At 39.4% G+C, this 115343-nt stretch carries 94 protein-coding genes (2 of these 94 running past the window's edge); 34 read left to right on the plus strand and 60 right to left on the minus strand.

From position 1 onward, the window contains the following. Nucleotides 1–194: the beginning of a ferritin-like domain-containing protein gene (locus ACSZOX_RS10440; protein ID WP_437919861.1), read on the minus strand. It extends 328 nt beyond the left edge of the window; only the first 194 of its 522 coding nucleotides appear in the window; it begins with the start codon at nucleotides 192–194; its stop codon lies beyond the left edge, outside the window. A 236-nt stretch (nucleotides 195–430) separates the two neighbouring features. On the opposite strand from ACSZOX_RS10440, the gene glgX reads away from it, so the two are divergent. The 5 genes from glgX to ACSZOX_RS10465 all read left to right on the plus strand — a co-directional run bounded on the left by glgX (nucleotide 431) and on the right by ACSZOX_RS10465 (nucleotide 7399). After that, nucleotides 431–2557 (plus strand): glycogen debranching protein GlgX, encoded by a 2127-nt coding sequence (gene glgX / locus ACSZOX_RS10445; protein ID WP_437919863.1) that lies wholly within the window; start codon nucleotides 431–433, stop codon nucleotides 2555–2557. A 7-nt stretch (nucleotides 2558–2564) separates the two neighbouring features. After that, the gene (gene treZ, locus ACSZOX_RS10450; protein WP_437919865.1) at nucleotides 2565–4373 is read left to right on the plus strand and encodes a malto-oligosyltrehalose trehalohydrolase; all 1809 of its coding nucleotides are present in this window, start codon (nucleotides 2565–2567) and stop codon (nucleotides 4371–4373) included. A gap of 377 nt (nucleotides 4374–4750) precedes the next feature. Then, nucleotides 4751–6853 (plus strand): ATP-binding protein, encoded by a 2103-nt coding sequence (locus ACSZOX_RS10455; protein WP_437919866.1) that lies wholly within the window; start codon nucleotides 4751–4753, stop codon nucleotides 6851–6853. Next, on the plus strand, nucleotides 6831–6974 hold the full coding sequence (locus tag ACSZOX_RS10460) for a hypothetical protein (protein ID WP_437919867.1): 144 nt from the start codon (nucleotides 6831–6833) through the stop codon (nucleotides 6972–6974). Before ACSZOX_RS10455 ends, ACSZOX_RS10460 begins: the two co-directional genes overlap by 23 nt. 56 nt (nucleotides 6975–7030) lie before the next feature. Beyond that, nucleotides 7031–7399, plus strand: coding sequence for a nuclear transport factor 2 family protein (locus ACSZOX_RS10465; protein ID WP_437919868.1), 369 nt, complete (start codon nucleotides 7031–7033; stop codon nucleotides 7397–7399). A 111-nt stretch (nucleotides 7400–7510) separates the two neighbouring features. Here ACSZOX_RS10465 and ACSZOX_RS10470 read toward each other — a convergent pair whose 3' ends face one another. From ACSZOX_RS10470 to ACSZOX_RS10480, 3 genes are all read right to left on the minus strand, one after another. Continuing rightward, nucleotides 7511–7774, minus strand: coding sequence for a hypothetical protein (locus ACSZOX_RS10470; protein ID WP_437919869.1), 264 nt, complete (start codon nucleotides 7772–7774; stop codon nucleotides 7511–7513). Between the two features lie 179 nt (nucleotides 7775–7953). Further along, nucleotides 7954–9009 carry an NAD(P)-dependent alcohol dehydrogenase gene (locus ACSZOX_RS10475; RefSeq protein WP_437919871.1) on the minus strand — a complete coding sequence of 352 codons (1056 nt, stop codon included), beginning with the start codon at nucleotides 9007–9009 and terminating at the stop codon, nucleotides 7954–7956. 149 nt (nucleotides 9010–9158) lie between these two features. After that, nucleotides 9159–9983: a helix-turn-helix domain-containing protein gene (locus ACSZOX_RS10480; protein WP_437919872.1), complete on the minus strand. Its 825-nt coding sequence runs from the start codon at nucleotides 9981–9983 to the stop codon at nucleotides 9159–9161. Between the two features lie 318 nt (nucleotides 9984–10301). Between ACSZOX_RS10480 and ACSZOX_RS10485 the strand changes: the two genes are divergently transcribed. The 8 genes from ACSZOX_RS10485 to ACSZOX_RS10520 all read left to right on the plus strand — a co-directional run bounded on the left by ACSZOX_RS10485 (nucleotide 10302) and on the right by ACSZOX_RS10520 (nucleotide 20593). Further along, entirely contained in the window at nucleotides 10302–13205 is a 2904-nt protein-coding gene (locus tag ACSZOX_RS10485; RefSeq protein ID WP_437919874.1) for a CheR family methyltransferase, read from the plus strand. A 1-nt stretch (nucleotide 13206) separates the two neighbouring features. Next, nucleotides 13207–14820, plus strand: coding sequence for a PAS domain S-box protein (locus ACSZOX_RS10490; protein WP_437919876.1), 1614 nt, complete (start codon nucleotides 13207–13209; stop codon nucleotides 14818–14820). Beyond that, nucleotides 14817–15812 (plus strand): chemotaxis protein CheB, encoded by a 996-nt coding sequence (locus ACSZOX_RS10495; RefSeq protein ID WP_437919878.1) that lies wholly within the window; start codon nucleotides 14817–14819, stop codon nucleotides 15810–15812. Before ACSZOX_RS10490 ends, ACSZOX_RS10495 begins: the two co-directional genes overlap by 4 nt. A 256-nt stretch (nucleotides 15813–16068) precedes the next feature. Then, on the plus strand, nucleotides 16069–16353 hold the full coding sequence (locus ACSZOX_RS10500) for a hypothetical protein (RefSeq protein ID WP_437919879.1): 285 nt from the start codon (nucleotides 16069–16071) through the stop codon (nucleotides 16351–16353). 542 nt (nucleotides 16354–16895) lie between these two features. Next, nucleotides 16896–17297: a hypothetical protein gene (locus ACSZOX_RS10505; RefSeq protein ID WP_437919881.1), complete on the plus strand. Its 402-nt coding sequence runs from the start codon at nucleotides 16896–16898 to the stop codon at nucleotides 17295–17297. A gap of 534 nt (nucleotides 17298–17831) precedes the next feature. Further along, the gene (locus ACSZOX_RS10510; protein ID WP_437919883.1) at nucleotides 17832–18356 is read left to right on the plus strand and encodes an RNA polymerase sigma factor; all 525 of its coding nucleotides are present in this window, start codon (nucleotides 17832–17834) and stop codon (nucleotides 18354–18356) included. 435 nt (nucleotides 18357–18791) lie between these two features. After that, on the plus strand, nucleotides 18792–19730 hold the full coding sequence (locus ACSZOX_RS10515) for a helix-turn-helix domain-containing protein (protein ID WP_437919885.1): 939 nt from the start codon (nucleotides 18792–18794) through the stop codon (nucleotides 19728–19730). A gap of 113 nt (nucleotides 19731–19843) precedes the next feature. After that, nucleotides 19844–20593: an SDR family NAD(P)-dependent oxidoreductase gene (locus ACSZOX_RS10520; RefSeq protein ID WP_437919887.1), complete on the plus strand. Its 750-nt coding sequence runs from the start codon at nucleotides 19844–19846 to the stop codon at nucleotides 20591–20593. An 89-nt stretch (nucleotides 20594–20682) separates the two neighbouring features. Here the strand turns inward: ACSZOX_RS10520 and ACSZOX_RS10525 are convergent, their stop codons facing one another. The 5 genes from ACSZOX_RS10525 to ACSZOX_RS10545 all read right to left on the minus strand — a co-directional run bounded on the left by ACSZOX_RS10525 (nucleotide 20683) and on the right by ACSZOX_RS10545 (nucleotide 25989). Further along, nucleotides 20683–21930 (minus strand): adenylosuccinate synthase, encoded by a 1248-nt coding sequence (locus ACSZOX_RS10525; RefSeq protein ID WP_437919888.1) that lies wholly within the window; start codon nucleotides 21928–21930, stop codon nucleotides 20683–20685. 110 nt (nucleotides 21931–22040) lie between these two features. Continuing rightward, nucleotides 22041–22610 (minus strand): Crp/Fnr family transcriptional regulator, encoded by a 570-nt coding sequence (locus tag ACSZOX_RS10530; protein ID WP_437919889.1) that lies wholly within the window; start codon nucleotides 22608–22610, stop codon nucleotides 22041–22043. Between the two features lie 68 nt (nucleotides 22611–22678). Continuing rightward, nucleotides 22679–23044: a bleomycin resistance protein gene (locus tag ACSZOX_RS10535; protein ID WP_437919891.1), complete on the minus strand. Its 366-nt coding sequence runs from the start codon at nucleotides 23042–23044 to the stop codon at nucleotides 22679–22681. 281 nt (nucleotides 23045–23325) lie between these two features. Continuing rightward, entirely contained in the window at nucleotides 23326–24276 is a 951-nt protein-coding gene (locus ACSZOX_RS10540) for an aldo/keto reductase (RefSeq protein WP_437919893.1), read from the minus strand. Nucleotides 24277–24822: 546 nt separating this feature from the next. Further along, complete coding sequence (locus tag ACSZOX_RS10545; protein ID WP_437919894.1) at nucleotides 24823–25989, minus strand: MFS transporter; 1167 nt, start codon at nucleotides 25987–25989, stop codon at nucleotides 24823–24825. 495 nt (nucleotides 25990–26484) lie between these two features. On the opposite strand from ACSZOX_RS10545, the gene ACSZOX_RS10550 reads away from it, so the two are divergent. Continuing rightward, complete coding sequence (locus ACSZOX_RS10550; protein WP_437919896.1) at nucleotides 26485–28893, plus strand: TonB-dependent siderophore receptor; 2409 nt, start codon at nucleotides 26485–26487, stop codon at nucleotides 28891–28893. Nucleotides 28894–29627: 734 nt separating this feature from the next. Continuing rightward, complete coding sequence (locus tag ACSZOX_RS10555; protein ID WP_437919898.1) at nucleotides 29628–31769, plus strand: alpha-galactosidase; 2142 nt, start codon at nucleotides 29628–29630, stop codon at nucleotides 31767–31769. A 29-nt stretch (nucleotides 31770–31798) separates the two neighbouring features. On the opposite strand, the gene ACSZOX_RS10560 is transcribed toward ACSZOX_RS10555, so the two are convergent. Beyond that, nucleotides 31799–33142: a family 43 glycosylhydrolase gene (locus tag ACSZOX_RS10560; protein ID WP_437919900.1), complete on the minus strand. Its 1344-nt coding sequence runs from the start codon at nucleotides 33140–33142 to the stop codon at nucleotides 31799–31801. A gap of 379 nt (nucleotides 33143–33521) precedes the next feature. Between ACSZOX_RS10560 and ACSZOX_RS10565 the strand changes: the two genes are divergently transcribed. The 3 genes from ACSZOX_RS10565 to ACSZOX_RS10575 all read left to right on the plus strand — a co-directional run bounded on the left by ACSZOX_RS10565 (nucleotide 33522) and on the right by ACSZOX_RS10575 (nucleotide 35992). Beyond that, the gene (locus ACSZOX_RS10565; protein WP_437919902.1) at nucleotides 33522–34127 is read left to right on the plus strand and encodes a hypothetical protein; all 606 of its coding nucleotides are present in this window, start codon (nucleotides 33522–33524) and stop codon (nucleotides 34125–34127) included. A gap of 24 nt (nucleotides 34128–34151) precedes the next feature. Beyond that, the gene (locus ACSZOX_RS10570) at nucleotides 34152–34712 is read left to right on the plus strand and encodes a hypothetical protein (protein WP_437919904.1); all 561 of its coding nucleotides are present in this window, start codon (nucleotides 34152–34154) and stop codon (nucleotides 34710–34712) included. 296 nt (nucleotides 34713–35008) lie between these two features. Continuing rightward, nucleotides 35009–35992, plus strand: a complete 984-nt coding sequence (locus ACSZOX_RS10575; protein WP_437919906.1) for an alpha/beta fold hydrolase — start codon at nucleotides 35009–35011, stop codon at nucleotides 35990–35992. Between the two features lie 109 nt (nucleotides 35993–36101). Here ACSZOX_RS10575 and ACSZOX_RS10580 read toward each other — a convergent pair whose 3' ends face one another. From ACSZOX_RS10580 to ACSZOX_RS10600, 5 genes are all read right to left on the minus strand, one after another. Continuing rightward, the gene (locus ACSZOX_RS10580; RefSeq protein ID WP_437919908.1) at nucleotides 36102–36521 is read right to left on the minus strand and encodes a cytidine deaminase family protein; all 420 of its coding nucleotides are present in this window, start codon (nucleotides 36519–36521) and stop codon (nucleotides 36102–36104) included. 111 nt (nucleotides 36522–36632) lie between these two features. Then, entirely contained in the window at nucleotides 36633–36956 is a 324-nt protein-coding gene (locus ACSZOX_RS10585) for a hypothetical protein (protein ID WP_437919910.1), read from the minus strand. Between the two features lie 440 nt (nucleotides 36957–37396). Beyond that, nucleotides 37397–39274 (minus strand): PAS domain-containing sensor histidine kinase, encoded by a 1878-nt coding sequence (locus tag ACSZOX_RS10590; RefSeq protein WP_437919912.1) that lies wholly within the window; start codon nucleotides 39272–39274, stop codon nucleotides 37397–37399. Nucleotides 39275–39434: 160 nt separating this feature from the next. Continuing rightward, complete coding sequence (locus tag ACSZOX_RS10595; protein WP_437919914.1) at nucleotides 39435–41978, minus strand: ATP-binding protein; 2544 nt, start codon at nucleotides 41976–41978, stop codon at nucleotides 39435–39437. A 253-nt stretch (nucleotides 41979–42231) separates the two neighbouring features. Beyond that, nucleotides 42232–44895: an alpha-L-arabinofuranosidase C-terminal domain-containing protein gene (locus ACSZOX_RS10600; RefSeq protein WP_437919916.1), complete on the minus strand. Its 2664-nt coding sequence runs from the start codon at nucleotides 44893–44895 to the stop codon at nucleotides 42232–42234. Between the two features lie 441 nt (nucleotides 44896–45336). Between ACSZOX_RS10600 and ACSZOX_RS10605 the strand changes: the two genes are divergently transcribed. The 3 genes from ACSZOX_RS10605 (at nucleotide 45337) to ACSZOX_RS10615 (ending at nucleotide 48416) form a co-directional block, all read left to right on the plus strand. After that, nucleotides 45337–46236, plus strand: a complete 900-nt coding sequence (locus ACSZOX_RS10605; protein WP_437919918.1) for a DMT family transporter — start codon at nucleotides 45337–45339, stop codon at nucleotides 46234–46236. Between the two features lie 7 nt (nucleotides 46237–46243). Then, nucleotides 46244–46972, plus strand: a complete 729-nt coding sequence (locus ACSZOX_RS10610) for a GNAT family N-acetyltransferase (RefSeq protein ID WP_437919920.1) — start codon at nucleotides 46244–46246, stop codon at nucleotides 46970–46972. Nucleotides 46973–47180: 208 nt separating this feature from the next. Continuing rightward, nucleotides 47181–48416, plus strand: a complete 1236-nt coding sequence (locus ACSZOX_RS10615; RefSeq protein WP_437919922.1) for a family 43 glycosylhydrolase — start codon at nucleotides 47181–47183, stop codon at nucleotides 48414–48416. 72 nt (nucleotides 48417–48488) lie between these two features. Here the strand turns inward: ACSZOX_RS10615 and ACSZOX_RS10620 are convergent, their stop codons facing one another. From ACSZOX_RS10620 to ACSZOX_RS10655, 8 genes are all read right to left on the minus strand, one after another. Beyond that, nucleotides 48489–48782 carry a Sec-independent protein translocase subunit TatA/TatB gene (locus tag ACSZOX_RS10620; RefSeq protein ID WP_437919924.1) on the minus strand — a complete coding sequence of 98 codons (294 nt, stop codon included), beginning with the start codon at nucleotides 48780–48782 and terminating at the stop codon, nucleotides 48489–48491. Nucleotides 48783–49388: 606 nt separating this feature from the next. Continuing rightward, nucleotides 49389–49565 carry a hypothetical protein gene (locus ACSZOX_RS10625; RefSeq protein WP_437919926.1) on the minus strand — a complete coding sequence of 59 codons (177 nt, stop codon included), beginning with the start codon at nucleotides 49563–49565 and terminating at the stop codon, nucleotides 49389–49391. Between the two features lie 33 nt (nucleotides 49566–49598). Next, nucleotides 49599–49784, minus strand: coding sequence for a hypothetical protein (locus tag ACSZOX_RS10630; protein WP_437919928.1), 186 nt, complete (start codon nucleotides 49782–49784; stop codon nucleotides 49599–49601). A gap of 68 nt (nucleotides 49785–49852) precedes the next feature. Continuing rightward, nucleotides 49853–50032, minus strand: a complete 180-nt coding sequence (locus tag ACSZOX_RS10635; protein WP_437919930.1) for a class IIb bacteriocin, lactobin A/cerein 7B family — start codon at nucleotides 50030–50032, stop codon at nucleotides 49853–49855. Nucleotides 50033–50098: 66 nt separating this feature from the next. After that, nucleotides 50099–50281: a class IIb bacteriocin, lactobin A/cerein 7B family gene (locus tag ACSZOX_RS10640; RefSeq protein ID WP_437919932.1), complete on the minus strand. Its 183-nt coding sequence runs from the start codon at nucleotides 50279–50281 to the stop codon at nucleotides 50099–50101. A gap of 69 nt (nucleotides 50282–50350) precedes the next feature. Further along, nucleotides 50351–50488: a hypothetical protein gene (locus tag ACSZOX_RS10645; protein WP_437919934.1), complete on the minus strand. Its 138-nt coding sequence runs from the start codon at nucleotides 50486–50488 to the stop codon at nucleotides 50351–50353. A gap of 42 nt (nucleotides 50489–50530) precedes the next feature. Further along, the gene (locus tag ACSZOX_RS10650) at nucleotides 50531–50713 is read right to left on the minus strand and encodes a hypothetical protein (protein WP_437919936.1); all 183 of its coding nucleotides are present in this window, start codon (nucleotides 50711–50713) and stop codon (nucleotides 50531–50533) included. A gap of 408 nt (nucleotides 50714–51121) precedes the next feature. Next, nucleotides 51122–51937, minus strand: coding sequence for a class I SAM-dependent methyltransferase (locus ACSZOX_RS10655; protein ID WP_437919938.1), 816 nt, complete (start codon nucleotides 51935–51937; stop codon nucleotides 51122–51124). 217 nt (nucleotides 51938–52154) lie between these two features. Here ACSZOX_RS10655 and ACSZOX_RS10660 point away from each other — a divergent pair, with 217 nt between their 5' ends. After that, a complete protein-coding gene (locus tag ACSZOX_RS10660) occupies nucleotides 52155–52532 on the plus strand; it encodes a lipocalin family protein (RefSeq protein ID WP_437919939.1) in 378 nt (125 codons plus the stop codon). 40 nt (nucleotides 52533–52572) lie between these two features. On the opposite strand, the gene ACSZOX_RS10665 is transcribed toward ACSZOX_RS10660, so the two are convergent. Both ACSZOX_RS10665 and ACSZOX_RS10670 read right to left on the minus strand, forming a co-directional pair. Continuing rightward, nucleotides 52573–53148 (minus strand): hypothetical protein, encoded by a 576-nt coding sequence (locus ACSZOX_RS10665; protein ID WP_437919940.1) that lies wholly within the window; start codon nucleotides 53146–53148, stop codon nucleotides 52573–52575. A gap of 1 nt (nucleotide 53149) precedes the next feature. Further along, complete coding sequence (locus ACSZOX_RS10670) at nucleotides 53150–53965, minus strand: metallophosphoesterase family protein (protein WP_437919941.1); 816 nt, start codon at nucleotides 53963–53965, stop codon at nucleotides 53150–53152. A 683-nt stretch (nucleotides 53966–54648) separates the two neighbouring features. Between ACSZOX_RS10670 and ACSZOX_RS10675 the strand changes: the two genes are divergently transcribed. Together ACSZOX_RS10675 and ACSZOX_RS10680 are read left to right on the plus strand one after the other, a co-directional pair. Continuing rightward, nucleotides 54649–55029, plus strand: coding sequence for a response regulator (locus ACSZOX_RS10675; protein WP_437919942.1), 381 nt, complete (start codon nucleotides 54649–54651; stop codon nucleotides 55027–55029). Nucleotides 55030–55282: 253 nt separating this feature from the next. Continuing rightward, nucleotides 55283–56107 (plus strand): alpha/beta hydrolase, encoded by an 825-nt coding sequence (locus tag ACSZOX_RS10680; protein ID WP_437919943.1) that lies wholly within the window; start codon nucleotides 55283–55285, stop codon nucleotides 56105–56107. Between the two features lie 66 nt (nucleotides 56108–56173). Here the strand turns inward: ACSZOX_RS10680 and ACSZOX_RS10685 are convergent, their stop codons facing one another. Further along, the gene (locus ACSZOX_RS10685) at nucleotides 56174–56746 is read right to left on the minus strand and encodes a hypothetical protein (RefSeq protein ID WP_437919944.1); all 573 of its coding nucleotides are present in this window, start codon (nucleotides 56744–56746) and stop codon (nucleotides 56174–56176) included. A 209-nt stretch (nucleotides 56747–56955) separates the two neighbouring features. On the opposite strand from ACSZOX_RS10685, the gene ACSZOX_RS10690 reads away from it, so the two are divergent. Next, nucleotides 56956–58020 (plus strand): NADH:flavin oxidoreductase/NADH oxidase, encoded by a 1065-nt coding sequence (locus tag ACSZOX_RS10690; RefSeq protein WP_437919945.1) that lies wholly within the window; start codon nucleotides 56956–56958, stop codon nucleotides 58018–58020. A 110-nt stretch (nucleotides 58021–58130) separates the two neighbouring features. Here ACSZOX_RS10690 and ACSZOX_RS10695 read toward each other — a convergent pair whose 3' ends face one another. The 8 genes from ACSZOX_RS10695 to rbsK form a co-directional block, all read right to left on the minus strand. Then, nucleotides 58131–59147, minus strand: coding sequence for a GntR family transcriptional regulator (locus tag ACSZOX_RS10695; protein ID WP_437919946.1), 1017 nt, complete (start codon nucleotides 59145–59147; stop codon nucleotides 58131–58133). A 47-nt stretch (nucleotides 59148–59194) separates the two neighbouring features. Further along, on the minus strand, nucleotides 59195–62443 hold the full coding sequence (locus tag ACSZOX_RS10700) for a glycosyl hydrolase (protein ID WP_437919947.1): 3249 nt from the start codon (nucleotides 62441–62443) through the stop codon (nucleotides 59195–59197). A gap of 36 nt (nucleotides 62444–62479) precedes the next feature. Further along, nucleotides 62480–63514, minus strand: coding sequence for a nucleoside hydrolase (locus ACSZOX_RS10705; protein WP_437919948.1), 1035 nt, complete (start codon nucleotides 63512–63514; stop codon nucleotides 62480–62482). A gap of 5 nt (nucleotides 63515–63519) precedes the next feature. After that, nucleotides 63520–65751, minus strand: coding sequence for a hypothetical protein (locus ACSZOX_RS10710; protein ID WP_437919949.1), 2232 nt, complete (start codon nucleotides 65749–65751; stop codon nucleotides 63520–63522). Nucleotides 65752–65791: 40 nt separating this feature from the next. Then, on the minus strand, nucleotides 65792–67528 hold the full coding sequence (locus ACSZOX_RS10715; RefSeq protein ID WP_437919950.1) for a RagB/SusD family nutrient uptake outer membrane protein: 1737 nt from the start codon (nucleotides 67526–67528) through the stop codon (nucleotides 65792–65794). 19 nt (nucleotides 67529–67547) lie between these two features. Further along, nucleotides 67548–70697 carry a SusC/RagA family TonB-linked outer membrane protein gene (locus ACSZOX_RS10720; RefSeq protein WP_437919951.1) on the minus strand — a complete coding sequence of 1050 codons (3150 nt, stop codon included), beginning with the start codon at nucleotides 70695–70697 and terminating at the stop codon, nucleotides 67548–67550. 91 nt (nucleotides 70698–70788) lie between these two features. Next, on the minus strand, nucleotides 70789–71790 hold the full coding sequence (locus tag ACSZOX_RS10725; RefSeq protein ID WP_437919952.1) for a GRP family sugar transporter: 1002 nt from the start codon (nucleotides 71788–71790) through the stop codon (nucleotides 70789–70791). A gap of 52 nt (nucleotides 71791–71842) precedes the next feature. After that, nucleotides 71843–72763, minus strand: a complete 921-nt coding sequence (gene rbsK, locus ACSZOX_RS10730; protein WP_437919953.1) for a ribokinase — start codon at nucleotides 72761–72763, stop codon at nucleotides 71843–71845. Between the two features lie 187 nt (nucleotides 72764–72950). Between rbsK and ACSZOX_RS10735 the strand changes: the two genes are divergently transcribed. Both ACSZOX_RS10735 and ACSZOX_RS10740 read left to right on the plus strand, forming a co-directional pair. After that, entirely contained in the window at nucleotides 72951–74426 is a 1476-nt protein-coding gene (locus ACSZOX_RS10735) for a hypothetical protein (RefSeq protein WP_437919954.1), read from the plus strand. Nucleotides 74427–74598: 172 nt separating this feature from the next. After that, nucleotides 74599–74748: a hypothetical protein gene (locus tag ACSZOX_RS10740; protein ID WP_437919955.1), complete on the plus strand. Its 150-nt coding sequence runs from the start codon at nucleotides 74599–74601 to the stop codon at nucleotides 74746–74748. A 70-nt stretch (nucleotides 74749–74818) separates the two neighbouring features. Here ACSZOX_RS10740 and ACSZOX_RS10745 read toward each other — a convergent pair whose 3' ends face one another. The 15 genes from ACSZOX_RS10745 to ACSZOX_RS10815 all read right to left on the minus strand — a co-directional run bounded on the left by ACSZOX_RS10745 (nucleotide 74819) and on the right by ACSZOX_RS10815 (nucleotide 95182). After that, nucleotides 74819–75604 carry a PhzF family phenazine biosynthesis protein gene (locus ACSZOX_RS10745; RefSeq protein ID WP_437919956.1) on the minus strand — a complete coding sequence of 262 codons (786 nt, stop codon included), beginning with the start codon at nucleotides 75602–75604 and terminating at the stop codon, nucleotides 74819–74821. 138 nt (nucleotides 75605–75742) lie between these two features. Next, nucleotides 75743–76408, minus strand: coding sequence for a tetratricopeptide repeat protein (locus ACSZOX_RS10750; protein WP_437919957.1), 666 nt, complete (start codon nucleotides 76406–76408; stop codon nucleotides 75743–75745). Nucleotides 76409–76576: 168 nt separating this feature from the next. Beyond that, on the minus strand, nucleotides 76577–77005 hold the full coding sequence (locus ACSZOX_RS10755) for a DUF1801 domain-containing protein (RefSeq protein ID WP_437919958.1): 429 nt from the start codon (nucleotides 77003–77005) through the stop codon (nucleotides 76577–76579). Between the two features lie 15 nt (nucleotides 77006–77020). Beyond that, complete coding sequence (locus ACSZOX_RS10760; protein ID WP_437919959.1) at nucleotides 77021–77491, minus strand: hypothetical protein; 471 nt, start codon at nucleotides 77489–77491, stop codon at nucleotides 77021–77023. Nucleotides 77492–77692: 201 nt separating this feature from the next. Then, nucleotides 77693–78970: an NUDIX hydrolase N-terminal domain-containing protein gene (locus ACSZOX_RS10765; RefSeq protein WP_437919960.1), complete on the minus strand. Its 1278-nt coding sequence runs from the start codon at nucleotides 78968–78970 to the stop codon at nucleotides 77693–77695. 183 nt (nucleotides 78971–79153) lie between these two features. Further along, nucleotides 79154–79918, minus strand: coding sequence for a DeoR/GlpR family DNA-binding transcription regulator (locus ACSZOX_RS10770; RefSeq protein ID WP_437919961.1), 765 nt, complete (start codon nucleotides 79916–79918; stop codon nucleotides 79154–79156). Nucleotides 79919–80142: 224 nt separating this feature from the next. Then, nucleotides 80143–81069, minus strand: a complete 927-nt coding sequence (locus ACSZOX_RS10775) for a 2-hydroxyacid dehydrogenase (protein WP_437919962.1) — start codon at nucleotides 81067–81069, stop codon at nucleotides 80143–80145. 93 nt (nucleotides 81070–81162) lie between these two features. Then, complete coding sequence (locus ACSZOX_RS10780; protein WP_437919963.1) at nucleotides 81163–83004, minus strand: carbon starvation CstA family protein; 1842 nt, start codon at nucleotides 83002–83004, stop codon at nucleotides 81163–81165. Between the two features lie 33 nt (nucleotides 83005–83037). After that, entirely contained in the window at nucleotides 83038–84696 is a 1659-nt protein-coding gene (locus ACSZOX_RS10785; RefSeq protein WP_437919964.1) for an FAD-dependent oxidoreductase, read from the minus strand. 9 nt (nucleotides 84697–84705) lie between these two features. Then, complete coding sequence (locus tag ACSZOX_RS10790) at nucleotides 84706–86700, minus strand: FAD-dependent oxidoreductase (RefSeq protein ID WP_437919965.1); 1995 nt, start codon at nucleotides 86698–86700, stop codon at nucleotides 84706–84708. A 311-nt stretch (nucleotides 86701–87011) separates the two neighbouring features. Beyond that, complete coding sequence (locus tag ACSZOX_RS10795) at nucleotides 87012–88700, minus strand: RagB/SusD family nutrient uptake outer membrane protein (protein ID WP_437919966.1); 1689 nt, start codon at nucleotides 88698–88700, stop codon at nucleotides 87012–87014. A gap of 12 nt (nucleotides 88701–88712) precedes the next feature. Beyond that, on the minus strand, nucleotides 88713–92090 hold the full coding sequence (locus tag ACSZOX_RS10800; RefSeq protein ID WP_437919967.1) for a TonB-dependent receptor: 3378 nt from the start codon (nucleotides 92088–92090) through the stop codon (nucleotides 88713–88715). 151 nt (nucleotides 92091–92241) lie between these two features. Next, on the minus strand, nucleotides 92242–93411 hold the full coding sequence (locus tag ACSZOX_RS10805; protein ID WP_437919968.1) for a FecR family protein: 1170 nt from the start codon (nucleotides 93409–93411) through the stop codon (nucleotides 92242–92244). A gap of 91 nt (nucleotides 93412–93502) precedes the next feature. Then, nucleotides 93503–94105 (minus strand): RNA polymerase sigma factor, encoded by a 603-nt coding sequence (locus ACSZOX_RS10810; protein WP_437919969.1) that lies wholly within the window; start codon nucleotides 94103–94105, stop codon nucleotides 93503–93505. Nucleotides 94106–94279: 174 nt separating this feature from the next. After that, nucleotides 94280–95182, minus strand: a complete 903-nt coding sequence (locus ACSZOX_RS10815) for a helix-turn-helix domain-containing protein (RefSeq protein WP_437919970.1) — start codon at nucleotides 95180–95182, stop codon at nucleotides 94280–94282. A 518-nt stretch (nucleotides 95183–95700) separates the two neighbouring features. Here ACSZOX_RS10815 and ACSZOX_RS10820 point away from each other — a divergent pair. Both ACSZOX_RS10820 and ACSZOX_RS10825 read left to right on the plus strand, forming a co-directional pair. Beyond that, nucleotides 95701–96723 (plus strand): LLM class flavin-dependent oxidoreductase, encoded by a 1023-nt coding sequence (locus ACSZOX_RS10820; RefSeq protein WP_437919971.1) that lies wholly within the window; start codon nucleotides 95701–95703, stop codon nucleotides 96721–96723. Nucleotides 96724–96744: 21 nt separating this feature from the next. Next, on the plus strand, nucleotides 96745–97836 hold the full coding sequence (locus tag ACSZOX_RS10825) for an NAD(P)-binding domain-containing protein (protein WP_437919972.1): 1092 nt from the start codon (nucleotides 96745–96747) through the stop codon (nucleotides 97834–97836). A gap of 67 nt (nucleotides 97837–97903) precedes the next feature. Here the strand turns inward: ACSZOX_RS10825 and ACSZOX_RS10830 are convergent, their stop codons facing one another. The 6 genes from ACSZOX_RS10830 to hxlB form a co-directional block, all read right to left on the minus strand. Then, complete coding sequence (locus ACSZOX_RS10830; RefSeq protein ID WP_437919973.1) at nucleotides 97904–98878, minus strand: YeiH family protein; 975 nt, start codon at nucleotides 98876–98878, stop codon at nucleotides 97904–97906. A gap of 263 nt (nucleotides 98879–99141) precedes the next feature. Next, a complete protein-coding gene (locus ACSZOX_RS10835; RefSeq protein ID WP_437919974.1) occupies nucleotides 99142–99579 on the minus strand; it encodes a hypothetical protein in 438 nt (145 codons plus the stop codon). Nucleotides 99580–99732: 153 nt separating this feature from the next. Beyond that, on the minus strand, nucleotides 99733–100302 hold the full coding sequence (locus ACSZOX_RS10840) for a gluconate 2-dehydrogenase subunit 3 family protein (RefSeq protein ID WP_437919975.1): 570 nt from the start codon (nucleotides 100300–100302) through the stop codon (nucleotides 99733–99735). A 21-nt stretch (nucleotides 100303–100323) separates the two neighbouring features. Beyond that, on the minus strand, nucleotides 100324–102003 hold the full coding sequence (locus tag ACSZOX_RS10845) for a GMC oxidoreductase (RefSeq protein ID WP_437920106.1): 1680 nt from the start codon (nucleotides 102001–102003) through the stop codon (nucleotides 100324–100326). Nucleotides 102004–102193: 190 nt separating this feature from the next. Further along, complete coding sequence (hxlA, locus tag ACSZOX_RS10850) at nucleotides 102194–102823, minus strand: 3-hexulose-6-phosphate synthase (RefSeq protein ID WP_437919976.1); 630 nt, start codon at nucleotides 102821–102823, stop codon at nucleotides 102194–102196. A gap of 27 nt (nucleotides 102824–102850) precedes the next feature. Beyond that, entirely contained in the window at nucleotides 102851–103417 is a 567-nt protein-coding gene (hxlB, locus tag ACSZOX_RS10855) for a 6-phospho-3-hexuloisomerase (RefSeq protein WP_437919977.1), read from the minus strand. Nucleotides 103418–103578: 161 nt separating this feature from the next. On the opposite strand from hxlB, the gene ACSZOX_RS10860 reads away from it, so the two are divergent. The 5 genes from ACSZOX_RS10860 (at nucleotide 103579) to ACSZOX_RS10880 (ending at nucleotide 110158) form a co-directional block, all read left to right on the plus strand. Then, nucleotides 103579–104472 (plus strand): helix-turn-helix domain-containing protein, encoded by an 894-nt coding sequence (locus tag ACSZOX_RS10860; protein ID WP_437919978.1) that lies wholly within the window; start codon nucleotides 103579–103581, stop codon nucleotides 104470–104472. 8 nt (nucleotides 104473–104480) lie between these two features. After that, nucleotides 104481–105875 carry an NADP-dependent phosphogluconate dehydrogenase gene (gene gndA / locus ACSZOX_RS10865; RefSeq protein ID WP_437919979.1) on the plus strand — a complete coding sequence of 465 codons (1395 nt, stop codon included), beginning with the start codon at nucleotides 104481–104483 and terminating at the stop codon, nucleotides 105873–105875. A gap of 19 nt (nucleotides 105876–105894) precedes the next feature. Next, a complete protein-coding gene (gene zwf / locus ACSZOX_RS10870; RefSeq protein ID WP_437919980.1) occupies nucleotides 105895–107394 on the plus strand; it encodes a glucose-6-phosphate dehydrogenase in 1500 nt (499 codons plus the stop codon). 2 nt (nucleotides 107395–107396) lie between these two features. Further along, entirely contained in the window at nucleotides 107397–108113 is a 717-nt protein-coding gene (gene pgl, locus ACSZOX_RS10875; protein WP_437919981.1) for a 6-phosphogluconolactonase, read from the plus strand. Nucleotides 108114–108298: 185 nt separating this feature from the next. Further along, a complete protein-coding gene (locus ACSZOX_RS10880) occupies nucleotides 108299–110158 on the plus strand; it encodes a mechanosensitive ion channel family protein (protein WP_437919982.1) in 1860 nt (619 codons plus the stop codon). Between the two features lie 76 nt (nucleotides 110159–110234). Here the strand turns inward: ACSZOX_RS10880 and ACSZOX_RS10885 are convergent, their stop codons facing one another. The 5 genes from ACSZOX_RS10885 to ACSZOX_RS10905 form a co-directional block, all read right to left on the minus strand. Continuing rightward, nucleotides 110235–111032 carry an SDR family NAD(P)-dependent oxidoreductase gene (locus tag ACSZOX_RS10885; RefSeq protein WP_437919983.1) on the minus strand — a complete coding sequence of 266 codons (798 nt, stop codon included), beginning with the start codon at nucleotides 111030–111032 and terminating at the stop codon, nucleotides 110235–110237. Between the two features lie 147 nt (nucleotides 111033–111179). After that, nucleotides 111180–113867, minus strand: coding sequence for a DNA ligase D (gene ligD / locus ACSZOX_RS10890; RefSeq protein WP_437919984.1), 2688 nt, complete (start codon nucleotides 113865–113867; stop codon nucleotides 111180–111182). 25 nt (nucleotides 113868–113892) lie between these two features. After that, nucleotides 113893–114333, minus strand: coding sequence for a hypothetical protein (locus tag ACSZOX_RS10895; protein ID WP_437919985.1), 441 nt, complete (start codon nucleotides 114331–114333; stop codon nucleotides 113893–113895). Between the two features lie 196 nt (nucleotides 114334–114529). Next, a complete protein-coding gene (locus tag ACSZOX_RS10900) occupies nucleotides 114530–115030 on the minus strand; it encodes a hypothetical protein (RefSeq protein WP_437919986.1) in 501 nt (166 codons plus the stop codon). A gap of 1 nt (nucleotide 115031) precedes the next feature. Continuing rightward, a protein-coding gene (locus ACSZOX_RS10905) for a hypothetical protein (protein ID WP_437919987.1) crosses the window boundary here: on the minus strand, nucleotides 115032–115343 show its 3' portion. Its footprint extends 24 nt past the window's final position; 312 of the gene's 336 nt are visible here — the last part of the coding sequence; its start codon lies off the right edge, out of view; its stop codon occupies nucleotides 115032–115034.

Below are 115343 nucleotides of genomic sequence, written 5' to 3' on the forward strand. Positions count from 1 at the left end.
TCAATTTGACCTTCCGTCTGTTGGAGATGTGTCTCGAAAGCTGATCTCAATTTCTTACTATGGGCAGTAGATGCCATTTTCTTCAATCCTTTTAGAAGTTGTCTTTCTGCGCCTAAAATGTCTTTTAGTTCGTCTACAAAAAGCTCATGCAAATGTGCATTAGGCATGTTGTTTTTCTCTGTCTTATTCGCCATGATATTAACATTTTAATTTGTGGATTGAACAGCAGCAATTACAATACGTTTTCACATTCATTTAAATACTGTACAAGCAACCAACCAAATGGGTATAAATAACCACATGCGCGTATAAGTGACCATCGAAGTATGCTGTTGTGATCAAAAAACAAAATGTACAAATTTTCAAAAACTTACATGACAAACCAGTTGTTCTATTGGCGCTTGAACTCTTACAACTATACACTAAAAAAATGGATACAAAAATTTTTGCGGGATCTCCCTACCCTTTAGGTGCGACATATGACGGTAACGGTGTAAATTTCTCTATTTATGCCGAAAATGCAGAAGGTGTAGATTTGTGCCTTTTCAATAATACCAACGACCCCACGGAAGCCTTAAAAATCCGGATAAAAGAGCGTACCCATCAAATATGGCATGTTTATATTCCTGAACTTGGGCCGGGTCAATTATATGGTTACCGTGTCTACGGTAATTATGAACCTCAAAATGGACATCGTTTTAACCCTCACAAGCTGCTTATCGACCCCTATGCTAAGGCAATAGCCGGCACATTGGATTGGGACGATTCGCTTTTTGGATACGAAGTTGGTCATCCCGACGCTGATCTCAGCTTCAGTGAAACAGATAGTGCACCTTTTGTACCCAAGTGTGTGGTCGTCGACTCGGGATTTAATTGGGAAGAAGATAAACCTTTAAAAATCCCGCTGCATAAAAGTATAATCTATGAGACACATGTAAAAGGGTTTACAGCGATGCATCCAGCTATTCCTGAAGAAATACGAGGAACCTACTCCGGCTTGGCGCACCCATCGTCTATCGCTTATTTGCAAGAACTCGGTGTAACCGCCGTCGAACTTATGCCCGTACACCATTTTATTACCGATAGACATCTCAAGGAAAACAATCTAACGAATTATTGGGGATACAATACCATCGGATTTTTTGCACCAGATGTCCGATATACGGCCAAAGGAATCCAAGGCGAGCAAGTTAACGAGTTCAAAGAAATGGTAAAAGCATTACATCGTGCAGGCATAGAGGTTATTCTCGATGTCGTCTACAATCATACTGGAGAAGGCAATGAAATGGGGCCGACGCTATCCTTCCGTGGGATTGATAATGCAGCATATTATCGCCTGACGGAAGAACCAAGATATTACATGGATTTTACAGGTACAGGTAACACCTTAAATGCACGCTTGCCAAACGTACTTCGATTGATCATGGATAGCCTCCGTTATTGGATTTTGGAGATGCACGTCGATGGTTTCCGCTTTGATCTTGCTTCTGCCTTGGCTCGCGAACTGCATGACGTCGATAAGTTAAGTTCCTTTTTCGATGTCATACATCAAGATCCTGTTATTTCCCAAGTAAAATTAATTGCCGAACCCTGGGATATTGGAGAAGGCGGCTATCAAGTCGGAAAGTTTCCTCCGGGGTGGGCTGAATGGAATGGAAAGTACCGCGACTGTATGCGCGATTATTGGATTGGTGCCGATAGTATGCTGGGCGAGTTTGCTGATCGATTAACAGGTTCGTCCGATTTATACCAAGATGACTACCGTACGCCAACGGCGAGTATCAACTTTATCACAGCTCACGATGGATTTACCTTACATGATCTGGTATCCTACAACGAGAAGCATAATCAGGCTAACGGTGAGAACAACAATGATGGGGAAAGCCACAATCGTTCCTGGAACTGCGGAGCAGAGGGACCAACAGATGACGAGGAAATTAACAGCCTCCGTAGCCAACAAAAGAGAAATCTATTAACGACATTATTCTTGTCACAAGGCGTTCCCATGATTGTAGCTGGAGACGAATTTGGACGTACACAAGATGGTAATAACAACGCCTACTGTCAAGATAACGACCTCTCTTGGTTGGATTGGACGAACAAAGACGAAAGCTTACTTCGATTTACCAAGCAACTTATACAATTTCGTAGGGAACATCCGATTTTCTGTAGAAGAAAATGGTTTCAAGGGATGCCTGTAAAGGGTGTAGGACTAGAAGATATCGCGTGGTTCCTTCCTGAAGGCAATGAAATGGAAAATGAACATTGGCAAAATGATATGGCACGATCACTTGCGGTCTATCTAAATGGTCATGGCATACGCTCGTTAAGCGAAGAAGGCACAAAAATAGAAGATAACAGCTTCTATATTATGTTCAATGCGTATTGGGAGCCCATACATTATAAGCTGCCCTCAGATAAGTACGCAATATCATGGGTAAAAATGCTGGACACAAAATTAGATAGCATCGCAGAACATGCTGCATATCAAGCAAACGAAAAGATTACGGTGGAAGGGCGATCGGTGGTGGTACTGATGTCTCAAAAAACAAAATAGATACCCTATGCAACCCTTAGGAATTACCCTACAAGAGAGCCATGCCTTAATTCACGTCTGGGCTCCCGGCGCGAAAGAGGTAACTTGTCTACTAGAAGATACAGGATTATCGATACCGCTTCTTCCGCAACCTCTTGGTTATTGGTCTGCAGAATCGGACAAACTGTACGTCGGCCAACATTACTATTTTGTAATTGACGGCAAAAAATATCCTGATCCCGCCTCTCGTTCACAGCCCCTAGGGGTACATGGCCCGTCCGCTATTGTCGACATAGACTTTAACTGGCAAGATCAAAACTACAGCCCTCCCGCATTCAATGAACTAATCATTTACGAACTGCATGTGGGGACATTTACCTCTACTGGCACATTTCATGCAATCACCGAGAAGATCCCTTACTTGAAAGAACTTGGCATAAATGCGATTGAAATCATGCCGATAGCACAATTCCCTGGCAACCGAAATTGGGGGTACGATGGCGTATTTAGTTTTGCTGTACAGCATGCATACGGTGGTGCGAAAGAATTACAGAAACTCGTCAATGCCTGCCATCAGGAAGGTATTGCCGTTTTCCTTGATGTGGTCTACAATCATTTTGGCCCGGAAGGAAATTATTTGGAATACTTCGCCCCCTATTTTACCGAAAAATACCGTACCCCTTGGGGTAAAGCCATCAACTATGACGACGCTTGGAGCTATGGTGTACGTCATTTTATGGTCTCTAATGCATTAAGCTGGTTTAAAGACTTTCATATCGATGGCCTACGGATGGATGCCGTCCATGCAATGAAAGACTTCAGTCCTGTGCATGTGCTCCAAGAAATCCGAAAAGAAACCGACAAATATATAGCACAAGATGGAAAATCACGCTACCTCATTGCAGAATGTGACCTTAATGATACCCGTTTTTTGGAACCGTTAAAAAAGAATGGCTTTGCCCTGGATGCGCAGTGGGTAGACGAATTTCATCACGCCCTTCGGGTAGCCGTCGGGGAAGAGCGAAAAGGATATTATAGCGAGTTTAATGGCGTGGAACACTTAGCGAAAGCGTACAACGATGCATACGTTTTTGATGGAGGGTATTCAGAACACCGCAAAAACTTCTTCGGGAGCAAGACAGCAGGCTTTTCCGGAAATAGGTTCATTGTTTTCTCTCAAAATCATGACCAAGTGGGCAATCGAATGTTAGGTGAACGAAGTGGAACACTATATGGAGCTAATACGCAACGCCTCATGGCACTTGCTGTATTCCTCTCCCCCTATATCCCGATGTTGTTTATGGGCGAAGAATGGAATGCAAGTACCCCTTTTCAATATTTTGTAAGCCACAGCGATATCGAGTTAATCGCCGCTGTCCGCGAAGGAAGAAAGAAAGAGTTTAGAGACTTTCACCAAAACGAAAACACACCCGATCCTCAGGAAATATCAACCTTCACGCGTAGCGTTTTGAATTGGAATGAGCTCAAAAAGAAGAACCATATATCGATGTTTCTGTACTATAAGGCTCTTCTAGATCTTCGTAAAACGAATAAGCTCTTAAATAATATAGAAAGAAATCATGTAGCAGTGGAACACGACATTGCGAGGGAATTGATTGTGTTAACTATTGAAAACGATCAATCCCAATTAAAATGCTTCATGAATTTTTCGACAGAGGTTCAATGGGTAGATTTTCGATGTACTGCAGACTGGGCTCTCCTTTTGGACACAGAGGAATTGGCTTGGGGAGGGCATAAAACAAATGAATGGAACAGCGAGCAAATCCATCTAGCGCCGAGATCTGGTATCGTATTTTCAAACCATATGACATCATAAAAAATGAAACAAACGGTTGAAAATCTATGGATAAGTTAAAAAGAAATCCCGTGCTTCGCAGCAGGGGATTCTTTAATCTACAAGTTTTAATTTAATCACAACGCTAAATAGACAATTATGCACTGGAATTGTTTGGAAATCAATCGAACTATTTACAGATTATCCAAAAACAGGTACAAACTACATGCTATCAATTGATTCCTCTTTATTACGGGCTTTTGTTTTAACGAATTCTCTTTCGCTTATTTTTTATCATTCACTATAATTTCACTAAACAACATAAATTAACCTCAGTAAACAATAACCAGTATTTCTTTCTCTACATGAGAAATTTGAATAAATTTTAGGTACTTTCACCTAATTAAATCCGAAATGGTATGACGAAAAAAGTGATCGATTGTGAGAATGAACCTATCCATTTAATCGGAAGGATTCAAAATTTTGGAAAAATCTTGATACTATCCCAAGATCTAAAGATTGTAGGCATTAGTGAGAATTTTGAAGATTGGATAGGCGGAAATCCACAATTATACCTCGATCAACCCGCCGCTTCTCTTTTAGAAAACTGCTCTTTCGAAGAATCAAAACCTATTATTTCACTTATCCAACAAGTGGCTGTAAATCCAGAAACAAGAGAATTGTTGGAAACGACATTTTTAAATTCTTTATTTACCATACGCGTATATCAGTCTTGCGGTTTAATCTATATAGAATTTGAAGATAAGAATATATTGCTTCCTCAAATTTTGAACTTCTCCACCTATTCAAAAAATATAAATAAATCTGGAGATAAACTATGGGATGCTTTAACTGAAAATATAAAAAAAATTATCGGTTACGATCGTGTAATGGTTTACCAATTTATGGAGGACAACAGTGGCCAAGTCATTGCAGAAAGCAAACCGGAGGAGGAAACTTCTTTTCTAGGTTACCGTTATCCAGAATTTGATATTCCAATGCAAGCCCGCGAACTGTATCTTAAACATCATGCGAGACAAACATCGGATATAAAAGCTAAGACACATCCTATTTTTAGCAAATCTGATCAAGCGTTTGACTTGTCAGAAAGCAATCTAAGAGCGCTATCCCCCGTACATTTAAAATACTTGGAGAATACGGGCGTCAAGGCGAGCTTAAGTTTCTCGATCTTGATACAAGACAAACTATGGGGACTAGTTACGTGTTTAAATAGTAAATCGCGTCATGTAGACCATACGGAACGCACCATCTGTCTATTCTTAACCGAATTTACAGCAAATAGACATCTCACGCTTCTTAAAGAACGAGATATAGAATACACAAAGCGAGCGAGTTCGCTAGAGCTGAAACTAAGAGAGAGTATTTTATTAAAAAACAACACGCTAACAGCTTTATCGGAAGCATTGCCGGAACTCAAAGATATATTACGAGCAGATGGGATGGCCATTTTTCACCAAAATAGTGTGATTACCCATAAGGCTGGTGTTTCAAAGAAGTTACTCTATAGTCTTCACAATTATATCAACAATCTTACCAACGAGACGATATTTAAAGATCATCAATTCAACCTACTTCATGGACAAAAAAATAACTGGGATCTTCCATTTGCGGGTCTTTGTCGAGTGGACATCGACGCCAATAGATCGTTTAGCATTTATGCTTTTCGAAATGAAGTTATTTTTGAAGAAAATTGGGCAGGTAAACCCGAAAAAGTAATTGAATATGATCAACAGCTAGATGCCTATAAAGCTTCACCACGACAATCTTTTGAAGCTTGGAAACTTTCCGTCCATGGTACTTCTCCAAGGTGGACTGATGAAGATATCTATATACTACGTCAGATCAGACAAGTTATCAAAGATAGTCTATTACAGAAATCAGAGGAATTAAATAAATTAAATCAAGAACTGATCCAACTAAATAATGCGTTAGACACGTATTCATATACCATAACTCACGATCTGAAAAACCCATTATCGTCGATCAAATTAATGGGGCAATTTTTGAAAGACAAACTTGGTCAGGAACATCCATTTGTGCTTAGAGGAACAACAACTATTTTGGATTCAGTAGCAAATATGGAAGCTCTTATCGATAAAATATTTGAATTTTCCAGAGCAAAAGTATATGAATTTACGCCCGAATGGGTAGATATGTCTACGACCATTACGAATATCAGCGAAAGTTGCGCTAATCGCTACAATGTATCGTTCACCAATGTACAGATTGAGAATACCCTACCTATATTCGGTGAAAAAACGTTGTTATACCAATTGTTCAGTAATTTGATTAGCAATGCCATTAAATATTCTAGCCAGATTGCTAAACCTCAAATAAGTATCCAGAGCTACATTGATCATGGATCTTTGTGCTATGTTATTACGGATAATGGTATTGGTATCAGTTCGGATGAACTATCTCAAATTTACGACGTTTTCAAAAGAATGTCTAATTCGGCAGGGTTTGAAGGTGCTGGTGTTGGAATGGAAAAGAATAGTTGAACGTCTGGAGGCTTCAATAGAAATCAGTAGTGAAATAGGTTCTGGAACTATCGTTAAATTACTTTTCTCGAATTTTGATATTCCGCAGCAACTTCTTCATCAAGAACACTTGGTAAACTAAAGTTTGCATGTTGACATCCTATTTTTATTGCTGACAAACTGGATAAATTTATTCATATGACAAAGGAATTAATTATGGAACTTGAAGATCGGCTTTATAAAGCGATTATTCATGCCGACATCCCAACGCTCGAAGAACTTTTACATGATGATCTCCTGTTTAACTTACCATCAGGTCAAACGATTACGAAAACAATGGATATAGAGACGTATCGTCAAGAAAAGATGAATATTGAATCCTTGGTACCTTCGGATTACCAAATCAGCCAGCTCAGTGATGATACATGTATCGTAACAGTTACCATTGCGTTAAAAGGCGATTTTGAAGGAAGACCTTTGGCAGGTAAATATCGGTATTTACGCGTTTGGAAATCGCATGGAAACAACTACAAAGTGTTCGCAGGAAGTGCAATCCAAATAAGTTAACGCCATAAACGAAAAAAAGATTACGCTCTTAGCCCAGCTTAACTAATTGGTAAAAATTCTCTGTTTCAATAAAAACAGAGAATTTTTACATAAGGAGTAATATCTGGTAGGCTAATCTAGAAAAACCTGTCCTATCAGCTCCTCTTCTCTTATATTTTCCAGGGCATCGTCAATTAACATAAGATGTCTATCTTTCGCAGGCGTAGCTGTTCTTCCGACGACAGTAATGTTTAACCCCTTCAACTCTTCCACGGGTACTTTTTCTGGATACCATGTCGGATCATCACTATTAAGTGGACTAACAGAGGTCAACACTGTATAACCTTTATATTGCAACAAGCGCAATATACCGTGTGTAAGTTCGATAAATTCCATATGCGTTTCTCTTTTAGTAAAATCTTTTTGCTATCATCAAGAGAACAACGCTAAGAAAAGAATGTTCGCAAATTCCTTGTTACTTTTTCACATTTTTTCAGCGTTATTGCCAACATACACAATAATAGATTACTTTAAATGAAACTCTTTCTCAGAATATCGCTGCGACAATTCTAATATTAATTCTTTAAAGATGCCATATCAATAACAAAACGATATTTTATATCTCCTTTCAACAGTCGCTCATAAGCATCGTTTATTTCTTCCATGCTGATCAATTCAACATCCGAGGTGATATTATGCTCGCCACAAAAGTCTAGCATTTCTTGTGTTTCCTTAATACCTCCGATCATCGAACCGGCCAAAGTCTTACGCGACGGTATCAAACTAAAAGCTGCTACAGGAAGCGGGTGTTCAGGAGCTCCGACAAGTGTCAACGAACCATCTCTTTTTAACAAACTCAAATACGAATTGATATCGTGTGCGGCAGAAACACAGTCTAAAATAAAGTGTAGACTATTGGCATTGGCTTGCATTTGTATTTCGTCGGTAGACAAAATTATTTCATCAGCCCCTAAACGTCTTGCATCTTCAACTTTGGATGCCGATGTCGTGATAACAACGACATGCGCTCCCATTGCTTTCGCTAATTTAACGCCCATATGACCGAGACCGCCAATACCTACAATCCCAACGCGCTTACCTGGACCGACATTCCAATGTTTCAATGGAGAATATGTGGTAATGCCTGCGCAAAGAAGAGGAGCAGCAGCAGCCAAATCTAGGTTTTCAGGAATGCGTAATACAAAACTCTCATCGACAACAATTCGTTCAGAATACCCTCCAAACGTCTGTTTATTGAGATGTACATCTTGTCCGTTATAGGTCTGGATATTTCCTTTTTCGCAATATTGCTCCAACCCATCTCTACAACTCTCGCACTCTCTGCAGCTATCGACCATACAGCCAACCCCCACAATATCTCCCACCTTAAAGCGATCAACGTTATCTCCGACTTGTATAATACGTCCAACAATTTCATGTCCAGGAACAACAGGGTAAATGCTGCCATGCCACTCATTCCTTGCCGTGTGCAAATCAGAATGACAAACGCCACAAAACAAAATATCAATTTCTACATCATTAGAAGTTACCGTGCGGCGCACGATAGCTAGCTGCTTTAAATCTGAATCAGCGGCCTCAGCGCCAAATGCTTTTACTGTGAATGTGCTCATATATATATTTAGTTGCAAAGAAAAAAATCAACAATAAATCGGATGGTAGTCCGTTTAATTATCTTTCACAAATCTAAAACGATTAGCTAACATCAACATTGTTTATCGGCTCAATTTATGTTTCTGACAGGTCCAAATCTTGTCCCTCATCAAATCGTAGTTGGAGGCACCCCATATTCTTTTTTGAAAGCTGTAGAAAAATGAGACGTATTTTTGAATCCCACCGAATGCGCAACTTCACGAACACGTTGTCCCTCTTTGAGCCTGTGATAGGCTTCTTCAAGTCGTCTTTTTATCAACCACTTCTGGGGAGTAATCGGACTAATTTTTTTAAAATCTCGTTTAAAAGTTGCTAAACTACGTCCAGTGTAGGAAGCGATTTCTTCAAGTGATAAATCGTCCATATAATTTGCATTCAGAAAACTTAAAATATCAATCTTCCAGGGCTCGGTAAAGTCAAACAAAATGGGGTAAAAAACTTTAGCATCACTTAACAAAGCATATATACCTTCTTTTAATTTTAAATAAGCAACATCATCTGATGGTTTTACAGCCCCATCAAAATAAGGTGTAAGCGATTGAAATAGACTGGTAATATCTGGCCTAGGCGTTATCTTGAATACTGTAGCCTCCGTAAAAGATACATCCCGTGGAATCTCGGTTTTATCGATTCTATCATAGAAATCACGTAATACATCGCGCTTGAACGTTAAAGTTATGCCTTGGTAAAATTCATTTTCACAGTTATTTTTATGGATCGTTAAACGGTGATCACGTCGAATAAAAGCACATTCACCAGCTTGTACTCTTATTTTTTCCTTTCCATTCTCAATAATCTGCTCGCCCGAATACACATATACCAATGCATGTTCAGGGGCAGCGTGCACACACCTCTTACTAAAGTCGGTAAAACACGACAGAAAAATCCCAGAATAATTTACCGTAGAAAATCGATCTTCTTGCTTAATACTCATCTGCAATAAAAATGTACAATTATAGCAAATGTAGTACTTTTCTTTTCTATAAAACACGATGAAACTCACATTGTCAATCTATGCGTTCACGCCTGCTGCTGCTTGTTATCCTAACATTTACCAATAATTTTTCTGTACAATCTTGTTTTAACGAATAGATACAGAAACATTTCAACTTAAGCGGCAAGGTCAAGCGATAACCGTCATAGAAAGGCTTTTGATACGACTAATACTTGTTTTGAGACAACTAATTAGGATTTGACGCGTGGATTATCATTTATTAGGCTAAATTAGCGATACAGGAATATAATCGAGAAAATGAAAAATAATTTGCGCATTGTTGATTCAACCCAAAAACAAAAAATAGATACAGTTCCTTTCCCAATTATTGGGATTGGAGGAGCAAGTGGTGTGTTACCAGCTTTAGAACAATTCTTTAAATATATGCCCGCGCAATCGGGAATGGCCTTCGTTCTCGTTTTTCATCAAGATTCTGATGAAGATATCAATTATTTGAAACAGATCTGTTCTTATAGCCATATGCCCGTTATTGAAGTGCAAGACGGTGTGCGTGTCCTGCCTGATCATATTTACCTCTCTCCTTGTGGTAAAGATATTGGAATTCACAAGGGCAATCTGTTATTGTTTGATCCTTCCCGCGAAAAAGGGGCGCATATGTGTATAGATTATTTTTTTCAAAGTTTAGCCGAAGATCAGGGTAAAATGGCAGTCGGGATTATCCTTTCTGGATTAGGCGCAGATGGAGAAACTGGGGTAAGAATGATTAAAGAGAAGCTAGGTATGACAATGGCACAAGAACCAGATAGCGCTGAATACCCAAGTATGCCCGCTGCCTCTGTAAAAACCCAGCTTGTCGACTATGTATTGCCAACGGAAGAAATGCCCGGCAAACTGATTCAATATCTTAGACATCCCGCATTACAACAAAGTGATGAAGAAGAGACAGAAACGGACAAAAATAATAATGTATACATACAGAAAATTCTGTTGTTACTGCGATCCAATACAGGACACGATTTTAGTCTGTACAAAAAAAACACCATATTTAGACGTATTGAACGCCGTATAGCCTTCTTGCAATTGGTGGATTATGCAGATTATGTTACATACCTGCGGGAAAATCCGATGGAGATTGATACCCTATTCAATGAACTTCTGATCGGAGTAACGAAGTTCTTTCGAGACCGTCAGGCTTTCGATTTACTTCGAGATCAGATTGAACATATCGTAAAGTCCAAGAAAAATGAAGAACCCATACGAATTTGGATTGCAGGATGCTCTACCGGAGAAGAGGCCTACTCGGTAGCTATTCTCATTAGCGAATTTTTGGAAAAATCTCAATTAAGAAGGAAGCCTAAAGTACAAATATTTGCTACAGATTTAGATTCTAATGCCATAGAACATGCGCGAACGGGCTTTTATTTTTCCAATATTGTTTCAGAGTTAAGTAAGGAGCAATTACATCGTTTTTTTGTTCAGAAAAACAATGGGTATATGGTAAAAAAAGAAATACGAGAAATGATTGTGTTTGCGCAACACAATTTGGTGAAAGATGCGCCTTTTACCAGACTCGACTTGCTTTGCTGTCGTAACGTAATGATATACCTTACCGCGGAGTTACAAAAGAAATTGGTACCGATATTCCATTATTCACTGCTAGTAAATGGCATTTTATTTTTAGGACCAGCAGAATCTATCAGCGGCTTTCATGAGATCTTCAATGTGATCGATTCAAAATGGAAGATTTTCCAACGAAAGGAAGGGATTTCCTCGATTAGCAAATTCTTAGATTTTCCATTTCATACAGGAAACAAAAATAAAGTCAAACAAGAGACGACACCTTCAAACCAAAAAAATCCTGTAGCCGAACAATTTAACAAATTGTTGTTAGATCGCCATACCCCACCTTCCCTCCTTCTAAACGAACGGGGGGAGATTCTCTACGTAAACGGCAAAACAAATCGCTACATCCAGCTACAGCCTGGAGAGGCAACGATGAATGTCCATCGTATGGTGAGAGAAGAACTGAAGTATGTATTGGGAAATGCACTCCACCAAGCACATACCACGCAACATCGTGTGGAAGTAAAGGACGTGAAAATCAAAGAGACGGATCGCATATTTTTGATAAACTTTGTGGTGGAATATCTTGATGAATCTCCTTTAAAGGATATGTTACTTGTCACTTTTTCAGAAATGGAACTTTCAAAACGCAATCAACGCCCCACCAAAAAGAATAGTATGGTGAGCGAGGCTGCAGTCGACGAGCTTCAAAAAGAACTAAACTATACTAAGCAACAACTGCACACCAGCATCGAACAGATGGAAACATCGCTAGAAGAACTGAAGTCGACGAATGAAGAACTACAGAGTACCAATGAGGAATTACAAAGTACAAATGAGGAAGCCTTGACCACAAAGGAAGAGATGCAATCGTTAAACGAACAACTCATGTCGATTAATCTCCAATATCAAAAAAAGGCAGAAGAACTTACGGTGCTGCAAAACGACATGAAAAATTTACTTGACAATACAGAGAGCTGTACTGTTTTTCTGAACAACGACCTTCATATTCTTCGCTATACGCCACAGGCAAGCAAACTTTTAAAACTGTCAAGTACCGACATCGGAAAACTCATTATCCCACATCTCAGCATTTTCAATCACTCGTACCTAGAGGAATTGACCCGCCAAGTCATAGAAACACTTAATGGCCAAGAGATTGACATAACAAATAGTGATGGCGAACACTATCTCTTACGTATAGCTCCTTATCGAACCACCGACAACTTTATTAGTGGTGCAGTACTCAGTTTAAACAAAAAAACCAAATTCCAACGTTTAAATTTCCAGTTTAAAAAAGCAATGGCATTTGCTCAACATTTTATTGATCAACAGCATGAAGCATGCGTTTTATTGGATGAAGACCATCGAGTGCTGCAATACAATCATTCTTTTATCAAGCTTTTTCAGCTAAATAATATAGAACCTCGTGAACTTTATTTTACAGAGATTGTTAGTCATAAGTGGAATATGAAAATAGTATTGGAGGAAGCACTTGCTAGTCAACAAGGCGTAACGTATGCTCCTATTCAACCGGGCTTTATTGGAACGTCGAAACGTTTAGAAGTCGTTAAGGAACAAATTTTTGTAGAAATTCCAGATCAATACATCATGATTCTAAAGTTTCGAGAGGGATAATATGGAAAAGAGAGAGATAATTGACAATAAAAATAGATTCAGTAATTTACGACGGAAAGCTGAACGGCTATTAGCTTCCCGAAGGGAAGTCGATGCCGATCGGGATAGAGACGAAATTACACTTCTTCTTGATGAATTAGAACTCTACGAACTAGAACTGCAGATGCAAAATGAGGAACTACGTTCTTCTTACGGCAGATTGGACACCGAACGCACAAAATTTACAACCTTCTTTGATGCAGCACCTGTAGGCTATCTTATCTTAGATAAAGCAGGTACGATTCAGGAAATTAACCAAAAAGCATTAGTATTATTTGATTCTAAGATCGCTAGCGAACTGCTCGGTAGAAATTTCGCGGGCTTACTTAGCGAGAAGTCACAAAACGATTATTATGAGCTTCTCTATTCGCTAGATGTTCCAAACAGCAGTGGAAGACGAGAAGTGAATTTACGATCATCGAATGATCGCCATACCGTCCAATTAGATGCAACTTTGGTCGAGAATAGCTCCACACAAATTCCGTCATTTTACATTACCTTGACGGATATCACCAACCTTAAAAACGTACAATCCGAATACCAACGAACAACAGAACAATTAAATCAGGCGCTTATCGTTTCTGAAGCAGGCACATGGACTTATAATTTAGATACAAAAACGTTTACTCTAGATGCTTTTAGCAAACAAATTTTGGATCTAGAGTGTGGTCAGAAGGATGTGGATTATGAGGAATTAATACAACTATTTGCAACGGACGACGCTATTAAGTTTAAAGATTTACTATCTCCATCTGGAATTGGATTTTTGGTAGATCAGGAGCTTCATGTCCTTGCGAAAAATGGTGTAGTCAGAACCATATTGGTAAAAGGAAAAGAGGTCAACGTCAACCAGAATACAAAATTGTTGGCGGGTATCTTGGTCGACATTACCACTCGAAAAAATCATGCTGTACAAGAGGAGTTACTTTTAAAGAAACAAGATGCCTTGGTTCGCAAAGCTGTTATAGAAGCCCAAGAAAAAGAAAGAAAACAAATTAGCGAAATTCTACATGAAGGCGTATGCCAAACCCTTTACGGAATTAGACTAAACCTCAACCATTTTCAGAGAGATCATCAAAAAAATGCTGGAGAACTTGAAAATGTTCAGGAATTGATAAACAAAACTATTCTAGAGCTTCGCAACCTTTCTATTGAGTTGCATCCTTCTGTACTGCGGGATTTCGGATTATCGGCGGGCATAAATAACCTATGCCATCGAATGGAATCTGTTGATTTTAAGGTGCACGTATCAATCCATAAAAAAGCAGATCTGCTACCTAGAGAAATACAGTTATATCTCTTCCGCATTGCTCAAGAACTCATCAGTAATAGTGTGAAACATGCAGGGGTCAATGCTGCTACCCTTTCTATAGATTTGACCGATACCCATGTCAATCTCCAGCTAACAGATCATGGAAACGGTATCCAGGGCGATTTAGAGACAGCGTCTCAACAAGGATCAGGACTTCGCGGCATTAGTAATCGCGTATCTCTTCTCGGTGGTACTTTTGTCCTTTCGCAAGAAAAAGGGACTGCATTTCATATCCAAATTCCGTATTTGACTAACGTAAAATGAGTGATGACAAAATAAATAATATTATTGTCGTCGGGGCTTCTGCCGGCGGTATTACAGCAGTGGAAATGCTGTTGAGTACTATCCCTAAGAATATGGATGCCGCTATATTTGTCGTCATTCACCTCAGTGCCGGTGCTAATCCAAATGCGATACGTGGATTGATAGGACGTCATGCAACCTGGCCTATTGAAATTCCAGAAAACGGCACATTAATAAAGCGAGGAAAAATTTATCTAGCGCCAGCAGATAATCACATGATGATAAAAACAGGCGAAATTTTAATTGCGAATGGTGCAAAAGAAAACCATTGGCGACCTTCAATCGATATCTTATTTCGCACAGCGGCTGCAGCGTATAATTCGTGTGTAATTGGAATCATTTTGTCTGGATTATTAGATGATGGTACATCAGGCATGGTTGCCATAAAAAGCGCCGGTGGACTATGTATTGTCCAAGAACCTGAAGAGGCTGACTATGCGGACATGCCAAATAATGTGATTAATAATATTGATGTTGATTATAGAGTTTCGCTATCGGATATTGGCTATATCCTGGCCGATATTGACAGCCGTGAAGAGTGTGTGCCTGCCCCCACTCCTGTTAAGTTGAAAAAAGAAGCCGAAATTACGATGCGCATGGCAAGTAGCTATAAGCAAACACAGGCTCTGGGATCATCAACCATCTTTACCTGTCCTGATTGCGGCGGTGTATTAACGAAGATCGACGAAGAGGATACCCCCCGTTACCGATGCTTCACTGGTCATGTTTTTTCCGAGCGCTTTTTAGAGGATCAGTATCTCAAAAAAACAGAGGAGACACTTTGGGTAGCTATGCGTATGATGGAGGAACGAAAAAACTTCCTTGCAAGTTTGATACGACGAAGCGGAGGTACAGCTAGTCCTCATAATACCGAAAGAAAACAACGTACAACAGAACTGGAAACACATATCAGTCGTTTAAAAGAATTGCTCAATAAATTAAGTATACAATAATCCAACCTATTGATCACTGGAAATCTTTTTGGGTGAACGCTATTTAAAAGCAACGATGATAGCCTGCCGTCATGATGGATATGCAGACCGATTATGGAAATTGATTTGTAACTTTTTTAGCTTTGAATAACAAGTTTGTATTCTTTTAAAATCATAAAATAAAGTAAAACAAACAAATACAAAATTCAATTAACTTATTCAAAAAATAGTGCATTTAAAATATTAATGTTATATTTGGATAATAAGAAGCGCACAGATGAAAAGAGAAGATTTAGAACGTTTTGGAGAGGAGCTTTCTTCAAACTACGCAGACGATGGTAGAAAAACGACTAGTTTTTCATTAGTTTCCTATTTTAAAGAAGTTGTAGGCGTAGGCGTTTTCCACTCCGGAAATAACGAATGTTCGCTCGCCATTATAGATACGAAGGAAGAAGGTCGCATGATGTTAGGACGTCTCTCGGAGGAATTTCCAATTGAAGCTAGTGAAATGCAAGAATTACAGCAGCTATATAAGAGACTTTCCAGCTTATCTAAAAGTTGATAGTCCGAAGGATTACGATAAACACTTATGCCCTTTACTCGGATTTGCATATATATATAAACTTATATATTCATTTATTTTCTCTATAGGTCACTTCTCTCTTTTTAGGCTTCTTATCAATATTACGATACCTATAGCTAAAAATAATAGACCAAATATCATCGGTAAAATCATCTTTTTTATTTAAATAACACATTTTTTTGCTAACTCCTATTCCTACGCTTCCTAAAAGAACAGCGTATGCTCTTTTCGTGAAATCTAAGTTTCGCCGTGCATATCGCTAATTTACCCTATTTGAACAATAGAATAATACTTTTGTTGTAATCTACAGCCAATCGCGTATTAAAGTTCTCCGCGCCGTAGAAATACTTATGCTACGCCCCCCTTTGGCTGCAATCTATTCTAGTTATTCGGCATTATCTCAAAATAAACCTGAGTGAACACTGTGGGAATCCACACCGTGTTTTTTTATGTATTCAGGTATTTAACAAAGAGAACCTTCCTAGGATGAGGTCGTTCTTTAAATACAAAAAGAAAAATAAATGAAAAAAAAATTAACAACTACTATGATCGAGCAAGGCCCGATTATAGCTTTCGCATTGGTTGATCCTTTTTTTGATATTCCCGATAAGAATAGTAACAATAAATCCGCAGAGGACGATCAAAACGATGGTCAAGCAGTAGAGAATCCTCCGTTAGAACAACCTGATGTTGATCCGTTAAAACGTGAAAACCCCGATATTGATGATGTGGAAGAAAATCAACCTATCGAACAGCCTGAGATAGACGAAATGGAAAATCCTCAACCAGATTTGGATGAGATCGATCAGAATGAAGAACCTGAAATCAATGAACTATCCGATTCAGAAAGTAACATTGATCGAGATCCTATTGTGCAACCGGGAACTGACCCTATGAAAACAGACAACTCACAGGTGATCTAAAAAGTATTTCATTGTATATAAAGGCTATAAAATATACAATTCAGCACAAAGAAATCAGGGTTAGATATATTTAAATACAGCTTGGGGTATCCCAGGTAGGATAATCATTTGCTCCTTCTCACTTATTATAGGTTCGCCTTATTTTTCAATCAGGGCGAACCTAATTCAATGATTACATTTAACTTTAGTTAGCCCATAGCAGAAAAGAAGCCGCTTAAATAGGTATTTTCTCCAAATGCCATAGTTTTCCCGACCATTTCTCCGCAATGATACCTATCGAGAGTTTTTTTTACCGTTAAAAAAAAATAAAACACTTCTTTTTATTTTAAATTTAAGACATCCAAATCGTATCTCGAAGAAATAGGAGGCTATCGGCCATTCAATACGATGCATTTCTTGCAAAGTAAAAAAACAGACATCAAACGTATTTTTCGCTTTAGCATTTGTCAGGGCTCCTTACGATAATATTTTCGCAGAATTTGCACTCTTTTTGTTGCTATTAACCATAATAGGAAACACATAAAAGGAATATTTATGGAAAGCAAACAACTCAATCTAGAGCTAATAAAAAGCCAAGGAATTTTAAGGAACATTGCAATTAAGTTTACCAAAGATCCAGAAGAAATTGAAGAATTGGTACAAGAAACAATGGTGAGGTCAATAAAGTATGTAGATAAATTTTTCAATAATCCGAAACTCATCGCTTGGCTTTATGTCATCATGAAAAACACCTATATTAACCACTACCGTAGACATCAAAAACAAATACAATACGAAAATTATCAAAGTACAGACTATATCCAAGAAGGATGTTCTGAGCCCTTCACCCATAATATGGTAGAGGGAAAGTTTATTATGTGCGATATTGAAGCAGCGATGCAGAAGTTGCCTAAAGACTATTTCGATCTGTTTACACGGTATCTCGATGGTTATAAATACCAAGAACTCTCTGCCTATTTTTCAATTCCAGAAGGAACCATTAAAACACGTATTCATCATACTAGAAAATTTCTACAGAAGCAACTGGCTATCTATAAGAAAGTAGATCCATCATCTTAACGCCAATTTGTAAATAATTTACGCGGCTATGCTAGGCACAGCTAGTTCTTTCAATAGACATTGTACAAGCAAACAATAAAACGAATGCTTGAATTCCAGTGTATCAAGCAATTTAAAGGGCATCAAATAGGAAGCCGAGTATGTTTCAAAATCACTTTATACTTGGCATCCATTAGTTTTATGCTATTATTAAGCCTCAATCGTATGAATGTCATGGAGATTAATACAATTAGAATGTCAGATCGAAAAAATTATGAATACAAGTCTCATAAAACTTTAGTAGATCTGCACCATAACGTCGGGTTTACAACAGAAATTCAGATATTTTTGTAGATTTGATCGGTATAGTAAAGCCTTCTATATACGATAAGTGACGGAAATGCAGAAGGTTTATTAAGCGTTTTAATATATGCTTTATACAACAAGTTGCCCAATATGAACGAAATAAAAGCTACATCGCTTGAAGGATTCTACCGTGAAACCTCCACTTTGCGAGGAAAGTCTGTTCAAGAATTACTTCCTCCTGATATTCAAAAAGAAATCGGTCATTTTAATGTATTCGACATCCAAGATACGATACGAAAGCTCAGAGAGACAAACACAATGCCCTACAACCGAAGGCAATATTATAAAATCAGCCTAATTCAAGGTAGAAATCGTGCAGAATATGCCGACAAAGTGATTGAAGTTGAAGAAAATGCCATATTGTTCGCTAGTCCTAAAATTCCATACCGTTGGATTCCACTTGATGAAAACCAAGGGGGATCATTTTGCATATTTACAGAAGAATTTATGCACAAAACGAAAACCGGGATCAACTTGGACGAGTTTCCTTTATTCTGCGTGGGTATGCCGCCTATTTTTACATTAGACAGGTCTACGCTAAACGAAATAACCGCGTTATTCGGCAAAATTAAACGCGAAATATCCTCAGACTATACCTTTAAATATGATCTTATCCGAAATTACGTACTCGAGCTCTTACATATGGGGCAAAAATTGCAACCTGCATCGTTAATAAAACAGCCTACCAACCCTGGGTCTAGAGTTACTTCTTTTTTTGCAGAGCTGCTGGAACGGCAGTTCCCTATAGAATCTTTACACCAAAGGTTAGCATTACGAACAGCCAAAGATTATGCTGATCGTCTTGCCGTACATGTAAATCACCTCAATAAAATGCTGAAAGAACATACCGGAAAAACTACCACCCAGATTATTTCCGACCGTATTATCCAAGAAGCGAAAATCCTATTGCGACAAACGGATTGGTCAATTTCAGAAATCGGATACACTTTAGGATTCGAGGAGGTCTCACACTTCTCCAACTTTTTCAAAAAATCTACCACTTTACCTCCTCAAGCCTTTAGAAAATAAGAATACATGCGAGCCGATGTATAGCGATGATTTGAATTTTACACATAAAAGATTGATAGGCGTAAAGGAAGCTCTGGATTTTATAGGAGTTTTGTAATATTAAATTTGATCATATGAACACAGAAAAAATTGCATTAGTAACAGGTGGAAGTCGAGGAATAGGTCGCGACATCGCAATTAAACTCGCCGAAAAAGGAAATGATGTTGTGATCACTTACAACCAAAACAGAGAAAAAGCGGAGGAAGTTGTCACACAAATACAGGCTATCGGACAAAAATGTTGGGCGCTATCACTTGATACGAGACAAGTGAAGGATTTCGACAGTTTTATTCAACAGGTTATATCACAGATAGGCGGTAGAAAGATCGACTACTTAGTGAATAATGCAGGAACTGCTATGTACCAAAACATAGAAGGGGCGACAGAAGAACAAGTAAGCGAAATTTTCGACATTCATTACAAAGGAGTATTTTTCCTAACGCAGAAAGTATTGCCTTATATTCCCGAAGGCGGTGCTATAGTTAATATCAGTTCTGGGTTGACACGTATGACACAGGTTGGATCATCTATTTACGCCTCTGCTAAAGCGGCCGTTGAGGTGCTAACACGTTACCAGGCAAAAGAGTTCAGCAGCAAAAAAATCCGTGTCAATGTGGTCGCCCCAGGCGCTATAGAAACCGATTTTGGAGGAGGTAGAACACGAGATAATAAAGAAATAAATGCCCATATTGCCGGGATAACAGCTTTAGGTCGCGTCGGTCTTCCTCAGGATATAGGCGTTGTAGTGGCGTTCTTATGTTCCGAAGAATCTTCCTGGATTACAGGACAAAGAATTGAAGTCTCTGGAGGAATGATGCTATAGTCTACCGTACTATTTATGCTGCTGTAAAACAAAAAAGACGACTGTCTTCAGAGGAAGGCAGTCGTCTTTTTTACGAAAAAGGATTCATTCTAGCTTAAAGATACAATCTGCTCGCGGTCAGGCCCCGTAGAAAGATAGGTAATTGGCACGTTCAATTCTTCTTCAAGATACGCCATATAGGACTTCAAAGTCGCAGGGAGTTTGCTGGTGGATTTAATTTCCTCAAGCCCTGTTGGCCAGGATTCAAATTCTTCAAAAAGCATCCTGTCTTTTCCGCTTTCCACATCGTTTGCATAGCCTTTAAACACTTTAATCGTATCAAATTCAGATAATACATCAGCCTTTGTCATGATTAATTGCGAGACACCGTTGATCATAATAGCATATTTTAAGGCGGGAAGGTCCAACCATCCGATTCTTCGAGGTCGTTTTGTCACGGAACCAAATTCCTGTCCTTTTATCCTAATTTGATCTGCAATATCTTCGTCCAGTTCGGAAGGAAACGGCCCGTTTCCAACTCGTGTACAATAAGCTTTAAAAATACCAAAAACTTCTCCGATATGTTTTGGTGCGATACCTAACCCTGTGCAGGCAGATCCCGCAACACAAGAAGAAGAAGTAACGAAGGGGTATGTCCCGTGATCCACATCCAACATAGTCGCTTGTGCTCCCTCCGCTAGTATCGTTTTACCCGCTGTTAACATATTATTAGCAAAGAGTTCTGTGTCGATGATATCGAAGGTTTTCAAAAATGTCACATCTTTTATAAAGTGCTCAAAAAGATCTTTAAGAGGGATTTCCTTACCATATTTTTGTTTGATTTCCGCGGCATGTATTTGCAATAAACGCTGCACTGATTCTTCAAAGCCCTCCAGAAGAACCTCTTCTGCTCGAATCCCTCTCCTTTGTACTTTATCAGCATAGGCTGGCCCTATTCCCTTCTGCGTGGAGCCAATTTTCTCGTCGCCGAGCTGTTCTTCAGATAACTTGTCCAAAAGAGCATGTGTAGGAAGAATTAAGTGTGCCTTTTTGGAAATTTTCAGATTCTTGGCCGCTCGTATATCGTATCCCAAACTTCCCAACATTTCTATCTCACGACGGAAAGATGCAAGGTCCAATACGACACCGGCCCCAATGATATTCATTGTTTTCTCATCTAAGATACCAGAAGGCAAACTATTTAGAACAATCTTTTTTCCCTGAAATATCAGGGTGTGACCAGCGTTTGAGCCACCATGAAACCTAGCTACTGCGGCATAGTTCGAAGATAAAGCATCAACAAATTTACCTTTTCCTTCGTCGCCCCATTGAAGACCTAAAATAACATCTACTTTCATTTCTTTTAACTTATTTTATGCTTCAAAATTGGAGCTTCTCTATCAAATCTGTATTGTCATTTGGCAAAAAAGGAATTTATTCAAGAATAAAAAGAAATAGTGCAATTATCTTATTTTATGGAACGGCGGATACGACTTAGTGATGAGGGTGTCACTCCAAGATAGGACGCAAGTATCGATTGAGGAATTCGGTTACAAAGTCCCGGATAATGCGTCAAAAAATTTTCATATCTCGTCTGTCCATCCTGTGAGAGCATATTACTTGCCATCTTTAATTTATTCTCTAGCACATAGGAATTGATCTTAGAAAAGATGCCGTACCATCCTGGGATGTGAGACTGAACTGTATTGAATTTCTCTCTTGTCAATACCCAAACTTCGCCATCTGTTATTGCTTCGATATATTCAAGAGAGTTCACTTTATCCAAAAAACCATTGATATCACCAACGAAACGGCCCTCATAAATAAAATATCTCGTAAAATCGTTGCCTTGCCGATCATAATAACAAGATCGGAAAATCCCCTCCTGTATAAAACCAAGCGTCGAACAAACACGTCCAGCTTCGACAAAATAATCACCTTTTTTTAAGGATACACGGCTAAAAGATTGTTGTAACAATTCCTTGTCATATGCAGTCAAGCTTCCAAACTGTTCGATATAAGATATGAGCTGTTCCATCTCCCGTAAATATAGCGAACCTCTTTGAGCAGCAAATTGCCAAATGACAAAAAAGTATCTGGTAAACGCTAATCAATAGATTGCCCGAAAGTAATTAAATTGTTATCTGGATCGAGGATTGAAAACTCCCATTGTCCCCAAGGTTTTAGTTCAAGATCGCCATGAGGATGAATAGCGACTTTATTATGGTTCATTTCTTCGTAAAGATCTTTTATATCGTCTGTCCTCACATAAATCTGTCCGTAATTATCTAAAGGATTTAAGTCGACAAACTCAAAAAAATGAAGCTCTATACCGCTCTTTTCCAACATTAGATACCCCTCATAATCATGATGCCCTACACGAGAGAAACCTAATTGCTCTACATAGTAGCCAATAGTAGCAACTTTGGAGCGCATGGGAAGTTTTGGAATGACTTTAAGTAAATTACTCATGTTGCTAGTAATTAAATAAATAAGTTGTAGAATCGAATTTCGCGATGACAGTTATTGATTTTCAAACCTAAGTAAATTCAATTTGATATGCAAGAAATCCAGTCGTGATTGTGTATCACATTTTCCAGCTCCCTCGCTTCCTTCAACAGTTAAAATACAATGCAGATGAACATCAAAGAAATTCTTTTCGGTCAATACCTGATCAATTTTGTAGTTTTAGCGTATCCTGACATGATTATTTAAAAAGGCCTCTCTTATAGGAAAGAGAGGCCTTTTTAAAATTACTGACTTGCTTTTTGGAGCTGTTCTAAGTCGTCTGCATCCAATTTTAATCCCGGAGCTGCAACAAGCGTTTGCAATTGGCTTGCTGTCGTTGCACTTACAATTGGGGCACCAATATGTGGCTGTGCCAATAACCAAGATAAGGCCACAGTAGCGGGCTGACTTCCATGTTTAATCGCCAGCTGATCCAATACCTTCAAAATTTCTAACCCCTGAGGATTTAAGTATTTTCTAACCCCCTCTCCCCGTACACTTTTCCCCAAATCTTCTTCGGATCGGTATTTTCCGGTAAGAAACCCTGATGCTAAAGACCAATAAGGAAATACTGTTATTCCAAATTGATCAACAATAGACGCGTATTCATTTTCATATTTTGCGCGCTCTACAAGATTATAATGTGGTTGTAGCGCCTGATAAAGAGGGTAAGAGCCACTTGCACCCAAGGACAAGGATTTCTCTAGCCTATCTGCAGGCACATTTGATGCTGCAATATATCGTATTTTGCCTTCATTAATGAGGTCTGCATAAGCACCTAAATATTCTTCCACTGGAATATCACCATCGTCAATATGGGTGTAATACAAATCGATCGTATCCCTTTGCAGACGTCGCAACGAATCTTCTGCAGCCTTCTTTATATACGCGGGCTTCAATCCTTTTCTGCCATCGCCAAAATCCCATCCTACCTTTGTCGCTACAACAATTTTATCACCATGCCCACGCGACTTCAACCATTTTCCGATAATCGTTTCAGACTCTCCGCCTTGGTTTCCGGCAACCCATGCCGAATACACATCGGCCGTGTCTATGAAATTAAAACCTTCGTTAACAAAAGCATCTAATATTTCGAAGGATTGTTTTTCGTCTAATGTCCAACCTAGGACGTTTCCTCCAAAGTTGATGCGGGATACTTCCAATTCCGATTGTCCTATTTTTATTGTTTCTTGCATATTTGTCCTTTATTAAATTAAAAATCAATGTTTTTAGCTCCTCGCGTAGAACACAAATTGCAGAGTACCAAATTTCTATTTTCAGCCCGTTGGTCATTGATGTTCACTATACCGCATTTCTTTATGCTCCAATTTCGTGAATAAAACAGAAAATAGACTTGTAAATAATTGATAAAAGGTTGTATTTTTCGAAGTTGATACTATTAATGACAATGGGATTACGAAAACGGTTAACAGCATTTAAAAACAAGAGAACACTTAGAGATTTTGTTTATGGAGCAGCGCGATAACTTCCGCAGGACTCCGTACATTCAATTGTGGCGTGTCTAAATATCGCATTACACATGAAGGTAAAGGTGTCGATGTTTCCAATGGAAAGACTGAAAAAGGGCGCCGTGCCAGTCTACGGTTTAGCATTGCGGATATAAAAACGAGATAAAGATGATCAGTATCCGACGACATTTTGATACCTAGACCTTTTGCCTATTAACCATTCTTTTATATCGTGTTCAAAAAACCGCCGAGCATCCCGCCCGAGCGGTTTTTTTAGTTTGACGCGAGTTTATCTATTTTTTTTATGCGGATGTAAAGCGAGACAAAAAGCATTCCTCCTATACTCATGAGTATGCCAACAGCGGAAGGTGAATTAAATGAAAAACCGTAAGTGATAGGAATACCTCCTAAAAAAGCGCCCAAGGTATTTCCCAAGTTGAAGGCCGCCTGTCCACCGGCTGCGGCTATGGTCTCTGCTCCCTTTGCCGAATTAATAAGTAAGATCTGTAATGAAGGAGAACTACTAAAAGCCACAGCACCTGTAAGCAATGATAAAATGTAGGAAAGTCCAGGGATATTTGAGAAAAAGTACACAAATACCAAACAGACAGCCATACTGCCAAAAGAAATCAATATCGCGCGTTCGGCTCCTATTGTATCGGCTAACTTTCCTCCTACCAAATTACCAATAACCATTCCTAGGCCGACACATACCATAATGAGCGGAACTTTGCTCTCATCAATGTGTGCTACGGATGTCATTAATGGCGCTATATAGCTCAACCAACAGAACAAGCCTCCTGTACCTACCGCCACTGTGAAGAAGATAATCCATGCAACTTTTGTTTTAAAGTAGGCTAATTGCTGCAGCACACTTCCCGAGGTATTGTGCGCTAGCTTAGGCAACCAAAAGTATATAGCCGTCATCGTAATTAATCCACATAGCCCAATTGCAAAATAGGTATACCTCCAACTGGACAACTGACTGATATAGGTTCCCAAAGGAACTCCTGCAAGATTTGCTACGGTCATCCCCGTAAAGACTATCGCTAACGCCTGTGCTTTTTTCCCTTCACCAACTAGTCGCGTAGCCGCCACCCCTCCCACACCGAAAAATGCACCATGAGGTAGACCTGCAACAAAACGACTTAACATCAATGTGAAGTTATCTGGCGCAAAGGCAAAAAGCACATTGGCAATCACAAAGGTAGCCATGAGAAAAAGCAAAACTAATTTTGGTGGGTATTTCGCTGTACTGATTACCAAAAGCGGCGCTCCTACAACTACTCCCAACGCATAGAGTGCAATAAGATGCCCCGCAGCAGGAATACTTATCTGAAGATCAGATGCAACATCAGGCAAAATACCCATCATAGTAAATTCAGTCATCCCTAATGCGAAAGCACCAAACGAAAGTGAAACTAGACCTTTATTTATCATTTATTCTATTTATTAACTCTTCTAAAGTTGGAGTGAACAGACGTTAAATGAGATACCTTCAAAATTTCTTTCCCAGAAAAGGTTTTAGATAACACATTTCGTCTCCAAACAACACTATCAAAACTTAGGAATAAATAGAGGTCAACACAAAGTTGATAAAATTAAATGTAAAAAAGACACATAATTTAGCAATTGACTTTTTTGACAAAAACTTTACTAAGGCCTTTTCAGAGCAAACAAAAGATCCAGACAATTGTTAAAGAAGATAAGAAGTTAATTTTTAGAATTTTATACTAATACGTCAAAATCCCCTGCTGTGAAGCACGGGATTTTTTTTTGCAAAACTTGTCTTCAGCAGATACTCCATTTGCATTCAAGTGCTTTGTTAAATCTCTCCTTAGAGTTTATATGAGAATACATTTCGTAAAATTTTATTTAGACTCGGTATAAATAAAAAAACATTTGTAATATTGTAACAATATTTATACTAAATTCATGAAGGATATATCATTACAAATCCTCAGGCTATCATTTATCATAGCCTTTTTCCTAGGTAACACGAGTTTATCTTGGAGTCAAAGCACTAACGCTGCCATCGAAGGGAATATTTTTACTTCGGAAGGGAAAGCAGTAGTTGGAATAACAGTGCGAATTGACGGAACGAACTTAATAACCTCAACAAATGAGACAGGCTATTTTCGTTTTGAGAGAGTACCCTCCGGAGAGGCGAAAATTGTTATCACAGCCGTCGGATTAAAACAGATTAGCCGCGTTGTCACTGTAGGGAGTTCTCCTATTCCTCCTGTTGAAATAAAACTGACGCAAAGTTGGAATGAAATTCAAGAAGTTTTGGTTAACGGCCAGCAAAACAGTTACAAAGTGGACATCCCGTCTACCAGCCTTCGATTGAATACCCCACTGCTAGAAATACCACAAAATATTCAAGTGATATCCTCGTCGATGTTATCTGATCAACAGGTTCTCAGTATGGACGATGGTGTCATTCGTAACGTATCCGGAGCGACAAGACTTGAGCATTGGGGTGTGATGTACACCCGTGTCAATATGCGTGGTTCTAGGGCGTCTTCATTTCGTAATGGAATGGATATTACTGGAACCTGGGGCCCATTAAACGAAGATATGAGTTTCGTGGACCGAATAGAGGTCGTCAAAGGCCCTGCTGGATTTATGATGTCAAATGCGGAGCCTAGTGGGATTTACAATATTGTAACGAAAAAGCCAACAGGACAAGATTTTAACGGAAGTGCAAATCTTACATTGGGAAGTTACGATCTCTATAGAGCATCCTTGGATTTAGACGGGAAACTTGATAAAACGGGAAAACTATTCTACAGATTAAACGTAATGGGAACAAAGTCCAATAGTTTTAGAGACTTTGAATTTAATCAACGTGCGATTGTTTCTCCGGTAATAACCTACAAATTCAACGACGCAACATCATTAACTTTTGAGTACACTTATCAACGTGCCAAAATGAGCAATGTTGGTTCTGCCTATATCTTTTCTACCGAGGGGTACGGTACCTATGATAGAAGTTTAACCTTATTAGAGCCTGCAATAGAGCCAACAGTAATCAACGACCACAGCGCATTTGCTTTCTTAAATCACAAAATAAGTGATAATTGGAAACTAACCGCTCAGTTAGGGTATTTCAAATATAATATGGAAGGAAGTTCAGGATGGGTAAATGATGTACGATCAAATGGTGAAATTGATCGCTACGTATCGATATGGGATGCTGAAAGTGAAAACCGATTTGGACAGGTTTTTCTAAACGGAACAGTAAAAACAGGCATTGTACAACATAAAATCTTAACAGGGATTGATTTGGGATCAAAAAGCTATATCGCAGATTGGTCGCAGGCGTTTAATTTAGATGATGAGGATCACGTATTTAACGCGAATTCCCCTGTGTACAACAATTTTCCGGATGGAGTCGTACCTACGTTCGACCGGAGTGTGTCGCTTTCTATTCGGGGAGCAGCAAACCTATCAACTCAATCTTACACAGGCATTTATGCACAAGACGAATTAGGCTTTTTTGACAATACATTCCGATTAACTTTAGGTGGACGATACACCTGGTTGAAGGAATTAAATTATCTATCTCCACGGGAGGCAAAGCGCTTTACACCACGATTGGGCCTTAGTGTATCTATAGACAGACACTCCTCACTATATGCACTTTATGATCAAACATTCACACCACAAAGCGGATTGATGAGATCTGGTGAGACACCAAAGCCTATCACTGGCAACAATATGGAAATAGGTGTTAAGAAAGAATGGTTTGAAGGAAAACTGCGCTCAACGCTATCCGCATACAAAATACTAAAAAATAATACATTGACAACTGATCCAGATAATAGCGGCACAGAAGGTTTTGTTATTGATGTGGGACAATCTGAGACTAAGGGAATTGAATTTGATGCACAAGGAGAAATTTTCCCTGGCTTGTTGGCAGTTGTCAACTATGCCTTCACAGACTCAAAAATATCAAAAGCATCTGATGATCCAAATCTTGGCGTAGATGCTGCCGTTGGTGCACGTATCCCCGGATTTGCGAGTCATGAGGCGAATGCATCGTTAAACTACAGCATACAAAGAGGGGTATTAAAAGGTAGTGGTATATATGGCGGTGTAACTTTTCTCGGTGATAGAGATACATGGACATGGGCCTCTTCTGCTGCGATAAAACCACTCCCAGATTACTACAAATTTGATAGTGGCTTATTTTGGCGAAAAGATCGTGTTTCCGTAAATCTAAATGTTTACAATCTGTTAGATACTTACCTTTATTCAGGTTCATCTTACGGTACATATTATTATTACCAAGCCGAAGCAGGAAGAAATTTCCGGTTAGGTATTACCTATAAGTTCTAACGTCAGACATTCGCTATACTAGCATGATAATAATGTAGAAGGTCGTAATCAGTACACAGGCCTTCTACATTTTTTTTAGAGGAACTTCAATATACCATCACATATATGCTATTGCGACCTGAACATGCATTTGCCTAAGCAACATTTTTTTATAAATTAGTTTCACTGTTCTAATTTGACAATCTCCCCTCCCATTATCTCTAAGGTAGGTTTCAATATTAGAACACAGCGATGAAATGATTACACAATGGGATACAAGTAATATCTGAACGATCCAACAACCCGGAACGATTTCCAAACTTTTATTCAGAAGGAGGAAAAATAGAGAATATTAAATAATCTTTGCCCACATGGGGACAGGATCATGGTACATATCTTAGAAAGAGTTTGTAATCTTCGCATAAATCTCGAAACCTGCTACGAGCCCCAGAGCGAATAAAATCAATGTTTTAATAATTTTTGAAAAAATTCTTTCCATATTTCTAATCAATCAGTTAGACGAATATAATAAACTTATTGCATAAGCACTGCCATCTGTAGCAAACAAATAAAAATCAATATGATGTATAGCTGATTTTAGCAAATGGAACCACGATTTTAACTACTACGCTATGCTTTTTTGTAAAGGATAACGGTTCTTGATATCTTTAAAACGCAGTTTATTAAAGAATAATTACTACTTCATGGTAGATAATACCTTTTAAAGACATGCTGATAAATATACCCTTGATATTATGCAAATTAGACAGAGTTCTCCCCTCATCAAAATCGAAACAGATCATACGATCTTGTGCCTCGAAATCAGTGAGAGCGGTCAATTGATCAATAGCTACTACGGTCAGAAGTTAATCAATGAATCGGAATACAGAAAGATTAATAGTTTAGACAAATTTGTTCCTGGTAGTGATGACCTCTTTAACCAACGGCTTGCCTATGTGAGCTCTGGTTCACTTAATCTCATGGAACCCGCTTTATCGGTAACACATTGGGATGGTAACAACACGACCGTACTTTCCTATGTAAGCCATAACATCAAAAAATATGATGAAAACGTATCCTTAACACGAATTGAATTAAAAGACGACCGCTATGCGTTTTTCGTCACTTTATTTTATAAATGTTACGCTGCAGAAGATGTCATCGAACAATGGGCTGAAATCCGGAATGAAGAAAAAAGTGCCATTCTTTTAAACAAATACGCCTCCGCAAATATTACCATCCAGGGCAATCAATTTCTTCTAAAATCACATTACAGTGGATGGGGCAAAGAAATGCGCGTTGATGAACACGTATTAAACCATGGTCTATACACGCTAGACTCTAAATTAGGTACGCGTACGAACCTGCTGCTTTCATCCTCGTTTATGCTGTCTATCGATGAAGAAGCAACGGAAACAAATGGAAATGTTCTTGCTGGAAGCCTAGCCTGGTCTGGCAACTTTCGTATCGATTTTGAAAGATTTGATGAATATTATCTTCGCATAACATCCGGAATAAACAATTACGCTTCTGTTTACACACTCGAACAAGGAGAAATTTTCACTTGTCCATCCTTTATTTACACGCTTTCATGGAGAGGAAAAGGCCAAGCTAGTAGAAATTTACATGCTTGGGCGCAGAAATACCAAGTCGCACAAGGCCTGTCTTCGAGAGTAACAATATTGAATAATTGGGAAGCTACATATTTTGATTTCGATGAAGAAAAATTAGCCTCATTAATCCAGAATGCAAAAGAACTGGGAGTAGATCTTTTTCTACTCGATGATGGTTGGTTCGGAAACAAATATCCTCGCAATGCGGCTAATGCTGCTCTAGGTGACTGGATTCCAAACACAGAAAAATTGCCTAACGGCCTAGCTGCACTAATTGAAAAAGCAAATTGTGAGGATATCCAATTCGGACTCTGGCTAGAACCAGAAATGGTAAGCCCCAAAAGTGTACTTTATGAAAATCATCCCGATTGGGTACTAAAGGAACCTCTGTTACCCGAATATTATATGAGAAACCAATTGGTATTAGACCTCACTAATCCAGAAGTGCAAGAATTTATCTATCAAACCGTGCATGGATTACTAACGACACATCCTCGTATCGCCTTTATAAAATGGGACTGTAATTCTTTAATTTACAACGTGCATAGCTCTTTCTTAGCTAATCAAAATCATCTCTACATAGCCTATACCAAAGGCTTTTATCATGTATTGGAAAACCTTAGAAAGAGTCATCCTGAGATTCCCATGATGCTATGTGCGGGAGGAGGCTCGCGCGTAGATTACGGTGCGCTTAAATACTTCACAGAGTTTTGGCCGAGCGACAACACGAATCCTTATGATCGAATATTTATTCAATGGGAGTACTCTTATTATTTTCCTGCCATAACGATAGACAATCATGTAACAGCCATGGGCACTCAGCCTATTAAATTCAAGATAGACGTTGCATTTATGGGCAAAATTGGATTTGATATTCGGGTAAACGAACTGAACGAAAATGATTTACTTTTTGCTCAACAAGCCGTTAAAACATATGGAAAAATAAAAAACCTCATCTGGTACGGCTCCCTTTACCGCCTACAAGATCCTTACACACACAAAATTGCTTCATTGGCTTATGTAAATCCGGTTAAAGACACTGCGCTTGTACTCAACTACTATATGCCGACACTTTTTGCGACAACAATCGCTAAGCCCATTAAGATGCAGGGGCTGCTTCCAGATGCAGCTTATCAGGTAGAAGAACTAAATACCTATCCAAATACGGTATCCTTATTTGAATCCGGTAGAATATATTCGGGTGATTTTTTAATGAAAATAGGGTTTAATCCCCAAGTTGATGCGAACAGAACAAGTGTAGTCCTCTTATTTAAAAAAGTATAAATTGCTTATATTTTTAAACCATGGCTATATCAAGGACTATAAACAACGAATTGATGCACCCTTATCCAAAAGTCGGAACTACCAAATCGGTTGCCACGTTTATTCCACCAAACACCATGTTCGCCGGTCGCTTCTATACTTAATTTGTAACTTCCCTGAACCAACTGTGGTGTGACAAAACGTAGTCCCGTATCTGGTACTTTACTGTAAAAATCTACAAAGGAACAGTGTACAGTGTCGCCCACAGGGTTCGTAATACTAATTTTAGCGTAGCCTCCGTCCGGCGCCGTTGTGCCTAATACAGCCAAAGGAATACCATCGTATGGAATATTTAAAGAGGCTTGCTTCTGATTTGATTTCAGCGTGGATCTATCAGGCATAACAACACGAACTTGTTCTTTCGACTGTTCAAATGTATTGAAATCCCATCTTTCCCAATAAGCAGGGATTGTAAGTTTCGTATCGCTAGCATCTAAAGGTAACCATACTTGTGTTGCAGCTTGAGCTTGTTTCGGAAATGACCAGCGGTCACCCATATACATATATAGGGTGTCGTTGTCTCTTGGAACAGGAAGAACAAAACTACATTGTGAATTGTATGTTAACGAGCCCTCAGGACAAAAGGTACCTCGATTGACCCAAGGGCCTTCTATATTCTCCGCGGTATGATAAATATTATCATTGCGTTCCCAACTGGTCAAGCCAGAACTCAACAAATAATAAAGACCTTTTTTATGCAACATAGCAGGTGACTCACCCGCCCCCTTTATACCCGAAACTACCTTAGCATTTACGGAGCGATAATCCCCCTCTAAACGGTAGATATCACCATGGTGAATTAACAAATATCCCGTACCATCGTGATCTTGAAAAGTACCCATATCCCATTTTCTTATCGGTTTCTCCTCAAACAGCAACGCTCCCTGAAAAGTATATTCTCCATTAATCGTTTTACAAGTAGCAAAACCAATCTGCGGATCTTTATACAACATATTATCGGTATGCATAAACATAACATATTCACCGGTAAGAGGTGACTTCATTACTTTTGCGCGTTCCCCCAAGCGTCCTGGCCCAAGTAGGCCATCGTTTTGTTTGGGTAATACAATTTTCTCAAATTTCCAATTCACCATATCCTTTGATGAATAGCAACTAAAGCCATTAAACATGTTTACGCTGTCGGTCTTATACTCTCCAAAAAGGTAATACATACCATTCTCTTCAACAATGCAAGCCCCATGTGCATTGACAATATTCCGACTGTCATCAAACCAAGGTACGCCATTGTATATCGTAGAAGACGAGGATTTCAACTGCGCAATCACCACATTACAAACAAATAGAGATAGGATAAAAAAAAATAAAAGTCGCATACTAGACATTTGTTAAGTAAAAAAGATCCATCATAACTTAGTGAACCGGTTTTCGATAGAAGCAGCTCCTCTTCGAATATCATTACACTATGTACACACAATTTTAATCATACGCTTCAGTTCTCGCAACCTGCTTTCTACAGGATAGTGCGTTTAAATTCATATCAATCATTACCGTTGTGGTCATGTGGGCGGTGTAAAAATGAATGTTTATTCCGCTTTATTACTTATTTTTACAAATTTCCTGATATAGTTTTATCCGCTATATCAGACTTCATAGTTGCGAATTATAAAAAAACCATTGCAAATTGTAAAGTCATTTTGATGTTACGATAGGGAATGTTTCTTTTGAGGATAACATAACAGCATTTTTATAAACATGATAAACATCTCATTCTCTCATTTGATTCGTAACGAATATTATAGATCTATTTTTTATGTAATGGTGTCGTTTTTATTGTTGAGCCAACAGCAAGCCTATGCACAAAAAATAAGCAGTCACGAATTCTTTGATATCGATCAGACGTTTTTTAACGGAAAGGTAAAACGTTTTCACAATCTTAGCACATTTAAAAAATATTTTGGAGAGGCAGATAGCAGCAAACTATTAATCGATGAATCTCCCTGTAGTTATATTTTTGAATATGAGGATGGAAGTAAAGATGCAGGCGATAAATACTTATACAAAAACGGATCTCGATTTGAAAACAATGGCGACAGTGTTGCTGTAGATGAATTTCGTTTCCAGTCCAATAACTTTATAAAATATAAAGATTCTATCTTAGATGGTTCAACGACGATAGAAGCCCTACGAAAGTTATTTCCCAATGCGGTAAAGGATGTTATGGAAATGGATGTATTTCGCGAAGGAAAGTTACAAGTCATCACACTTTTTGAAGATGCGGAACATCTTTCAGATGGACAAGTGCGAATCTTTCTAAAAAACGGCAAACTGTATTTTATGCATTGGTGGTTCCCTTGTTAAATAGTTCAATTAAACACAGGAATAATGAATATAAAATTTTACACGATCATACTTGTTACAAGCCTTATCTTTATTTCTTGTCAACAGCATTCCGAAACACAACATCAAAAGACAACGGCTGATAGCAATCTTGTTACATCTGCTACCGAACATATATCATCAACTGAGACGGAAAACAACAATACATTACCTGTCTACGGTAACCTCTATCCTATTGAAATTGTAAATCCGGATAGTGAGGATGTATTTAAAAGATATGGCATTGAGTTTTCAGGGGTTTGCTATGCTTGCGATTTAGCTAAGATCGTGGTAAACGAACATACAATAAAATTGGTGAACGTATGCGATGATCTCGATTTAAACGAAATGGCACTCTCCACCTATAGCAATAAAGGAAACAAAATTTTATTCACAACGAAGTCTCAAAAATTTATATTAACAAAGATCACTGATACTCCGGTTTACAAATTAGAGATAACAGGAGAAGAACTGAACTTTGAAAACAAACGACTAGTAACTTACTATACAGATGAACGGATAATTACGCAATTTGAACAACATGATTGCGGTGATTTTCAAGGGTAAAAGTCATAACCTCCCCCGGTTAGATGCAGCAGACTTTTAAAGACAAACCTCTCCTCCCTTAGAGCGTACTAAAATCCGACATGACAACAATGCAATTTCTAATTACAACGATTATCAATGGCGAATAGTGCACTGTAAGGTGCGAAATATTTTTATTTATATTAATTATAAATTACTTTTGCTAGCTAATACATGTAAACAACTAAAAATAGTGTTGCTCCATATATTCGCATACAAAGACAAGCTAATAAGGTGCAGATTTTTAACTAGTTAGTTTTATAAAAAATACGACAAAAATGCTATTGATCATAATAAAAAGCCTCGTTTTACTCCTGATATTATCTATTTTTTTAGGTACCTTATATGAATACTTTTCCAGATGGCAGCTGGAAAAGAAGCTATTTGAGAACAAAACCTTCGTGGAAATCAACGGCACACCATTACATTACGTTAAGAAAGGAAATAAAGCGTTCTGTACAGTTGTATTTATGTCGGGTATGGGAAGTAATCATAGTATCTGGAAAGAAGTACAAGATCGAGTCTCGAAACATGCGACGACCATATCCTATGATCGAAATGGTATTTTATTTAGTGAATCATCACAGCAACCTATCACGAATGAAAATGTCAGTGCAGAGCTTGAACAGCTTTTAACAAAAACAGATTGCCCTAAACCCTATATCCTGGTCGGACACTCTATGGCTGGAATCTACCTTCGCCCCTTTATAAGCAAGCATCAATCTAATATTCAAGGAATTGTATTCGCAGAGGCCGCTCATCCAAGGCAATTGAAAAATGCTTCTAAAGAACTTTTGAACACTAGATTTATTCCGCCAAGTTGGTTTGTAAAGCTCGTTGTAAATACAGGAATCTATCGTACGTTATTTTCATTTTTTCCCGTATCACCCGAGATTCCCATGTCACATCGACTGCATAAAGAAGAAAGAGATTATTTTTATAGATCGTATGAAACCTTACTAAAAGAGGCAAAGAATGATATGTTGAATTTTGAAAATGCAGAGCAGTATGAAAACTTTGGAAAAATCCCATTGACGATCATTTTAGGCACTTCAGACATTCGCTATAAACATATAAAAAAACATGCTATAAAAGAGGAATATCGTCAGCTCACAACTAGTCTTGCACATGACTTTTTAAACCTTTCAACAAATAGTAAACTCGTTGAAGCACAAGAAAGTGGACATGTTCTTCAAGTAAATAACAGTGAATTAGTGGCTGAGGAGATTATTTCATTATTGGATAGGTCGGACAGCCAATGAGTCTCTGCCCGATAAATCGATCTATGATGGTTTGTATAACTGCCAAAACGTTTAGTTTTCAGTTCTGATAGCATACCGTCGAGATAATCAACATCAGCGCGTCATAACGTTATCCGAACTGGCCAATATTCCATTTAGAAGGAATAACCTCTTTCAAACGTATGGTCTTAAGGCTAGATAACTCCAAAAGTATTTCTATCTCTGCACTTGAGGTATTCAATTGCATAAGGGACTCTCTACAAGCAGCGCAAGGTAAAATAGGTTTCCCCCCATGCGTTAAACAAACTAATTTATGAATGTTACTTTCACCATTAGTTAACATATTTGCCATAGCATTCCGCTCAGCACAAATCCCAAGCGCACAAGAGGTATCTATACAAATACCGACATATACATTTCCTTTATCTGTTAAAACCGCTGCGGCGACTTCGCCTGCGCGCACAAATGGAGAAATTATTCTTGAGTTTAACACTCCTATCGCACTTTCATATAAACCACCCCAGCTGTCCTTTTCATTAAGCATCATCATTATTCTTTTCTGTATCCTAATTTAATCAACAATATTAGTTTTCACAATAGCTTAATGACTGCAAAATTTGTTCCTATATTTAAACGGTAAAAAGAGGTTGTTCTCCAATAACTATTTCTCCACTTTAAAAGAATCAAATCCCTCCCGAAAATGAACTAAAAGTATTTCTAAAAATCGGCTAAGCACATAGGCTTTCATATCTTCATTAGGCACATACCCATCCCGCCAGTAACGCGTAGAAATAATCAAACAGCCTGTTCCAAGTTCGGGCAATAGTAAAACCTTCTCAGACCATTGCTGCGGAGTGTAATTATAGCAGACACTTCCATTGTCGCGTTCAATGACCTCCCAAGTTTTTAATTCTCCCGACCGAATGGAGGGAGTTATTTCATTAAATAAGGTCAAATTATCTTTTGAATAAATTGTCAATTTCATAAGCGATAAATTTTGTACCAACTTAAGAAATAGAAACGCTCAGCGCAATTAAACGGTTAACGAAAGTTACATATGTAGATTTTGTTCTACTTCAGTTTGAATAAACAGGGCCTAACATACTAGCGAAGAAGATACAATTTGAAAAACGACCGGCATTCGTTAAAAATCAGATAACGAATCTATAACAGCTCGGTGCTCGCTACCGAAGGCGAAAGTAGACGATGTACGAGCTGAAATAGTCCGTTAATATCCCATTAACTTCTAGTTATTTCCGCAAAATTATTTTAAGAATACAAAATTCGTGAATACTATCTCCGGCAAATTAATTTAAAAAAAATTGTCTAGATATGTCCACCAGAAACTTTACTTCAAAGAGAAGCAACACAATAATACATTGATTTACTAAAAAATCAAAATATCCGATAAAGATTTAAGAAAAATTATGCCGAGGCCAAGTAGAAATAAAATGTCGATCCGTGTCCGACTTCACTTTGCACCTTGATTTCACTATCATGTAAACGAAGGAGTTCCGCTACTAAATAGAGACCGATACCGAAGCCCGAAATATTTTTACTTTCTTCATTATTTACCCTATAGAAACGTTGAAAAAGTCGTTGCTGATGTTCCTTCGATATTCCCATGCCAACATCCCGCACATAAATTTTGATTTGATCACCAGCAAGTTCACACCCCAATGTGACCACACCTCCAACCGGCGAATATTTCACTGCATTATTAGAGAGATTGATCAAAATTTGCCTCATTTTTTCGCGATCGGCGTACAAATTTATAGCCTCACAACCTACAATTTCAAATGTGTGTTTTGCACTTATCAATTCACATTCTTCCAATACTTCGTTGGCCAGTGGAAATAACTCAAAATATTCTTTGCGAATATCTACTTTCCCTTCTTCGATCCGCGATAGGCCCAGATAATCTCCAATCATACCAGTCATTCTCTTTACATGCGCCTCGATTTTAACACTCATATTAAAAAATGACTCATCTTGAATCAAAGCGGACTTTTTTACAAGCAATTGTGTATAGAGCAACACAGACGTCAAAGGTGTTTTTAATTCGTGACTTACAACCGCTACAAAATCATTTTTGCGCTTTTCCTCAAGCTTTTTCTCGGTGATATCCCGAGCTATTTTCGAAATACCAATAATACTTCCCGACTGATCCCTTATGGGAGATATCGTTAACGAGACATCGATTAGTGCACCTGATTTTGTTAGCCGTTTTGTTTCGTAATGCTTCACGCTATTCCCTCTCCTCAGTTGAGATAAAATATAATGCTCTTCTTCCTTTCGGTCATCAGGTATAATAGTCATAATTGATTGTCCAGTAATCTCGTCTGCAGAAAAACCAAACATCTTTTCGGCTGCCTGATTCCAATTCGTAATCACCCCTTCCATCGATTTTGCAACAATGGCATCATTCGAAGAAGTAATGATTGCCGCTAGGGTTGCATTTTGCTCATCCGCTGCAACAGCATCCGTTACATCGAGAAGCGTACCAATGATACGCGAGATCTCGTTACGATCATTTCTAAATACCGTCGCCTGTATCCTAATTGAACAGCTTTTATCGTCTACAAAACGATTAAGTCTACAAGTGATATCTATTGGAGAGCTTGTGCTACAATCTGCTGCTATCCGAGCTACATTCGATTGGATGATGGGCCCATCCTCCACGTTGATCCGTTCAATAAATGTCTGGAAAGATATAATGTGCCTATCAGTAAGTCCTAAAATTTTCTTACACTCATCCGACCAATAGATATCCCCTCTTTCCCGGCTCCACTCCCAAGTCCCCAAATTTGTCGATTCTATGGCCAACCGAAGTCGAGACTCACTTTCCTTCAATTCCTCCAGCAGCTTATTCCCTTCTTGCTTTACTCTTTCAATTTCTGAAATGTCACGAGTGAGACATCGTGAATGCATAAACTCTCCGTCCTTTCTCCATCCACTGGCGCTGATCAACACATAACGAAGAGAGCCATCCTTATGTTTTAAAATTGCAGGTGAATCTAGGATCTTGACATCATTATAAAGATTAACTAAAATATCTTCTATAAACTCCGGTTGGGTGTGAAAATCTCCTATATGCCGGCCAATATATTCACATGCGTCGTAACCTAAGAATTCTAGCTCGGCTTGGTTTGCCCAAATGATAATTCCACTATGATCAATCCAATGTAAAGGCATGGGAACATTGTCTGCAAAATCTGTCAATTCTGCTAGACGAACCTCTTGTTCTCTATTCTTGCTTCTAAGATAATCTAGTTCTTTCTTAAGGCTATCGATGTTTTCCATGGTTTGCTGACAAGGAGGCTAATCCGATTCCCAATCGGATACAATTATATTAAAAATAACAAGCTATTACTAGAAAACAAAAGAAATTTGCTGCTTTTTTTTAGCAATATCTTATCGCTCAAACAAAATACACTTTTTTCGCATATTGCGAACAACGAAATTATCCAAGAGGCAATGTAAACCAAAATGTAGCACCTTTTCCGAAGATACTGTCTACTCCAATTTCGCCTCCATGTCTCCGGATAATATCTGCACTAATGTAAAGCCCCAAGCCCAGTCCAGATACCTTAATACTGTTATCTTCCGCTCGTACATAACGTTCGAAAATGTGTTTTTGCTTATCCTGTGGGATGCCGGGGCCGCTATCCCGAACATATATCTTTGCAAACCCATCTATTCTTTTTACACCAAGGAATACCTGCTGAGATTGTGGGGCATATTTAACAGCGTTGTTTACGAAATTGACAATAACCTGTTCAATTCTATTCTCGTCGGCAAACACCTCCAATTGACTATCCCCTTCAAAGACGAGCGTATGCTCGCCCGATTCACGCACATGGCTGCAGCAAGTGTCGAGTAAATCTTTTACTAGAAAATTTCGCTTGTTCAATCCCACACTACCACTTCCCATAGCACTTACATTTAGTAAATCCTCAATCAACATCGTTACTCTATCCATACTTCGAGTTGCTTGTGTCAACAAGCGCGTAAAAGTAACAGCGTCAGCCTTATCCTGCAATCTGACCAGCAGTTGAAGTGCTGCTTTTAATGTCGTTACAGGGGTTTTTAACTCATGGCTTGCTATGGATATAAAATCATCTTTCTGTTGTTGTAATCGTTTAAAATCGGTGATATCAATGACTGTCCCCAAGAGCTTACCCGGTTTCCCATCCAATTGATAAACCACTTTTCCATGCACACGAATCCAACGGATAGAACCATCAGAAAACAACAGGCGCATTTCATAAGTTACTTTCCCTTCTCGCGCAGCAATAATATGCGCTGCAGTACTTAAATGTAGGTCATCAGGATGTATACGTGGCAAAAGCTCTTGTCGAGAGATGGGTTTAGGATAATCAAATATCTCATCAAAGCGTTCGGAAGTAACCAATGTATTAGTCACATAATTATGGTCGTATGTCCCAATCTCAGCAGCTTCTACTGCTAAACGGGTTCGTTCACTAGCCTCTTCAATCGCTCTGCGCGACCACACTTTTTCGGTTACATCAATACAGACAACCATAATTGCCGTAACCGCACCATCTGTAGCGATAACAGGTTCATAGACAAAATCGAGATATAATGTTTGAGGCGTGCCATAGCGAACCAATAAAACCTCATGTTCTTTTGCGACAAATGCTTTTCCTGTGTTTACAACTTCCTGCATTACATGAGCATATCCCTCAGAGGCTTCTGCAACAGCTTCCCAAATCGGGCGGTACTGAACCTCATCCCGCAACTTTCCAACCAATTCCAAATAACCATCGTTGACTTCTAAAACAATAAGATCAAAAGCTCGGATAACACAGATACCTACAGGAGCTTGCTTGACAAGTAATCTAAACCGTTCTTCACTCTGCTTCAACCGTTCATTCCTGTCATTTAGATCCTTTTGATAGGATAACAGTTCTTCATTTGTTGCTGACAGTTCCTCGATACTCGCCGCTAACTCATCGTTTAAAGATGACATTTCTTTCACCAAACGTTGCTCCTTAGCAAGACTTTCCTCCAACGCTTTCCGCTGATGTACATTTGCAGTAACATCTTCGGCAGCTACTATAATACCTACCGTCTCCCCCATATCATTTCGCAACGGGTCATAGAAGAAGTTCACATATTTTATAGCAGGTCCCGACGGTGAATGATAAAAAAACAGTTGCTCTTCTTCTCCATATCCCTGTCCAGTTTCAAACACCCGACGAAGAAGCTTAGGGAAAGGCTGATTCGCTATTTCTGGTAAAATATCCATCAGTTTCTGCCCCGTTACCCCTTCTATTGTCTTCTCCCAAAGGTCAACGAGTGGCTGATTGGCAATTTCAATTATCCAGTCCTCCCCTCGCAAAATCATCAGCGGATAATGTGCCGTCATGACCAAATTCCGAAGGTCACTTTCAGATTCTGAAATACGTTGAATTGCCAAGGCAACCTTTTGCTCCATATCTAGAGGTACCTTTTCGTTCCTTTCACCAAGTGTATTCGATTGTTTAAATACAGATAACAGTTTACGCTCTTTATCCAACGAACCTTTTGAAGAGACACTTTCTGCTACAAGCTGTTGCCTCTCCGATCGATCCAGAATATCGTTCTTTTCGACTAGAATCAAATCTAGAAATAGGTACGCTATTGCATCGTCATCGTTAAGTAGAGGTTTTATTTCAAAAATCCAATTACCTGATTTATCAAAAGATAGAATTACTTGCTGGCCTTCATAAAAAGAAAATGGCACGGAAACATTTTTCCGTTCGAAAACTGCCTGTATAAAGGAATTTTGTAAATGTTGGAGGTCTACGGTCGCCATGTTGGCTGCCTCTAAAAACTGAATAAAGCTATTCCCCACTAGATAGGAATCAGCCTCACCGAATAACTCCTTAAAGGCAGAACTGTAGTCAATGATCTTAAAGTCTTTCGTTTTCGCGTCAATAAACACACGAGGTATCTCTGTTTGCAATGCGATATTTAGAAGAGTCTTATTGATATGGGTCATGATACTAAGCTAAAAAAAATAACTGAAATAACAGCTTGAGATATCGCACACATTCATGTCAATACAATCTCTACTATGAGCAGGCTTTCGCCCTCTTTTTATCGTAAATAAAAAAGAGCGGCCAGTATTACTGACCGCCCCCAAACTAAAAACTAAACCAAATCCAACTAGACGATGGATAAGACCTTATATCTACCTACCAAACGTAGGAAAGAAGCTATCTAATAAATTATGCTTTAGATGCCATATTCGACTAATGTACCACACCAAGACTAATCAATGTGAAAGAATAAGGATCTAAGCGAATCTGATCAAGCGTCAACGTCTTTGTTACGGGTACTGCAGTCGTCGAATCGGGTTTTCCTGAAAGAAAGAAGGCATTTCCAGATTTCGGCAGCTCCATTCCCTTATCAGAAGAAGATAGCTCAATATTGACCTCTACAGGAAGTAAGTTCACTAATCTGACGAAAACCTCACCGGTTTTGCTGTCTCGCACGACCGAAGCTGCAATCCGCTTGCGTACATTCGTATCGCGGTTATCGAGTTGAACAAGATTCGGTAAATATTCATCCCCACTATACTTACCAAAAAGCTGTTGAACATAGTAACCTACGGTTGGATATACCTTTTCGTTATCGAAATAGATTAAGTCGGGATTCCATTGTGTATTACCAATTTTTGCCAATAAAGGTGCATATGACGTCATCGCAACGATATCTCCATTTCGTTCAATGTTGCAAAGGTGAATTGCTTCAGCTAATGCAGTTTCTATACTATTTTTGCGATTTGGCAGATGGGCTGCATATTCCCCCACATAAACCTTCGATTTCGACCGATCATAGCGGTCGTAAAAATCTTGGTTATTAATATACCAACCGGGCGGATTATAATAATGCTCATCCACCATTGGTACCTCAAGCTCGGTCGCCAACTCCCATCCCTCCACATAATCCGAACCCTCGTAAAAAGGCCCTGTGGTACCAATAACAATAATCTCCGGATATTTCCTTTTTACGGCCTCATAAATCATGGTAAACCGCTCTTTAAAGATATCCGTAATAAGGTCTTCATTTCCAACTCCAAGGTACTTCAGGTTGAATGGTTTTACATGCCCTGCCTCTATTCGTTTTTTACCCCAAACGGTGCTGGCAGAGCCATTCGCATATTCAATCAAATCAAGAATATCCTGAATATAAGCGTCCATGTCGGCTAAGGGAATCCCGCATTGTTGCCCGCCGAGCGCGTGCCCATTGTGAGCAGAATTTTGGCATGGAACCCCGGCTGCAACAACAGGCACTGGTTCTGCACCTAGGTCTTCGCAGAACTGGAAGTACTCATAAAAACCAAGGCCATATGACTGATGGTATCCCCATAGATTACGCTGCGGTTTTCTACTCTCTAATGAACCTATTGTATTCTTCCAATGATAAATATTATCCAGTCCATTACCGTGACTTACGCAGCCTCCGGGGAAGCGAATAAACTTAGGTTTCATATCGGCCAATATTTCTGCTAGATCCAGACGCATTCCATTCCTTCTATTTTTGAATGTCTTTTCTGGAAACAACGATACCATATCTAAATTCACCGTCTGACATCCTTCTGGCACAATAAGCAATTCCGCATCTGCAGCGGTAGCATGTGCAGTAATATTAACCTCCAATTTCTTCCACTTATTTGTCAGAGCAGCAGTCTTCCCTTCGCCAATTATGTTGCCAGACTTATCCAACAGGCGCACGATAAGCCTGCCTCCTTTCTTACCAATATCTCGAGCAAATACGGAAAATAAATACTTTTCGGCTCCCCTTACGGCGATACCTCCGAATCCTTCATTAATCACCCCCCCATTTGTCCGAGCATCCAAGATCAAATAGTTTGTATTATTTACATGAATGGGATCTTCAGTACCGATCTTTAACTCATCTCCTTTTTCTCTAGCGCGCCAAGCAGTCAAACTATTCCATTCCTTACGGATATTGGAAGAATATTCAAACCCTCTATTTTGCACCAATTCAGCATAAAGTCCGCCATCTGCAGCGTAATTGATGTCTTCAAAAAATGCACCGACCATAAGATTACTAATGTTCTTTGGTTCAGCTCCACCGAAGTTCAAAACAGCATGCACGGGTTTTAAATCTTTAAATCTAATACCATCATCCGCAGCTACCTCTTGGTTCTGTTTTAAGTTGAAGCTACTTATTTGATAACTCTTGATTAATTTATCCAACACAGACCAGGCCACTTTATGGACGGTCCCCGACTGCAGTTCCTGATTGACTATCACCTGTGTACGCTCCATTACGTGACCTTCAAGAACTTTAGCCGACGAATATGTTTTAAAATCTGACGTCGTCACCACGTAGTTTTGCTCGCCATGATTCGTACTATGCCATCCGACAATATATCGTCCACTCTCTTTGTCAAATTCTATATATGGTTTTAAACAATTGCCCTTGGGCATAACAAGCGGATAAGATTGGCTTTTCCAATTGATTAAATCAGCCGACTCAGCGTGAGCAAAAGCACCATCTTCATCATTTAAGCTCCACACACAATGCCAACGTCCTTGAGGCGAATAAAATAGGAAAACATCCTTCATTTTCTTCTGCTGTCCCCACTGTCCGTAATCCGAACGCAAAAAACTATATTCCTCTCCTATTCCTTCCCAATTTTTTTTATCGATACTCCAAGCGATATGTAATCCATTGTGGTAATCATTCTTAGCTGTGTTGTAAGCAAATACATATACTGAATCTGGTTCATTCGCCCGTACCGCGTCGGCAAAAAGAAGTATACCAACAAGAAATATCATATGCACACACAGCCTTCGCTGCATCACTTTTCTGAAAGGCAATAGACTTTCCTTGTTCACAAAACATCTCGGATTCCAATTGATCTTTGCTATTATATTCATCATTTTCTAAGGTTATACAAATGCTATTTTTTCTCCCTTTATCTACGCATCTTACAGGCTATTTTCTTTACTCGTACCGTCAAGACCAACCGTGAATTTAACGCGTTGCATTTTATTTGGCTTACCTTATTAAAAAGAAAACGCTTTATAAGTAGAAAATCAGAAGAAACAATATATTAAAAAGTTAATCAATGATCTAAAAATCCCTCGAACATAATTGATTACCGATTCAAACATATTTAAAAAAACATAAATGTCAAAGTAACATTTATAAATACATTCTAATTTCCCATAATTAAAGCGTGTGTAAGACTTCTATCCAGCAGAAAATATTGTCAGAAGAAAAATAAATAAGCTCAACATATGTAAATGTTTTGGCTAATAATCGTCGCTACATTTGCCCATGAAAGCAGGGCCAACTATAAAGCTCCATTTCCAGAATGAATGAAAACACAACAAAAAAAAGTAAAAGCGATACTGTCACTATTAACGAGTGCAGTCATTATTGGATTTTCCTACGTATTCGTCAAAATTGCGTTAACGAGTGCCTCAACATCCGCCATATTATTAGACCGGTTGTTATTGGCCGGCTTTGCGCTTATCCTGTTGAAGAAAACAGGAATTATAGATATCGAGAACCTAAAGAAACGCCAAAAGTTTCAACTCTTCCTATTAGCACAACTTTATCCTATTACATTTTTCCTATTCCAAAATATGGGCATTAAGTATGTAACCACTACAGAAGCGTCCATTGTATATGCTCTTATTCCAATTTTTACTACGGTAGTCGCCGCCATCATACTGAAAGAGAGAACGACAAAATTTCAATATTTAGGTATTGTTCTTTCATTTTGCGGGATTTCTTATCTGTCTATTCGTTCTTTCGAGAGCTTTTCCGATAATAGCATGGGGTATCTGTTCCTCTTTTGCTCCATGCTTTCTATGGTTTTCTACTATGTGATCCTAAGAAAGACAATAAATAACCTACCTCCAATTAGTATTGCTTACTACCTCATCATGTTCGCATTACCCACTTCATTCATTCTGTATCTATTTTTGGGGGGTGTCGATTACCAAGTGCTTATGGATCTTCATCGATTCAGCAATTACAGCTATATAGCAGCAATATTCTATTTGAGCCTTTTGTCTACATTGCTTACATCCTTGCTCACGAGTATAGGAATCAAAAATTTATCCGCTGCGCAAGCATCGCTTTTCAGCAATGTCAGTCCAATCTTTGGCATTTTAGCAGGCATACTTTTTATGAATGACATACTACAATTCGATCAGGTTATTGCTACACTCTGCATATTTATAGGTGTATTCATCAGTTTAAAAAAATAGTACCATTATGACACAAAAAAATATAGACAACATCAGTTCCTTATGGCTTACTGTCGCCAATATGTGCGGCGGTTATAAACAAACTTCTGACTTCCATGTACTTGGTATCGACTACTCCGAATGGCCTAATAGAATTTGGACAACAGAGCAACTACAACCAGATAGCTTAACATACGTCAAAAAGATTATGCAACAATCCCCGGTCGAACTCACGCTATCAACATGGAACCAACTCACGTACGAGGCTGAAAACGAAGCCGATTCTTTAGGGCTCGTTTTGAAATCGACACAAATAGGTATGTCTATGCCGCTTTCGGACTACCAAACCATTCCTGTGGGTAACATCCATTTAGATCCTGTTGATCATATAGAAAAATCGATCTTATGGAGTACTGTTTTCAAGCAATGTTTTGGTTATCTAATTCCCTCGGTAGTAATAGAGAAGATAAAAACAAGAGTTAGCTTCTTTCTGCTTAAAAATGATCGTTTACAAACAGTGGGCTGTGTTGCGACCTTTACGAAAGACAACCAAATAGGTATTCATAGCTTAGGAATTTTGGACCAATTTCGAAAACAAGGTTTTGCAGAGCGGACCATGCATTATTTACTACGAGATGCCAAACAAAAGGGATTATTATCTGCGCACCTACAATCGTCAATGTTGGGATTGGGGATCTACAAAAAAATAGGATTCAATGAACTATTTAAAATGTGTAATTACAAACTAAAAACTTAGAAAGATATCGCTTTAAAATAGATGATTTTATTTTGTTTTGTCTACATTAAACAAACTGTTTTATATATTCTTCAGGACATTACAGGACAGTTTGTTCAATATAACTCTTTATCTTTAGTTATTAATGCAAAGACGGATGTCTGAAATAATACATCCGTATACCAAGTAAAATAAACCAGTAACTACTGTTAAGCTAACTAAAACACTTATGAGACCATCTGGCATCTTATTAAATTTTATCCTTTTTCTTATCCTCTTACCTACTTTTGCGCAAAAAAAATTTATTCCTACCGAAGAGGAAATACGATGGGCTAAACAATTCTTAGGCATAAGTGGCCCAGGTCGCCCCCATGAGGGAGATGGACGTGGCGGATGGCGTAGCGGTACCGACGGTGTTAAATACAGTGGCGATTACCCGCGAGAGGAGTACGACTTAAATTTTTCGGGGCAAGCGACAGGAAGTGCAGTAGATAGCGGTCTGGTACCCCCCATACAACCGGCTATAGATCTCCATGTTCGAGATGCTGTTGTAACCGTTGGTGGCGATGGAAACTATTACATGACAGGTTCTACGGGAGATAACATCTGGGCATTTACCGACGGAGTCGAACTCTGGAAATCTCCAGACTTAACTTCTTGGACTTACTTGGGGCTTGTATGGGATATCGATAAAGAAGCCGAACAATGGGTGAAGGAATGGAGACAACATCCGAAAAGAGCTGTACGTGCCGTATGGGCACCCGAGATTCATTATATAAAAAATAATTATTACATCTGCTTCAGCATGTGTCCAGATGGTATAGGGATACTAAAAAGCAGTACTGGAAAACCTGAAGGACCTTACATAAACGCTTTCAAAACTGAAGGGCCTATAGTCGAAGGAATAGATCCGACATTGTTTGAAGACGAAGACGGAAAAGTATATTTTACCTATGGTGCAGGGAACAAAATTGCTCAATTAAACGATGATCTAAGCGGTTTCGAAACAAGTTTTCAAACCATCACACTCAACGATCCTGATCATACTCCGAGCCACCACGCCGAAAAATGTTTTCGAAGAGGAATGAACGATTTAGGTCATGAAGGGGCTGTACTCTTTAAGCACGCTGGCAAATATTATCTGGGAGCCGCGGACAATTACGGAGGTCGTTACTCCACTTGCTTAGCAGTGGCTGACCATATTTATGGTCCTTACAACATGCGTCACGAAAGTATACCTTGTGCAGGAGGCACGGGCTTCTTTAAAGACAACGAAGGGAATTGGTGGTCCAGTTATTTCGGAAACGACCGTCAAAGTCATTTTAGAGAGAAAGTGGGATTCGTAAAAGTTCAGTTTGCTGCTGACGGTCGTGTTTATCCAGCAAAGGACCAACCTTTCGTCCAGGACAGAGAAAAAACAATTTGGCACAAGAAATGGGACATCACATGGAAAAGCAAATATTAGCTTACTGCTGAAACCTTGTTATTTCTCTTTCGGTCGATGTACTCTCTCCAATCCCTCGCTTTAGAGCGTAAATTATTTATCTTTTTTATCACTATCCGGCAAATTGGGATCGCTTTCTAACGTATCGGAACTGGATGTTGATTCTGGCACCACTCGAGTCAGATCTTCCTTATCTCTGTTGTTAGCCTTCTCAATTTGTTCGCTCACTTCTCTCTTGATACCCTCAGAAGCATCTTTAAATTCGCGAATACCCTTCCCCAGGCCACGCGCCATTTCCGGAAGTTTTTTCCCACCAAACAATAACAATACAACCACTAAGATCAGGATCATTTCTTGGGTACCGATATTCATAAAAGCAAATGTCATAACTTTAATTTTTATTATTTCTGAGCACAAAGGTGGAACAAATATTTTCAAACATGCTGCGGCAGTAACAAATCTCATCTAGTTATCTATCACTTTTAATCGAATTCTAATCTGAATCAAAGAAGATATTAACGAAAGACAACGCAATCCACATTTTTGTATCAAACTAATGTGGTAGGATGTAAATTTAATGTTGCTTTCAGATTTGTGGTACTCCAACTCTTTGGTTCAAGACGTCGACGAACACACAACGTTCCGAAATGATTCTTGTCCGTTTCAAAGGAATCCAAACCCTATCAAACATGTTCTATATTTAAATTTTAGAAATTCGAAGAAACAATTCAAAATGGAAGAAAGAAAGTGGTAAAATAGACGCAATTTACCTATGGCAGGACAAAAATATTTGTAAAAATATACGACAGGGATCAAAAAACGATTCCTGTCGTATTATAAATTTAGAATATGAACAATTAAGTTTTAGATTCCTAAGTAGGCTAGATAACCACCTACTAGCATAAATAGTACAAAGACAAAAAATGCTCGAGTTAAAACTACCTTCATATTAATCTTCTTTTTCATAATTCTTAAATTAAAAGTTTACACTCTTTATTTTGCAGCTGCCGCAGCACCTATACCCATCCCTGCCAGAAACACAGCACCTGCTCCAGCAGCGACCTGACTTGCGGTGAAGGAAACACCCCATATCACTAAGGGAATAAATCCGCCTTCAATTGTTTTAGCCTGCTCTTCGTTTAAATCTACTAAAAAATTTAAATCTTTCATAATAATTCTTTTTTATGTTAGAAAATGATTGAATTAATTTGCCGCTGCTACTGCCGCACCAATACCCATACCAGCTAAAAATACAGCACCTGCTCCAGCAGCTACTTGACTTGCTGTATAAGCAACACCAAAAATTACCAAGGGAATAAATCCGCCGTTAATTTCATTTACTTCTTCTACATTTAACTCTGTAACCAAATTCATATCGATCGTTTTCATATTTATTTTATGTTAAAAGATGTTGCCTACTCTATCAAAGCTTTTCGACATCCGCTTATATAATGCTATTAGTTGGCGATCCAGTCTACCAATTTGTACAAACCGTATCCTGCTGCTGCACCGCCCAATGCAGCTCCTACATAAATACCGCCTACTATAATCAAAGGTGCAATACCACCTTCAACCTCGGTCAGTTCTCTTGAATCTAGTTCTTCAACACCAAACTGGTTCAATCTTAATGCTTCCATTTTAATTTAAATTTATCGTTGTGCCTACTCTATTTTAGCTTTTCGGCTTACGCTTTAATAATGCTATTAGTTGGCAATCCAATCTACCAATTTGTACAAACCGTATCCTGTGGCTGCACCGCCCAATGCAGCTCCTGCATAAATAGCGCCTGCTATAATCAACGGTGGAATAACTCCACCTTCAACTTCGGTCAGTTCTCTTGAATCTAGTTCTTCAACACCAAACTGGTTCAATTTTAATGCTTCCATTTTAATTTAAATTTATTGTTGTGCCTACTCTATTTTAGCTTTTCGGCTTACGCTTTATTGTGTAGCACCTTAAATATTCGGGCCTCTCCAATTGTCAACCATATCGCCCACAGCTTCTATAGCTGCATTGGCAGCGGCCTTAATAATGCTCCCGATAATACTTCCACCTTCGATCTCTACTAGTTCTTTTTCTGTTAAATCTTTCATTAGAACAGGGTTTTCTCGTTAATAATACGTGCAACTTCCTAGTTAAAATGAAGACTGCAGCTTTTTGCCTAGAATTTTGTCAAAAGGATTTGGAATACATCCATTTGGACTGTTAATACCATAATCATCTCCTTGTGCCGAGCTTGGATCATAAACTCCACCATCTAGCTGAATGTACTCTTCTTGATTCAACTCCATTAAATTTGTGTTTTCTAAATTTTTCATAATGCTTATTTTTTTTGTTTACTATCAATCTATTTATAACTCAAAAGTCCATTAGTACAATGCACAAAAAAAGCATTCACTATTTTTTTTATAAAAATTATAAGAAGTTGGTGGATTTGTAAAACCTTCCGTGCCCCTTTACACTGCTTGATCTTCGCTAAGCAGTGTAAAGGGGCACGGTATTAATCAATACACTTCCAGATTATTGAAAAGATGTTCCCTCTTGCGTTTGATTCACGTAAGAGCTATAGAAGGAGTTGTAATTTGCTTTTTTTATCCTGTCTATTTCGAAACAGTTTTACTATACAGCAGTTTATAATGAAAGAGAATAAAATACTATAAGAGCAATTAATTGACCGCTGACAAATCGGTTGGTTTATTATTTTGCAAAGGGACTATTGTATTTTGTCAATCACAGAGGTCTATCTCTTTTCGCGCTACAATAGCATACACCATTGGGAGCCTATTTCCTAAGTGTTCAATACGATATTTTTTAGGTTCAAATTCTACCATATTACTAAAAACAGGATAAGGTGAATAGTCATACTCCCAAAGATGCTGAAGTACTAAGGAGTTGTTTAATAAACTACTTACCACTTCACTGATACTATGGTTCCAGGTAACATAAGACTGCGAAATATTCGAATTTCTATCAGCATAAGTTCCGTTTTCTGTTTCTACTATCGGTGCCACGTTAAAATAATTGTAGTCTATTTTGTCAAAATTTTCATCAAACATCCAGACTACGGGATGAAATTCTACGAAAATAAACTCACCGCCCGGTTTTAAAAACTTAGATATTAACTTCCCCCATTTATCTAAATCGGGGAGCCAAGCTATGGTTCCATAACTTGTAAACACGATATCAAATTGTGTGTCCAAATGATCTTCTAAATCGTACAGATCACAACAAATAAATTCAGTGTCAGCATTTGTTTCTTCAGAGAGCTTTTTTGCGTATTCGATTGCTTTATCGGACAAATCAACACCAACGGTCTTTGCTCCTAGCCTACTTAGCGAAATAGTATCTTGTCCGAAATGACATTGTAGATGCAGAATCTTTTTCCCTTTAATATCGCCAAGTATTTCTAATTCAATAGGATTTAAGGAAGTATCTCCCTCTAAAAATCTGTTGAGATTATAAAATTCTGATTTCAAATGTGTATCTACTCTATTATTCCACGAGTGCTTGTTTATCTCAATGTAATTTAATTCTGAGCTCATAATGATTAGATTTTTATTCTTCGATAGGCGTTTTAACTGTAATAGTTCTCCACACAAACAGTAAACCAACCACAGTTCAAATATATCATTTTTTCCCCCTGTAATCTCCAACATCTAAATAGAAAGCTAATACTAAAAACACTTAAGTCTGTTTATTTTTTGCGATATATTCAAATTTTAATCCAAGTCCAAGGAATAAAATATTACATTTGTTGTTATGAGATTTTACTGTTATTCAATTATCGTAGCAAGTATCGTATTTCTATCCTTTCATAGGCAAGGGAATCCGATACAGAAAAAGTGGAAGCTGGTTGCTGAGGAGTTAACATACTTTAATTTCGATTATACAAAATATGATGGTGCCCGTAATCGGTTGGATTCTATTCAAAATGAAACTGTTGAATTCTTTCCAAATGGATCATTTAAATCGCGCGACGGTATTGGAACCTATACTGTATCGAAAGATTCTCTACATTTAAGTCTTAATGGAAAAACAATGCCTTTTAAATACAGTCTAAAGAACGCTAAATTAATTATAGAAAGTGATTCCAAAGAACCTAAATTCATCGTTCGATCAAGACTGTATCTGGAATAAAAGAAATAACGGCAAAGACAACGCGATGGAGCATATCAAATTACTTAATATAGTAAATCGCACCTAAACCAATATTCCAAATTTCATTAAAACCCACCGATTTCAGATTCTTTACATAATTAATAGTTCTCTTCTCGGTTGTTCCTAATTCGTAGTAAAGCCCCCATCGCTTGTATCTAAATTCAGATCCTACTGTCAATCCCACATTGACTGCGGTAGAAAAATAATAGTAACCTGAATCGTAATAAGATGGTAATTTAAAGAAATACGGATCTCCAAACGAGTAATTATACCAAAGACCTATTTGCAGCCACTTGATTTCGAAGCCATCAGCATATTCACGCAAAAGAGAAGAAAACTTACCTTTTATTGTCGCAGAGTGTATGGGTTCTACCGCGTATTTAGCGGGTACATATCCATATAAAAGATTTCCTTCCCACCTCTTGTTAGGACTTGTATAGCCTATTCCCGAAGAAAACATACCTATATTACCCGCGTATTGGATCTTCACATTGTTCGGTGTAATAATTTTCAACAAGGTATCCAACTTGATAATCTGTGCTCCACTTACCAAAAAGCAGCATTGGAAAATTAGAAAAAAAAGGGTTTTATTCATTTTAATATAAAACTTCATTCACTTCTATCTTCTTATCTCTTACGGTAACCTTAACATATGCACGTTTCAAAAGCGTAGGTGCGACCACATACGAAAGACCATCGTTAAAGAATTCGCCAAAATCAAATGAGTGTGTATGACCATGTATAGATAGGCGCGAATTTGGTGCTTGAGACATTATAGTGGTTAATTCTTTTGTTTTTGTTTGATCGAAATCAGAATCTCTTGGAGCGATATGCGAAAGAAATACAATATTTTTTTGATCAGCAAACTTATTCAGCTCCTCCTGTATCCAATTTGTATTCGGTATCGAACCATCGAAACCTACCTCCCTGGAATTTGAATTAAAGGAAATAAAAGTAGTCTTACCAAAATTGAAAGAGAACTCCTCCGATCCAAAATATTTTCTGAAGATCTCACGGCCATTTCCCAACATGTCATGATTACCAATTGTACCGATAACTGGAAACTTCAATTTCTTAATTTCATCGTAATACAGGTTAAACTCGAAATTGGCACCATAATCCGTATAATCTCCCCCATGTAATATAAATGCAATACTATCGGTCGATAGGTCATTGGCATGTTTGACAAAATCTTGAAGTTCATCGTACGCGATCTGTGTGTCCGAAATAACTAAAAAAGAAAAGGTATCTCGAGCTTCCATCATCGCTACCTTATCAATAGCCTTTAAATTGAGATCATTTGTTAAGGGTTTTACCTCAAGTACAGAATACTGAAAGTTTCGTTTACAGGCAGCATAAACAATCGCTGTAAAACATAAAACTATTGCAAGTAAAATTTTGGAACGATACATATCCTAACACTTACCTTTTTAAATTCGATGCAAGGTTAATGTTTAATACTTTAACTTTTAAAGGCAAAAAGTCAATAAAATGTAAATATCAGAATTACGGCGTTAATTTATTGCCCGTCTCCTTTGCCGTTTAATCCCTTAGAAGAAATCGACGTTACATTCAGCGTATCGTGATTTTGTCAAGAGCAACTAAAAATTGTCCTTCACAAGTTTGAAGAAAAAGAAATTTATCGCAATCAATTTGAAAAAGGGATCGTTTTTAACCAATACCTACCACGCAGATGAACTTCACGCTCTTCCGTTACGTGTCTGCCCGAAATCCGATGGCATCGAGCTGGCAAAATCGTTGATTCAAGAAACCCCTTATTTCCTGAACATGATACATGCTGAACATTCAAGCTAAAAAATTCTATACCAGTACTATTTTCCAATTATTTTTTGCACTGAGATATATTTAAAATCATCTTTTCAGGGAAAAACTAAAATAATATACAATAGCCAATCCAAATTTTCAATCATTCTTTAAGAACGTTTTTACATCATTCCAGCACATATAAATACGTAATTTAAAAATTAATTGGATAATAACATTAATTGGCTTCTGTTTTGCTACTTTTTTTTGCAGCAGTGTTAACGCGTAGAATCAATAGCCTTTGCATTGCTGCAATATTAAATTTCTAGCTATGGGATTAAGAAAAGTTTTTTTATGCGATGATGATCCGAGTATTTTGGATGTGTTAGAAATGATCGTCCAATTTGCGGGAGCAGAAGCTATTATTGAGCGAGATAGCGCGAAGCTTTACGAACGGATGCTTACTACTAAACCTGATATATTGATAGTCGATCTGTGGATGCCAAATTTGAGTGGTGATGAAGTAATTAAAAGGGTAAAAGCAGATGATTTTCTTAAACAAACCTATGTAGTATGCATATCTGCGAGTCGAGACGGTAAAGAAGTAGCGATGAATGCTGGTGCGGACTACTTTTTGCCAAAACCTTTCGATATGCAGGATCTTTTACAAATCATTGCGGAAAATGGTAAAAGTAATCGAGCTACAGCCTAGATCGTGTCTTGCCTAGACTGGTAGGTAAATACGATATTGTATTTTCAGAAAAGTCTCGGAGAAAAACAGATATTAAATCTTACAAAGATTAATTAGATCAATTTTATTCTCATAAAAACACTTTATATTCCTCTCTACTGATTTGTTTTCATAGATTTTAATTCTTTTGTATTTTCGTAGCATAGGAAGTCTCCAGATATTGTGATACTCAATACTAGATATATCCAAAACACTGAAACACGAAGATAATTCTATGAAATCCCTTATTTATAGTATAATTGCAGGAATTTTTTCATTTACAATTTGTTCCAATACTTCGGGATCTACAGATTCTATACCTGAGCACGAAACTTTTGCTATTCAGTCTGAACAGCTATCTGAAAAACGTATTATTAACGTTTGGACACCTCTAGATTACAAAAACAATTCAGACTCACTTCCTGTAATGTATATGGCTGATGGAGGGATAGAAGAAGATTTTTCTCATGTGGCTAGTACGTTAGCAAAGCTCGTCGAAGAAAGGAAGATAAAACCTTTAATTCTTGTAGGCATTGAAAATACGCAAAGGCGAAGAGATCTAACCGGCTTTACAAATGTACAGGAAGATAAAGAAATTGCTCCTGTAGTGGGTGCTTCCGAAAAATTTCGAACATTTATTAGTCAAGAGCTTTTTCCAGAAATCACTAAACGATACAGAACGACAGACGAAAGGAGTATTATTGGAGAATCACTATCGGGGCTTTTTGTAATGGAAACACTATTCTTAAAACCTGAAATGTTCGATAATTACATCGCCTTTGATCCTTCTTTGTGGTGGAATAATCAATACCTGATTAACACGGCAAAAGAGCATTTAGCAAATTTGCCAACAAACGAAAAACGTGTTTGGTTCGCTGCATCAAATACAGCGGGAATATACTCTTCTGCAAAACAATTAGCGGATATATTCCAATCTCAAAATCTCCCCAATTTAATCTGGAATTTTTCCAACGAACCTACAGAAACACATAGTACTATTTTCAAATCCACTAAAGAAAAAGCATTAGTTTGGACATTAACTAAACAAAGTAAGCCTTAAAATCCAGTTTTGCAGCCCTGTATAGAAAAAAGAGAATAATTATTGTCTATAGGGCTACGAAAATTGCTACCACCATTTTGCATCTGGAATTTTATAATACGCACGATCTCTTACTTCTTGCCAAGGTGCCTGATCAAATTTCCAACAATAATCATCTTGATCCAAGAACTTGGCAAGATCCTGATTGCCCCATCTATAGCTTACTTTATACTGCGTTTCTCCAAGTATTAGGCTGCCAAATACAATAGGTGTAGAAAAACCTGACACACCATTTGTATATTGTACAGCTTTCTCTATCGCAATCTTTGTACCACTCGGAATGCTTGTTATCTGTTTAACTTCTGATTTTTCAAGTAACATCCTGTCTTGAAAGGATTGCCACATTTCATGCTCTGGATCAAGTAAACTATAGGGGTAATCCTTATTTACCACAAAAACAGGATCTTCAACAAATAAATAGGTGTCCTTATTCAAAAACAATGACTGACCTATATAAGTCCGAAAGGGAGCATAATGACTAATATCTGTAGATTTCGTTTTTATGGAAGTATACAACATAAAAACGACGAGCACAATTCCAAAAAACAATGAAATACCGACAGTTTTAATCACTTTACTATTCTTTGTTTGCGTTTTCATCACTATTCCTTATTCGTAAAATCGATCTATTTACAGCTTACGATAAACCAATATCGTTTTAATTTCCCTACGTTATACACCAACAAATATATAACTTAAATAATAGTTTACCCTAATTTAAATTATTTGTATAATATAAAAAAGTATCTGAAATTTGAGGTATATATTTGTACATACTTGTACATCATCATTAATTAAACAGATATTAAATGTCATTATTATTTAGCTCAATAGACGTCAAATCGATTACTTTTAAAAACAGAATAATTACTTCACCTATGTGTATGTATTCAGCCGTTGATGGAATTGCAACAGACTGGCATCTTGTACATTATGGAAGTAGAGCTATGGGAGGCTCAGGTACTGTAATGGTCGAAGCAACAGCTGTCCAGGCCGATGGCAGAATTGCAATAGGAGATTTAGGAATCTACAATGATGAACAAATTCCAGGTTTAAAAAAAATTGCTTCATTTATAAAAAACTGTGGTAGCGTACCAGCGATTCAGCTTGCACATTCCGGCAGAAAAGGAAGTACATGGGTTTCTGGAGGGGACGGTCGCATTTTGTTACCTTCAGAAGGCGGTTGGGAATTAATAGCGCCATCTCCACTCCCATTTTCCGACATGCCTGTTCCGAGAGAAATGAATTTAGAGGATATCGAAGCTATTAAAGTAGCTTTCGCTCTTGCTGCGAAAAGAGCATTAACAGCGGGCTTTGAACTGATCGAAATCCACAGCGCACATGGTTATCTCTTACACGAATTCTTGTCTCCTGTGACGAACTTACGAAAAGATGAATATGGTGGAAATCTAGAAAACCGTGCAAAATTATTGTTTGAAGTAATTGAAAGAGTAAAAGAAGAATGGCCAGACAACTTGCCTATATCTGTACGCATATCAGCAACGGACTGGGTTGAACATGGCTGGACAGTAGAAAACTCCATTTGGCTGACTCGAGAGCTTGCTAAAGTAGGTGTTGATATTATCGATGTTTCAACAGGTGGTTTAGTTCCTGATGCGAAAATCCCCGTGGGAGCTGGTTATCAGTTACCTTTTGCAAGTGCTATCAAAAAAGATCTTAAAGAAGAAATTTTAGTTGGAACTGTAGGATTAATAGATACTCCACAACAGGCCGAGACAATTTTGGTCAATGGAGATGCAGATTTTATATTTATCGGACGGGAATTACTACGAGATCCTTACTTTCCACTACATGCAGCCAAGGTACTGCGATCGACAGTAAATCCTCCTAAACAATATGAAAGAGCGTTTTAAAAATACCACTTACACATACAGAAAGGTTGCAAAAAATGTGACCTTTCTGTATGATAAGATACAATGGACATAAAATGCTTTTGCATACAACATTCCTTCTCAAAAACATACTAAATTGACTGACGCTTAACCAAGCTGAATGGATTAATGAATATTCCCCCGTTTCCACATTTTATAAGAGATGCAGCTTTGTATCCCATTGCTGTGAAATCAGTAGAAATAGTGGTCAAGCCATTAAGGATGTATTTTTTCAGTTTTGTTTCATTATAAGATATGAGCCCGATATCTTTTCCCAACACGAGTTTTCTCATCGTTAATTTGTCAAGCAAAATAGGCAAGTCTTCGTCGACTAAATTGATATAACAATCTCCCGAAGCTATTTTAATTCGTCTTGCATTTCCAATAAGTTCGTGTCGGAAACCAAACTTATCACAAAAGTGATAAAACCCTTTGATAATAGCTTTAGGATAGTCGCTTTTATCTGGAAAAATCATTTTAAGACATTGAAATTTAGACAAATCGCTTGCAAATTCATAAAGAGCAGCATAGAGATCTTCCTGATAGTTTTCGACCACCGCACCATAAAAATTATCAAAGCCCTTCACAACGTCACTCAAAAAGATCAACTTACCAGATGAGATCTTAGAGAAGACATTGTTGACCTTTTCTAAACTTCCAAAAAAATGAGGAAAGATTATCAGATAATCGTACGAATCAACTGTTTCTTGCAACAAAATCTTGAAATAATCGATATCGCTGTTATAAACAAATATATCGGCAGAAGCTTCACCATTCATCTCACTCATAAATGCGTCAAATACTATTTTTTTATGGGCACTCATTCTGTTGAGAAAAAATGCGACACGATAGCGGGGCGCTTCACATTCGTTCTTCACATAATACCCCTTTCCTGGCCAAGAACCAATAATTCTTTTTTCCCGCAAATACCGATATGCCCTCACGACCGAATCACGCGATAATTCCAAATGAGAAGATAGTTCATTAATAGAAGGAAGCAACTCTTCCTTCTTAACTAATCGCTTTCTAATAACATCTTGTATACAACTAGCTAACTGCACATATTTTGGTGTTATTGAATAAGCATTTATCTTAAGATATTCGATCATAGATTACCTTTTTACACAACGAATTTAAAGATGCAATTATCCGCTTATTATTTCCCCTTTACAGTTTTTATAGAAACGGATCCTGTTAACCCTGCTTTATCGTATAAACTTTCAGGGGTATAATTGTTAATTTCAATTTGAAGCGATTGTTGTTCTTTCGGCAATTTGCTTTGGGCTATCAAACTATTTTTCCAGGTGTTCACCACCTCAATCTCGATACTGTTATCACCTTCTTTTACAGCATCAGAAATATCTAAACGCCAAGGAGCTGTCCACAAGGTGCCTACGGGACTCCCATTGATACGCACGGTCGCTAAGCCAACTATAGGATCTGTTTCCAAATAAAGCAATTCGTTTTTCTCCGAGCGTCCTATTTGAAACCTATTTTTATAGATTGCAGTTCCGGAAAAATCCCGGATACTCCTATCATCATGGTCCGCCCAACTTATCAACTGTTTAAATTGCACTGTAAAATCTTGATTTTGTTTTGTCGGCATAGACTTAAAAACTACCGTCCATGGATTATCAATCTGTTGGATCGTGGAAGGTTCTTGAAAACTATACAGCGGTAAATACGTATGACTTTCATTGTGCTTATCAAATACGACAAATCCACTTTCATTAACATCGAGCTTTAAAGAAATTTCCGCTCCTTTGGCGTTATTTTCAAACGTCAATTTCTTCACTGTTCCAGTCACCGCATCAAACCAATATGGAGTTCCTTCACCTACACGAAAGGCAGCAGTGAATTTCTGTTTTTCCTCCGATTGGTTTGTTATGAAATAGATCTCCTGCCCTACTGAGGTACGATGTGTATAACAGATGTTTCCTTCGCCGTTAATCGTAAAGTCGGGATTTAATCCTAAATATTCAAGTGCATTTGAAAGATCGATTCCTTCTATGACTAACCCTTTACCAACATGACGAATGCCGTTCTCAGGCCGTTTTTTTCCCCAAAGTAATGCGGCATCTTTTCGCACGGCTTCATCGGCATAGGGATATCCTTCGAGACTTGGTGAGCGTAGAGGAGCTCCACCAAGGATTACAGCCCCGTCATAAACAAGATCTTTGATTTTTGCGAGGAGCTCTGGACGCATCTCCGGCAAAGGAGGAAGCACCAAAATGCGGTAAGAAGCTCCTCCCGGTAAGCATAAATAATTATCTCTGACGAACATTTTATGAATGACATCGGCATTAACATAATCGTAATCATATCCCTCGGGGATTTCAGGCTGACGGGTTCCTGTCATTATAGGAGCATCCTCACCAATAAAATAAGCAATGTCATTTACAGAATTCCCTTGCTGTAACATGTAATTACATCGACGAAGGTAATCTATGTAACTTTTACTGGCATTAAACCATGTATTCTTTCTGTTGAATTCTGTACTAAACCACGCATTTATTCCGGGATTAGTCAGTTGATCTGGTTGATGAATGTAAAGATGGAGCAACGTTTGGTTAACACCTTGGGTGAATACCCAATCTCCTCGGCGTTTAAGCAATGCCGGATAGCGACTGTATTCTCCCCCTCCTGCCGTAAAGGATTCCGCCCAAACTCTCTTCTTGCCGTAAATATGTGCTGCTGACGACGCCGACTTATTTTCTATATTACCTAAATCGCCCTCATTCCAAAACTCGCCTGCAACCTCATCCGATTGCCCACCATATTTTAAGAACTCCGAAGGAAATCCCCAATGCCCGTAGTTCTCTAACCATAATCTTAGGCCGTGTTGGTTACCTATTTTCCGTAAGCCTCCCACATATTCGGTAGCAACCAGATCGGCCACTAATCGGCGAAGATCCCAAAGAAAACGATTTGACGCATCTACACTACCTACAGGCATACCAGACAGCACCGGAAAATAAGGAAGAGGATCATAGCCATATATTTCATGAAACTTTTCAAATAACCGATCCGTCCAATTTTGCGATCCTACTTCATAACTATCAGCCACCATATATTTAAATGTTTTCCTCTTATTCACTGGAATCCTCTTTAACACATTTCCGATAAAAGCATCAAAATGATCATCTAGTTTACTGGCGTCCATTTTATCAATTTCCAAACCTCTTCCTTCCACTGCAGCAGGGCTATTCGTAATTCCTGTTGGGACGGAATAGTAATGTATTAAAGAATAACCTCCTAAAGGAGCTTCCCAATCAAGTTTCCCATCAGCACGCACGAACTCGTCCAGACGTATGACTTTCAATGGATCGATAATCCCCTTGTTTTCGAAAGGCTCTTCTTGTTTTTTCCACCGATAGGCATCCCAAAGTGGCAATGGCGTAGCATGCATCTTTGCCAACTGCTTTTCCATATAATGGTCTATCACCGGATCTGCCGATAAAGATATTTCTGAAAAACTTGGAATACCGCTAATGTTCGTGAATATTAAACGATATCTGTCACTCTTAACCAGCGGAAATGACAAAGACAACACGGCTTGAGGGTTAAATCCAGTTTGCAAATTCGTATTGCTTCTATCAAAATCAGATACATATACCGTTTCAAACGCACCATTTAATTCTGCTTGTAGTGTTATTGTGGCAGCAAAAGGTTGGCTACTTGGATAAAGAGTTAAGCTTTGCGATCTCAGATCTTCAAGAAACTTAAAATCCAAGGTCACCATTTTTTCGTTTTCTCCGATTGGAATGAATCTATTCGTTACCCCGTCGACTAGCATAGACAAATCAGCTATTTCAGGAGAGGCCTTCATCACCGGCGGTCGATTCACAATCGATCTACCCATCTGTTTGAAAGGAACAGCCAAACTAAACAAATACGTACTATCTGATCCTGTTTTTTTCACTTCTTTAAGGATTTTCGTCCCTCCTTCAAGACACTCCTGTCTCACACCTATATAACGCATGGATGCTTCGGGGCGAACCCAAGGCCCCCCACTTTGACTCCAGCCCGGACTATTGAACATCCCCATCGTGATACCTAAATTCCCTGCAGTTTCCATCGCCGCCTGCGTAGCTTCCCACCATACTGGAGAGAAAAGTTTTACATCGCCATACGACGTACCTTCTTCCTTACTGAGACCAATATTCCCTATAAACGCTCCTCCAATACCAATATCTTTCATTGCCTGAAGATCCTGAACAACTCCTGAAGGCGAAACATGACCATTTATCCAGTACCAATAGACATAGGGTCTAATAGAATCGGGCGGAACCTGGAAATGTTTTACTGTTTGGTCAAAAGACTGGGCATATATGCGTAGATCCATCAATAGCAAGAGCGATGCGAAAAATACAACGCGGCAGATACAAGTTGTTTTAGCTTTCATTTTAAACAATTTATGGATATAGATATTCGATTTAATTTATTTGGACATACAATGAATGAGTTCAACAAACCTCCGTTGAATACGTTTTCCCTCTTCTATATCTGGTTTCTTAAGATAGTAATGTATTCCGTTTGACTCCGGCATGAAAGTAGTATATCCGTTATTATCTACGTTAATTATACCAGGCAAGCTTACCTCAAAATAAGAGGAATCCATTTCCACAGCAAACAAAACAGCAGTAAGATCCCACGTTTCTCTATCATAAGGCATCGGCAAATATAACTTATACGCCTCCACCAATGGATGCAGCGCCGTGTAACCTAAATTTTGTATAATCGACGTTGCAGGAAAACGTATCGCACTGCCGACTTCAAAAGGACTAACATAAATTTTAGTCGGCCATTTATTAAACAAGCTTTGTGCAGCAGAAATATCCGAAATAATATTGAACTCTCGGTGCCTAGGTTCATGAACGAAACTTCCTCCCATGATGCTAAGATACTTTACCTTTTTTTCTACAAGTTCATATCCATTAAGCATACTATAGCAATCTGCTTTAGAAGACAGTAAACGAGCTATATTCGTAGAAAATCCGACTGAAATGATCACAACACTACTATCCTCAGCACTTGCAAGTAGTTTCCTGTAAAGGTGAATAGCCGAATCCACCTGACTATAGCCCTGAATTCCACTGCTAAAAGCACGCTTTCCATATAACTTATAGTCCATCGTTTTACGGGCAAAACTCCTTTCTTCGGGTTCACCCTGAACTCCCTGTTGCACTGTAGCGAGAGGAAGATCAGGATAGCCATATTGTTTACGCATTATATCTAGAAACTGTACCGAACTCAAACTTTCTTTATTGTTCACCACGCCTAGAAGATTTATATGACCTTGATCTGCGTATCTGAAAAGCATAGCTAATGCTAAAGCATCATCAATATCGTTCCCCATGTCGGTTTCAAAGATCACCGATGTACGTGGCTTACTTATTCCTTGTATACAACAACACGATAATACCAGACTGCAAAGGAAACTCAGGCTATAGTGCTTAATCGTTATTTTTCTCATCGCTACTAGTTGACAATTTTTATTTCTTTAATATGGAAGAAACCAGCTGCCGGATCACCAGGCAACGCGTTAGCAGGGTCTATACGCAACTGTTTTAATGTACCAGACCAAGCGGAAACACTACTCATATCTATAGTATAGGTCGTATAGTCGGAATAAGCCTGCATAGCAAACGATACTTCCTTATTGTTATTCCAAACGTTATCCGAAACTGTTGTAAAATAAATCTGTCCAATCGTCTGTGCTGTTGCATTTTTTATACGAACGACCACATACCGACATCCTGCCAACACCAGATTGAGGTTATCCGGCGATATCAGGTAAGCATCTGCACCTGTTATCTTTCCTCCGAGATAATTCGCCGGCCAAGCGTCCCAACCAAAGGCAGAGAGTTGTTGCCCTGCAGACCATCCCTGCACATCCGTTTGAAAGTCCCACTGCAAACTGCCAAGCTGTACATAATCTATAAAGAACTCTCCAGTACTAGGCGATCCCGGCAAAGAATTTATTGGATCAATCCGGAGTTGCTTAAGTGTTCCTTGCCAACTAGCGAGCGTCGAGAGATCGATCTCGTAATTTATCTGTCCACTGTTTGGGTTGATAGTAAAATCCTTACGTTTATCTTCCGACCAGTTAGGACTAGCCGTCGTTGTGAAGTATACTTGACCAATTGTATTACTTGAACTATTCGATATTCCAATCTGTATCTTTCCTCCGTTCGCTGTAGCGTATCCTAATGCATCAGGCGACAAGATAAATGCATCGTTACCATTCACCGTTCCCTTGATTCTACCATCGTTGTTTCTACCAAAACCATCTACATGCTGCCCCACACTCCAGCCTTCCTGATCGGAGGAAAAAGACCATACTTTCACCTCATTACTAAGCCATTTTTGAGCGGCTTGAACAAAAGGACTATTGGGACTATGAGAAACTGCAAATGCAGAGGTAGCAGGCTCACGTCCCCATCCAAAAACAGCAACTATAGACGCCCCATGTCCAAACATATCACCAAAGTAGGCATCCGCTTGCGCAAACGAGCCGTCTGCACCTATACTGTATCCCTCGGCATTTCCAAAACGCACCTGTGAAGGATCGGCCAACTGAATTTCGCTTACAAGGGTATTTAGATTATACGGACAACTCACAGGAGATAATGTAAATCCTGGTGTGGAATAATCATTAACAGCCGTCCAAATAGGTGGCGCAAATGTCGTGGACAGATTGGGTTGACTTGACTTAATTCCAACGATATGCGAGAATATCTTTGCTTTAGGAATTCCAGAATCATAAGCTGTTTTCGCTAAAAATTCAGAATAATCATGTATAACCTGATAAAGGCGTTCCTTATCATAGGTTGTATAACCTAATGTGTGAAGTGCTGCATATCCCAACTTTCCAGCCTCCCAACCTTGCATTTGATCTCCTGCTAGTACATTTGTTGGCAGCGAGGCCGGGTTGACATTGTACAAGGTATTATCGGATGAATAATCCGGGATATGTGTCTCCCATCCAATGGCCATACCTGCGAAAAGATAACCTTTTCCTTGTGCTTTCAAACTGTTGTATCTAGTTGTTAGTACAGATAGCACCCCGTTCTCCAGTTGACTTTTCACAAAAGATCGAAAATCGGCTGATTGTAAATTAGGGAACGCTTCTGCATGCATCCATGCTCCCCAATTGTACCAATAATAGGGTAAACGTCCGTTTGTTTGCCCTCCCCAGGCTTCTCCAGAAGCAGGAAAAGATACCCATTCACACCAGGCAGTATTATCATAAAACTTCGGGCTAGCTCCGCTTCCAAATTGAGTCGTATAGTTGTTTATATCATCCAACTGAAAATAAACAGGCACATTATATTTTTCCGCTATATCAAATGCCTCATTTACCTGATACTGCATCTCTTGAACCGATTGAGTCAACAGCATTGGGCCAGGGAGTCCGAAAGCGTACTTATAAGGAGACTGTGGATCTATTGCACCAAATAGTTGTGGTAATTCACCTACAAATGTATAAGCCGTATTGGCATCTCTTCCTGTATTTTCGTTATCAGCTTGATCTACACTAGTATTTGTTAAGAAAAAAACGATATAACGTTCTTGATCATCTGTCAAAGCTGTGGAAGTACTTCTCGTTGAAATTACATCCTCTACGGGTTTCTTTTGCTCCAATTTTTTGCAGGCAAGCAATCCTATAGATATAGCTGTTATTGTAAGTTGAGTTAAAAGGGAATTCATAAAATGCTATTTTTAATGACCGAATGAAAACTTTTCACTTTTACCATCCTGGATTCTGATTCAAATCGAAATCAGGAATTATCGACGTTTCCTTAATAGGAATCGGCAATATTCTAAATTTATCGCTCCACGCGCTTCTTCTTTCCGTGACAAAACGAGCATAGCTAAAGGTATTATCCGCACGTTTTGTGATTTCCATACCGGTAACCAACTTATCTGTTTGATCCAAAATCTTCCAGCGTCGGACATCCCAAAAACGATGTTCTTCGAACGCCAATTCCACCCTACGCTCTCTTCGAATACGCTCTCTAAATTGTTCTTTTGTTAGTCCAGTTGGAATGCCCGGCATTTGTGCTCTCGAACGCACGACATTAATAGCATCCCGAGCAATGCTGCTAGGACCATTAGCTTCATTTTCAGCCTCTGCCAAGTTCAGGTACAACTCTGCCAATCTATATTTCTTCCAGCGAGTGTCTTCTGGTTGCCCCGATTGAAGACGAGGATCAACAAATTTGCGGAGATAATAGCCAGTCCTTGTAAATGCCCAACCTAATGGGGCCTTGAGTAACTGATCGGCTCCGCCGATGTAAGTCTCCATGATATGTACATTCCCACCAATATTATCATAAGAAGCTCCATTATACCATACGGATGCATAAAATCGAGGATCACGTCCTAGGTAAGGATTAGCGGGATCATAGCCGGAAGAGGTATTAATAATAGGTTGCAAATGATCTGCATCCTGGTAGCCAACGATGGCTGGTTCGCCACTCTGCTGCATATCATAGCTATCTACCAATTCCTGACTCGGTGTAGTTCCTACCTTAAACATACCCGGTTTACTTGGAATGCTATTAATTATACTAAATACAGGATCCACCTGCGCTTCGTGAACTTCATAAATAGTCTCTTTGTCGCGCGGATTGGAGTTAATATCTGTCTTACTCAAAAAATAGTCGCCATAGTCACTCACCAACTGGTACCCTTGTGCGGTTAGCAATTGTATAGCTTCCTGTGTTACTAAGCTCGCCTTCTCCCATTTTGAAAGATCATTTCCTTCATTCCATAAGGGACTAGCGTTGTAGAGCAATGCTTGGGATTTGATTGCCAATGCCATAGCCCGTGTCACTCTTCCTCTTTCAGCTTCTGTAGTAATTCGCATAGGTACATTGTTGTTCGCGATCACTTCGTCACATTGTTCTTCAATATAGTCGACACATTCTTGAAAAGTGGGCCTTACAAGCGTGGTATAATCAAAATCATTATCAAATGGCGTATTAATGATAGGCATCGGCCCGTATTCTTTAATAAGTTCCCAGAAATAGAATGTACGTAACAATTGAGCTTCACCTTTAAAACGGGCGCGATTTGTTGAGCTTGGGATATTAGCCGTTTCCACATTTGACAAAAAGACATTTGCATCCCGAATACCAGCCCAAAAAGTACCATAGTGATAAACACCTTTTCCTCTTTCCTGCGCCGTATGCAATGGATTTCCACTTGCATTTAAGCTTCCAGAAGACCAAGCCATTACCGCTCCAGAATAAGCATATGCCTCATCTGAAAATGGCGCTAGAAAATCGAAAAAACCGTATTTCCAAAAATAACTTGGAATATAACCGTATACCCTATTCAAATAGGCCTCTGTTCTTTTTTCATCTTGGAAAATATCCTCAAGTGTAGTACGACCATCTGGCGTAATACTTAAATAATCCTTGGAGCATGATGTTATTACGAATAGCAATAACAAGCTAAAAAAACGTGCAATATATTTCATGACAGTATTTTTTGTATAACTAAAAAGTAACATTGACACCAAAGTTGTATAGCCTTGTAATCGGATAATCACGGCTATTTGTTAATTCAGGATCGAATTCCTTTGTCGGCAATTTATCCCAAGTAAACAGATTCAACCCGTTAGCATAAATCCTCAAACGCTTAGCACCGACCTTAGAAGACCAAATCGTGGGCAAAGTGTAGCCTATTTCCACATTTTTCAATCGTAGATAACTTGCATCGAGAATAAAAAAAGAATTGGGCCGTTCGTTCGGATTAGATTGCGTAGATAATCTTGGATAATTGATCGGATCTCCATTTACCGCGCGTTCAGCCGTCCAACTTTCCTTATGCCTACCCACATAGTTCTTATCTGCAAAAACACCTTGATCACTGTAATAGTTTGAGACATTTGCTATCCCTTGTAAGAGCACACTTAGATCCAAATTTTTATATGTGACATTGAACGCACCTCCATACTGATACTCAGGAACTGTAGAATATCCTATAGGAGCCATATCTCTTTCATTGATAATATTGTCTCCATTTAGATCCCGATATTTGAAATCTCCGGGACGTGACTCGTGTCCTCCAACACTTTGTTGTGCAGAATTCTCTATATCAGCTTGGTCTGCAAAATATCCATCAACGATGTAACCAAACATCTGCCCAATGCGATAATCTGTCTCGCGGTATCGATAAGCGTAATCTGCGGGTAATAGTGGTTCATCGGCATACACCTGTCTATTCGTCGCATAATTTAAATTGACGCGAGCCAATATTGATAAATCCTTTGAGAACGATTTCCGATAATTCAATTCAATTTCAAAACCTTTGTTTTCAACGACGCCGATATTAACTGGAGGCAACACCGTTGTGGGCAAACCATTCATGTCTGGCACGGTCCCTCTATTCCGTAGAATATTGTCTCTTTTTTCATAAAATAGATCAGCGGTTAAGGTAATCTGATTAAGTAAGCCGAATTCCAGGCCTAGATTATATTTTTTGGCAACTTCCCATTGTAGATTTTCATTTTTCAAAAGATAGTAGTTTACCGTTTGACCATTACCTAAACTACCGGAAAACCCACCATCGACGACTTGAATATCATCCATGTAAAGAAATCGTCGATCTCCAATCCGATCATTTCCAACTTGCCCAAATGAACCTCTAATTTTCAGAAGATTGACAACAGATTTATCAAAAAAAGCTTCATTGGAAACTATCCAACTCCCTGATAAGGCTGGAAAAAATCCAAAACGGTGGCCTTCTGCAAATTGCTCTGAACCATTATACCCCGCATTAAATTCCATAAAATACCTGGAATCATATCCATAGGTCAACCTTGAAGCTACTCCCATTAGCTTAAAAGGCAGCTCGTTGTTAATCACATTGTTTTGTTGTTGGTATAAAACCATTGCAGTGACATCATGTTTCCCAATACTTTTATTATAATTTAAAAAACCCTGGAAATTAGATAATGTCTCGAAGCTCCGTCCTCCTCCGATCGCAAGAGGAGTATTTTGATCATTATTAAAAGCCCGATAATATACGCTGTCCCTTCCATCAGCCCCCTGCAGATTGGGGTTTATGATTTGAATATACTTTTCATAATCCCTGCTCGCCTCCAAATTATTGACAGTACGTGCGTCAAAAGAAGCTATCGCACGTATAGATAGGCCCTTGGTGATAAAATCTAAATTCTGTTCCATCCCATAAGTTGCCAATACATTGCTTCTTTTTTGCTGTGTGTACCCCGAACGGTTTATTAAACCATACGCGGGATGATCAATGTCAGCATAGGTTATCACTTCCCCTTCTGGTGTAAGCGGTCCTGGCACAACAGCAGGCATACGATTCATAAAATAGATGATCCAATCGGTAGGATTATCTCCTCCCAGTGCATAGGGACTGTTTCGCTGTTCCAGATATCCAGCAACATTTAGAAATGCTTTTAAGTTCTTATTCAACTGAATATCAATATTCGACCTAAAATTATAGCGATCGAGCTTGAAGCTAGGATCATAATTAAGATCTTGCTCCGTATTAAATTGCCCACCTTGTTTTAGATATCCTGCATTCACGAAATATTTCACCATTTTCCCAAGTCCCGATATATTAAGATTATAGCGTTGTTGATGGGAAAAATCTTTCACAAGTAAGTCTCGCCAATTCGTGTTTGGATAACGCAATGGATCACTTTGATCTTTATAACGATCCAAAGCATCCTGCGTATATTCAGCGGGAAGGCCGTCATTAGCCAATGCTAAATTTTTAAGCGTAGCAAAATCATAGGCATCTACTGGCGTAATAAACCGAGGAAAATCCTGTGCCCCGAATTCAGAAGTTAAATTGATTTCTGGGATCTCGGAAGATCCCCTTTTGGTCGTCACCAATATAACGCCATTAGCGCCGCGAACACCAAATATTGCTGTTGATGAGGCATCTTTTAAAATCGTAACAGACTCTACTTCATTGGGGTCAATGTAGGTAAGATCACGCTCTATACCATCAACCAAGACGATTGGACTCTGTGCATTTACTGTCCCCTGTCCTCGAATAAAAAGCTGTGTAATGTCTCTTCCAGGTTGACCACTACGCTGTATGGAGGTTAATCCAGGAAGACGTCCAGCTAGGCTAACTGCTAAATTTGCGGCTGGACTTTGTTTTATTTCCTTGGTTTTAATAGAAGCAATCGCGCCAGTAACTGTTTCTTTTTTCTGTGTACCATACGCCACGACAACAACCTCCTCCAATTCATCATTTTGGGCTTCAAGAACCAAGTTTTCGACTGTAGATTCTCCTGTGACGAGTGTCGTTGATTGGTAACCGATCATCGAGAAGCTCAGCGTATCACCCTGATTTGCAAGTATACTGTACCGGCCTTCATTATCCGATTTCACGGTCGTTTGAGTCCGATGATTTACAATCGTTACATCAACAAGAGCTGATCCATTGGCGTCTACGATCTTCCCCTGATAAGATTGCTGAAACATCGTCCCTGAAAACGACAAATCATCGTCCATGGCTCCATAAGAATATTGCGTCAAAAACAGGAAGAATGAAACAAAAAAGGCAACACATGGTATCCTTCTTTGAAAGGTTTTATGCTTAATCCGTATCATAATCTTTTTCGTGTTGGTTAGTGTCCCAGACTTGTACTTCGTCATGGACAGGTTTTCTGATAATAATTGTTTATAGTTGGTACAGTTAAAGAACTTCTCTAACTGAATTTGTGTAATCTATTTAAGTGTTTAAAGATTAAACACCGGCATAAATGATGAGCGCCAATCCGGCTATAAAAAAGAGAAACATCACAGTCAGTATCCGATATGTAGACGCCGTACTTCCTTTGAACTCTCTCCAGATGAATACCCCCCAAAGTGCAGCAACCAATGTAGCTCCTTGACCTAGCCCATAAGATATAGCCGGCCCTGCTTTTCCTGCAGCGATAAAATTCAGTAAATTTCCCAGTCCCCAAATACATCCTCCGAGTATGCCGACTAAATGATAACTTCCCCGTCCTTTAAAGTAAGTCGAATAACGAATAGGAGCCCCCTCCAATGGCCGAGACATCAAATAACTATTAAATGCAAAGTTACTTGCTAAAATTCCCACCGAAAAAACCACAAAGGCCGTATAAGGTGTCATCTTGCCCACCGCTGGTTCATGAAAATTGGTAAGGTCTACTCCTGCCGCCACAAAAGGATAGAACAACGACATCAGTACACCGGCAAGGATCGAGACCAATATCCATTTTTTAGATGATGTTTTAGCCGATTTTGCTTTTTGGCTATAAGCTAACGCATTCAGTACAATCGCAATCGTGACAAATAAAACACCTAAAAAAAGATAGAAAGGATCGCCTTTACTGATGAGCACATAATTTATTACGACGCCGATGACCAAGGCCAATCCGATACCTATAGGAAATGCAACAGCCATACCTGCTGCTGCGATAGCGGCAGTCAACAAAATATTAGCAAGATTAAATAGGATACCGCCAAAAAATGCATTCCCAACTGCAGTAGCCTTGGCCTGCTGAATATCAACAAGAAACGAACGTCCCCCTTCACCCATCGACCCCATAGTAAATGCTCCTAGAAGAGATAGTAAAAAGATTCCGATTACGTAATCCCAATAGAAAAGTTCAAAACGCCATTTGTCCTGAACGACCTTTTGCGTATTTGCCCAAGATCCCCAACAGACCATAGTTATAAAACAAAATACGATAGCAAGAAAATAACTTTCAACGATGAACATAGTTTAGATGGTTATTATGGTTAATAAATTACTGTTATGCAGCTATTCTTTTTTAAATCAAATTGTCCAACAACAACTCTTTCCTGTATGGAATGGATGCCTGCGCTCCTAATCGAGTAACAGCAAGTGCAGCCGCTTGACAAGCAAATTTTGTAGCTTCCCGCAATCCTTTACCCTCAGAAAGTGCCACAGCTAGTGCGCCGTTAAACACATCTCCCGCCGCAGTCGTATCAACGGCTGCAACCTTTAAGGTTTCAACATGCCAAAAACCATCTTCAGATAGTACCACGGCCCCTTCTTCACCCAAAGTAATAATTACATGCTGTATACCTTTATTTTTGAGAACTTCGGCAGCCTTTCTTGCGCTGGAGATGTCTACAATCTTTACGCCGGATAACAACTCTGCTTCGTGTACATTTGGTGTTAACACATCAATGTAAGGGAATACTTCCAGAAGTGCTAAATTTGCAGGTGCAGGATTTACAATTACCCGAATGTTATTGGCATGACAGTAACATGCAGTCGCCTTTACAGTTTCCATTGGTATTTCCAATTGCATCAACAAGATATCGGATTCAGGGTACTCTTCTAAAATTGCCGACACATCATTTGGTTTCAAATGTGCATTAGCTCCCGGTGCTACAACAATACTGTTTTCACCAAATTCATCTACGGTAATAAGGGCTATCCCCGAGGGTTCTACGTCATCATCAAGCAATCCTCTTGTATCAACTCCCTCATCGTCGAATAGCTGGGCAGATTGTTTTCCAAAAATGTCTTGACCTATTTTCGCGATAAAAGCGACATCCCCGCCTAAACGTGCAATAGCAACGGCTTGATTTGCTCCTTTACCTCCAGGATTCATAAAAAAATCACCCCCTAAAACTGTTTCTCCGGGTTTTGGTATATGGGACGTTTTCACCACCATATCCATATTCATGCTTCCTACAACTATTATTTTGCGAATGCTCATGTTATGTAAATTGTGTACTGGTTTATAATCTTTTTCAAACATAAAGGGAAAATCTGAAAAATATTTACCAAATTTAGCCCAAGCCAATAATCGGCTTAAGCTTACAAAAGCTAACCAATAACTATTAAAATATTAAAAAACAACACATTAAGTTTTTTAAAAATTACCATTACTAATAAATTTATTTATGATAATCGATGATTTAAACGTACTCGTCCAATCATTATCTAGATCCGAGCGTAAACAAATTCAAAAATCATGCGGTGAAGAGCCCTTAAAAAGAAGTTATTTCAAGCTCTTTCAATATTTGATAGATAATCCACAGAAACGGTCAAAAGAACTACTTCAAGACTTACAAATCGATCTTCCCTCTGTTCAAATTGATAGTGCCGCACAATATTTAATGAAACTCATCAGTGATCATCTTGTACTATGTCGAATCAATCAAGATGATTGGTACAAACAATATTTTGGAATTATGAAAGCGAAACTTTTTGCTGAAAGATCCCTGGAAAACCGAGCATTAACGGAACTTTCGAAAGTGGAACGTTTAGCCGATTCCCAACAAAACTATAACAGCCTACATCAAGCTTTCCGAATGGAACTCGCGATACACACCGCTAAGAACTTCGAAGGACTGGATGAACAGTTATTAGTGAACAAACAGATGAAAATAAAAACGGTCTTACAACACCAAAAGCAGTTACAGGATCATCTATCCTTATTTGAACTGCTTAGCTATCGATTCTCAAATAAGAACATCGGCAACAAAAAAGATAAAGATCTACAAGACCTAGTCCTTAACGAATTGAGTCTGTCTTCTCGAGGAAGTAAGCATTTATTTGAAATACAGAAGACCCATTTAATGTTCCAGTCTTTTTTCTTCATCCGGGCCACGGAGTATAATGCTGCACTTAAAATCTTCTATAAGCTCAATGTGCTCTTTGAACAGCACCCACAATTATGGAATAATCCACCATACGATTATCTATCAACATTAGATGGAATTTTAGATAGCCTGCGAAGCATCCGATTCTTTGATGAAATGAATAGTTTTCTTGAAATTCTGGAAGAACTATGCCGCAAATCGTACACCGAACATTTTGACCAACAGGCGGAACTTACCTTGTTATGCTACAAATTCAATAGGCTTGTTTCAGGAAAAGCTGCAGAACAAACCAAACTACTTTTCAAAGAAATTAACAGCAAAACTTCGTTGTTACAAAGCACATCAACATCAATCAAGACGATAGAATTAAATTTTTACATGGCATTAGCTGACTTTCTCGCTGGCAACTATAAAGACGCTAAGAAACGACAAAGGCAAATAAACGAAGCCATCTTCAAAGATCAGTCTTTACTCCGTGCATCACGACTGCTGTCTATTATTATCATGTGTGATATGGAAGAATCAACATTACTTGAATATGAGATTAGATCTTATAAACGGTATTTTAGTAAAATCGGAGGGCTATTAAAAACAGAAAAACTAATCTTTAAATTTATATTGTCTGAAGGCAAAAACAAAAGCAAATTTTGGAAATCGAGCTATTTCAGAAATATAAAAGCTAGTATTGAACAAATAACCCATGAAAAGAAAGAAATGCAGATAAACAAATATTACATGTTTACCGACTGGCTTCATAAACACTTAGCTAACTAACCATCGTTAAGCGCATTTAGAACCAAACAAGTCCGGTATGATTTGAATATCTTTACTTTCGAATACCATAACTAACGAAAACACAACCTGTTCATTATTGGACAACTTCTGTCCGAAAACGAACAAAAAAAGCCTCAAACAAACACAAACAACTATTTAGGTATACAAATAAATGAACAATTTTTCCTACAGAATAACCATTGGCTGGCAAACTTTCGCGATCACTGCTATACTTGCCCTAGTAATTACGATACTAACGGTGAGCTATCAATCTGTTAAAGCTGCTCTTGCCAATCCGATTGATAGCCTTCGCGATGAATAATTGACTAGAATACAAAAAAATAATAGTTACGGGCACCATCATTTAGATCGGTGCCCTGTTTATTGTATATTTAGATAAATATTTCGCCTTTCATGTAGAGCACAGCAGCACCTCCAATTTCTATCCTATTTCCCAAAAAACGGCAATGCAATTCACCACCTCTCTCCGACAATTGGTAAGCGGAGAGTTCGTTCGAGTTAAGTTGTTTTGACCAATAAGGAACAAGTGTCGTATGCGCAGAACCAGTGACAGGATCCTCATTAATACCAACTGCGGGACCAAAAAATCGAGAAACAAAATCATACCTTTCGCTACGCGCTGTCACAATTAAACCTCTAGCTTCTAAACTCCTTATTAACGTTAAATTAGGCTGCATCGTTGCTATTTGTTCCTCATTTTCGAAAACGAGCATATAATCTGTTTTACCTTTGTAAGCAGCGATAGGCATTTTGTCTGTTGCAGAAACAAGCTCCGATGTTAACGCTATTTCTACAAATTCGTCTGTTGGAAAATTAAGTACCAGTAGATTTATTTCACGGTTTACATATAAATCGCCGCTTCGCACAGAACAAAAGTGAATGCACTGCTTTTCATAATTTTCATAACAGTATATGATAAATGCTGCTGCAAGTGTCGCATGACCACAAAGATCCACTTCTGCAGCTGGTGTAAACCAGCGTATCTCAAAAAAATCATCCTTTGGAACACAAAAAGCGGTTTCAGACAGGTTATTTTCCTGCGCTATTTTTAATAAAATTTCATCAGACAGCCAAGCAGGTAAAAGACATACTGCTGCAGGATTCCCCTTAAAGACAGTATCAGTAAAAGCGTCAACTTGATAGATCGTCAACTTCATCGGTTTTTCGTTTTTGGTAAAGTTAAACCGTTGCCTTAATTCTCTAAAGATACAGATTTTGATTTTTTAAGGTCACAGATCATATCCATACAACATATCCTACCAATAATCACGAATTCGATGAAATATACCGGGCAATTACCGATCCTCATTAAGAAGCTCTCTTATTTCTGGCGCAATCGATCTTGGATCGATTCTCTCGGCAATTTGAAGATACTTTTGGGCACTATCTCTTTGGGCAGAATAAACATAACAGAATGTGAGCTGCGCATAAGCTTCAGCATTCTTTGCATCAATAGCGATCGACTTTTTTAAATAATCAGTTGCCTTATTCAACAACTCGCTATCTTCCGTCTGAAAAAATAACTGTGCATAACTCGTTGCAGCGCATTGCCAAACTTTAGCATTTCCAGCGTTAATTCCTAATGACATATCAAAATAAAGAAGCGACTCCTTAAATTTTTGCTGCTGACCTAAAATATTCCCAAATCCCCAATAAATGTCGGCATTTGTGCTATCAAGTAACCATGCTTGATTAAAACGCTTCATCGCCATATCAAGCTCTTGATCATAAAAATATTGCCAGCCCTTATCAATATAATATTTGGAAGCCTTATCTCTATTCTCAAAACTTTTATCACAAGTATTCAGAAAATCCTGATCTATCTTTAATTGTTCATCGCACTTTTTCAATCGTCCGTACATTGGAATCAAATTGATATTTTCAGGACAGTCAGGTCCTGCTGCACAACAGGCCATTATTAAGGCTCCAACGAAAAAAATATTCGGCAAGTATATTTTCATATGTAAATTATCTGTTTTTTAAAGGCCATATGGAATATTATTCATGTTATTTTTGTTTTCACTGGCACTCATGCTACTTCGTGGTCATTCGTGTTTGTGTTTTGTCTAACATGGAAATTTCATAATTATATCCATCTAATATGGATTAATATAAAAGTGATAATAAGGTTAAAGTATTTGGTAATGGAAATTAATATGCGCAATAGATTCGAGAAAGAGTTCTTTTAAAACGGACAGGTTGATATCAGAAAGCTTTTTAACATAAATACAAGCCTTACCCATTTTAAATTTCCCGAGATCAGCTAAAAGCTGTCTACTTTTTTCCGTATCCGAATAAATATAAAGTGAAAAAGCCGATTTTCGAGGAGAAAACCCCAGGATCGGAGCATCCCCTTCGTGACCGCTAGCGTATTTATAATGGTAGTTACCAAACCCGATAATAGATGTTCCCCACAGCTTAGGAGTATAACCGGAAATATCACTTAAAATTTGAAGCAATATCAAACTGTCCGCCCGTTTTTGATCTGTATCCGCAAAAACATCTATAAACTCACGAACATCATCTGATGTATATTGTTGGGTTTTATTTTTCGCCATCGTAGTAACAGTATATTACAAACACTTCCCATTATTCGGAAGTGACTGATCCTCAATCTTGGGCGCAGTAATCACTTTTGTCTGTTCTGTTTTGATGACCATCGAATAAGAAACGTTTGTTTTCACAACCGTCTTCGCATCACCGTTGTCGATAAAGATAGCATTAGTACCATCTGGATTTACAATCGTTTGCATGTTACCATTCTCAACCATAATCGAATGTGTACCATCTGGATTTACAATAGTCTTCATATTACCATTGTCAACCATAATCGAATGCGTACCGTCAGGATTCACAATCGTCTTCATATCACCATTGTTAATCACAGTAGCATGCGTGCCATCTGGATTTACAATCGTCTTCATATTACCATTGTCAATAACAATCGAGTGAGTACCATCAGGATTTACAACAATCGTTTGTCCGAAAAGCTGCATAAAACACGCTACGAACAATACTGTAAAAAAGGTTTTAATAGCATTCATAACGAAAAGATTAATTTAACAGGCCTACATATTCTTTCTTTTCTATGCTTTAAATTACAGTTTATTTTTGAATAAAAAAAACGTAAATAAATAGACATTACAGCAATTCAAGATATAACACAAAGAACATTCGGACAGGTACATACGATGGGCTCTAAGTAAACAATACCTAGAGCCCAAAGATTGCGATTGACAAGTTGCCTAATCACATAGCGGAACTGATCCCTGCTGCTGTAATTGATCAAAAAGTAACTTGATCTGACTCTCAACTATTCGATCTTGGGAAAGCGGAGGTAAGTTGTTTATAGAAAAATATTGTACATCCAATGTATCAAATGCTATTTTGAAATCTTTGCCGGCATCAGTTAACGAACACAAAAAAACCATCTTGTAGACATAAAACGGTTGAGGAGGATGAGGATGAACTTTTTTATCAAAAACAGCAATTAATCTTTCGACGTTAGCATGATGACCAATTTCTTCATAGATTTCTTTCAAAACCGACTCTTTTGGCGTTGAACCTATATCCGCCCAGCCTCCGGGAAGAGACCAACAACTATCCTGTTTCTCCTGTACGAGCAGCACCTCGTTGTTCTCATTCAAAATAAAAGCGCGAACATCAACTTTTGGTGTAGGGTAATCCACAACAGGAACATAAAAATCTTTAAACTTTTTAAGCTCCACTCCCGCCATATCAGCCATCAGTGTTAGCGTAATTTCTTTAAGTTCTTCATATCTCTCCCTGTTATAATCATCCTGACTATACACTAAGCCTGTATCAGCTAAAGCTTTCATCTTTTTTAAGGAGGTAAATAAGCTGTTCTGTAGTTCAGAAATTCGATCTCTCAAATAATCCGAAAATTCATCTACCGTATCAAAAAGATAGTCTGGATTTAAATTTGCGAGTGCTTCTCTATCTGTTGTTGATGCCCATGTCACAGCAACCATTGGAACCTCACAATTCCTTGCGGCAGTGATGTCTGATGGTGCATCTCCTACATAAATTACTTCGCTGGGTAGTAGCCCATAATTTTCCAAAATGTTGCGGATCCCCTTTTCCTTACTTGGTCCTTCGGGATTACCTGTCTCCACATGCTTAAAGTAATGACGAATACCAAACTTCTCCAGAGACAGATTCGCACTTCTTTCACCCTTTCCTGTAACCATTGTAATCAAAACTCCTTGTTGCTCCAAAAAAGAAAGTAAGTCTACGATTCCTTCAAAGCAATCAGGTACCATATCATGAAATTCGACATAAGAGTTGTAATACTGTAATAAGGCCCCTTCATGATGGTTTGCAGGAAGTAATGCTCTTATAGTCCCCTCTTCAGAAGGTCCGAAAGTAGCAATTATTTCCGCATCGGAAAGTACTCGGCCAGCTAATGGTTCGATGGACTCTTTAAAAGCTCTAATACAAAGCGGGAGTGTGTTTGCTAGTGTTCCGTCTAAGTCGAAAATCACCATCTTTAGTTTTTTCATATGTAAATTATTATTTATCAGTGTTAGATTCCATTGGAATACATGAGCTCGTTTCTCTCGGTTTGTTTTTTAAAGGCCATATGGAATATTACTCGTGTTACTTTTGTTTTCACTGGCACTCATGCCACTTGGTGATCATGCGTATTTGTGTTTCGTCTAACATGAATATTTCATCGTGTTTGTTTAAAATAATGTGACACCCTGAGCTATAAACGAGTGCAACAAATTATCCGTGGGAGGCAATTCTGTAATTAATGTTCCTATGTCGGCCATTGAACAAACATGGTAGGTAGATTTCCGGTGCAATTTATCCGAAGTAGCTACAGCAACCACACTATCGCTAACTTGGCAAATCATCTTTTTTACCATAGATTCTTCGGTAATGGGATCCGTGATTCCCAAATGAGCGTCTAAACTATGAACACCAAGCACACAGATGTCTGCCTGAATTTTACTATACTCTTCGTAGACCTTTATTCCTGTCGTAATCTGAGAATTGGTAGACAATGTACCACCAATAAATACCGTTTTAATATTTTCAGCTTGTAAAAAAAGGTTTGCAACAGGAAAACTATGTGTGAAGACTGTGAGCGCAATATCATGCGGCAAGGTCGCCGCAACCATAAAAGGTGTAGTTCCTCCATCAAAAATAACCGTCATACCCGATTCGAAGACATGCTGCGCTTTGTCGGCAACGACTTCTTTCTCCGGCGTAGCATATTTGGCTCGCCCCTCATAAGATATAGGCAACACCGTATTTACCGAGGCACCACCTTTTACCTTCGAAAGGAGACCTTTTTCTACAAGTTCATTCACATCTCGACGGATCGTATCTTCTGATACAGCAAGTAAACTACTCAGTTCTGAATATTCCACTTTCTGCTTTTTACGAAGCTCCGCAAGTATCACTTGATGTCTTTCTAAGCGGGAATATGATAAATTTTGCATATATTCTCAAATACAAGACAATATATGCAAAATTTTGAAAAAACATAAAACGAAGTCTATTATATTATATTAAAATCTCGATAAATTTTGCGTCAAGTTTATCCCTTCTGCCATTTTCTGTAAACAAAAGCTACATTAATGACAAGAGTGCTATCCAAGTAAAAGCTGCTAGACGGAGACGATCTAGTAGCGGCCAAGTATATGAACTGTTAGCCCCCATAAAGTTAATATCCTTTTTCTAAAGACACCTCATTCAAAAGAGGGCCCTCATCGATCATTCTCGTATAATTTTCGACCACCTGTTGTACAGAGGAAACCACATTAGTCATACTGGCAACATGAGGCGTAATAAAAATATTTTCACATTTCCAGAAAATATGATCCTCAGGTAGCGGTTCCAGATTAAAAACATCAAGATAAGCTCCTTTTATATGTTTGCTTTCTATTGCTTCCTGCAAATCATCTTCTACCACATGCCCACCTCTGCCTACATTAATAAGTACTGTACCTGATCGACATAATTTAAAAAAATCCTTATTCAATATCCCAGCAGTACTTTCGGTGAGCGGTAAGATATTAACGATAAAATCCGTATCATCAATAGCGGATTTTAATTCCTCCAAACCAGCGAAAGATGTCACATCGGCAATATCCTTCTTTGAGTTGGACCAACCTTTCACCCGAAAGCCTAACTTCACCAAACCTTCTGCCACATATTTTCCAAGTTCCCCTAAACCAAGGATCGTCACCTCTGTTTCTTCAATTGTTTTATAACGTTGTGGATTCCATTCCTTTTTAATTTTATCAACAGTATAAGCCGAAAAATTTTTGATAGCATGCATCAGACATGCCAACACATGCTCAAACATATCACTCTTTAACTTAGGATCAACAATTCTACATACGCGAATATGTTTGGGTAAACTTTCTGGTAACAAATGATCTATCCCTGCTCCAGATGACTGAATAACTTTTAAATTAGGAAAATCAGCAAAATAATCTACATGAGGCTTCCAACTGACAATAAATTCTACTTCGTCAAAATTCTCAATTTCCGGATAGATTTCTACCTTCGTTTCTGGCAAAAACTTTGAAATTTCAACTTGCCAATTCTGCGGATCTCTATTACTAAATATCAATGCTATACTCATCACGTTCTAATTTATACGAAAATAAACATTTATATGGAGCAATAGTTCTAATTATAGCCATATCAAACTATAATTAACTCATCCATACTGCGATTAACGCTCGACCTGTTCTTTCACAGATTCCCCGTAATAGTCTATCGACAATTTCTTGATTTGGAGCAATTGATACCATTTCCGAAAAGCGCCAATAAACACCAGCAACATAAGCAGCATAGCGACCACAGCTAAACAGGCCAATAAATATTGCTCTTGAGGCAAATAAATATCCCTGACCTGCAGATAACCTGCCCAAAATGTAATAAGAGCCATAAATATTCCAGGGATAGCTGCACATAGCGCATATTTTCCTCTGTTCATACGAATCAACATTGTCGTACACACAATCAATCCACAAGCTGCAAGGAGTTGATTGCTTATTCCAAAAAGAGGCCAAATACTACTTACATTCCCCGTATACACTAGATATCCCCAAGAAAATGTAAAAAGGAAACTACTAATCAAAAAGCCTGGTAACCAATTTTTGTCGTTAAAGCGAGGAAGGACACTTCCCAACATTTCCTGCAAGAAGAAGCGTCCCACACGTGTACCGGCATCAATAGCCGTTAAGATAAAAACGGCTTCAAACATAATTGCAAAATTGTACCAATAGGCCATCACATCATCCATGAATGGAATGCGATCAAAAATATGCGCCATCCCCACAGCAAGCGATACAGCTCCACCGGTGCGTCCATGCAAATCGATACCAATACGATCGATAAAATGTGGGAGATCGACAGTACCTAGATGAGGATTTGCGGCCAAAAAAGAAGGATAGCTAGCCACCGGTGTATTGATGGCAAAATAATCACCTGGAACCAATGTACATGCAGCTATAAGTGCCATTAAGGCAACAAATCCCTCTACTAACATAGCGCCGTATCCCACAAATAGGATTTCCTTTTCATTTGCCAACATCTTAGGTGTAGTCCCCGTTGCAATAACAGCATGGAAACCGGAAATGGCACCACAGGCTATAACAATAAAAATAAATGGTAATACCGGACCACCAATAACCGGACCACCACCATGTATGAAATTGGTTAAAGCAGGCATCTCCAACGTAGGATGAACAAAAAAAATCCCGACAGCAAGCATCAAAATAGTACCTATTTTAAGGTAAGTCGAAAGATAGTCACGTGGTACCAAGAGAAACCAAATAGGTAAAACAGAGGCTACAAAGCCATAGAGAGCCAACGCCACGGAAATGGTATTAACATCCCAATGGAAGGCCTGATTCAGCCACTCGTTCCGCATAAGGTTATGCCCCCCGATGATACCTGCAACCAACAATAAACCACCCAAAACACTAGCAAACATCACACTCCCCTTTCTATAGCGCATAATCAAACCCATCACAATCGCAATAGGCATGGTGATGATAACCGTAAATAGAGACCACGATGCTTCATGCATCGCACTTACGCAAGCCAGAGACAATCCTGCCAAAGTAAGAATCAAAATAAAGAGGACAGCTATTCCGGTAATCATTCCAATTGTTTTTCCTATTTCCTTTCGCGCGATTGAGGCTAAGCTTTCTCCTCGATGCCGTACCGAAGCAAATAAAACCACCATATCGTGGACACCCCCACCCAACACACAACCAATCAATATCCACAGGGTTCCCGGAAGATAGCCAAACTGCGCAGCTAATACCGGACCTACCAGAGGCCCCGCAGCCGCAATAGCAGCAAAATGATGACCAAATAACACATTCTTATTTGTCTTCACGTAATCGTGACCATCCGCAAATTCTACCGCTGGTGTTACGTTGAGGGCATTAAGTCGCAAGACACGATTTGCCAAATAAATTCCGTAGACGCGATAAGCGATTGCAAAAAGTAGCACCGCGATAAACACAAGTGTAAGCGCATTTACACCGTTTAAATATTCCATACGATAACTTCTATAAGATAAAATAACCCCTCTTTATTTATTCGATAACACTTGACCCTCACGCAACAAATACTGTTCAAGCTCCTTATAAGGAACCTCTTGTACCGCACAATCTCTTTCTATTGAAAGTACAGCACCCGCCGCAGCACTCTGTCCAAGAATCATAAAAACAGGTTCCATTCGGATAGATCCAAACGCAATATGAGAACTGGACACACATACCGGAACCAACAAATTCGTGCATTCTTCCTTTTTTGGAACGAGTGAACCGTAGGAAATTTGGTAGGGACCTGTTTTAGGTTTGACACCAATATCCCCTTCGTTTTGTACAAAGCCATCGCCTTTAACATACCGTTGTACATTATGAGAATCAAGCGCATAAGACCCCATACCTACGGGATCACTTACTACACGTTCATTAAACACATCGTGCTCCGTCATCACATGCATGCCAACCATGCGCCGTGCTTCCCGAATATACAATTGATGCGGCCAATTCCCATTATCCATGAATTCGTCCTTCGCCAAACCCCAGGACGACATTTCCTCCCGTACCTCCTGAGGCACCTTGGGATCCGTCGCCATGAAATACAGAAGCCCCTGCTGATAATCCTCATGTTGTTTGATAATTTCCTTCCTCCGTTCATAACTTGCCTCTGGATAGTCATAGTTCATACCTATAAAATCCGTACTGAAAGGTCCATGATTGTTCGTATCCGTTTTGCGGTTCGGAATAGGATCGAATTTACGAAAGGTTTCACGCCAACCTGATGCAAAAACCCGAGCAAGCAATTCATAATGAAAAGGATCATAATTTGGCGGCTTCCGGAAAGGTACACGATTTTCTGGATGATTAGTTAGGCACATCCGAAAGCAATATGCTTGCAAGCGATGATCTCCCTCACCATACTCACCTGGAAATTCAGTTGAAACACCATACAGCAGCCCACTATCGCTATCTCCGGGAGTAATATACGGACTAACAGGTTCCTTAAACCAATGGTCATGATGTAAAACATCAACCTGCACGCCATTCCACATTTCACCATAAATACGATTCGCTTCTCTTCCGACATGGTAACTTACACCCGCTGCAGCCATGAGATCACCTTCGTAAGTTGCATCAATGAACACTTTAGCAACATACGTATTTCCGCTCAACGTCGTAATGGAAACAATACGATCATTCATCTTCTTCACCCCTTGAAGACGATCCAACCACTCATTACGCCGCACATCCAGATTATATTCTTTAACATATTCCTCGAAAATACGTTCAGCAACATGAGGTTCGAAAATCCACATTGTACGCGCATCGCCATCAATGGCCAACGTGCCCTGGCCTTTATTTCCGTAATCCGCCTGTTGTTGCCACGGCCATGCTGCTACCTTCTGGTAATGCAAATAGACCCTGTGATAGAAATCACGTGACAAACCACCGATAACCGATTTATCTCCCGTGTCAGTAAAGCCAAGGCCGCCAGAGGAAAGCCCACCCAAATGCCTATCAGGAGATACAATAACAACTGATTTCCCCTGTTTTACAGCCTCTATTCCTGCGGTAATAGCTGCAGAGGTACCGCCATAAATTACGATATCAGTAGAATGGATCTGTTGGTCATTTCCTGCAAAACCAAGCAGGTAGCAGAAAGAAATGGAGAAAAGAAAAAAGTATTTTTTTTTGTTTTTCATCTTATAGAATTAACGTTGATCATCAACTGGTACAAGTAAAATCGCATTAGCGGCCACTAAACCATTCGCCCCGGCCGTACTAATCTCAACATATGGTTTCTTCGAACCACTTTCAATTGTATATTCACCTACCGAAACCCAGGTACTACTAGTTTGTCCTTTAATCTCTACTTTCCCGAAGTCCAACTTCTTTGTTTCCACTGCTCCTCCATCATAGACATTAATCGTACAAGTACTGCCACTCTCTGCCATTTTTGGGAAATACGTATAAAGATGATATCTCCCAGATTTAGCAGTCTCTGGTAAATGAAATCGGGCTTGTGCAGATCCATCTGCAGCTGCAGACTGCATATAAGACATTCCATACCCCTTTCCAATCCCTTGATCCCAAGATCCAACAAGGCTAACGCGCTCTTTATCTGAAACATGAACAAGAATATCTGCCAATCGACTATCTGCCTTTGGGTTAACTTCCAGAACCGATTTCAACTGTTGCACATCCACATCCTGAACAGCAGTCTTTCTATCTATTGCCTGACAGGCCGCGACCGCTCCCGACTGACCAAGAACCATAAACACAGGTTCCATCCGTATAGATCCAAAAGCAATATGACTTGCAGATAGACATACGGGAACGATTAGGTTAGAAACCTCCTGCCGTTTCGGCACAATAGCTCTATACGAAATAGGAAAAGGCAAAAAACCACCAACCTCCACATTACCTTCGTTTTTTACCATGCCGTTTACAACTAAGCGGTCACAATTGTGAGAATCCATTGTATACGCAGCGTAACCCACCTCATCAGTCACCAATTCCTTTCCCTGACAGTGCTGTTGCGTCATCACTAATTCACCAACTAAACGTCGAGCCTCACGTATATAAAGCTGCGGAGACCAATGTCCATTTTCTACGTACTCATCTTTCGGATACCCCCATTCTTGAAATTCTTTTCGAATAAAGTCGGGAACAGATTCATCACTACCTACAAAATAGAGCAAACCTTTCGTGTAATCCTCATGTGCTTTAATAATCTCCTCCCTCCGTTGGTAGTCAGCCTCTGGATAATCCCAGTTCATACCAATCATATCCGTAGAGAAACCATTTCGATTGTTAATATCTGTTTTCCCATTCGGCATAAGACTCCATATGAAAACATCATTTATTCCTTTCCACGGTTGAATTTCTTTCTGTCTTTTCAGAAGTTCGTAACGCCTAGCATCATAATCCTCTGGTTTTGTAACAGGTATTCTATTCTCAGGTACGTTGGTAAGGGTAATCCGGTAATTGTAGGCCTGTACTTTTTTATCCCCTGTACCTTTAGGCTCAATCTCTCCTTTACGTATCCCCCACAACAAACCGCTGTTCGGATTCCCTCGCTCAACATAGGGATCGATCCCGTTTGGAAATTGGTGTCCATCTAAAAGTTGAACACCGTTTAACGTCTCATTATAAGTTGCATTAGACTCCCGCCCAACATGATAAGACGCCCCTGCTAAAGCAAGTAAATCCCCCTCATACGTGCAATCTAAAAATACCTTCGCTGTAACACGCTGTATTTTACCATCGGTACCGCTAAAATCAGCAGACTGCAAAACCGCATCTTGTTTTTTAAGAGCCACTAGACGGTGCTTCAACAATTGCTGAGCGTCACAATCTTCCATATAGTTCAAAAAAATGCGTTCCGCAACCTTAGGTTCAAAAATCCACTGCTCGAAATTGCCATAATGTTTTCCGATCTTTCGATAAAAATCAAGCGCCAAACCACGGACAACAAACTTATTTCCGATATCCGTCATTCCCAAACCTCCCGAACTTAACCCTCCTAAACGGTTACCTGGATCCACCAATAATACAGACTTGCCTGCTTTTGCCGCGGTATAGGCCGCGATAACACCAGCCGATGTTGCACCATAGATACATATATCGACTTTTTGTATTTGTTGCCCTCTCAACGTAGAACAAAGAAAAATAAAAATATAAAGGATTAAATGTTGTCTTTTCATATGTAAATAATTATTTATAAGTGTTAGATTTCATTGGAATAAATGAGCTCGTTTCACTCGGTTTGTTTTTTAAAGGTCATATGGAATGTCCAGATTATCTTCGATGAGCCCTTCGGGGTTATTTTCATTCGTGTTTGTGTTTTGCAATCATGGACATTTCATATGTAAATTATTATTCATTTATTTCAACAATATTCACTCACACTTCGCATATTATTTTACGAAGCCTCAAGGAATAGGCAGATCATTTTAGTTATGCTTTCTTTTGTAGAACGGTATCAATTCCTAATCTTTTATCGTTATTCTTTTCATTAATACCCTGGATTTTGTTCCAAATTCGTATTCGTTACCACCTCTATATTCGGAATCGGCCAGAGGTAATCGCGATCTTTGTCAAATTTACGCGTTTCAATTACCCGCATACTGGCTCTGTTCGTCACGCCATTGTAATTGACTAATCCAGCAGTGCTGATTGTTGGCGCATTGCTCAAAAATCCTCGAGGTACCCTTCCGTATAGGGTAGAATTCATAAATTGCTCTGCAAGATTCCATCGACGCAAATCAACCAGACGAAAACCTTCGTTAGCTAGTTCATATAGCCGTTCCTTACGAATAAGTTCGCGCAACTGCTCCGTATTCTTACCGGGCGTTATAGGAGGCATATTTACCGTAGGCCGCTGACGTATTGCATTAATAGCATCGTACACCGTATTATCAACAGTGCCCGCCTCTAGCATCGCTTCGGCGTAGATCAACAATACCTCCGCATATCTCACCTGCGTAATATTCAATTCAGATTGCATCGTATAATCTTTATCCTGAAAATCCACATATTTCTTCCAGCAGTATCCCGAGAACGAAGCGTAGGCATTGATGGCATCTTGGTTATCAATACGAGATGCTGTAGCGGTTCCATAGCTATAGTTCCAACATTTAATACTGTCTTTATGCGTTTCGAATTGAAAGCCAAAGAAAATAGAACCTGGCAAAGCAACTGTATATCCGAGACGAGGATCACGATTCGCAAAAGGCGTTTCTGGACTATACAATGGCGATTTGTCTATCTCCAAACCGTCTGTACAGGTAAACGCGTCAACGAGAGATTGTGATGGTATTTTATTGGAAGTTCCTTGCGCATTCCTAGATAGAAAAGCACGTGTCACACCATGTGTGCGTGTATTCTGCAGACGTAAATATTGAAATGCAAAAATGATCTCCTTCGAACTCTCTCCAGCATAGCCAAAAAGTTCTTCAAAATCAGGATGGAGTTCGTATACCTGCAAATCCATCACCTCTTTAGCCGAAGCAGCTGCCTCGGTCCATTTCGCATGATGAAGTGCTGCACGCGCGCGTATCGCCAAGGCAGCTCCTTTAGTCGCACGTCCAACATCTGCCCCACCATAGGAAACAGGTAAATCAAGAGACGCCTCCGACAATTCACGCAAAATAAAATCTAAAACTTCTTCCTTACTCGATCGCGGAATATTTGCCTCACTGAGCGGCACCCGAGTCGTAACAAGAGGCACACCTCCAAAATAGTCAAGCAGATATTGGTATACAAAAGCACGAATAAAACGAGCTTCAGCCGTATATCGCTGTAAAAGAGCGGATGCCACCTGACCTTCCAATTTCCCGGTGTTATCCAATACGAAATTACATTTACCGATAATTTTATACGCATTGGTCCAAATATTTCTGGTGTAATCATTATTACTGTCGTGATCCCCCCTTCCTAACGATTGCAAAGGGGATGTGTTACGGTCCCAGCCAATATCCGTTGCATCATCTATTGTCAAATTTACAGGCATATCATCCGTCGGATGATAAACCAATGCACTATATAGGCCATTGACAGCCAATGTCAATTCAGCTTCATTTTTAAAATAGTTATCGTCGGATGGTCCCGAAAGAGGACTTCTATCGAGGTAACCGTCACAAGACGTCCCGATAACCAAACACACAGATAGTATGATTAAAAGTTGTTTTTTAATTGTTTTCATTTTTCGCATCTTTTAGAAAGTAACATCTAGACCAAACGTATACACTTTAACCTGTGGGTAAAAGTTACCGGTACCTACCGGTGCCTCAACATCATAACCCTCCCAGAAATTATCTATACTGAAAAGATTAGATCCATTTGCAAAAAGTCGAAGTTTTTGAATATGTAAACGATCACTAAGGGCCTGCGGAAGTTGGTAACCGATTTGAACGTTTTTCAAACGTAAATACGAAGCATCCTTCATCCAGAATTCCGAAGACTGTTGATTGTTATTCTTTCCAAAAGCCAATCGTGGATAAGCAGCGTTGGGATTATCTACGGTCCACCGATCCTTGTTATCTTCGCGTATTGTTCCCCCTATCGCTCCAGTAGTTGTGAAGGGCTGTATTCCAGACCCGTATAGATAGCCATCAGCCTTGCCTACTCCCTGAAGTAAAAAGCTTAGATCAAAATTTTTGTACGACAAGCTCGCATTCAACGCATAGGTATATCGAGGTACCGTACTTCCGATGATCACTTTATCTGCCTCGGTAATTATACCATCTCCATTTTGGTCTCTGTATTTAAGATCACCTGGCGCCAATTCCCCAAATTGGGTTGCATGGTCCTCAATTTCTTCTACAGATTGAAAATAACCTTCCGTTTGGTATCCAAATAATGAATAGATGGGATATCCTTCGCGATTTACGGTCAATCCGGTTTGATTAATTCCCCGCATATCCAATATTTTATTTTTCACATCGGAAATATTCAAACTCAAATTGTACTTAAATTCTTTTTGCCAATCACTTCGATAACCAAGAGAGACCTCCCAACCTTTATTCTCCACTGCGCCAGCATTCTGATAGGGTGCGTTCAAGCCCAAAATAAGAGGTATATCGAGTTGCAACAAGATGTCGCTCGTTTTTCTATGGTAGTAGTCGGCAGTTAACGTCAGGTTCTTAAAGAGAACAAAGTCAACACCAATATTACGTTCTTCTGTAGATTCCCAAGTAATATTAGGATTGGAAAGATCATTTAAAGCTGCTGTATTAACAATCTGATTACCTAGGGTATAAGAACCCAAATTGACCGCAGATACCGCAGGATAAGTTCCAATAAGCTGGTTGCCCAACCTCCCCCAAGAAACACGCACCTTACCTTCCGTCAACCATGATTTGGCTTCACCAAGAAATGCTTCCTCGGAAAATCGCCAACCCGCAGATGCCGAAGGAAAAAAACCATAACGGTTCCCTTTCAAAAAGCGCGAAGAGCCATCGTAACGTGCATTCAACTCCAATAGATAACGATCTTTAAAACTATAGTTCACGCGGGAAAAGAAGGATTGCAATGCCCATTCAGAAGCTGTTCCTGTAGCGGCTTGATTTAATGCAGATCCTACGTCAAGAACCTGATAATCCGGCAATACAAATATATCGCGAAATCCCTGCATGTTATCGATTCGGTAATCTTCCCGAGAGGCACCCACCAGCCAAGAAATATGGTGATTGCCAAAGGTTTCTTTTGCAGTTAATGTTGCCCGCATATTGTTATACATCTCTTGTGCATTGAATTGTGTCAATGACGATCGAACAGGAACCGCAAAACTAGCCGTGCCATCTGGATTGTACGATTGCACTACTTCACGAAAACTCTTGTTCACCTGAGTTGCGTATTTGGGCGCATAATTCACTTCAGCTGTTAACCAAGTTGTAGGTTTATAAATCACCGACGCATTGATACTTCCAAAAGGAGATTTGTTAGTCGCTATTCCACCATCCTGTGCCGCGGAAACAGGGTTATTTCCGTTCCAGCCCAACCCCCAACTACCATCCTCATTTCTAAACGATTGATTGGCAGGTATACTATTCATCCATTGAAAAAGGCTTTCAATACTTGCTGCAGGCGAAGTGATTATCGGATTAACATACTGTAGATCGACCTTGGCAGAAAACTTATCTGAAAACCGGATATCCATATTGTTCCGAATGGTATAACGTTTGAAGCCACTATTCAGGGTGAGTCCTTTTTGATCAAAGTAACCGAAGGAAGCCAGCATTCGCACTTTATTTGTCCCCCCATTAACGGTTAAAAAATGACTTTGTTGAAATCCAGAGCCTTGTAGAGATTCCTTCTGCCAGTCCGTATTTGGATAAGCGTCTGAACTGCCATCTCCCTGTTGCCGATAAGCCTCCAACAACTCCTCTGGATACAAGGCCGTACTCCCCACATTTGTGTAAGCTTCGTTGGTAAGCAACATGTGATCCAACGCATTAACAAGTTTGGGCATGTTCGTAGGCTTCTGCCAACCAACATAATTATTATAGGATAGCGATATTCGATCACCCGACCCGCGCTTCGTCGTTACCAAAATAACGCCATTTGCCGCACGCGACCCATAAATTGACGACGATGCTGCATCTTTTAATATGGAAACGGATTCAATAAGATTAGGATCAATATTGTTGATAGATCCCTCAATCCCATCGATCATAACCAATGGACCAGGGCTTCCCATCGTGCCAATACCACGGATTCGTATATCGCCCCCATCCGCTCCGGGCTTTCCAGAACGTTGCGTGATTGTAACTCCCGGAGCCATCCCTTGAAGTGCTGCAGAGGTTTGGCCAGCAGGACGTGCAGCAATATCTTCGCCAGAAACCGCAGAAACTGCCCCTGTCAGATTTACCTTTTTCTGAACACCATAACCAACAACAACAACTTCATCCAAATCGCTAACAGTAGCATTTAACGTCAATCTCACATCGCTAGTACCATCCACGATCTGTTCAGCAGATTGATACCCCAACAATGTAAAAACAAGTGTGGGGCGACTCCCATTTATCTGCAATTCAAAAGACCCATCTTGTTTAGAAGAGGTCCCGTTACTCGTTCCTTTCTCCATAATAGAAACGCCTTGCAATGCGGCCCCCTGTACATCTGTAACATGACCACGGATCACACGTTGAAGCACGGGAGACATCGTCGACGAACCAATCGTCCCAAGAGTTATTTTATTAAGTTCAAGTTCTTTCTTATGCGAAATAAGGATAGTCTTATCATCTAACGTATAACGGAGCGGCAGCCCTTTCAGCAGCTCATTTAAAAATTGTACCAACGTCACTTTATTTACATCGATACGCACAGCTTTCATCTTTTTTATTTCATTATAGTCGTATAGAACAACATAATCACTTTGTTTCTCAATCAATTTGAAAGCCTCCTCTAGGCGGATAGCACTAGATTTTAAGGTTATTGTTTGTGAAAAAGTCTCTGCTTTAAGTTGAAAACAACTTATGAGAAACAGGAGATAACAGACTTTAATAAACATAAGCAATTTTCGGATAGCAGGTATGTAAGTACCTTGGAACTGAAAAGTCCGTAGACTCTTCAATCCTAGATTTTTTTTCATAATATTGTAGTAAGTAAGGTTTATGATTCTGTTGTATGCAATGGTCCATAGGCAAAGCTATTGGGGAAGTGTCGTTACCACTTCCCTTTTGCTTTTCGCCAACAGCATTAAGGCGGCGTGTAAGCGGGTATCTTTTTCATTTTTTTAGGGATTAATGATTATCTATTTTACGGATCACCAGCTTTCTATCCGATGTTACCTCTCCTTTTACTTCAAAATTCTGTTCTAAGAACTGAAGAAAAGAGGACAGCTTAACACCTCTACTCATTTTACCTCCCAACTGTATATCCGGTATTTCACTTGCATAAATAATTCTAAGATCGTACCATCGACCAATCATCCGCATACATTCCTGCAAACTCATCCCATGTAAGTCCATGATACCATCTCTCCAAGCAATCGCAGACTCGGCATCCACATCAACTCGATGAAGTGTATTTTTACCTGTATTAAATATTGTCTGCTGATTCGGACGTAGGACGATTTCCTCTCCAGCTGCGTCCACCTTTAGCGACCCTGTTCGTAATGTAGTCTTTGTTGCCATTTCTTCCACATAGGCATTTACATTAAAAGATGTGCCCAATACGGTAATCTGTTGATTTGTTGTTGCAATGGTAAAGGGTAGTTTTGCATTGTGTGTCACCTCAAAATATGCTTCACCAACTAGTTTTACAGCGCGATCCTGAATACCAAAACTCGAATTATAGGCCAATTCACTACCCGCATTTAACCACACTTTAGTCCCGTCTGCCAACAGCAAATTATATTGACCTCCATAAGGCGTTTTTACTTGGATTTTTTGTGGAGCATGATCAATTGGCAATCTCTTACCGTTGGTATAATATAAACTGTCAGCCGAAAGAATAAGTTCAGACTGTGTACCATCTAGCTCATAGGATTGTCCATCCACCGAAATAACAGCTTTTGTTGTACCTGGAATAATATCTTCAGCTGAACTAACAACAGGTGCCACTTCTTCAGAAAGATCATGATAAAGGAAGTAGCCCAGGGTAAAGACCAAAGCAATAGCAGCTGCAATTCCTGCGATCCAAAACCGTCTATCACTACGCCGACTGGATTTTATAATTCTCCGGGAATCAATTTGATCCAAAATCCTTTGGTGGAGAATATCAACCCGTTCCTGAACGATATCTCCATCCATCGGCGTCGTATGCTGATCGAGCACAGAATGAATGACTTCTTCTAGCTGTTTGTCATCCAGATATTGAAGTGACGTAAATAACTTCTCCAGCTCGGACCGCTTCAGCTCTCCCTTTAAAAAGGCCTCGAAATACGCATACGTTTCTTTCTCTTGCTCCACTGTTGTTTATAATTTGGTGTAGATGTGTCATCACATTTCCTAACTATATACGAACGAGAACAAAAAACACACTATGGAAATTTTATTTTTTTTAGATCGTTGTGATAAAAAGAAAAAGAAAGCTGATAAGATAGTCGTGCGAGTAGTTCGCTACAATATAACTTCTGACATCTTTCATCGCACTAACCAACTGATTACTAACTGTTGATATCGATAAACCAAGAAGATCTGCAACCTCTTTATAACTTTTCTCTTCCAACTTACAGAGCGTCAGTATCTCCCTTCTTTTTGGAGTTAATCGTTGAATTGCCTCCTGTATTATGGCAGCTTTCTCTTTATTCAAAAGCGTCTCTTCGGCGTGAAAATAGAAACTAATCGAAGCAGCCCAAAGCTCCAGTTGCAATGCTTTGTCGCGCGTAGCTTTCCGGAACAAGTCTATCGCCAAATGATCTGCGATTCGGTATAGAAAAGTTTTAAATCCCTTATCAGGCTCAATAGCACTGCGTTTATCCCAAATTTTCAGAAACGCATCCTGCAAAATTTCCTCTACGTTCTCCGGATTTTTCACGATACGAGACAAACGATTATATAGCCCAGGAGCGTACATATGATATAACTTGCTAAAAGCATGTATATCACCATTGCTCACTTGCTGTAACAGCAACTGTTCTGCTATTTTGACATTTTCATTCATAACTGGTATTTCGAAGTTACAAATTTTCTTTATTAAATAACCATAGTTCACATTTTTAAGTAATTATCTTCCGAGCAGTTCGACATCGCTGATTCCAATAAACACAAAGAACAGTAAAAAAGAAGACCACGATTAATCGCGGTCTTCTTTCACATCATAGGGATTCCTTTGTAATTAACTTAAATTTTCCAATCTATAGGCATTCGGTGTCTGCCCAACTTTTCTCTTAAACAACCTATTGAAGTGTTGAGGATATTTAAAGCCCAATTCAAAAGCAATCTCACTTACCGTTTTATTTCGATCAAAGATCTTATCTTTCGCCACGTCGATCAGCTTATTCTGAATATATTCCTGTGCGGTCCGTCCAGTCTCTCGTTTAATCAGGTCACCAAAGTAATTTGATGACAGATTTAACTCAGCAGCACAAAAGGCTACAGAAGGAAGTCCTACCTCTTTTTGCTTTTCAGAATAAAAATAACCTTGAAGGATTTTTTCGAAACGTTCCACGACACTTTTATTGGTATTTTCTCTCGTTATAAACTGACGATCGTAAAATCTGATACAGTAATTAAGAAATAATTCTATATTGGAAACAATAAGTTGCCTACTATACCTATCAATAGCATGTCTAATTTCATGCTGTATCTTGGTGAAGCAATCCAACACCATTTCTCGTTCTTGGGTAGACAAATGTAAAGCCTCATTGACTTCATAATTAAAAAATGAGTAATCTGTCATTCTACTCATTAATGATGTTCCTTTTATTAAATCCGGATGAAAGAGCAAAGCCCAGCCTTTCGAATTAAAAACCTTTACATTAGGTTGAAACCCCAGCACTTGTCCAGGAGAAATAAACACGAGGGTACCTTCTTGATAATCGTAGTTTGCTCTACCATATTTCAATTCACCACAAGCCAATTCTTTCAGGTAAATGGCATACAAACCAAAATTAAAGGTCTGCGACGGCATCGGCGTAGCCTTAGACAGATCAATCATAGTGATCAATGGATGCAGTGTCTCCATTCCCCTCATCTGATTATATTGAGATACACTTTCTAGATACACGATATTTTCCATTTCCTTGCTGTATCTACCAAATATAATGAAATCGATCTCCTGTAAATAATTTACACGCTAAATCAGTAATAATGGTAGCAATAACCGTAATTCATACTAAAAAACTTAAAAACAATATGCTATCACGCCATACCAATAACTAAAGTTCAGACAGCATACCTTAGTATAAACAAGCACGATAAAAGCACAACCCCAATTCCCTAAAGATTACCATTATTACGGATTTGAAGGCCAGTTTTTCTAACCCCAATCTGGTATCGCTACATTTATTTGAACGATTTGCCTAAGAAAGGTTAAATTTAGTTTGATTAGATTGCGGAGCTCTAGGAGCTCCGCTGCTGTTTTATTATGTTTTATAAAACAGTTCTCCTTATTAAAATCCAATGTAAGCAAGAAAAGATTTGTCAAATTTTCTCTATAAAACACCTAATAAATTTATTTTGTGTAGCAAACCCATTATATTGCAGCAGAAAGAATTTAAACAACCCTCACAAGGGTTTTATTGATCTATCGGAATCATGAAAAAAATAGGATTTTTATCTTTTGGCCATTGGGCAAATCATCCATCGTACAGTACACGTACAGCAAATGACACCCTACTTCAATCCATAGATCTTGCAGTAGCTGCAGAAGAAATAGGAATAGATGGGGCTTATTTTCGCGTGCATCATTTCGCAAAACAACTTGCCTCTCCATTTCCATTATTAGCCGCTATTGGTGCCAAAACAAGTAAAATTGAAATTGGTACAGGTGTTATCGATATGCGTTATGAAAACCCGCTCTACATGGTGGAAGATGCAAGTGCGGCAGATATTATCGCTGGAGGTCGACTACAATTAGGCATTAGTAGAGGTTCTCCCGAACAAGTCGTTGATGGATGGCGTTATTTCGACTACGGTCTTTCCGAAGGAGAAACAGATGCGGATATGGGAAGAAGAAAAGCTTTGCTATTCTTAGAAAAACTCAATGGTATCGGTTTTGCTGAACCGAATCCCTATCCCATGTTTCCAAACCCGCCAGGCCTGCTACGATTAGAACCCTATGCGGAAGGTTTACGTGAACGTATCTGGTGGGGAGCAGGATCGAATGCCACAGCCATATGGGCAGCTCAGCAAGGTATGTACTTGCAAAGCTCCACACTGAAAGACGATGAAAGCGGTAAACCCTTTCATATACAACAAGCGGAGCAAATCAGACTTTACAAAGAAGCGTGGAAAGCAGCAGGTCATCAGCGAGAGCCACGTGTATCCGTCAGCAGATCTATTTTTGCCTTAATGAACGACCAGGATAAACTTTATTTTGGACCGCAATCCGATAGCGTTGATAAAGTTGGTATGATTGAACCGAACAAGCGAGCCATCTTTGGTAAAAGTTACGCTGCAGAACCGGACAAACTTATCCAAGAATTGGAGAATGATGAGGCTATACAAGAAGCGGACACCCTTCTTTTAACAATTCCAAATACATTAGGCGTAGATTACAACATTCACATTTTATCCGCTATATTAAAACATGTTGCCCCTGCACTGGGCTGGCGATAAGATTATATCGTCATTATTTCTATGATCCACAAAATTCGATATAAAACAAAGATTATCGTGATAGGCGCAGGACAAGCAGGACTCTCTGCCGCCTATCATTTACGAAAACTGGGATTTGAAATCGGCCGAGATTTTATCGTTGTAGACCAGACGGAAAATCCCGGAGGTGCCTGGCAGTTCCGTTGGCCTTCACTCACCCTAAGTACCGTTAACAAAATTCATGATCTCCCGGGCATGGCCTTCGAAGAAACACTCGATGCCGCCAGTAATACCGTCCAGGCAAGTACAGCCGTTCCTCATTATTTCGATTTATATGAAAAGAAATATGATATTCGCGTATTTCGCCCACAAAAAGTAGAAAATATCTTTTTACATGGAGATCGATTTTATATCGATGGATCAACAGCCCAATTTTCGGCATTAGGTATAATTAATGCAACAGGTACATGGGATAGCCCCTACATACCTGATTACCCTGGCGCATCCCTCTTCCAAGGAGAGCAATTGCATACAAAAGACTTTAAATCCTCCGCGTATTTTAAAAATAAACACGTTATTATCGTTGGAGGTGGCATTTCGGCGATACAACTACTCGACCAAATTTCAAAAGTCACCAGCACAACTTGGGTTACCAGACGTCCACCATTATTTAACGAAGGACCGTTCGACGATGCTGCTGGCCATCAAGCTGTAGCTTTGGTGGAAGAACGTGTACGAAAAGGCCTCACTCCCGAATCTGTTGTATCCGTAACGGGACTTCCCTATTCGTCTGAGGTCAAAGACATGGAAAAACGTGGGGTATTAAATAGGTTTCCCATGTTTAGTGAAATAACAGCCTCAGGCGTCAAGTGGGAAGACGGCAGAGAAGAAAAAGCGGACATAATCTTATGGAACACGGGCTTTAAAAGCTCTTTAGCACATCTCGATAAGGTTCTGCCCCGGGAAAAAGCTGGTGGAATTCGTATGACGGGAAGACTGGCGACAATGGTTGAAAAAGAACCGAGAATACATCTGGTTGGATATGGCCCTTCGGCATCTACAATCGGGGCCAATCGCGCAGGAGCTGCGGCTGTCCGCGAACTCATCAGTACGTTGAATATTTCAATCATCTAAACCAGAAAATCTGAATAAATAGATTATCAGAACACTTTAGAAGAAAGCAATCTATAAATGGAGAGATTTAAACAAAATAAAGCACCATGCCCAGTCCTATTATAGCTATAAACAACCATAAAAACATACCTTGTAGCATCGGCTTCAAACCTATACCCTGCAACAGATCGCTTGTCAGCCCCGAACCTATGAGAAACAATGTAACGGTCAATAAAACTTTTGAAACCGTCACCACTATCGGTGAAAAGTTAGAAATGGAAGGAAGATACGTGTTCAGTATCATCGCTAAAATAAATAGACCGATAAAGTAAGGGATTTTTATCCGAACCCTATCCTGCTTAAACAGCTTAGCTGCTAGCAAGGTCAGGGGAATAATCCACAATGCTCTTGTCAATTTCACTGTCGTCGCAATTTTTAGAGCTTCTGGACCATACTTAGTCGCAGCCCCAATTACAGAACTGGTGTCTTGTATCGCAATTGCGCTCCAAATTCCAAATTGCGTTTGGCTAAGCTGAAAAAGCTGTCCAAATAAAGGGAATATATACATGGATACCGCATTAAGCATAAAAATAATACCGAGCGATACGGTAAGATGCTTTTCCTTTGCCTGAATCGTAGGTGCAATAGCTGCAATAGCACTTCCGCCACAAATGGCTGTACCAGCAGCAATTAAAAATGATGTTATAGCATCTATTTTAAGCAACCGCCCAACAGCATAGCCTAACGCTAAGGTCGAAAAAATAGAAACAACCGCTAACAAAAAACCTTCTTTACCAGCTTGGTAAGCCGATTCTAAATCCATACCAAAGCCTAACCCTACAACAGAAAGCTGCAACAAAAAGTGCGTAATTTTATGATTAACGTCCTCATACGGATTACCAATTAATTGAGCTACTCCGATCCCCATCAATAATGCTAAAGCTGGCGTAACAAAGGAGGAGCAACACACACCCACCAACACAACAAAAATGATTTCCTTCCATTTCAGATGTCTTTCAAAAAATTGAAGAGACCTGTTTGCCTTTTGCAATTTATCATCCATACTTTTCATCTTTTACTGCGACAAAGATGCAGTCAAAAAAAGGGCTTTCATCATCACAAAAAGCAATTCAGCATAACAACAAGTTATACGAACCAAAACAAGAAACCATGTTAAGCTAAAAAATTAAATTTTAAGAAGAGATAGCTAGAAGAGTCATGACCTAAACGAAAAAGGAGCTGTTCTTTAGACAGCCCCCTTATTAACTATGATAATAATCCAAATCGTTAAACAATAAATTCATCCACGATCTCCAGGATTTTATATTATTCTTTCTTTTTATCTAACGCCTTATCAATTGCATCACCTGTAGATTTTGCCGCATTTTTTGTTGCTTCGATGGCTTTGTCAGCCCCTTCCTCTACTTTATGACCAGCCTTTACAGCCTCTTGTTTCACTTTTTCCCATGCAACAGTAGCATCGTCCAATGCTTTTTTAGCCGTAGCTTCAGCTTGCTTATCCCCTTTTTTAACAGCCGCATCCAAATCCTCTTGGGCTTTCTTTACCTGTTCTTTTGCATGGTCAATCTGATGGTCTAAATCGGCATGTACATGATCTGCATCCTCCTCTACTTCATGAAGTGTGCTATCCAAGTGCTCTTTAGCTACTTCATCAGCACTTTTGTTTTCTCCTGAGGGATTACTATTACATGCTGCCAAGCTTAACAAAGCACAAGCTGTTGCCAATACGCTAATTTTTTTCATTTTTCTTTGGTTTAAAAGTGTTTATAATTTTCATTTGTTAAGTGTTAAACCCAATTAACATTAAATTGTTTTCTTTACTATAAAGAAAGATGGCATCTCCTTGTTGTAAAAATTTACAACAAGGAGATGCCATCTTTTAACGTTCGAGCAGAACTATAAAGCCCAAGCCCGGTCCCCTTTTTTATAGGGATAATCGCCATCATATTTTCCTGGGACGGCAACGTAGCGCAAAGCTTTTGTTGCCCCCAATTCAGACGTAAAGAAGCCCAATATGGTTAACTGCCTTAGCATGCTGAAATAATGCACAGGCTTATTGGCTTCCTCTTTCTTTTCATAATCTACACGTTCCGTATCGATTTCAGTCAACAATGCCGTTCTCTGCTCAGCTGATAATTGCTGGAATTTCTTTCCGTATTTCGATTCAGCCAGCTCATCGATTGTTTCAAGACCTTTCAAAAATATCTTTTGCTCCTCCTCCGTATAACAGTCTCTCACAACGACAGGAATAAACGCCCCGACCCCCGCTTCTTTGGCACCCGGTGTGTTTGTTTGCGGAACAATCGTTTCCGCAATATTACCCAAAAAATCGATGTAATTGTCGGCGAAAAGTTCCGCAACCGCCGGTGAGGCTTGGCGAACACAGCCTTCTAAAAACAACTGGCTACCAATAACAGCTCCTCCGAATAAAAACGACATACGTCTTAATGCTTCTCTTCTATCCATAATTTTATTTCGTTACAGGATTTACAAATTTCCTTTTTTCAATTCGTTAACAGCAAAATCCGCAGCCCTAGCGGTCATCGCCATGTAGGTAAGGGATGGATTGACACAGGCTGCAGAAGTCATACATGCACCGTCGGTCACAAATACATTCTTTGCATCCCACACCTGGTTATTTCCGTTCAGCACCGATGTTTTCGCATCTCTTCCCATACGCGCTGTACCCATTTCGTGAATCCCCTGTCCAAAGCCATAGACATTATCGTAGGTATAAACATCCTTCACACCAGCAGCTTCAAGCATAGCCTTTGCTTCATTAGCCATATCTTTACGCATCTTCAACTCATTATCCTTGATTTCCACATCCATTGCCAGAACAGGTAATCCCCACTTATCTTTCTTTTCTTTGTCCAAGGAGATCTTGTTCTCGTGATAAGGAAGAATCTCACCAAAGCCACCGAAACCAATCGTCCAACTTCCGGGTTCGGTAACAGCTTCCTTAAATGCAGCACCGATATGTAGTTCAGGAATCTCGCGAGACCAACCTTCACGGCCAGCACCACCCTGATAACCAAAGCCGCGCACATAATCCCGCTTATCGCTCTCAACATTCTGGAAACGAGGAACATACAAACCATTCGCACGACGACCAAAATAGTATTTATCTTCAAATCCTTCCACACGACCACCAGCGCCAACACCAAGATGATGATCCATCACATTATGTCCCAATTCGCCACTCGAACTTCCCAATCCTCCTTCCCAGACATCCGTTGCCGAGTTCATCAACACCCAGGCCGAATTCAATGCCGAAGCATTTAAAAAAACCACCTTTGCAAAATATTGATACGTTTGGTTATTCTGTGCATCCAAGATCTCTACACCTGTTGCGCGTTGCGTATCTTTATCGTAAAGAATACGGGTTACAATAGACCAAGGTCTTACGGTGAGGTTGCCCGTTTTCATCGCTGCCGGCAAAGTTGCTGATTGCGTACTGAAATAAGCGCCGAAGTTACACCCCAACCAACATTTGTTCTGATATTGGCAGTTTACCCTTCCATTATGAGGAACCGTAATGTTAGCCGTTCTTCCAATGATAAAATGTCTTTTACCTCCATACAGCTGTTTAATACGTGCTGCCACATCTTTTTCCACCACGTTCATCGCCATTGGAGGCATAAATTCTCCATCCGGCAAAATAGCTAGCCCATCACGGTTACCACTAATACCTGCAAAACGTTCCACATGACTATACCAAGGAGCAAGATCTTGATAACGTATAGGCCAGTCTACACCATGACCATCTTTCATATTCGCCTCAAAATCAAGGTCGCTCCAGCGATAGCTCTGTCTACCCCAGGTTAATGATCGACCGCCGACCTGATAACCTCTAAACCAGTCAAAGCGTTTCACCTCTACATACGGGCTCTCCTGTTCATTGACCCAAAAGCTCTCATTGGCATCATTTAACACATAATCCCGTTTTAGTACAGGGTGGTTATTGATCATCTCCTGCGTCCGAACACCACGATGTTCAAAATCCCATGGATTTTTCGTTGGGCTCTTATAATCTTTAACATGCACAACATCTCTACCCCGCTCCAACATGATAGTCTTTAAACCTTTTTCGGAAAGTTCTTTGGCAGCCCAACCACCGCTGATTCCCGAACCGATGACAATAGCATCGTACACATTATCTTTCAACATAAGTTTCTTGGTATTAAGTTTTTTATCCCTACTCTAGTTTGCTACTTTATGAAACAAACTTAAACATTTCAACTGTAAAAAGTAAAGGGAAACAGCCGACTATGTAAAATAAAGAAGGTGTTTCCTAATTGTGGAAACACCTTCTCATTATCTGATAAAAATCCGCGTAAGTAAATTCTTCTCAGGCTTATGCAGTCATCGCTTCTTTTAACGCTTTAGCTGCTTCTGCTGGATTTTCAGCACCATAGATTGCTCCACCTGCAACGGCAACTTCTGCGCCAGCCTCAACAACACCTTTAATAGTATGGATATTCACCCCACCTGCAATAGAGAAAGCTACACCAGCCTCTTTACCTTCGTTGATTAGCGTCTGTACCGAGTAACCAGGAAGCGCTTGCTCATCAAGACCTGCATGAAGTTCTACAAAAGATGCACCTAAAGCAATTACCTCTTTCGCTCTTTGTACTCTATTTTTTACCCCAATAGTATCAACAACCACTTTTTTGCCGTATTTCTTACCTGCTTCTACCGCTCCTTTTACTGTTGCATCATCTACAGTCCCCATAACGGTTACTAAATCTGCACCCGCTTTGAAGGCCATCTCTGCTTCTAATGCACCAGTATCAGCTGTTTTCATATCTGCAAAAACTAACTTATCCGGATGTGCAGCTTTCATTGCCGTCACCACCTGAAGGCCTTCTTGCTTAATCAATGGAGTTCCTAACTCAATAATATCAACGTAAGGCGCTACCTGCGCTGCTAGTGCTAATGCTGCTTCTGTTGATAACAAATCAATTGCTACTTGTAATTTTGCCATGTTATAAAATTTATATTCTTGTTTGTGTTATTCTAAATTTGCGTGTTTAGGCCATAGATCTTCTTTTGTTAGTCCAGACTCTTGCCAAAGCGTCCAGAAAATGCTATCCGAGACCAACAGCACCGCTTGCTCGAAAAGACTACCCGCATATTGTTCGGATATATTCACACTAAAATCGGTCTTCGTTGCAGCCGGTATCAAAAGCAATTGGTCAGCGATCTGCGCTAAAGGACTCTCTCCATCAGCAGTTATCGCCAAAACACCCGCCTGCTGCTTTTTTGCTTTTTCCACTGCGGCCAATACAGTCCCTGTTGTTCCAGACCCCGAGGCTACGATCAATACATCCCCCTCCATAATCGCCGGTGTCACAATTTCCCCCACCACATAAACTTCATACCCCAGGTGCATCAGACGCATGGCGCCCATTTTCAATGCTAATCCACTTCTTCCAAGACCTAAAAAGAAAAGACGCTTAGCCTCCTTGAGTACGGAGACAGATGCCGAAATTTGCTCAAAATCAAATTTCTCAAAGAGATTTCTGTGTTCCTCAAGAATTGCCTCAAGATGTTGCTGTGCTTTTTTTGCGTTTTCCATGTCGTTATATTTCGAAAGCAAAAGTACATGGACATTCTTCCTCAAGCGTATACAATACCATCATTTTATAGCATTATACCATCAAAGCAAGAGGCAGAAATTTTTTTAAATATATTTGCATCTATTAACTGTGATTTTCAATAAATTTATAGGCGAACAAAATGTTAGAAATCAAGAGGGAAAACGTATTTAACACGAAAGTAGATGCAGGCCATACGTATCACATGGATTCGTATGAACTTACCTTACTGGAAACGACTATAGATACTACCGTACAGCATAGTTTCAAAGAGCCTATACTGTATAATCTATTGCGTGGCAAGAAAACTTTGCGCCTACAAAACGATTACCTTTACGATTATTTACCAGGAACGACCATGATCGTTCCTCCAAACCTGGAGATGGAAGTATCTTTTCCGGGAAGTTCAGCAGAACAGCCTACACAATGTTTATCGCTTACGATCGATCGCGTGAAAGTTATTGACTCACTTAACCTCTTGAACGAACGATATCCACGTAAAGATGGCTTACTTTGGCAGCTCAACCTGAACGACTGTAGTTTCATTGAAAACCTAGAGATTAGCCAGATCATCGAAAAATTATTCCGCCTGTCTGTACAAAGTAGTCATGAAACGCAGATTATCGCAGAATTGACCTTAACAGAGCTCATTATCCTGTTATCGCAAAAGCAACTTCTTTTAGGTATGGAACAACCGCAGGAGCGGAATTCCGTCCTATTCGATATCATTCACTATATCAAACAACACATTACCGAAAATATCAGTGTAGATCACCTAGCCGAACAAGCAGCTATGAGTTCCGCATCGCTCTTTAGGTCCTTTAAAAAAGAATTTAACATCTCTCCAGTAGAATACATTACAAAAGAAAGAATACGAGCAGCAAAACAGATTTTACTCACGCAACCGACTGCGACAATTGCGGAAATAGGTTACCAGCTTGGTTTTTCCACGCCCAACTATTTCGCACGTGTATTCAAGCAGCACGAGCGCATAACACCATCAACATTTAGAGAACAAAATTTAATATATAAATAAAGTACATCATGAATAAATATGATTTTGGGATTGTAGGCTTAGGCGTAATGGGACGTAACCTGTTACTCAATATTGCCGATAACCAATTTGCCGTAGCCGGTTTAGATTTGGACCCAGAAAAAGTAGCATCACTTCAGGCAGAAGCCGGTGCTGAGCATCAAATACATGCAACCACAGATGCGGCAACATTTGTTGGACTTATTCAACAACCAAGAGCAATCATGTTATTAGTACCTGCTGGTAAGCCAGTAGATAGTGCAATCCAAAGCCTACTTCCTTATTTGGAAAAAGGCGATATCATCATCGACGGAGGAAACTCTTACTTTCCAGATACCGATAGAAGGTTCACTGAACTACAAGCGAAAGGTATACATTTCTTCGGTATGGGCATCTCCGGTGGAGAAAAAGGTGCCAGAAGAGGTCCGAGCTTAATGCCAGGCGGCGATCGCCAAGCATACGAGCGCTTGCGTCCAATTTTTGAAGCCGCTTCAGCGAAGGTCGATGGAGAACCTTGTGTAGAATTTTTAGGCAATGGATCTGCCGGAAACTATGTAAAAATGGTACACAATGGAATTGAGTACGGTATCATGCAGCTCTTGGCTGAAACCTACGATTTGATGAAGAAAGCCTACGGATTACCAACAGGCACCATCCAACAAGCATTCGAACAGTGGAATAATGCGGAGTTGCAGTCTTTCTTAGTAGAAATCACCTCAGAGATTCTAAAACGCAAAGAAGAAAATGGGGCGTATCTTGTAGACTTGATTTCAGATTGGGCAAAATCAAAAGGAACAGGAAAATGGACTTCACAAAACGCCATGGACCTACAAGTTCCGATTCCTGTAATCGATGCAGCAGTTAATATGCGCGATATGTCCAAGTACAAACCCGAACGTATCGAAGCTTCCAAAAGCCTTATCTGGGACCAGGGACAAACAGCAACTGCGGATATCAATGAAATTAAAGAAGCGTTACAGTTTGCTATACTCGTCACCTATGCACAAGGATTGGCACAGCTTACCGTAGCATCTGAAACGTACAATTATGAGCTAAACCTCGAAGTTGTTACTAAAATCTGGCGAGGAGGCTGTATCATCCGTTCGGTAGCATTAGAAGATTTCAGAAAGGCCTACGACAAAAATCCGGCTTTACGCAATATTTTATTAGACGAAAATATTGGTCAGACAGTGAGCAAACTTCAAAAAAGTGTGCGTAATGTCGTAAAAACGGCAGTTGAAAAAGGTATTCCTGCCGCAGCATTCCTAAATGCACTAACATATTTTGACGCTTACCGTTCTGAAAATTTACCGACAAATATCATCCAGGCGCAACGCGACTATTTTGGCGCGCATACCTATGAACGAATAGATCGTGAAGGCACATTTCATACGCAGTGGGACTAATTTAATTTAGAGAGAAAAAATGGTAGCAGATAAAAAACAACCGACATCCATTGTCATTTTTGGTGGTACAGGTGATTTAGCTAAAAGAAAACTTTTCCCCGCCTTCTACAATTTATTTTTAGACGGATGGATGCCTGATAATTTTCATATTCTGGCATTAGGTCGAAAAGATTTCGACAACGACACATTTCGCGAATATATCAAGAAGAACATCAACGAATTCTCCCGTGTTAAGATCACATCTGATGAGCAGTGGGAAGTATTTAGCGATAAAATCTCTTTTTTTAATTTCAACATCAACGAAGAAGCTTCGTTTCAAGAATTGAACGAACGATTGGAGGACATTGATGCAGACATCAACGAACGCTCTAACCGATTGTTCTATTTATCTATTGCACCGAACTTTATCGATGCAATTTCCCAAAACATCAAAAAGTTTGGTTTAGCAGAACAATCTGCCACGGACCGCATCATTATTGAGAAACCATTCGGACACAATAAAACATCCGCAATAGAACTAAATGATATGCTCTCCCGGACGTTCAAAGAAGAGCAAATCTACCGTATCGACCATTACCTGGGTAAAGAAACAGTACAGAATATCCTAGCTTTTCGCTTTGGAAACGCCCTTTTTGAGCCACTCTGGAACCGTAATTACATCGAATCCATCCAAATTACAGTAGCGGAAGAAGTGGGCGTTGAAGATCGTGGAGGCTATTATGAAACATCGGGAGCATTGCGAGACATGATCCAAAATCACCTCCTCCAAATGCTTTGTATGGTCGCTATGGAACCACCGACCTCATTCACTTCCGAAGAGATCAGAAACCGAAAAGTAGATGTACTAAAAGCAATACGACGCATAAAGCCAGAGGAAGTAAACCACTACACCGTGCGTGGACAATACGCTGAAGGTTGGGTTAAAGGGAACAAAGTGCCAAGATACCGTGACGAAAATGGTGTATCGCCAACATCAAATACCGAAACTTTTGCCGCTCTGAAATTCTACATCGACAACTGGAGATGGCAGGGTATCCCTTTCTATCTACGTACAGGGAAACGTATGCAAGAAAAACACTCTTCGATTACTATTGAATTTAAACCAGTAGCACACTCTGCATTTTCTGGAGCAAACAATCTATCACCAAACAGGCTTATTATTAACATACAGCCTGAGATGGATATTCTTCTTCGTTTTATGACGAAAAAGCCAGGCTTAGACATGAAGCTAAAAGCTGCAGAAATGGTATTTGACTACTTCGAATGTTCGCCGCAGACACCTGAAGCTTATGAAACCCTTTTACTTGACGCTTTAGATGGTGACACCACTTTGTTTATGCGTTCCGATCAAGTAGAAGAAGCTTGGGATGTCATCAGCACCATCATGGATGTTTGGGAAGATGAAAATGCAGATCTACCAAATTACCAAGCAGGAAGCTGGGGACCAGAAGCAGCAGAAGCACTTTTGGCGAGACAAGGACACGCTTGGACATCAAACACGCATTATAAAAATAAATAGCCATGTTAGAAGTATATCATAACGCTGCAGAAATTACGTCAAAAGTTGCCCACTATTTCTTAGAAGCCGCTCGATCTGCAATCGCGTCAAGAGGAAAGTTTACCGTTGCTTTAACCGGCGGAAGCTCTCCGGTAGAAATCTATAAATTATTGGCCACACCTGCCTATGCAGAAAGTATTGACTGGGCTAAGGTTTTTGTTTTTTGGGGTGATGAGCGCTGGGTTCCATTTGAAGATGATCGTAGCAATACCAAAATGGCTTTCGAGACACTATTGAATCACGTAAACATACCCAAGGAAAATATATTCCCAATGTACCAAGAAGGTGTAACTCCAGAAGATTACGCTGTAGTATACGAGAATAATATACGGGAAATAGTTGGAAAAGAAGGAAAGTTCGATCTCATCCTTTTAGGAATGGGAGATGACGGCCACACGGCTTCACTTTTTCCAGGAACAAAAGTACTGCAGGAAAACGTCAAATGGGTGGATGCCTACTTCCTAGAAAGTCAAGATATGTATAGAATTACGCTTACAGCTCCGCTTCTCAATAAGGCACATCAATTAATCGTTATCACTTTTGGAGAAAAGAAAGCACACGCACTAAAGGAAGTGTTATCAGGAACCTATCAACCTGAACTTTATCCGACACAGCTTCTCAAACCAGAAGATGGTACACTTGTATTTACTGTAGACAAACTTGCTGCAGGACAATCCTAAGTCAAACCATACAGAACCGATTCAAGTCAAAAGCGAATCGGTTCTTTTTTATCTACATCTCCCCTCAAGGTATCCAAAGTTTCTATCCCGCGCTACTCTTCCTACAATTACGTCTAAAGTGCCCTACGGCTTGCAGGTCTAAAAATATTTTGAGATATTAGAAACAAACAGAAAGTCGATAGATTATGAAGTATGTTAGCTATATCGTGTTTTACGTATACTTTTTCAGTTTCACAGCCGTACTGGCACAATCTGCAGACTCCGTAGCAAGAGAAAGCCAACCTGAAATTGCAGAGCGGGCATCGGAATTAGAAACGATGCGCGAACAGCAGTACAAAGACTCCCTGTACCGAATAAAACTAGAAGATCAATTATTGGACGTAAAGCTCGGAGATGGAGCCGAAAAAAGCAGACTTATGGCAGAGCTCCGTGCCCTACAAAGTCGCGACTCCATCATGATGGCACGACGCAAAACCAAAGTCGACTCCCTAAGGCAGTTAAATAAAGGCATTCCGGTCGTGGCCTTTCGCGATACCCTCTATCATATCTATACCTCCATTGGAAGTTATTCCGCGCAAGATCGAGCCGATGCTGTAGAAAGCCGGCTTCAAAATTTAGCAGACAATATGGCCTTCAATACCGACTCCATGCAGATTGAACAAAATGAAGACACCTGGCTGCTGTCCTGGAAAGATCAAATCCTGCTAAGTGTCAATCAACAAGATGCCCTCTGGGCCAATCAAGAAGCAGGAACCTTGATAACAGCCTACAAAGCACGCGTCAAACAAGCCATAGATAATTACAGAGAAGCAACCAGCCTCAGTAGGATCCTAAAAGCTATTGGGCTCTCCTTCGTCATTCTAGCCAGCCTATCGCTTATTATTGTCGGTATAGGAAGAATCAGCCGTTTTTTAAAACGCAAGATTTTGTCCAGTAGAGGGCATATTTTTAACGGTATTAAAATAAAAGGTTACACGCTAGTAACCGCCAAAAACCAAATAAAATTCGTTTGGAGTATACTCACACTGCTTCGCTGGATACTTATTATTGTCTCCGTATACTTGGCGTTACCTATTATTCTAAACCTATTTCCAGAAACAGAAGGATATGCACCCGTATTATTAGGATACTTTTTAGCTCCATTGCGTAAGGTGGGAACTGCATTTTTGCACTATATCCCCAACATGATAACCATAGCAGTCATCTATGTTGTCTTTCACTATGTCCTAAAACTACTCAAGTTTTTCGCTAAGGAATTACAAAGTGAAGCCTTAAAGATTTCTGGTTTCTACAAAGAGTGGGCATTGCCAACTTACCAAATCCTGCGTATCCTGCTGTTAGCCTTCTTTTTAGTCGTTATATTCCCCTATCTACCTGGATCAGACTCCCCGATTTTTAAAGGGATATCTGTATTTATCGGTGTACTTTTCACGTTCAGTTCTGCAGGAGCCTTAGGCAATATTGTTGCAGGGCTCATGCTGACATACATGCGTTCATTCGCGATAGGCGATCGGATACAAATCGGTGAAATATCCGGAGATATCATCGAAAAGTCCCTACTTGTCACACGGATACGCACAATAAAGAACGAAGTTATCTCCATCCCAAATGCGCAAATACTAAACAACCACACCATAAATTATAGTGCGGATGCAGAAGAACTTGGTTTAATTGTTCATGTAAAAATCACGCTGTCTTATGAAATCCCGTGGCAGGACGTACATCAATTAGCGATAACAGCAGCCAATAAAGTGGATCTCCTAGCCAAAGATCCTGCGCCCTTTGTACTACAAACAGGACTAGACGACTTTTACGTCGCGTATCAGCTGAACGCTTATACCAAATATCCCCACAAACAGGCCTTCATTTACTCGGAGCTCTATAAACACATCTTAGATGTATTTCATGAAGCGGGGGTTGAGATCCTTTCCCCACATTACCACGCCGTACGTGATGGAAGCTTACGCGATATTCCCGAATCTTATCGAAAAGAACAACGCTTTAACGAACCCTTTCACGTCAAAATCAAACGAGAAGATCAATAAGAAAAGCTTTAGGTCACAAAAAAGGTGCTTACTATAATGGTAAACACCTTCCGATTATTAACAAAATACCTTGTTATTACCGTTTTTTTGGTTCCTGCATCCTACCCATCCGCTCAGCCACAAGCACATCAGGGAGCACATTACTCGCAGTAACTATAACTTTATTTTTAAAACCCGATATCACCTTAGATTTTCCCTGCATCAAACCCTCATAGCCATCTTTAGCAACTTCGCTTGCTTTCCCCAATTTACTATCCATAATTTTCGAGTCCTGCATACCAGCCTTATTAAAAAAGTCTGTATCTGTCGCTCCCGGTTCCAGTACAGTGATTGTTACCTGGCTACCTTTGATCTCTTGTGCGACACCCTCTGAGAACGACAGCACGTAAGATTTCGTAGCATGATAAACCGCCTGCCACGGTCCCGGCATTTCCGAAGCTATGGATCCCAATTGCAATATTCTACCTTTATCATGTGCCAACATATCCTTCAAGAATAGATATGTCAGGGTGGTCAGGGAAATGATATTCAATTGAATAATTTCCAACACACGGTTGATATCTGTCTTTGTGAAAAGCCCATATTGACCTTGTCCTGCATCGTTCACTAAAACATCAATAAAAATATTTTTATCGCGAATTTCTTGATAGAGTTCGAATCCCGCATTTGCCAAACTTAAATCCTTCGCGATGGTAATCACTTCAACATGATATTTCCTTTCCAATTCATCCTTAACTGTTGCGAGACCTTCCTCTGTGCGTGCCACGATCACGATATGGTAGCCATCCTGAGCAAACAACGTGACCAATTCTCTGCCTATTCCCGAAGTCCCTCCTGTTATCAAGGCATATTTTTTCAAATTTTCATTTTTCATACGCTTTCTTTTGTGTTGAACCTTTATTCGCGATCTTCTAAAGAAGAAACGTCCTTAAGAAATTTAGGTTCTAAAAACACAGCATTTCCCGTAAAAAATCAAGAAAGAATACGTACATGCCCCCTATGCATCACGCTCAACTGCCTATTAGTCCTCCTTATCTGTAAACAACTCTTTCAAAAGTTTCTTCAAATCAATACCTCTTCCCAGCACAGGCTTAAAGATATCCCCCATCTCCTCGACTCTTGCCAAACTATTTTCTATCGTAAAGTCTGTCATCCGTAAGCCTTTCTTTACCTCCTCCCAGTGCAATGGCATAGAAACAGGCGCAGCAGGTTTAGGTCGCACAGAATAAGGAGATGCCAGCGTCGCAGCTGCTTTATTTTGTAGGAAATCGATGTATATTTTTCCTTTACGCTTGGCAAGCATCCGCTCCACACTCGTTGTTTCGGCCATTTGCTGATGTACTTCGCCAGCGATATACCGTGCGAATAGTTGGCTTTGTTCATAAGTATATTTTTGGCCCAAAGGAATATAGATGTGCAAGCCCGTCGATCCGGAAGTTTTACAATACGAATCAATAGCAAGAGACGATAGCAAGCTATGTATAGTACGTGCTACGTCGATCACTTGACCAAAGGTATTGTTTTTATCAGGATCCAAATCCAACACACAATAGGTTGGATAATCTGGCTTCTTGGCCGTACTGAACCAGGGATTGAGTTCTATTGTCCCTAAATTAACCATATAAAGCAAAGCATCTTTTCCATTTGCCATCATATAGTTTTTTGCTTCTCCATCGGCCTCATAAGGAAAAAGTTCAATCCAATCCGGCACTTTCCCTGTCACATCCTTTTGGTAAAAACTATCCCCCTCAATACCATCCGGAAAACGATTCAAAGACAACGGTCGTCCCTTGAGATAAGGTAAGATGAATGGAGACATCTGCTCATAATACTGTAGCAAATCTCGCTTCGTATATTTTTCTTTCGGCCAATACGCTTTAGACAAATTGGTTAATTTCAGCTCATTCTTTCCAATTTTGAGAATCTGCGACTCAGCTGTCGGATCTAGCGCCATATTGTTACGCTTCTTATTACCTTTTGTTCCATCCTTTTTATGATCTGTCCTAACTTTCCCTGCAGCCCGCGGTTTTTCAAGTGTTACTGTCGAAGCCGCCTTATCCTCCCGTAGCGCAATAAATGCTGGATGTCGGAACACTCCGTCCGCTGTTACCTCCGAAAAATTTATCTCACAAACGACAGTCGGCCGGAGCCAAGTGACCTGAGCGTTGAGGGGATTCGGCCGAAATTGCGTCGCTTTATTATACTCAACATCTCCCTTAAAGGGACTCGTCTTACGTTGAAGTGGCTTAAACAGTTGAAGAAGCTCCCGTTGTTTACGCTCGGTAAATCCCGTTCCCACCTTTCCTACATAGCGTAGCTTCTTCCCTTCATAGACAGCAAGAAGTAGAGAACTAAAAAGTTTGCTAGAACCTTCATTTTTAGTATATCCAGCAATAACCACCTCCTGTCGCTTCTGCACCTTCACCTTCAACCAATTGCGCGTACGTTTACCCAGTAAATAACGGCTATCCGAACGTTTAGCGATTATACCCTCTAAACCAATCTGTTGCGCCGCCAGATAGAAATCCGTACCTTGTGTAGACACGCTATAACCAACACGTATTCTTCCCGTTTTCGGAACAATAGACTGCAAAATCGCTTTTCTCTCCCGTAGAGGAAGTCCCATTACGTTTTTTCCGTTATACCACAAGATATCAAACACATAATAGTAGAGTGTGCCGTCCTCGTCTTCTCGCCAATTTTGCAGTGCAGCAAAATCAGACAGCCCCTCGTCGTTCAATACCACAACTTCCCCATCTAGCACAGCTTCGATGTCCCAATCCTGCAAAGCGTCGACAATAGGATAATATTTCTCATTAAAAGACTTATCATTACGCGAGCGGAGTTGCACTTGTTCTTTACGACAACACGCTATTGCTCGGTATCCGTCCCATTTTACTTCAAATTCCCATTCATCATCATCAAAAGACCGATCGGTTAGTGTCGCCAACATAGGCTTTACATGTTTTGGAAATGCCGAAGTCGTTGCTTTCCCTAAAGCCTGCTTTTTATTCCGCAAAGGCTTCGTTTCCAAGATTGCATTCGGATCAAGTTGCACCTCCAACTTACGGCGTACTTTCGTCGTACCGCTCCCTGCAGCGTTCTTTTCCTTGCCGAGCGACGCCGTACCAATTGCTGTCTGCTTGAGATCAGCCAATGTTTTATTGGTTTTTACAGAGCGATCTTTCTTTGTGATATCTTCGCTCCCTGCATAATCATCGTTATGCTTGATCAAAAGCCAAGCGTTATCCCCTTTCCCTCTCATTTGTACCAAGGCAAACTCACCTTTTAGCTTTTCACCATGCAAGACAAACTTAAGAGATCCTGCTGCAAGTTCCTTTAGTAACAATCGTTCATTGGACTTTTTACCTGTTCCTTTGCTGATCGGCTCATAGGTTCCTGCATCCCATACGATAACCTCACCTGCACCATAGTTACCCGCAGGAATACTTCCTTCGAAATCCTTGTAATCATAGGGGTGATCTTCGGTCATCATAGCAAGCCGTTTATCTTTCGGATTTAAGGAGGGACCTTTAGGCACTGCCCAACTTTTCAGCACCCCATCCATCTCTAAACGGAAGTCATAGTGTAAAGCTCTTGCATCGTGTTTTTGCACCACGAAACGCAATGATTTTTTTCCCGGTTTACCACTTTTTGGTTCAGGCGTCTGTTTAAAATCACGCTTCTTCTTATATTTCGATAAAGCCATGTCATCCATTTTTTGAGAGAAAGTACTAACCTGTTGACCGCGGACGTGAGGCAAACGTCGACGCAAGAACCGGCGGTATTCCTATGCGTTGTAAAAGCCCTTTCAACGTGGAAACTATTAAATTAGAAGAGCCTATTCGAGGTAGAATCGCACAAGAAAGACCACTAAATAAAGGCTTCAAGTGTGGAATTTCTTCATTCACCAAAAAAATAATTTTAGCCGTTGAGGTCATTTCACTCAGACGATCAGCAATACGATGAAGATCTACCACTGCCAATTCGAGATCTAGCAACAAAACATCCAACTTATGCGCATTCAACACCTGCGTATCCTCCATCGCGTCGGACCACCCATATTCGAAAATAACATCCAATAGTTCGCCCGACTCCTGCTGCAATAACATTTGCATGGCAAACCGCCAACTCCTGCTTGCACTTATTATTCCTACATTTAGACCTTTCATCATTTATCGTATTATTTGGTTAGTAATTTTCATAAGCATGTTTATTTAATTAACGCAGAAAACAGCGAAAGTTTTGTCATTTTTTTCAGAAATCAGCCCCCAGAAAAACACCCCAGCAATAGGATATTCCTCTTCTTTATACAAAAAAGACCTGGGTGTACAAGCCCCAGGTCTTCCTTTCCATTTATATACAAAATCATTAAGCCGATAATGTTAAAGATGATAAAGCGGCTTCCGCATGACCAAAACCTACTAATTCGGCTACATCAATCCAAATATGAGGAAGCCCCATTATCTCATCAGGTACGATATAGATCGCCTCTTCGCTGCCTCTATTTTCCTTCAATTTACGCAACACCTCTTCTGGAGAAGCAATTAAAGCGGTGTATATTGCGTCCTCCTTTGCTCCTGGCATATCAGCACGAAGCAGTGTTACTCCTTCATCAGCTAAGAACCGCATTGCTCTATAAGAACTCAAGCGCAACAAATTCGCGGCAATACGATCGTATGAGCGAAGCTCGAAACCTATCGCTATTTGCCCATTTTCAAGTAAGGCCTCTTCAAAACACCTCTTATCGCCCACCTTCAACGCTTCGTTTCTTTTCTTGAGAAGCTCCATAGGAAGGTTACTTTTATACATCTTATTTCTAGAAACACCTAATTCCTGCGTTTCCTCGTTTGAATTACTCCTATGCTCCATTCTACGCAACATTTGAATCTATACTTTTTCTATAATAATCCGCCAATCTCTTGATATCCAATGGTGCTGTTCCAGCTTTCAAAAATTTGAATTTTATCGGTACATACCCATAGTGCGGATCCGAAATATTAATCCGTCCCCTTTCGTCAATCTCCGCGATATCAAAAAATACATTGACGATGGTATCATCCGTTAAATCATCCCCTAGGTAATCGATACTTCGCTTTCCTACGTAATAGTAAAGCACCTTCTGATCCGTTAGTGGTTCCAAGCCACAGCAGGAGTTATACACCAATTGATTTCTTTCCGCTAA

Source organism: Sphingobacterium sp. LRF_L2 (assembly GCF_965644235.1).
Taxonomy (GTDB): Bacteria; Bacteroidota; Bacteroidia; order Sphingobacteriales; family Sphingobacteriaceae; genus Sphingobacterium.

Excerpts from the sequence above, each read along its gene's own strand:
- glgX (WP_437919863.1), top strand. The coding sequence starts at position 431 with ATGGATACAAAAATTTTTGCGGGATCTCCCTACCCTTTAGGTGCGACA.
- treZ (WP_437919865.1), top strand. The coding sequence starts at position 2,565 with ATGCAACCCTTAGGAATTACCCTACAAGAGAGCCATGCCTTAATTCAC.
- ACSZOX_RS10455 (WP_437919866.1), top strand. The coding sequence starts at position 4,751 with ATGACGAAAAAAGTGATCGATTGTGAGAATGAACCTATCCATTTAATC.
- ACSZOX_RS10465 (WP_437919868.1), top strand. The coding sequence starts at position 7,031 with ATGACAAAGGAATTAATTATGGAACTTGAAGATCGGCTTTATAAAGCG.
- ACSZOX_RS10470 (WP_437919869.1), bottom strand. The coding sequence starts at position 7,774 with ATGGAATTTATCGAACTTACACACGGTATATTGCGCTTGTTGCAATAT.
- ACSZOX_RS10475 (WP_437919871.1), bottom strand. The coding sequence starts at position 9,009 with ATGAGCACATTCACAGTAAAAGCATTTGGCGCTGAGGCCGCTGATTCA.
- ACSZOX_RS10480 (WP_437919872.1), bottom strand. The coding sequence starts at position 9,983 with ATGAGTATTAAGCAAGAAGATCGATTTTCTACGGTAAATTATTCTGGG.
- ACSZOX_RS10485 (WP_437919874.1), top strand. The coding sequence starts at position 10,302 with ATGAAAAATAATTTGCGCATTGTTGATTCAACCCAAAAACAAAAAATA.
- ACSZOX_RS10490 (WP_437919876.1), top strand. The coding sequence starts at position 13,207 with ATGGAAAAGAGAGAGATAATTGACAATAAAAATAGATTCAGTAATTTA.
- ACSZOX_RS10495 (WP_437919878.1), top strand. The coding sequence starts at position 14,817 with ATGAGTGATGACAAAATAAATAATATTATTGTCGTCGGGGCTTCTGCC.
- ACSZOX_RS10500 (WP_437919879.1), top strand. The coding sequence starts at position 16,069 with ATGAAAAGAGAAGATTTAGAACGTTTTGGAGAGGAGCTTTCTTCAAAC.
- ACSZOX_RS10505 (WP_437919881.1), top strand. The coding sequence starts at position 16,896 with ATGAAAAAAAAATTAACAACTACTATGATCGAGCAAGGCCCGATTATA.
- ACSZOX_RS10510 (WP_437919883.1), top strand. The coding sequence starts at position 17,832 with ATGGAAAGCAAACAACTCAATCTAGAGCTAATAAAAAGCCAAGGAATT.
- ACSZOX_RS10515 (WP_437919885.1), top strand. The coding sequence starts at position 18,792 with ATGAACGAAATAAAAGCTACATCGCTTGAAGGATTCTACCGTGAAACC.
- ACSZOX_RS10520 (WP_437919887.1), top strand. The coding sequence starts at position 19,844 with ATGAACACAGAAAAAATTGCATTAGTAACAGGTGGAAGTCGAGGAATA.
- ACSZOX_RS10525 (WP_437919888.1), bottom strand. The coding sequence starts at position 21,930 with ATGAAAGTAGATGTTATTTTAGGTCTTCAATGGGGCGACGAAGGAAAA.
- ACSZOX_RS10530 (WP_437919889.1), bottom strand. The coding sequence starts at position 22,610 with ATGGAACAGCTCATATCTTATATCGAACAGTTTGGAAGCTTGACTGCA.
- ACSZOX_RS10535 (WP_437919891.1), bottom strand. The coding sequence starts at position 23,044 with ATGAGTAATTTACTTAAAGTCATTCCAAAACTTCCCATGCGCTCCAAA.
- ACSZOX_RS10540 (WP_437919893.1), bottom strand. The coding sequence starts at position 24,276 with ATGCAAGAAACAATAAAAATAGGACAATCGGAATTGGAAGTATCCCGC.
- ACSZOX_RS10545 (WP_437919894.1), bottom strand. The coding sequence starts at position 25,989 with ATGATAAATAAAGGTCTAGTTTCACTTTCGTTTGGTGCTTTCGCATTA.
- ACSZOX_RS10550 (WP_437919896.1), top strand. The coding sequence starts at position 26,485 with ATGAAGGATATATCATTACAAATCCTCAGGCTATCATTTATCATAGCC.
- ACSZOX_RS10555 (WP_437919898.1), top strand. The coding sequence starts at position 29,628 with ATGCAAATTAGACAGAGTTCTCCCCTCATCAAAATCGAAACAGATCAT.
- ACSZOX_RS10560 (WP_437919900.1), bottom strand. The coding sequence starts at position 33,142 with ATGCGACTTTTATTTTTTTTTATCCTATCTCTATTTGTTTGTAATGTG.
- ACSZOX_RS10565 (WP_437919902.1), top strand. The coding sequence starts at position 33,522 with ATGATAAACATCTCATTCTCTCATTTGATTCGTAACGAATATTATAGA.
- ACSZOX_RS10570 (WP_437919904.1), top strand. The coding sequence starts at position 34,152 with ATGAATATAAAATTTTACACGATCATACTTGTTACAAGCCTTATCTTT.
- ACSZOX_RS10575 (WP_437919906.1), top strand. The coding sequence starts at position 35,009 with ATGCTATTGATCATAATAAAAAGCCTCGTTTTACTCCTGATATTATCT.
- ACSZOX_RS10580 (WP_437919908.1), bottom strand. The coding sequence starts at position 36,521 with ATGATGATGCTTAATGAAAAGGACAGCTGGGGTGGTTTATATGAAAGT.
- ACSZOX_RS10585 (WP_437919910.1), bottom strand. The coding sequence starts at position 36,956 with ATGAAATTGACAATTTATTCAAAAGATAATTTGACCTTATTTAATGAA.
- ACSZOX_RS10590 (WP_437919912.1), bottom strand. The coding sequence starts at position 39,274 with ATGGAAAACATCGATAGCCTTAAGAAAGAACTAGATTATCTTAGAAGC.
- ACSZOX_RS10595 (WP_437919914.1), bottom strand. The coding sequence starts at position 41,978 with ATGACCCATATCAATAAGACTCTTCTAAATATCGCATTGCAAACAGAG.
- ACSZOX_RS10600 (WP_437919916.1), bottom strand. The coding sequence starts at position 44,895 with ATGATGAATATAATAGCAAAGATCAATTGGAATCCGAGATGTTTTGTG.
- ACSZOX_RS10605 (WP_437919918.1), top strand. The coding sequence starts at position 45,337 with ATGAAAACACAACAAAAAAAAGTAAAAGCGATACTGTCACTATTAACG.
- ACSZOX_RS10610 (WP_437919920.1), top strand. The coding sequence starts at position 46,244 with ATGACACAAAAAAATATAGACAACATCAGTTCCTTATGGCTTACTGTC.
- ACSZOX_RS10615 (WP_437919922.1), top strand. The coding sequence starts at position 47,181 with ATGAGACCATCTGGCATCTTATTAAATTTTATCCTTTTTCTTATCCTC.
- ACSZOX_RS10620 (WP_437919924.1), bottom strand. The coding sequence starts at position 48,782 with ATGACATTTGCTTTTATGAATATCGGTACCCAAGAAATGATCCTGATC.
- ACSZOX_RS10625 (WP_437919926.1), bottom strand. The coding sequence starts at position 49,565 with ATGAAAGATTTAAATTTTTTAGTAGATTTAAACGAAGAGCAGGCTAAA.
- ACSZOX_RS10630 (WP_437919928.1), bottom strand. The coding sequence starts at position 49,784 with ATGAAAACGATCGATATGAATTTGGTTACAGAGTTAAATGTAGAAGAA.
- ACSZOX_RS10635 (WP_437919930.1), bottom strand. The coding sequence starts at position 50,032 with ATGGAAGCATTAAGATTGAACCAGTTTGGTGTTGAAGAACTAGATTCA.
- ACSZOX_RS10640 (WP_437919932.1), bottom strand. The coding sequence starts at position 50,281 with ATGGAAGCATTAAAATTGAACCAGTTTGGTGTTGAAGAACTAGATTCA.
- ACSZOX_RS10645 (WP_437919934.1), bottom strand. The coding sequence starts at position 50,488 with ATGAAAGATTTAACAGAAAAAGAACTAGTAGAGATCGAAGGTGGAAGT.
- ACSZOX_RS10650 (WP_437919936.1), bottom strand. The coding sequence starts at position 50,713 with ATGAAAAATTTAGAAAACACAAATTTAATGGAGTTGAATCAAGAAGAG.
- ACSZOX_RS10655 (WP_437919938.1), bottom strand. The coding sequence starts at position 51,937 with ATGAGCTCAGAATTAAATTACATTGAGATAAACAAGCACTCGTGGAAT.
- ACSZOX_RS10660 (WP_437919939.1), top strand. The coding sequence starts at position 52,155 with ATGAGATTTTACTGTTATTCAATTATCGTAGCAAGTATCGTATTTCTA.
- ACSZOX_RS10665 (WP_437919940.1), bottom strand. The coding sequence starts at position 53,148 with ATGAATAAAACCCTTTTTTTTCTAATTTTCCAATGCTGCTTTTTGGTA.
- ACSZOX_RS10670 (WP_437919941.1), bottom strand. The coding sequence starts at position 53,965 with ATGTATCGTTCCAAAATTTTACTTGCAATAGTTTTATGTTTTACAGCG.
- ACSZOX_RS10675 (WP_437919942.1), top strand. The coding sequence starts at position 54,649 with ATGGGATTAAGAAAAGTTTTTTTATGCGATGATGATCCGAGTATTTTG.
- ACSZOX_RS10680 (WP_437919943.1), top strand. The coding sequence starts at position 55,283 with ATGAAATCCCTTATTTATAGTATAATTGCAGGAATTTTTTCATTTACA.
- ACSZOX_RS10685 (WP_437919944.1), bottom strand. The coding sequence starts at position 56,746 with ATGAAAACGCAAACAAAGAATAGTAAAGTGATTAAAACTGTCGGTATT.
- ACSZOX_RS10690 (WP_437919945.1), top strand. The coding sequence starts at position 56,956 with ATGTCATTATTATTTAGCTCAATAGACGTCAAATCGATTACTTTTAAA.
- ACSZOX_RS10695 (WP_437919946.1), bottom strand. The coding sequence starts at position 59,147 with ATGATCGAATATCTTAAGATAAATGCTTATTCAATAACACCAAAATAT.
- ACSZOX_RS10700 (WP_437919947.1), bottom strand. The coding sequence starts at position 62,443 with ATGAAAGCTAAAACAACTTGTATCTGCCGCGTTGTATTTTTCGCATCG.
- ACSZOX_RS10705 (WP_437919948.1), bottom strand. The coding sequence starts at position 63,514 with ATGAGAAAAATAACGATTAAGCACTATAGCCTGAGTTTCCTTTGCAGT.
- ACSZOX_RS10710 (WP_437919949.1), bottom strand. The coding sequence starts at position 65,751 with ATGAATTCCCTTTTAACTCAACTTACAATAACAGCTATATCTATAGGA.
- ACSZOX_RS10715 (WP_437919950.1), bottom strand. The coding sequence starts at position 67,528 with ATGAAATATATTGCACGTTTTTTTAGCTTGTTATTGCTATTCGTAATA.
- ACSZOX_RS10720 (WP_437919951.1), bottom strand. The coding sequence starts at position 70,697 with ATGACGAAGTACAAGTCTGGGACACTAACCAACACGAAAAAGATTATG.
- ACSZOX_RS10725 (WP_437919952.1), bottom strand. The coding sequence starts at position 71,790 with ATGTTCATCGTTGAAAGTTATTTTCTTGCTATCGTATTTTGTTTTATA.
- rbsK (WP_437919953.1), bottom strand. The coding sequence starts at position 72,763 with ATGAGCATTCGCAAAATAATAGTTGTAGGAAGCATGAATATGGATATG.
- ACSZOX_RS10735 (WP_437919954.1), top strand. The coding sequence starts at position 72,951 with ATGATAATCGATGATTTAAACGTACTCGTCCAATCATTATCTAGATCC.
- ACSZOX_RS10740 (WP_437919955.1), top strand. The coding sequence starts at position 74,599 with ATGAACAATTTTTCCTACAGAATAACCATTGGCTGGCAAACTTTCGCG.
- ACSZOX_RS10745 (WP_437919956.1), bottom strand. The coding sequence starts at position 75,604 with ATGAAGTTGACGATCTATCAAGTTGACGCTTTTACTGATACTGTCTTT.
- ACSZOX_RS10750 (WP_437919957.1), bottom strand. The coding sequence starts at position 76,408 with ATGAAAATATACTTGCCGAATATTTTTTTCGTTGGAGCCTTAATAATG.
- ACSZOX_RS10755 (WP_437919958.1), bottom strand. The coding sequence starts at position 77,005 with ATGGCGAAAAATAAAACCCAACAATATACATCAGATGATGTTCGTGAG.
- ACSZOX_RS10760 (WP_437919959.1), bottom strand. The coding sequence starts at position 77,491 with ATGAATGCTATTAAAACCTTTTTTACAGTATTGTTCGTAGCGTGTTTT.
- ACSZOX_RS10765 (WP_437919960.1), bottom strand. The coding sequence starts at position 78,970 with ATGAAAAAACTAAAGATGGTGATTTTCGACTTAGACGGAACACTAGCA.
- ACSZOX_RS10770 (WP_437919961.1), bottom strand. The coding sequence starts at position 79,918 with ATGCAAAATTTATCATATTCCCGCTTAGAAAGACATCAAGTGATACTT.
- ACSZOX_RS10775 (WP_437919962.1), bottom strand. The coding sequence starts at position 81,069 with ATGAGTATAGCATTGATATTTAGTAATAGAGATCCGCAGAATTGGCAA.
- ACSZOX_RS10780 (WP_437919963.1), bottom strand. The coding sequence starts at position 83,004 with ATGGAATATTTAAACGGTGTAAATGCGCTTACACTTGTGTTTATCGCG.
- ACSZOX_RS10785 (WP_437919964.1), bottom strand. The coding sequence starts at position 84,696 with ATGAAAAACAAAAAAAAATACTTTTTTCTTTTCTCCATTTCTTTCTGC.
- ACSZOX_RS10790 (WP_437919965.1), bottom strand. The coding sequence starts at position 86,700 with ATGAAAAGACAACATTTAATCCTTTATATTTTTATTTTTCTTTGTTCT.
- ACSZOX_RS10795 (WP_437919966.1), bottom strand. The coding sequence starts at position 88,700 with ATGAAAACAATTAAAAAACAACTTTTAATCATACTATCTGTGTGTTTG.
- ACSZOX_RS10800 (WP_437919967.1), bottom strand. The coding sequence starts at position 92,090 with ATGAAAAAAAATCTAGGATTGAAGAGTCTACGGACTTTTCAGTTCCAA.
- ACSZOX_RS10810 (WP_437919969.1), bottom strand. The coding sequence starts at position 94,105 with ATGAATGAAAATGTCAAAATAGCAGAACAGTTGCTGTTACAGCAAGTG.
- ACSZOX_RS10815 (WP_437919970.1), bottom strand. The coding sequence starts at position 95,182 with ATGGAAAATATCGTGTATCTAGAAAGTGTATCTCAATATAATCAGATG.
- ACSZOX_RS10820 (WP_437919971.1), top strand. The coding sequence starts at position 95,701 with ATGAAAAAAATAGGATTTTTATCTTTTGGCCATTGGGCAAATCATCCA.
- ACSZOX_RS10825 (WP_437919972.1), top strand. The coding sequence starts at position 96,745 with ATGATCCACAAAATTCGATATAAAACAAAGATTATCGTGATAGGCGCA.
- ACSZOX_RS10830 (WP_437919973.1), bottom strand. The coding sequence starts at position 98,878 with ATGGATGATAAATTGCAAAAGGCAAACAGGTCTCTTCAATTTTTTGAA.
- ACSZOX_RS10835 (WP_437919974.1), bottom strand. The coding sequence starts at position 99,579 with ATGAAAAAAATTAGCGTATTGGCAACAGCTTGTGCTTTGTTAAGCTTG.
- ACSZOX_RS10840 (WP_437919975.1), bottom strand. The coding sequence starts at position 100,302 with ATGGATAGAAGAGAAGCATTAAGACGTATGTCGTTTTTATTCGGAGGA.
- hxlA (WP_437919976.1), bottom strand. The coding sequence starts at position 102,823 with ATGGCAAAATTACAAGTAGCAATTGATTTGTTATCAACAGAAGCAGCA.
- hxlB (WP_437919977.1), bottom strand. The coding sequence starts at position 103,417 with ATGGAAAACGCAAAAAAAGCACAGCAACATCTTGAGGCAATTCTTGAG.
- ACSZOX_RS10860 (WP_437919978.1), top strand. The coding sequence starts at position 103,579 with ATGTTAGAAATCAAGAGGGAAAACGTATTTAACACGAAAGTAGATGCA.
- gndA (WP_437919979.1), top strand. The coding sequence starts at position 104,481 with ATGAATAAATATGATTTTGGGATTGTAGGCTTAGGCGTAATGGGACGT.
- zwf (WP_437919980.1), top strand. The coding sequence starts at position 105,895 with ATGGTAGCAGATAAAAAACAACCGACATCCATTGTCATTTTTGGTGGT.
- pgl (WP_437919981.1), top strand. The coding sequence starts at position 107,397 with ATGTTAGAAGTATATCATAACGCTGCAGAAATTACGTCAAAAGTTGCC.
- ACSZOX_RS10880 (WP_437919982.1), top strand. The coding sequence starts at position 108,299 with ATGAAGTATGTTAGCTATATCGTGTTTTACGTATACTTTTTCAGTTTC.
- ACSZOX_RS10885 (WP_437919983.1), bottom strand. The coding sequence starts at position 111,032 with ATGAAAAATGAAAATTTGAAAAAATATGCCTTGATAACAGGAGGGACT.
- ligD (WP_437919984.1), bottom strand. The coding sequence starts at position 113,867 with ATGGCTTTATCGAAATATAAGAAGAAGCGTGATTTTAAACAGACGCCT.
- ACSZOX_RS10895 (WP_437919985.1), bottom strand. The coding sequence starts at position 114,333 with ATGATGAAAGGTCTAAATGTAGGAATAATAAGTGCAAGCAGGAGTTGG.
- ACSZOX_RS10900 (WP_437919986.1), bottom strand. The coding sequence starts at position 115,030 with ATGGAGCATAGGAGTAATTCAAACGAGGAAACGCAGGAATTAGGTGTT.